Origin of the sequence: Bradyrhizobium sp. WSM1743 (assembly GCF_000473065.1) — a bacterium.
In the GTDB taxonomy this organism is placed as follows: Bacteria; Pseudomonadota; Alphaproteobacteria; order Rhizobiales; family Xanthobacteraceae; genus Bradyrhizobium.
This window is the reverse complement of sequence record NZ_AXAZ01000008.1, coordinates 1-115,343: the sequence shown is the minus strand read 5'-3', so window position 1 is coordinate 115,343 and position 115,343 is coordinate 1. Positions and strand designations below refer to the sequence as shown.

Sequence of the window (115,343 nt, the reverse complement as noted above, 5' to 3'; positions counted from 1 at the left end):
GGCCAGATCGGCTCGATCGTCGGCACCATCTTCGGCACCAACGTCAAGCGAGGCCGTCTGTCAACCGGCCAGGTCATTGCGCGCGACGTGACGCGATCGGTCACCAACCAGGTGATCGGCGGGATGGCCGCCAATGTCGGCAAGTCGATCGGTGGCCAGCTCGGCGGCTCGATCGGCCGTACGCTGGTCCGCGGCGCGCTCGGCGGATTGCTGCGGCGGTAGGCAGGACGCCGGTTTGAGCCCGGCCATGAGGCTCAAGCGCTCTCCTCGTCGCCTGATATTTGGTCGTCCGAGGCCATCACCGGCGCACAATTTCAGGTGAGGGACTCTCCAATCCTTCGCCGGTCTGCTACGTCCTGTTTTGTCGCCGCACAGGACCGCACTGTGATCCCGCCCGCCCCGTTAGCCAAGCCTGACGCGCCCAGACGCTTGTCGCCGCGCGCGACGCTGGATCTGCTTTTTCTGTTCTGCTGCGTCCTCCTGACGGCCGACGTGCTCGTCCCCGAGATTTTCGGCCGCGGCAAGACCAAGGACTACTCGCTCTGGTACTGGGCCGGACAGCAGGTCCTGCAGGGTGAGCCGCTGTATCCTGCCACGGCCCTCGAGTATTTCGACTTCATCTATCCACCGCTCCCGGCGATCCCGCTGGCGATCCCGAGCTGGCTCGGCAAAATTCCGCTCTATGTCGTCCTGTCGATCTTGAATGCTGTGGCGTGGTGGTACACCGGGACGCTCTCCCACGTCATGACCGGCTCGGGCCGCACGCCTGGCCCCTGGCTGGAAGCGCTGCCGGTCGTCGTCACCGTGGCCTTCGTGTTCGACATGTTCGACCTCGGCCAGCCGAACCTCGTCCTGCTGGCGATGATGCTCTATGGCTTCTGGAGCTTGCGGCATCAGCGGTCGTGGCTCGCTGGCTTCATGTTCGCGCTCGCCGCCACCATCAAGGTGTTTCCGATCGCCGTGCTGCCTTATCTGCTCTGGCGGCGCAAATGGGCCGCCGTTGTCAGCACGATCGTCTTCACCGGCATTCTTCTATATGTCGTGCCGGCACTGATCCGTGGCTTCGAGCGCAACGCGGCCGAACTTGCGAACTGGTACCAGGGCATGGTCGGGACGAGCTCGGAAAAGGGCTTTGGCCAGCGTGGCGAGCAGAACTGGTCGTGGGTCAACCGGTCCCTGATTGCCGTCACGCATCGCCTGGTCCGGCCGATCAACTACAATCAGGATGATCCCAAAACGCCGCCGCGCACGATGAACGTGATCGACCTCGACTACACGACGGCGAATTGGATCGTGTTGGCGCTGTCGGCATTGCTCGGCTTCGGCTTCGTCGCAATCATGCCGCGGCAAGCGCGGCGAACTGCGCGCTCCGATGCCGAGGAGCTCGGCATCTTGTTCTGCCTGATGACGGTGGCCTCGCCTCTGGCCCGGCAATACTACTTCATGTGGCTGTTCTTCCCGATCACGGTGCTGATGCATCGCGCCGCCTTCGACGAGCGAGCGCATGTGCGCCTGGGAACCTGGCTCGCCCTTGGTGCCGCCGGCATCCTCATGCTGCTGTCGCTGCCGTGGTTTCCCACTGTCATCCAGGCCTGGGGCAACAACCTCGCTGCAACCGCGGTCCTCGCTGGGTGCCTCGCCTGGCACATCCGGCATCCGCCGGTTGCGGCTAGCCCCAAGGCCGCAGCGGCGCTAAAACCCCGGACCTCTTGAGACCCAACAATCAGGATCACAATCATGGCCAATGCGCAGCTCCAATCCGTGCTCGACCACATCGACAAGGATTTCGACAACAGCCTGGAGCGCCTGTTCTCGTTGTTGCGGATCAAGTCGATCTCGGCCGATCCGGCCTTTGCGGATGACTGCAAGGCCGCGGCCGAGCATCTCGCCAAGGACATCGCCAGCCTCGGTGCTGCCACCGAGGTGAGGCAGACCGCAGGCCATCCCGCCGTCGTCGGCAAGACCGGAGCGGGCGGGCGGCCGCACGTGCTGTTCTACGGCCATTACGACGTGCAGCCGGTCGATCCGCTCGATCTCTGGCACCGTCCGCCGTTCGAGCCCGTTGTCACCGATCATGCCGACGGCCGCAAGATCATCGTCGCGCGCGGCGCCGAGGACGACAAGGGCCAGGTGATGACCTTCGTCGAAGCCTGCCGCGCCTGGAAGAAGGTGACGGGCTCACTGCCGATCGACATCACCTTCCTGATCGAAGGCGAGGAGGAGGTCGGCTCGAAGAACTTCGTGCCCTTCATCGAGGCCAACAAGGACGAGTTCAAGGCCGACTACGTGCTGGTCTGCGACACCGGCATGTGGGATCCCAACACGCCGGCGATCACGACCTCGCTGCGTGGCCTGCTCTATGAAGAGCTGAAGATCACCGCCGCCAATCGCGATCTGCATTCCGGCGTGTTCGGCGGCACTGCGATGAATCCGATCCGCCTGCTCACGAAAATCCTGGGCGGCCTGTTCGACGACGACAACCGCATCACCATCCCCGGCTTCTATGACGGCGTGAAGGACACCCCGCCCGACATCCTGGAGCGGTGGAAGAAGCTCGAGTTCACGCCCGAGACCTTCCTCAGGCCGGTCGGGCTGTCGCTCCCGGCTGGCGAGAAGGGCAGGCTCCTGGTCGAGCAGGCCTCGACGCGTCCGACCTGCGACGTCAACGGCATCTGGGGCGGCTATATCGGCGAGGGCTCCAAGACCGTGATCCCGTCACATGCTTCGGCCAAGGTGTCGTTCCGCCTCGTGCAGGGCCAGGATCCCGCGAGAATCCGCAAGGCCTTCCGCGACTACGTATCGGCGCGGATTCCGGGCGACTGCAAGGTCGAGTTCGGCGACCATTCCGCCGCGCCCGCGGTTGCGCTCGACTGGACCATGAAGCCGCTCGGCGCCGCCAGCAAGGCGCTGGCCGACGAGTGGGGCAAGGAGACGGTGCTGATGGGGTCGGGCGCCTCGATCCCGATCGTCGCCGACTTCAAGCGCACGCTCGGCCTCGACTCGCTGCTGGTCGGCTTCGGCCTCGACGACGACAACATCCACTCACCGAACGAGAAATACGACCTGCGGAGCTTCCAGAAAGGCATCCGCTCCTGGGCAAGGATCCTCGCGGCACTGGCGGAGGTGAAGTGACCGCGCAGCGGTCATTCCGGGGCGCCTGGAAGAGGCGAACCCGGAATCTGGAGATTGTTGCGCGAGATTCTCAGGTGCGCAATTGCGCACCAGAGTTCGCGCTTCGCGCGCCCCGGAATGACGGACGTGACGAACAAACAAAAACGCCGCCCGGGATTGGGCGGCGTTCCATTCCAAAACGTGCAGAGGTAGTTCGAGAACTACCTTACACGAAATCGCGAAAATCTCAAGACCGGTAGCCCGGAAGCTCGCGGTCGAGCTTGCGCAGCAAGGGCGGCCACACGAGGTTGGTGGCGCGCAGCTCGGCGCGGTCGCGGTTGGACAAGAGCTCGGTGTTCTTCTCGATCGCGATCTCCTCGACAGGATAGACTGGCGTGCCCAGCGCGCGCGTGCGCACCTGCATCGAGCAGGCGCGTTCGAGATGATACATGCGCTCGAAGGCGGAGGCGACCGAGCGGCCGACCGTCAGCGTGCCGTGGTTGCGCAGGAGCATGTGGTTGTGGTCGCCCAGATCCTTCTGCAGCCGCGGCCGTTCGTCGTGGTCGAGCGCAATGCCTTCATAGTCGTGATAGGCGAGGTCGTGGGTGACGAGCTGGGCGGTCTGGTTCAGCGGCAACAGGCCTTCCGCGCTGCTCGACACCGCAGTGCCGTCGAGCGTGTGGAGATGCAGCACGCAGATCGCGTCCTCGCGCACCTCGTGGATCGCCGAATGGATGGTGAAGCCGGCCGGGTTGATGCTGTATTCGCTCTCGGACAGCTGGTTGCCGTGCAGGTCGACCTTGACGAGGCTGGAGGCCGTGATTTCCTCGAACATCAGCCCGTAAGGATTGATGAGGAAGTGATGGTCGGGACCGGGCACGCGCGCGGAGATGTGGGTGTCGACCAGATCGTCCCAGCCGTACAGCGCGACCAGGCGATAGCAGGCGGCGAGGTTGACCCGTTGCTGCCACTCCGCCTCCGTCATGTTCGACGGCACTTCCTTCAGGCGCGCTTCCGCTGGTGACATGGCAATTCTCTCCGAACATCGTTGTTGCGGGGAGGGAGCGTAGTCTTGGGCGGGACTGGGGGCAAGGCACGAAGAGCGTGGCTGTCGCGCGTAGCCCGCATGGAGCTTCCACCGTAGCTCGAAGAGCGGAGGCGGAGGCGCAATGCGGGACGACCGGTCCCGGTTACGCTTGCGCTCCATCCGGGCTACGGTCGAGAGAAAATTATTACGGCGCCGGGATCGAGAGCAGGCTGGAAATGCTGCGGCCGCGGATGTCGTAGACGCGGGCAAACACCACGTCGTCGCGCTTGATCTCGACCATGACGGGCGCGGTAAGCCCCTTGCAGTAGAACTCGCCGAGCGTCATGGCGAAATCGGCCGCATTGGAATCCCAGCCGATGGTGAAGTCAGGGCCGAGCGCGACCTGGGCCGGGCGCTGCGGACCGCAGACCGCGACTTTCCATTTGCGATTGGTTGGCGGCACTTCCTGGCGCTCGATCAGCTGCTCGCGCAATTCGTCGGAGGCCTGCTTCAGCGCGAGACCCCAATAGTCCAGCATGAAGCGGTCGTCGGCGCCGCGCACGGTGCCCGCGATGTGATTGAAGTGCGTGTACTGATAGGGGTGCAGCCGGATCATCTCGGCGAGCGACAGCGCAAGGCCAAAGCAGAAGGTGGCGAGCACGACCGGCTGCCAGGTCCGATGATTGGCGCGCAGGCGCTCCATGGTCCAGGCGAAAGCGACGCCGCCGAGCACCGCCATCGGCGGGATCACGAAGACGAAATGGCGGATGCCGTTGTAGAGCGCCGGGCGCTTCACCATCGCGATCGCGAGCGGCAGGGTCGCAGCCAGCGTCAGCATCAAGAGAATGGTCTTGCGGCGCGCCGGAACCTCGCGTCGCGGCAGCATGGCGAACGTGCTGAACACGGCACCGGCCATCAGCACCAGCATCACCTCGGGCAGCTGGAGCGCGAACAGCGTCGGCAGATAGGACCAGGGCATGTCGGGCACCGACACGATCGCGCCGTCGAACATCTCCTTCCACGGCTTCTCGAAGAAATGCGAGAAGTAGGTCAGCGCCTCGAAGGGATTGCCGGGCTCCATGATCGACCACGGCCAGATCAGGCCCATCACGAGGTAGCCGAGCACGAGGCCGGGCAGCAGCACATAGACGACATGGGCGAAGCGGCGGACCGACTCGCGCAACCCTTCGATGCGCAATTCCTCCAGGAACAGCGGCATGAAACCGAGCATGGCGTAGACCAGTGCGAGCCCGCCGAGAACGCGGCAGCCCAGCGAAAGGCCGGCGCCCAGGCCGACGATGAGGATCGTGCGCGGCGACGGCTGCGGATATTCCTCGGCGAGCCGGACGAGGCCGAGCATCAGGATGATCATGGCCACCGCGAAGGGCGCATCCTTCGGGTTCATGAACATGTGGCCGTAGAAGATCGGGCAGAGTGCGAGCAGGAGCAGCGCGGCGAGGCCTGCGAGCGGTCCGCCGACGCGGCGGCCGAGCCGCCAGGTCACGGCGAGTCCGATCACGCCGACGATGGCGCCGACCAGACGGCGCGTCTCGAACAGCTCGAGCGGAATGACCTTGTGGAGCAGGGCCGCGACCATGTCGAAGCCGCCGCCATACATGTAGAGGTTGGCGAAGGAGAGCGCCGCGGTGTCCCTGAAGCCGGAACCGAACATGCGCAGCAGCAGGTCGGCGTATTCCGCGTGGGTGTAGTCGTCCCAGCCGAGCCCGTAGTCGCGGAACGTCAAGCCAGCAATGACGGCGACCGCGGCCAGCACCAGCATGGCGAGATCGTCGCAAGTCCGTTCGACCGAGCGCCGTAGGGGCGTGTCGATCGCCGAAGTCGTGATGGATGTCATGGCTATCGGTGCCCCGGAATCCCCTCTTGGCCCTGCTGGTGCGCGCGGGCCTGCTCCCCGGACTCCGTATAGCGCAGTTCCATTACCAAGTAATTGGGCATTATGGCTAAATTCCTGATGCGACGCAGCAATTCCGGTTACTTGAGAGCAGCTTTAGCAGTAGCCAGCCGGAGCTGAAGGGAATGTGAATAAGTCCCTGATTTCCTTCCCTTTAGGAACACTGCCTAGAATTGGCCGTTGGCGTGGAACATCGTATGACGGTATCGTGGCGTAGCGGTTGTCGCGTACGGATGCGCGGCCGGGGGTGGTTCGATGAATTTGGCATTGTTGATCGTGGGGATTTGCGCCGTCCTGGCGGGTCTCCTTGCGATCATTTTCGGCCTGACGATCAGGGAATTCAGCCTCGGTGGAACTCTCATAATCTCCGGCACCATTGGCGTCTGCTCCGGAATGTTACTGGTCGGCCTGCATCTGGTGCTGCTTGAGCTCAAGAGCATCGCTCGCCGGCTGGCCGCTGTGGTCGCGCCGTCCGAGGTTCGGGTCAGGCCCGTGCTGCCGGGCCTCGCCGTGCCTGGTGCGCTCGCGCCCGAGCCGGTGCCCACTGCGGCCGCGAGGATCGAGCCGGCGCCGCCGCCGTCCGCAGGTCCGCCACCGTGGCAGAGCGAAGCTGCGGCGCGCGAGCGTCCGCGCGCCGAGGGAGCACAAGAGCCGGAAGTTCCGACGCCGCCCGCCGCTTCGGAAGCGCCGCGCCGGCGCAACCTGCTGTTCGCCTCGACCTCGCGCAAGGAGCGCGAGCGCGCGGAGGGGAAGGCCACCGAAGGTGCGCCGCCGCAGCCGCCTGCGGGGCCCAGTGAGGCTCCGGAGCTTCCGCCCGCGAGCTTTGACGTTGCCTGGCCGAAGCCGGACCGTACGCGCCCGCCGGAGCCGCCGGCCGTCCCGCGCCGTCCGCCGCCGCGTTCCCCATCGACCTTTACGGAGGCACCGCCAGCACCCGAACCGCCGCCATCTGTCGAGCCGGCACCCGTGACCGTGCTCAAATCCGGCGTCGTCGACGGCATGGCCTATTCGCTCTATTCCGACGGCTCGATCGAGGCGCAGATGCCGGAAGGCATGATGCGCTTTGCCTCGATCGACGAGCTCCGCGCCCATCTCGACCAGCGCGGTTGAGGCCGCCACGTGTAAGTAAAGCGGCGCCCTTCACCAGTAATCAGCGCGTCGTCGTCAGTCGTCGTATTTTCGCCGAATGTATTCTTGACACGGAATACTTTGGCGTCGTCAATCCCGTGAAGCGCGAGCTGGAGAAGGTACGGGCGCATGTCGGATGCGGGGGCGAAGAATTTCATCGAGCTGACGGCGAGCATCGTGTCGGCCTATCTCAGCAACAATCCGACGCCGGCGACTGAGATTCCGAACCTGATCAGCCAGGTGCATGGCGCCTTGGTGCGGGTCTCGTCAGGCCGCACCGAGACCACACCGCTGGAGCCGGCCAAGCCGGCCGTCTCGCTGAAGAAGTCGATCGCGCCCGATTATCTGGTCTGTCTGGAAGACGGCAAGCGCTTCAAGTCGCTGAAGCGCCATCTGCGCACGCAGTATAACATGACGCCGGAGCAATACCGCGAGAAGTGGGGCTTGCCGGCCGACTATCCCATGGTCGCCCCGAACTATGCGGTGGCACGCTCGCAGCTGGCCAAGCAGATGGGCTTGGGGCAGCAGCAGCGGAAGCGGAAGTAACGTCGTTCCAGCATTCAGCTCGTCCCGCCCTCGTCCTGAGGAGCCCGCGAAGCGGGCGTCTCGAAGGATGGCCGCACATCCGGGCCTTCATGGTTCGAGACGCGCTTCGCCCTCCTCACCATGAGGGTCGCTAGGTCGCCTCCGCGAGCGCCTCTTTCGCGTCGGTCTTGATGCGCTCGACCATCGAGCGCAGGCCGTTGGAGCGCTGCGGCGTCAGGTGATCGCGAAAGCCGAACTCGTTGAACACGGCGATCGCGTCGGTATCGAGGATCTCCCGAGGCGTGCGGCCCGAATAGAGCGACAGCACGATCGCAACCAGGCCGCGCACGATATGGGCGTCGCTGTCGCCGCGATATTTCAGGATCGGTTCGCCATTGCTGCGGTCGACCAGCTTCTGGAGCCAGACCTGGCTGACGCAGCCCTGCACCTTGTTGGCGGCGGAGTGTTCCGCCTCCGGCAACGGTTCCAGGGTACGGCCGAGCTCGATGACATACCGGTAGCGGTCATCCCACTCGTCCAGAAGCTCGAAATTGTCCCTGATTTCGTCGATCGTCGTCATCTTGGCCCATCGTTCCCGTTAAGGCCAATATAGGAACGCGAAGCCGTGAAATCGATAGGGTTGGCGCTAATTCGCTGCCTGAGGACCGCGCCATTCCAGCGCAAGGTCGTCCTGGGTCAGGGTATCGCGCGGCGCCTCGCTCGCAGCAGCATCGCCTTCGCCGGCCATCGCGATCGAGCCGGTATGGTCGGGCGCCTTCTTGTCGGTCTTCTCGTTCTTGTCGTTGGTGATCTGCTCTTTCTTGTCGTTGATGATCTGGTAGAGCTTCTTCGCACCCTCCTGGGCGCGCTGGCCGATGATGGTCGCGGCCTGTCCACCGACCTCGCAGGCCGCCGGCTGGCGCTTGCAGAACTGGGTCATGTCGGAGACGGCCGCGGTCGCAGCCTGCACCGCGTCGGCGGCGCCGATCTGCGGCAGCTTCTCCGATTCGGGCGTCTTGTCCCGCGGCAGGAGCACCAGCACCAGCCCGAGCCAGAATGTGATGCGAAGCAGAAAGCGCATCTTACCGACCTGTCCGTTAGAGTCCGCCCGCGGCGATCTCCGCGGATGTCGGACCTAGCAACCCTCGATAAATCGCAAGTGATTGCCTTGAGCTTAATTCGCGGAAAATTGACCCAAGATTCTTTGGAAGCGACGTTCCAGTAAATTTTCGATTGACGCCCGGCGCCCGTGATTTTGCTGGCCGCCCCGCATCCACCAATTCGAAACCATGCGGACGACGATGAAACCCTGTGTTCACCATCCGCAGCGAAGACGTCGTCAAATCGTCTAAAAAGCTCCGCGATAACGCGGTGTCCGGCCGCGCGCGGCGCCGCCTTAGCACTCGTTTAAGGTCGCTCTGACACGGTGGCTCAACGACAAGGAGGCGTTCCGGCGCGTCTTCTCAAGACGATTGAGCCGAAGCGCGAGACCCGTGACAGTTTTGAGTATCATCCGCGATTGTCTCGATGCACTGCTGCATCCCTCCGCGCGCTACAATGCGCTGATGCGAGCGCGCCATCGTGCCTTCATGGCACCGCGGCTGCTCGGCAGCCTGGCCGCCTTTGCCGCATTCCCGGCCTATCTTGCCATGCGCGGCGCGCCGAGCGCGATCGAGGTCGCGGCCTTTGCCTGGCTGATCGCGCCGATCATGTTGTCCTGGTTCCTGTCGCGCACCGGACGCTACGAGGGTGCGCACGTGCTTTCGTCGCTGGCGCTCGCCGGTCTGATCATGGCGGTCGCGGTCACGACCGGCGGCATCGAATCATTCGCAGCGGTCTGGCTGGTCGTGGTTCCCCTCGAAGCTGCGCTGTCGGCCTCGCGCCGCGTTGCGGCTTTCGCCTCGCTGCTCGCGCTGTCCTGCGCCGGGATGCTGATCCTGATCAGCCAGCTCGGCTGGCTGCCGGCGGAGGAGCCGAGCGCGGCCGAGCGCGGCGTGCTGATGGCCTTCGGCGTTGCCTCCGCGACCCTCTATGCCGCAGGCCTCGCCTTCGGCGCGGAGTCGCTCGCGCGCACCAGCGTCGCGCTCTTGTCGCGCGAGGAGGAGCGTTACCGCCTGCTGGCGTGCAACATGAGTGACGTGATCTCGCGGCACCAGCGCAACGGGGCGGTGCAATTCATCTCGCCGGCGGCGGAGGCCATGCTCGGCATGCAAGTGGTGCAACTGCTCGGCCATGGCCTGTTCGACCGCGTCCACGTCGCCGATCGGCCGGCCTATCTCACGGCACTGTCCGACGCAGCGCGCGGCGAGGTGCGCAGCGTCGAGTTCCGGTTGCGGCGCGATCCTGTCGGTTCCGAGCGCAGCCAGGTCGATTTCATCTGGGTCGAGATGCGCTGCCGTCCGCTCGATCAGGATCAGGGCCGCCGGGATACCGATCCTGATTCCATGTGCGAGGCCGAAGTCGTCGCCGTGATGCGCGACGTTACCGACCGCAAGCTTTCCGAGCAGGCGCTGGATCAGGCGCGCAGCGCCGCGGAAGCCGCCGATGCCGCCAAGACGCGCTTCCTCGCCACCATGAGCCACGAGCTGCGCACGCCGCTCAACGCCATCATCGGCTTCTCAGAGATGATCGCGCAGGAGCAGACCCTGATGCTGGGTGCCTCCCAGCGCAAGGAATACGCCCAGCTCATCAACGATTCCGGCCAGCATCTGCTCTCGGTCGTCAACGGCATCCTGGACATGTCGAAGATGGAGTCGGGCAATTTCGAGATTGCGTCGGAGCCGTTCGCGCCGCGCGCCTCGCTGCTCCATTGCTGCAATCTGCTGGCACTGAAGGCGCGGGAGAACGGCATCGACCTGATCACCGATGCGCCGCAGGATCTGCCCGTCATGACCGGCGATCCCAGGGCCTTCAAGCAGATCGTGCTCAACCTCGTCGCCAACGCCATCAAGTTCACCGAGCGCGGCGGTCAGGTCTGCGTATCAGCCGCGGTGTCGGGTTCGCAGCTGACGCTGCGCATCAGCGACACCGGCGTCGGCATCGCACCCGACGATCTCAAGCGCATCGGCGCGCCGTTTTTCCAGGCCGGCAAGACTTATCAGCGCCGTCACGAAGGCACTGGCCTTGGACTTTCGATCGTCAAGAGCCTCGTGGCGTTGCATCTCGGTGAATTGACGGTACAAAGCAGGTTGGGAGAAGGCACCGCTGTCACCGTCAAGCTGCCGCTCGTCTACACGCCGCCGCAAGAGAGGCCGGCCGATGACAAGGCGAACGCGAGCAAGATCGCGACGCTGACGCCGGCGCTGCGCCAGGACCTTCAAGACCAAGCTCACGACCAGTCTCAGGATCAACCCGCTCTGGTGAAGAAAAGTGCCTAAGAAGTCTGCCAAGGACGAAGCCGCTCCGCGCCGCCGTGGTGCCAAAACCGCGGTCATCGACGTCGAGACCGAGCGCAATCTCGTGATGCGCGTGCTGCTGCACAGCCCCAAGGATACGCTGGCCGGCCTCGTCGCCGTCGCCGCGATCGCTGCGATCGTTGCCAATGCGCTGTTCCTCCAGACCGGCCGGCACCCCGCGCCGATGTTCGGCACCGTGATCAATCTTCCCGCGCCGTCGTCCGTGCCGCTGTCGAATCCCATGCCGCGTCCGCGCCCCGTCGGCGCCGATACCTCGCCGCTCGAGCCGAGGGCGACGGAGTTTCGCGTCGAGCCCAAACCTGCCGAGCGTGCCGCCGAGAAGGCGCCCGAAAAGCCCGTCGAGGCGACCGCCTCGACGCGCTCGAGCGATCCGATGACCAATCTGGTCAAGGCGACGACCTCGACGCCGCCGTCCGCGATCCGTCCGCCGGCACCGATTCCTGCGCAGCAGAGCCCGGCCGCGCGGCGTATCGCCGGCGTGCAGCGCGCGCTGTCCGAATATGGCTACGGCAATTTGAAGATCACGGGCGCCATGAGCGGCGAGACCCAGTCCGCGATCCAGAAATTCGAGCGTGAGCACAAGATGCAGGTCACCGGCCAGGTCTCCGACCGCCTGCTGCGCGAGCTCGCCGCCGCGATCGGCCATCCCGTCGAATAGTTTTGGCGCTTGCACGGAGGCTGGTGCTGATCGCAGTGCTGGCCTATCGTCCGATTCATGCGTTTGAAATCCAACATATGGGTGGCGGCTTACTTGCGCCGCTGCCAGACCGAGGGCGTGTTCGGCGCCGTGCGGCGCCGCGGTGCCGAGGAGGCGGGCGCGGTGTTCGTGAAGGTGTCGTTGCTCGACGGCAATGCGATGCTGTATGCGCCGGCGCCGCAGACCGTCTATGACGACGGCCGCCCCGTCGATCGCTTGTTCATGCCGGTCGCGCCACAGCCTCTGCCGGAGCACACGATCGAGGAGCGGTTGACCAAGGAAATCCGCTTCGATCCGGACGCGTGGATCGTCGAGACCGAGGATCGCGCGGGCCGGCATTTTCTGGAATTGGCGAAGACCTAGCTATCGGCCCACCGTCATTGCGAGCGCAGCGAAGCAATCCAGAATCTTTCCGCGGAGGGACTCTGGATTGCTTCGCTGCGCTCGCAATGACGAGGTTGGAGCTCGTTGTGCGCCCAGCACTCGGCGTCGCCGCCTGTCAGCGGCGTGAGCAATCAGCGATCGGATGATCCGCCGGTGCCCTTCCGCACCGCAGGCGCGGAGCCCGGCTGCACGCCCGGCCGCGTCTGGCCTGCGCCGGCACGCGCGCGCTGGCGTTCGCCATCGTGCAGCGACGGTTGATACTTTGCCCGCGTCACTGCGAGCGTCGAGCCGCGCCAGGCCGCCAGCATCACCAGCGCCGAGCGTTCGGCGAGGCGGTCATAGAGCCGCGACAGCCGGTACACGGCGTTCACGGAGGTGCCGATCTCCGGCTTGAAGAACAGCAGGATGCGCTGGAACACCGGGCTCGGCATGTCGAGCGCGCGCGCGGCGACCGCGAGCGCCTCGCCGCCGGCATCGTCGACGATCTGGGCTGCGACGCGGGAGGGCAGGATCAGGCTGTCGCCGAGCTCGAAGGTGAAGTTCTCGACGTCACCTGCGATCGCCGCCATCTCCAGGATCTGGATCGCGCGCTTGGCGCGCGCGGTCGGAATGCGCGGGGCGGCCTTCAGCGGGGTCTGCGCCAGATTGTGCAGGATCAGCGCGCGCTCGGAGGCGCCGGCGCGGAAGAACATGTCGTGGATCTCGGCCGCCTCCTTCGGCTGCATCGCCACGTTGGCAGCCATGCGCTGCTCGGCCTCGGTCGGCACGCGCGCTGGAGCGGGCGCGCGGGGCGGAGCGGGAATCTCTCGCGCCAATGGAATCCTGCGGCCTTCCTGGGTCGCGACCAGCCCGAGCTTCTGCAGGATCGCGACGGGCGTCTGCGGATAGACCGCGAGCCGCGCCTTGACGGCCGCGCGCGTCGCATCGTCGACCTGATCGATCAGCCGCGTGGCGAGCTCGACGAACTGCCGCTGCTCGTCGTCGCTGTGGGTGCTGGTCTGGACATAAAGGTCGGTCAGGACGCGCAGCAGCGTCGGACGGACATCGACACCTTCGCGACGGGACAGGGTCATCAGCCCGTCGAATCCGGGAAACAGCGACTTGGTCATGGGAGGCGTACGCAACTCGGGAAAGATACTTGGGCGAGCCTAGCGCAGGTTCTTTTAAAGCCTCGTTAAGGAAAACGAGGCGTGAAGCCGGCTCTGCAATTTAGGGCGTTGTCGTGCCGCAACGGGACGGCGCGGCGCGTCCGTGCGGTTACGGTCCAAGAGGCGCGTTTACACCCCGTTAACCATGAGCTGATCTTAATGAATGCATGTTGCAGGGGCGCGTTCGGTCGCGCGGCAATTGAAGAGAGCTGGCATGGGGACCATCATCGAATTTCCGGCCGGTCGCCGGGTGGGCTCGTCGGGGGATGTCGCTCCGCGCACGGACATGGGAACGGTCGTGATCCTTCCCGTGATCCGCATCGAGCGTGAGGCGGACGAAACCAGCGGCGATCGCGGGCCGGAGCAGGGCACAGCGCCGGGGCGCCGTCGCCGCCGTCGCTGAACATCCGGCTTCATGCGATGCCGGACTCCATCCGCCAGATCCGGCCTGTCCTGTCGGCCGTCCTGCTCACGCTGTTAGGCGCGTCGCTCGCGGCGTGTAGCGGCGGCGATTTCGGCCGCACCCGCGAGAGCATGCGCAGCGACGACATGCATCGCTGGCTGGGCGCGGAGGTCACCTCCAGCGTCGGCTTGACGTCCTCGCAATTCCAGCTCACCGACGAAGAGCGCCAGCTTCGCGATCTCGCCTATCCCATGATCGAGCCGCCTCTGTCGCGCCCCGCATGGAAGAGCGTGTTCGGCGACTACAAGCCGCTGCCCTCGCCCTGGCGGCAGAAGATCGTGTTCGACCGCACCATGTACGGACGCACGCTGATCGACGAGCCGCACCGCTCGCATTCCTCGCGCTATGCGCAGCTGATCGAGGACGTCCGCAACCACATCACGCGCTTCGAGCCGTTCTTCGCCAGCGCGATCCGCGTCATCGATCTCGATCGGAAACGCAATGCCAGCATGGCGCGCGTCTCCGCGCTCTCGCCGAGGGAGAGGGACGACGCGGTCGCGCGCATGCAGGAGAACTCGCTGATCATCCAGTGGGTGCAGCTGTGCCTGGAGCAGCGCATCTCGTCCTACCGCTGGGCGCTGGAACGCCTGGTGATCCAGGCCCCCGACGGCATGGCCGCCGATGCCGACCGCCTGATCGGCGAACTCGCCGCCCAGACCGCCAATCCCCCGGTCGCGGCCCAGCCGCCTTACGGCCGCGCGGTCATCTCGAAGGGCTGACCGCACAAGCCAGCCGCCCGTCGAGGGCAGCCATCGCACCCCGCGGCCAATCAGCGCGATTAGCCTGGAATCGCCTCGCCGCACGCGATCTCTGGCAACTCATGCCGGCCGTAGCGGCCTACCGCTGTTGAGGCCTCCGGGATGGCCCTTGTCCTTCCGGGCCGGCCGGATAGGATTGTCCCGTTTCTTCAAAGTCATTTTACCCGAAGGTCCTTCGAGATGAGCTTAGACGCCGCGCATCCGTTCAAGAGCCGTCTGGACGTTTCCCTCCGCCATCTGCTGACATTTGCCATTCTGCTCGGATCAGCCGGCTCCGCTGCCGCGTTGACCAAGGAAGCGGCGATCGAGAATTGCCGGATGACGGTCGGCAGGCCGATCGTGCAGGCGTGCATGCAGGCCCAGGGAGGCCGCAAGGCAGGTGCCGATCTCGAGGGTTGCCGTGCCAAAGCCTCGCCGCAGGTCAGGGCCTGCGTCATCGCGGCCCTCAACGCCGCCAACGGCCGCGCCAACGTCGCCGTCGAAATGCCGAAAGAGGCGGCGCCCAAGCTCGATGCGGGCACCGCCCTGCCGAAGGATTTCGTCGCGCCGCCGCGCAACATCTCCGATATCACGGCCATTCTCGACGGCGAGAAGCCCGATGAGAAGATGATCGCCGAGCTCAAGGCCGATGCCGACGCCGTGCCGACGGGCAAGGAGTCGCGCCAGGATCTCGCGCAATTCTACTTCGATCGCGCCAATGCGCGCTCGCAACTCGGCCGGCTCGCCGAATCCACCGCCGATGCCAACAAGGCAGTGGAAGTCGGCCGCGGAGCCGTCAGCCCGAACATGCTGGCGCGTCTGATGCAGCTGCAGTCGGTGCAGTATTTGCTCGCCGGCGATCCCAAGCGCGCGTTGGAGATCGTGCAAAAGTTGTTGCGCGACACCAACATGCCGGGCTCGAAGGGCTACCAGTTCAATGCCAACCGTACGCTTGCGTCCATCCTCCTGCAGATGGGCGATGTCGCGCAGGCCGAAGCCCATCTCCGTCGCAGCCTGACCCTAATCCAGGAAGCGCGCACCAGCGGGCTTCCTGGTTGGCGCGCCACCTATGCCAGGCTGGGCCAGAACTGGGAAGGCGAGATCGAGATGTCGCGCGCTCAGATCTTCGAGGCGCGGGGCCAGTTCGCGGAAGCCGAGGCCGCCTATCGCACCGCCGAGCTGCGCAAGCGCGCCGGCAACAAGGGGGTTCTGGAGCTGGAGAATCCGCCTGCCGAGACACTGCTGCTCCAGGTTGTCGACGGCAACGTCCTGAACCAAGCGCGCATGAAGGCGCGGCAGGGACGGCTCGCCGAAGCAGAGGTCGACGCGCGCCGAGCGCTGCTGGCGCGCCTGAGGGACACCGGCAAGTACAATCCGGTGACGCCGCGTTTCGTGATGGGGCTGGCCGGTATTCTGGTCGATCAGGGCCGCTACGAGGAAGCCGAGCAGCTCGGTCGCGTCGCCCTCGACATCAGCAAGACCGTCGGCGTGCCGGACGATTCGCAGCCGACGGTTCAGTTGCTGTCCCAGCTCGCCGGCATTCTCAGCCTTCAGCGCAAGAATGACGAAGCCAACGCCATGTTTGCGCGGATCGACCAGGCGATCGCCAAATGGGAGCCGCAACGCCGCCAGGTTTTCGAGCTCAATCCGTCGCGCATTCTCGCGCTCTACAACTCCGGACAGCTGGACGCCGGCATTGCAGCGGCCGAGCAGCTCGTCAGGAAGCAGGTCGGGCGCGTCGGTGAAAATCACTTCGATGCCGCCTCCGCGCGCGGCACTTTGGCCGTCGGTCTGATGAGGGCGCGGCGCGATGCCGAGGCGATCCGCGAGTTCAAGGCTGCCATCCCGATCATGATGGCGAGCGCGAACGAGAACGCCGACGATGAGAACACCACCGTGGTGGCCGCGCGCAGCCAGCGGCTGCAGACCATCGTCGAAAGCTATCTCGCGCTGCTCGCGCGGGCCGAGGGCAGCGGCGTTGGCGAGGAGACCTTTGGCCTCGCCGATGCCGTCCGCGGTCGCTCGGTGCAGCAGGCGCTGGCCGCCTCGAGCGCGCGTGCGGCGGCAAAGGACCCCGCGCTCGCCGAGCTCGTGCGCAAGGAGCAGGACCTGACCAAGCAGGTCAACGCCCAGCTCGGCACGCTCAACAACGTGCTCGCGCTTCCCGCGGCGGAACGCGACGAGAAGGGTGTTCAGCAGATCCAGGCCTCCATCGCCGCCTTGCGCGGCCAGCGCGACAAGGCGCGCCAGGAGATCAAGCAGAAATTCCCGATCTACGCCGATCTCGTCTCGCCGAGGCCGCCGAGCGTCGCCGAGATCCGCGCGACGCTTGCCGACGACGAAGCCATGCTCTCGTTCTATTTCGGCCAGAACGGCGGCTTCGTCTGGGCGGTGCCGAAGTCGGGGCCGGTGGCGTTCGCGGCGGTCCAGGCCAAGATCGGCGACATCGAGAGCAAGATCCGCAAGCTGCGCGAAGCGCTCGAGCCGCAGGCTGCGATGATCTCGGACATTCCGCCGTTCGACCTCAAGCTCGGCCATGAGCTCTACGAGTTGCTGCTCAAGCCGGTTGAGAGCGGATGGAAGCCGGCCAAGAACCTGATTGTCGTGACCAACGGTGCGTTGGGCCTGTTGCCGCTGTCTCTGTTGCCGACGGCACCGGCAGAGGTCGCTGCCGACGAGGATCCGCTGTTCATCGGTTATCGCAACGTGCCGTGGTTGGCGCGAACCCATGCCGTCTCGACGGTGCCGTCGGCGGCGGCGCTGCGCACGCTGCGGCAATTGCCGCCGGGCAAGCCCGGCCGCGGCGACCTCGTGGCCTTCGGCGATCCCTATTTCAACAGCGAGCAGCAGGCGGAGGCGGAAGGCGGCGGAGAGAAGATTCAGGTCGCCGACGCCGGCGGCAACATCACGCGTGGCGGTCCGTTGAAGCGGCGCAACAGTCCCAAGCTCGAAGGCGTCGACAGCGCCGAGCTCGGTCTCTTGCCCCGTCTGCCCGACACCGCTGACGAGTTGAAGTCGATCGCGCTGGCACTGCAGGCGGACCCTTCCAAGGTGCTGTTTCTCGGCAAGAGCGCAACCGAGAGTGCGGTGAAAACCATGAATCTCTCCGGCTTCAGGATCCTGGCCTTTGCCACCCATGGCTTGGTCCCGGGCGAGCTGAACGGGCTGACGCAGCCCGCGCTCGCTTTGTCGTCGCCGGTGGTGACGGGTGAGGGTGGCGATGGCCTTCTGACCATGGAGGAGATCCTCGGCCTCAAGCTGGATGCGGACTGGGTCATCCTGTCGGCCTGCAACACCGGCGCCGGCGCCGGGGCAGGAGCGGAGGCGGCATCCGGGCTCGGGCGCGCGTTCTTCTACGCCGGAACGCGCGCGCTGCTGGTGACGAACTGGTCGGTGCATTCACAGTCGGCGCGGCAATTGGTGACCGACCTGTTCAAGCGGCAGGCCGATGATCCCAAGCTGTCGCGCAGTGAAGCGCTGCGTCAGGCCGCAATGGCCCTCGTCGATGGTCCGGGTTATCTCAACAGCGAGGGCAAGACCGAGTTTGCCTATGCGCATCCGCTGTTCTGGGCGCCTTACACCATCATCGGCGATGGCGGCTTGCGTTGACGAACGGGAAGGGGCACGGAAAATGAAGCGGAATGTCTTTCTGGGCCTTGTGGCCGCGGGTTTGCTGTTCTCGGCACCATCGCGCGCCACGCTGTTGATCTCGGAAGAGGAAGCCAAGCTGCCGCCTCCCAAGGGAGCGGTTGCCGTCGATCAGCGCGGCATCATGCGTGGTCCCAAGGTCGAGTTCGTCTCGCCGGGCGACGCGGCGAGCTCGCCTCTGCGGCTGGTGTTGAAATTTCAGTCCTATGGCGGAGCGAAGATCGACCCGGAGTCGGTCAAGGTGATCTTCCTCCGGACGCCGAACGTCGACCTGACCCCCCGGGTCAAGCCCTTCGTGCAGGCCGACGGCATCAACATGCAGGATGCGGAGCTGCCGCCCGGCGAATACACGGTCCGCGTCGATATCAAGGACAGTGATGGTCGGCCTGGCACGACCGTCTTCACCTTGAAGGTCGCACCCAAGTGACGTGCCCTTACTGCCGGTCCGGGAGTGCGGAGGGTGCAATGGTTTGCGCCTCGTGCGGGCGCGACATCGCCGTTCCCGCCACGCTGATCGCCGAGCGCGACGATCTCCTGCGCAAGCGCGAGGAGCTGCGCGATGAACTGAAGCGGGCCAGGGACGAGATCGAAGCAATCATGAGGCGAAGGAAGTCGCGCTAGCGATGGAATGTCCGTTTTGCGCCGAGACCATCAAGGACGAAGCGATCGCATGCAAGCATTGCTCGCGTGACTTGCGGGTCGTGCGGCCGACGCTTCTCGAGATCGACGAGATCGTTGCCGACCTGGACAAGCTCAGGCGCGATCTCGACCGCGTCAATGTCCGCCTCGAGCGCTACAACAATCCGCTGCGCTATTACGGAACCCATGCGATACTCTACGTCGCCATTCCATCCCTGTTGCTGGTGATCGCGCATGTGCTCGTGACCATCACCTTCAACTTGTCAGCGATTCCGCTGCGGATCGCGTCGATCGCGATACCCCTCCTGTTTGGCTTCGTAGCCTATCCCCTGCACCGGGTCTCCGCCCTGACCTCGTTCGTCCTGGCGTTCCTGACGGCAGGGGTCAGCATCTCGTCGATGCTGACGGTAACAGGAGTTCATGATCACGTTCCGATCCTGCCGCAAACCTGGATCGAATGGCGCGAGGTGTTCGAATATGGCGCCAGCATCCTGCTCGCCTTCGTCTCCGGGAACATCCTGAGCGTCGTGATCTTCCAGGTCTTGCCCCGCGTGCTGACCCAGGGCGGCAAGCCGAACGCGTTTGCCTTCCGCGTGGCGCGCCTGCTCGGGCAGCATGTCGGCGAAGAGCAATTGCGCCGCCGCGCCCGCTTGATTCAGGATTTCATTCAGACCGTAGGGCCGTTGGCCGGTGTCGCTGCGACCGGCATCGGCTCGATCTATGCCGGATTGAAGGGCTTGCTCGATTAGGCCGGCGTTCAACGCCACGGCATGCTCCGGGCGGGTTTCAGCTTCTGCTTCCGCCGCCCTCACTTGTTCGGCTGCCGTCTCCGCAGGATCGAGCCTTGGCGCGGTCTGCCGTCACTGCCGGAATCCACGGAGCTGTCAGTCTGAGCGGATGGCCGTCGAGTCGGCTCCGGTGCGGCTCGACGCCGAGCCGCCGGCTCCAAGCTCACGCGTGATCCACTCGGCGAACACGCGGATCGGCCGCCGCTGCCGGCTTGCCCGTGGAAAAACGAGATGATGGCCGACATAGCGGATGTCGACGGAGCGTCCGGCAAGCGGCGCGACCAGCCGCTTTGTCGCGATTTCCCGTTCGGCGAGCCGGGTTGATTCCAGCGTCACGCCGAGACCGCTCGACGCCATCGCGATCGCCAGGAAGCTGCGGTCGAAGCGCATGCCGTGGATGGCGGGGGCTTCGAGGCCGTTGGCCGTGAACCATTGATGCCACTGCACCTGCTTCACTTCCGAGCGGATCAACACCTGGTCGAGCAGGTCCTTCGGCTTGCGGATTTTCTTCGCCAGTCCGGGCGTGCAGAGCGGCGTCACGGTCTCTTCGCCCAGCGGGATGACCTCGACCCCCTCGGCTCTCGGCTGCCCGTACACGATATCGATATCGAAATCGTCGTTGCTGAACCGGGCATATTCGGTGTTGGCGGCGAGGCGGACCTCGAGCTTGGGCTCGGCAGCCATGAAGCGGGCGAGGCGCGGGGCGAGCCACTGGGCGGCAAAGCTCGGTGCACAGTGCACTCTCAGCAATTGCGGGCCGCGGCCGGCGACCTCCTCGATGCCGCGGCGAAGATTATCGAAAGCGGCGCCGGCATGACGCATCAGGTTCTCGCCCGCTGGCGTCAGGCGAACCGTGCGGGCACTGCGTTCGAACAATATCGTGCCCATCGCGCTTTCGAGCTTGCGAATGGCGTGGCTCACCGCGCTTGGCGTCAGATGAAGCTCGTTCGCCGCATCCCGGAACGAGCCGGTGCGCGCAGCCGCCTCGAAAGCGCGGACGGCGGATATCGGGATACTGGACAGCAACATCGCACAAGTGAACCAAATTCACCTATGCAAGACAATAGTGCGTTTGTCGGAAAGCAGGCCGTGGCATAACCAACTGATCAAGAACAGCCGCGCCCCTCGGGAGCCTCGGCACAGCCATTCAGGGAGGATCAGATGCTGCTTCGCGGCAAGACTGCAATCATCACCGGCGCGGCTTCGCCGCGGGGGATCGGCCTTGCGACGGCCCGGCGATTTGCCGCCGAAGGCGCCCGGGTCGCCATTCTCGACATCGATGGCTCGGCGGCGGAAGACGCAGCGCGCAATCTCGAACCGGTCAATCGCCAGCCGCATCTCGGCCTCGCCTTAGACGTCACCGACAAGCAGGCCTGCATCAAGGCCGTTGAAGCGGTCATCGCGAAATTCGGCCAGATCGACATCCTCATCAGCAATGCCGGCGTGACCCAGCCGGTGAAGCTTCTCGACATCACGCCGGAAGATTGGGACCGCATCCAGGACGTCAACCTCAAGGGCATCCTGTTCCTGTCCCAGGCCGTGATCCCGCATATGCGCGAGCGCAAGAGCGGATCCATCGCCTGCATGTCGTCGGTTTCCGCCCAGCGCGGCGGTGGCATCTTCGGTGGGCCGCACTATTCGGCGGCCAAGGCCGGCGTGCTCGGGCTCGCCAAGGCGATGGCTCGCGAGTTCGGCCCCGACGGCATCCGCGTCAACTGCGTGACGCCCGGCCTGATCGGCACCGACATCACCGCGGGCAAGCTCACCGACGAGATGCGGGCGAAGATCCTCGAGGGCATTCCGCTCGGCCGGCTCGGCGAGGCCGCTGACGTCGCCGGTATCTACACCTTCCTCGCCTCGGACCTGTCGGCCTACGTCACCGGCGCGGTCATCGACGTCAACGGCGGCATGCTGATCCACTGAGCGGGGAGGGGACACACATGACAACACCGACACTCGCGAACGCACCGACGCTGGCACAGCGCGCCCGCAACATCCGCCGCAACGCCCTGCTGATGGGCGAGGTCCAGGGCCAGGGCTATATTGCGCAGGCGCTCGACATCGCCGACGTGCTGGCGGTGGCCTATTTCCACGCGATGCGCTTTCGCGCCGAAGATCCCGCATGGGAGGAGCGCGACCGCTTCCTGCTGTCGAACGGACACTATGCGATCGCGCTCTATGCGGCCCTGATCGAGGCCGGGATCATTCCGGAGGCGGAGCTGGAAACCTATGGCTTCGACGAGAGCCGCCTGCCGATGTCGGGCATGGCCTCCTATACGCCGGGCATGGAGATGTCCGGCGGCTCGCTCGGCCTTGGTCTTGGCATCGCCGTCGGCATGGCGCTCGGACTGAAGCGCAAGCGGTCAACGGCGCGCATCTTCACCCTGTTCTCCGACGGCGAGCTCGACGAGGGCTCGAAATGGGAAGCGATCATGTCGGCGGCCCATCACAAGCTCGACAATCTGATCGCAATCGTCGACGTCAACAATCAGCAGGCCGACGGCCCCTCCAAGCAGATGCTCGGCTTCGAGCCGCTGGTCGACAAGCTCGAAGCCTTCGGTTGGTTCGTGCAGCGCGTCGACGGCAACGATCTCGATGCGGTGGTAGGCGCTTTCGATGCAGCGATGTCGCATCCCGAGCCGAAGCCGCGGATGATCGTCGCCGACACCTTGATGGGCAAGGGCGTTCCCTTCCTGGAGCAGCGTGAGAAGAACCATTTCATTCGCGTCGAGCCGCATGAATGGCAGCTCGCGCTGTCTGCACTGAATGCGGGAGAGCAGCCATGAAGTCCGCAGGACCGACCCCTTCGGCAAGGCCGCGCCTCACCACCTCGGCCATGATCGCCTCGATCGCGGCGGAAGGGCAGCGTACCAAGCCGGCCCCGTTCGGCCACGCGCTCGTCGAGCTCGCCGGCAGCCGCGAGGACGTGGTCGGCATGACCGCCGATCTCGGCAAATACACCGATCTGCACATCTTTGCGCAGGCCTTTCCCGATCGCTACTACCAGATGGGCATGGCCGAGCAGCTGCTGTTCGGCGCAGCCTCGGGACTCGCCGCCGAAGGCTTCATGCCGTTCGCGACCACCTATGCGGTGTTCGCTTCGCGCCGGGCCTACGACTTCATCCACCAGACCATCGCGGAAGAAGACCGCAACGTGAAGATCGCCTGCGCGTTGCCCGGCCTGACCTCAGGCTATGGACCGAGCCACCAGGCCGCCGAGGACCTCGCGTTGTTCCGTGCGATGCCCAACATGACGGTGATCGATCCCTGCGATGCGCACGAGATCGAGCAGATCGTGCCGGCGATCGCCGCGCATCGCGGCCCGGTCTATATGCGCCTCCTGCGCGGACAGGTGCCGTTGGTGCTCGACGAATACAATTATCGCTTCGAGCTCGGCAAGGCTGCGCTGCTGCGTGATGGCGGCGACGTCCTGATCATCTCCTCGGGCATCATGACCATGCGCGCGCTGGAGGCGGCCCAGGCCTTGTCGGAGGACCGCGTCAACGCCGCGGTCCTGCACGTTCCGACGATCAAGCCGCTCGACAGGGATGCGATCCTGCGCGAAGCAGGCAAGCCCGGCCGCCTCGTCGTCGTCGCCGAGAACCACACCGTGATCGGCGGTCTCGGCGAAGCCGTGGCGGCGTTGCTGATGCGCTCAGGCGTTCATCCCGCGTTCCGGCAGATCGGGCTGCCCGACGAGTTTCTCGCCGCGGGCGCGCTGCCGACGCTGCACGACCGCTACGGCATCTCGACCGTCGAAGTGACGCGCCAGGTCAAGGAGTGGCTGCGCTAGCCGCAGCCACCATTCACCACCGATCAGGCCAACATGCTTCGCAGCGCTGCTGCGGAGAAGGATAGCTGCTGTCCAATGCCGGCGCACCGAGGGCCGGCCGGCAGCAACGGCGGTGGCGAAAGCCATCCCTGCAGAACAATCCAAGCTCAACAGGAGGAATAGATGATCCCGCGGAAACCAATCACCCTCAGCCGTCGCAAGCTGCTCCTCGCCGGTGCCGCCGTGCCGCTCTGCGGCATTCTCACGCATCCTGCTTCGGCCGCCGAATTCACCTACAAGCTCGCGACCGGCCAGGATCCGACCCATCCCGTCAATATCCGCGCCAAGGAAGCTGCCGACCGCATTCGCGAGGCGACGAGCGGCCGGCTCGAGATCAACCTGTTCCCGGCCAACCAGCTCGGCTCCGATACCGACCTGCTGACGCAGGTCCGCAACGGCGGCGTCGAGTTCTTCAACCTGTCGTCGCTGATCCTGGCCACGCTGGTCCCGGCCGCGGGCATCGTCAATCTCGGCTTTCTCTTCACCAGCTATGATGCGGTCTGGAAGGCGATGGATGGCGAGCTCGGCGCCTATATTCGCGCGCAGATCGCGAGGACGCCGATCATGGCGGTGTCGAGCCCCTGGGACAATGGCTTCCGCCACGTCACCTCGTCCGGACGCGAGATCAGGACGCCCGAGGACCTCAAGAATTTCAAGCTCCGCGTGCCGGCCGCCCCCAATCTGACGTCGCTGTTCCAGGCGCTCGGCGCAGGCCCCGCGCCGATCAATTTCAACGAGGTCTACTCCGCACTGCAAACCAAAGTGGTCGACGGGCAGGAGAACCCGCTGCCGATCATCGCCACCGCCCGGCTCTACGAGGTGCAGAAGACCTGCTCCCTGACCGGGCATGTGTGGGACAATTACTGGATCCTCGGCAACAAGCGCGCCTTCGAGAAATTGCCCAAGGACGTGCAGGCCATCGTGACGCGCGAGTTCGACCGTTCGGCCAAAGACGAGCGCGCGGATATCGCGAAGCTGAGCGAATCGCTGCGCGCGGACCTGACCGCCAAGGGGATGCGATTCATCGAAGTCGACCGCGGCGCGTTTCGGCAGGCACTCGCCAAGACGAGCTTCTACTCCGACTGGAAGGGCAAGTTCGGCGAGGAGGCTTGGGCACAGCTCGAGAAAGCGGCGGGCAAGCTGTCATGACCGCGATCAACCATGCGCCGAGCATCGACGAAGGTGCCGCGGTTGCGGCACCTCAATCCGGTGTGCGCCTATGGGCCGTCAGGGCCAACAAGGCGCTTGGTCATGTGGTTGCGATCCCGGCTGCCCTGCTGGTGCTGGCCGAGATCGTGGTGCTGTCGGCCGGAATCGTCGGACGATACGTGTTTCATGCTCCGATCATCTGGGCCGACGAGCTCGCCGGCATCCTGTTCCTGTGGCTCGCCATGCTGGGATCTGTGATCGCGTTCCAGCGCGGTGAGCACATGCGGATGACGGCCATCATCGGCATGCTCCGTCCCAACGCACGCGCATTCCTGGATGTCGTCGCTGCCGCGGCATCGCTTGCGTTCCTGCTGCTGGTGATCCATCCCGCTTACGAGTTCGCGGCCGACGAGGTGTTCGTCACGACGCCGGCACTCGAGATCGTCAACAGCTGGCGGGCTGCCGCATTACCCGTCGGCATCGGATTGATGCTGATCGCGGCTGTGCTGCGGCTGGTTCGCATCGCGGGCCTGCGGCATTTGCTGGCCGCCGTGGCGCTCGTTTGCGGCATCATTGCCGCGCTGGTGCTGGTCGCGCCGATGTTGAAGCCGCTCGGCAATCTAAACCTGCTGATCTTCTTCGTGGTCATCGTCGGCGCAATGGTGCTGGCGGCGGTGCCGATCGCGTTCGCCTTTGGTCTTGCCACCGTCGGCTATCTGGCACTGACGACGAGCACGCCCGATGTCGTCATCATCGGACGCATGGACGAAGGCATGAGCCATCTGATCCTGCTGGCGGTGCCTCTCTTCGTGTTCCTCGGCCTGCTGATCGAAATGACCGGCATGGCGCGCGCCATGGTCGGCTTTCTCGCCAGCCTGCTCGGGCACGTGCGCGGCGGCCTGCACTATGTGCTGGTCGGCGCGATGTATCTGGTGTCGGGCATCTCGGGATCGAAGGCGGCGGACATGGCCGCCGTGGCGCCGGTGCTGTTTCCGGAGATGACCAAGCGCGGTGCCAAGCCCGGGGATCTCGTCGCGCTGCTCGCGGCGACCGGGGCTCAGACCGAGACCATTCCGCCGTCGCTGGTGCTGATCACTATTGGCTCGGTGACGGGCGTGTCGATCGCGGCGCTGTTCACCGGCGGCCTGCTGCCCGGCATCGTGCTGGCGATCGGCCTCTGCGCCGTGGTCTGGTGGCGATACCGCGGGGAGGACCTGTCGCATGTGGAACGTGCGACGGGGAGGGAGATCGGCCGCGCCTTCGTCATTGCGATTCCGGCGATGGCACTGCCCTTCGTCATCCGCGCCGCGGTGGTCGAGGGCGTTGCGACCGCGACCGAGGTATCGACCATCGGCATCGTCTACGCGGTTCTCACCGGGCTGCTGATCTATCGTCAGTTCTCCTGGCGCCGGCTTTATCCGATGCTGGTGGAGACCGCGTCACTATCCGGCGCGATCCTGCTGATCATCGGTGCGGCGACCGGGATGGCGTGGGCTCTGACGCAATCGGGCTTCTCGGCGTCGCTTGCAAAGTTCATGACCGCGCTGCCGGGCGGAACGCCGGTCTTTCTCGGCGTCACGATCCTGGCGTTCGTCATTCTCGGTAGCGTGCTCGAGGGCATCCCGGCTATCGTTCTGTTCGGGCCGCTGCTGTTTCCGATCGCACGCCAAGTCGGCGTGCATGAGGTGCATTACGCGATGGTCGTCGTGCTCGCGATGGGCATCGGCCTGTTCGCCCCGCCGTTCGGCGTCGGCTACTACGCGGCCTGCGCCATCAGCCGCATCAGTCCCGACGAGGGCATCAAGCCGATCGTCGGCTATATCGTCGCCTTGCTGATTGGCACGCTGATCGTCGCCGCGATCCCGTGGATCTCGACCGGCTTTCTGTGAGACGGGGAGCCGCAGCGCAGGATGCCGCGGCTCTCCGCCGACAGGGTCTATCTCTCGGCGCGGGTGCGCTCGGTCCGCAGAAGGCGGTGCTGCACCGTTCGCGCGATCGCCGCTGGTGCCTCGTCGGGAATCGCAAAGCAGGAGCTCGCGTTGATCTCGCAAAGGACATACGTGTCGGCGCCAGCCGCATCCCGTGGCCCGTACAGGAAGTCGGCATCCCAGATGACGGGTAGCGAGGATTCATCGATGTCCAGCGTCTCCATCGTCTGCGGCGTCCATTCGTCCTCCATTGATCGTCGCAGCGCCTGGAACGGCGGGGCATCTGGCCCGTGCATGATGCGTGGTCCCGGCTGCGCCTCGGGCGCCTCAGGACCTTCCGGGGGCGGCGGCATCAAGGCCTTGATCAGTTGCTGCCCGAAGCCTGCGACCCTGGCGCCGCTCATGTAGCAGCGGATCATCCCGTCGGGCAGGCGAGACTGAAACGCCTGGTCGATGATGCAGCCGCCCCAGCCGAAATACGGCGCGCAGCGAGCCAGCAAGTCTTCGAGGCGGATGTCCTCGGGTCGGCTTCCGCGTTGGGCATGGAGCACACGAACCATATCATCCGTGTTCGGGAGGGCCTCCACCTTCCAGACCCCTTGGCCGCCGTTGCCGCGATTCTGCTTGAGCACGCGCGGACCGCTCGCGCGCAGACGCGCGGGAAATTCGGCGCGAAACGCTGAGGCATTGTCGTAGCGATGCGTGTCGGCGCCCCAGCCCAGATGACGGGTTCGGTAGAGCACCTCCTTGACGCCCATCTTCAGGATGACGTCGGGATGGGCGCTCACCCAGGGGCCTCGCGCCGCCACCTCGCGAAGCAGGGCGTCGAGTTCAGCGCGCGTCTTGCCCTGATGGATCGGATCGACCCACACGAGCACGCCGTCGACGCTGAGCAGTTGGCCACGGACCGCCTCGGCGAAGCTTTCGTCATAGATCACAGGGCGCGCGTCGATCTCGAGAGCGGCGAGCGCCTCGAAGACGCGGACGAAGCGGCTGTTTTGCGGCCTCGCCGCCCGGCGCGCGGCAGCGTCGCCGCGTGAAAGGATGGCTACGGTCTGGCGGGGAGAGAAGTGTCGTTCGGTGTCCATGCGCAAGCTCCACGAATTGCGTGCTGCGCAGAGCTTGGACCGGGGTCTCACGGGGAGTCTGCCTTGTCCCCGTGCGGACCAGCTTACGTGAGATGGTCTTCGCCTTTCAAGAGCGGTTGGCGTAGTTCCATACGGGGCGTAAAATTCTTTGTGAGGATTCTCCGGGGAGGGGTGAGTTGACAGCCCGGCCACGCGGGCTTCTACTCGCCGTGTCGGGGATATGCGATCTCCCCGTGAGGCGACATGCCCAAGAATCGCGTCCTGATTTTCACCAGGGACGCAGCATGTCATACGACACCCGATGTCATCCTACACATCGTTTTCGGCTTGTCGGTCCGGCGCGCCGCGCCGGCCTTGTCGGCGCGCGTCACCTTGCGAAACGGACTTCACCTGGGGCGGGGACACGACCAGGAGAACGACCATGCGCACACGGACAATCCTTCACGCTTTCCTCATTCTGGCGTTGACGGGCGGCGTATCGGCTGCACGCGCGCTGACCCAGGACGAGCTCGTCGCCAGGATCAAGGCGGCTGGCTACACCGATGTCAGCGACATCAAGTCGACTGCAGAAGGAACGACCGTAAGGGCGAACAAGAACGGCAAGCAGGTGCGGCTCGTTGTCGACAGCAGCGGCCAGATCAAGGAGCGGAACTGAGACGAAACCGAATTCAAGCTCAAGGGAGCAGATCAATGCGCAAGACAATTTTGGCGCTGATGGCCATCGGCGCCTGCTTCATCGCGACCGCCCGCGCGCAGGACGTCGATTGGCAGAAAGTCGACGACGCGCTGGGGCGAAAGGCGGCCGTGACCGGCGACGTGCATCGCTACGGCTTTCCACGCACCGATCTCACGGTGACGCTCGACGGCGTCACCATCAAGCCCGCGCTCGCGCTCGGCGGCTGGGTCGCGTTTAAGTCCGCGCATGGCGGCGTCATGGCGATGGGCGATCTGGTGCTGCTCGAATCCGAGATCAACCCGGTCATGGCGAAGATGATCGCGAACGGGCTGGAGATCACTGCCGTGCACAACCATCTGCTCGGCGCGAGCCCGGCGACGTTCTACATGCACGTGGCCGGGCACGGTGATCCCGCCAGAATCGCCGCGGCTATCAAGGACGCGCTCGCCGAAAGCAAGACGCCGCCGTCGGCGCCGGCTTCGACGGCCGCTCCGCCCGCCGTCGATCTCGACACTGCGCAGCTCGACAACATCATCGGCGTCAAGGGCCAGGCGAACGGTGGCGTTTATCAGTTCAACGTCCCCCGCCGCGATCCCATCACCGAGCAAGGCATGCAGTTGAGCCCGGTCGGGCCGCTGGGCGTTGCAACCGCCGTCAACTTTCAGCCGACCGGCGGCGGCAAGGCCGCGATTACCGGCGACTTCGTCCTGACCGGCGACGAGGTCAACCCGGTGATCAAGACGTTGCGGTCGCATGGGATCGCCGTGACGGCCCTGCACAGCCACATGCTGGACGAACAGCCGCGCCTGTTCTTCATGCATTTCTGGGCCAACGACGATGCGATCAAGCTCGCGAGCGGCGTGCGCGCGGCGCTGGACAAGACGGCTAGCACGAAGAGCTGAGCTCAGATGCGAAAACCGATGATCCGCTCAGCCGTCCTTCCGCCCCGACCTTCTGGGCGGGCGAGGCTTGCCTTGACGGTCGTGCTGGTTTTGTTGATGGGAGGGAACGCCGTGGCCAAGACCCTGAATCTTGATAACGCTCCTGCCGGAATGCCGCCGGAAGGGTGGACCCTGACGAAGACCGGTCAGGGACAACCGAAATGGACCGTTGAGGCCGACGCCACGGCGCCGAGCAAGCCGAACGTGCTCAAGCAATCCGGGCGGGCGACCTTCCCCTTGGCCATCAAGAGCGATACCAGCATCGGCGACGGTTTCGTGGAGGTCAAGTTCAAGGCCATCGCCGGTTCAGCGGATCGCGCCGCCGGCATCATCTGGCGCGCGAAGGACGCGGACAATTACTACGTCGTGCGGGCCAACGCGCTGGAGGACAATGTGGTGCTCTACAAGACGATCAAAGGCGTTCGAACGTCGCTGGAAATTGTCGGACGCAAGGGCGGCTATGGCGTCAGCACGCCGGTGGCGTCCGGGCAATGGCACACGTTGCGTTGCGACTTTGCGGGGACTCGGTTCAAAGTGACGTATGACGGCAAGCCGTTATTCGAGGTTGAGGACGCTACGATGAAAGATCCGGGCATGATTGGCTTGTGGACCAAGGCGGATAGCGTGACCCTGTTCGACGATCTGGCATATGGTGAGGGCAAATAGCGGTGTGCCCACCCTTGCCGGAGATAGCCATGAATGTTCGACCTCTGTCGGTCGCGGCGGCCCTGTTGATCGCGTTCATCAGTCCAACACGGGCGGAAGAGGCCCTCGTCGCCTACAAGTCGCTTAGTCCCGAGTTGGCGCTCGATCTCGCGCGTGCTGCGTTGGACAGCTGCCGCACCCGTGGATACCAGGTTGCCGTCGCTGTCGTCGATCGCTTCGGCGTCACGCAAGTGATGCTCCGCGATCGTTTTGCAGGCGCCCACACCCCCTCGACGGCATCAGGCAAGGCGTGGACGGCTGCGTCGTTCAAAGCCAGCACGAGTGAGCTGAATGCGCTCAGTCAGCCCGGCATGATGCAGTCGGGCATTCGTAACCTGCCCGGAACGGTCATCATCGGAGGAGGACTGGTCGTCGAAGCGGGCGGCTCTCTGGTCGGGGCGGTCGGCGTATCCGGCGCTCCCGGCGGCGACGCGGACGAAGCGTGCGCGAAAGCCGGGATCGAGGCGATACGTGACAAGCTGGAGTTCTGAGGGGCCAACGTCCATCGCGGACCCGCGCGAGATCGAGCTGAATTCGTGCTGGCATGTGAACCGGCTCATATAGCTGGTCACGAGTTTCTCTTACTTTCGACGGCGCATGCGGGCCAGGTCTTTGCGGCCTGTCTTGCCGAACGTCTCGCGCTGCGGTGACAACGCCTCGAAAGGAGCTCTCCGATGCTGGCCTTTCTGCGAAATGACCCTTCCATTCCAGTCGATATCCAAGACACCGAGTTCACGCGCGATCTGCTCGGCAGATACGTGTGCAGCACATACGACGAAGCGGTGAACAATGGCGGCAGGCCGTTCGATGTCGTGGTCATCGGCGCAGGGATGTTCGGCGCGTATGCCGCCAGCAAGATCTATCGCGCCGGGGCCGATCAGAACCTACGGGTGCTCCTGCTCGACGCAGGCGGCTATCTTGCCCCGACACACCTGCAGAACCTGCCGCATCTCGGCTTGAATGCGCCGGACACCGCGCTGGTCACGCGTAATAATCAGGATCCAGGCGCGCGCAACGGCGTGTGGGGCATTCCTTGGCACAGCAACGAGCCGTTCACCGGGCTCGCTTATTGCCCGGGCGGCCGCTCTCTGTTTTGGGGAGGATGGTCGCCGCGGCTGATGCCGGCCGATCTCGATGCGTGGCCCAAAGACGCGCGCGATTTTCTGAACGTGAGCTACCTCGATGTCGAGCGCGAGATTGGCGTACTTGAGAAGGCGGATTACCTGTCCGGTCCGCTCAACACGGCGATCAATGCGGAGTTGCAAGCCATTGCGGCGGGTACGAATGCGATCCTGCCCGATGTGACCTTGGACGTCGTCGACGAAGCTCCGATCGCGGTGCAGGCGAACTCGCCGGGCCCCGGGCTGTTCTCGTTCGACAAGTTCAGCAGCGGACCCATGCTGCTCGAAAGTATCCGGGACGATATCGCCAAGCGCTGGACCTTGAACGACAACTCGCGGCGACGCTTCTTCCTCGTTCCCAGGTGCCACGTCATCCGGTTACAGAACAGCGGCGGCAGGGTCACCGGGATCGATCTCACCTATAATGGTCAGTTCCGATCGCTTTCGGCTCCGGCCAATCTCAGTCCGGATTGTCAAGTCGTGCTGGCGGCCGGCACGATCGAATCGACGCGGCTGGCGATCGAGTCGTTCCCGGTGACGCGCGGGGCGTACAGCATGGGTGCCAATTTCATGGCCCATCTGCGCACGAATCTCACGGTACGCGTCAAACGCAGCGCGCTCGGGCTCGGCGCGTCTACAACGCTCGAACAGGGCGGCGCGATCGTGCGTGGCGAGATTACGAACCCGAACGGAAGCAAACGGCGCTACCATTTTCAGGTGCTCGCATCGGCTGAGAAGGGACAGAACCCGGAAGCGACGATGTGGACGATGGTGCCCGACATCGACCTCTTGCGGAATTTGCTTGCAAACGAGGACCCGGATTGGGTGGCAATCGTCCTCCGCGGCCTCGGAGAGATGGATGGCGACAAGCGTAGCGGACCGGGCAGCACGACGAGCTTTGTGAACCTCACCAATGCAGCCGATCCGCTTCAGAGCGATGGCTTGAGCGCTCGCGCGTGGGTCAATTTCACGCCTACGCCGAACGACTACGCGGCGTGGAGCAAGCTCGCCACCGCGGCAGTCGAGCTGGCGGGGCGTCTCGGCAAAAGCGCTGGCGACGTCGAGTACTGGTACAATGGCGGCTGGCAAAGCGCACCGCCCGCCGATCCGTTTGCCGCAACGAGGGATCGGCTGGGCAACACCCATCACGAAGCGGGCACGCTGTGGATGGGCGACGATCCAGCCATGTCGATCACGGATCCCACCGGGCGCTTCCATCACATCTCGAACGCCCACGTTGCTGGCCCTGCCTTGTTCCCCACCGTCGGCTCTGCGAACCCGTCCTTGACGGGCCTGGCGCTCGCGCGACAGACCAGCGCGGCCGTCGTCGCGGCATTGACGCCGGCATCTTCGCCACGTTCCAAACAGCTGTACGCTGGGAGTCTGGCGGAATGGCAGATGTCGGGCGCCGGGAGCTTCCTCCAGGTGTACGACATTCTCGAGTCCGTCGGCGGGCCCGGGTTGCTCTGGTACACGCGCGAGAGCTTCTCCGACTTCGTGCTCGAGCTCGAATGGCAATACGCGAGCCGCACCGACAACTCCGGTGTTTTCATCCGCGTGCCCAGCTTGAACAGCTCGAATCCGAATGATTGGATGGCGGCTATCGATCAGAGCTACGAGATCCAGATCGATCCGCGTGGGTACAATTCCGAAGCGAAGAAGGAGAACGATCCCCTGCGAAGCACCGGCGCGATCTACAATATCGGTGCGCCGACCCGCACCGATGTTGAGAAGGGGCCCTGGCAGTGGAACACGTTCATCATCGAGGCGGTCGGCAACCGCATCAAGGTGACGCTGAACGATGTGCTCGTGAACGACTTCACGGACCCCAAGCCGCGGTCTCTTCGCGGCCACATCGCCCTGCAAAACCATCATGACGGTTCGAAGGTGCAATTCCGCAACATTCGCATCAAATCGGTGGTGCCGGGAGTCGTCGACCTGCCTGTCCCGAGAGTCGCTTAGTTTTATCCGCGCGGTTCGACCACCTCGCCGTCTTCCTTGACGAACCGGCCGACGGGATTGTCCAGGAGATCGATCACGGCTTCCGACGGCCGGCACAAGCGCGTGCCCTTCGGCGTCACCACGATCGGACGGTTGATGAGAATGGGATGGGCGACCATGAAATCGAGCAGTTGGTCGTCGGTCCATTTGGGATCGTCCAGGCCGAGCTCCTTGTAGGGTGTTCCCTTCTCACGCAGCAGCGCGCGGACCGGAATGCCCATGGTCGCGATCAGCTCCTTGAGCCTGTCCCGCGATGGCGGCGTCTTGAGATATTCGACCACGACGGGCTCGGTGCCGCTCTGCCGGATCATCGCCAACGTGTTGCGCGAGGTGCCGCAGGCGGGGTTGTGATAGATAGTGACGGTCATCGGGTTGTCTCCGTGATTGCGACTGAGGCGGATGCGTGCGGGCGTCCGAGCAGCCAGTTCATCAGCAGCATGCCGGCAAAGGCTCCGCACAGCTCCGCAAGGATGAAGCCGGGCAGGTCGGCGGGACGAATGCCAGAGAACGTGTTGGTCAGGGATCTCGCAATGGCCACGGCCGGATTGGCGAACGAGGTGGAAGCCGTGAACCAATAGGCCGCGGTGATGTAGAGGCCCACCAGCCAGGGGACTGCCGTCCGTTGAAACCGGATGCCGGCCAGGATGGTCGCAACCAGCCCGAAGGCGGCCACCGCTTCGGCGAACCATTGCGGCCCTCCGGTTCGAACTTTCGTCGAGAGGTCGAGCAGGGGTAGGGCGAACATCAGATGCGCCGCCACCGTTCCCGCGATGCCGCCGGCGATTTGCGCGATGACGTAGAGCGCAGCCTCGTTCGCCGGCAGCTCGCGCTTGGCGGTGAAGACGAGGGTGACCGCGGGATTGAAGTGTGCGCCGGAGATCGGGCCGAGCACCGTGATCAGGACAACCAGGATGGCGCCGGTCGGCAAGGTATTGCAGAGCAGCGCAAGGGCGATGTCCTTGGTCAGCGTTTCCGCCATGATGCCGGAGCCGACCACGGTGGCGACGAGAGTGCCCGTGCCGAGCGCTTCGGCCGCGAGGCGCCGCGAGAGATCGAAATTGTCCATCAGCGGGCTCGCCTCCTGGGTTTCGGCGAGCAGCACGACTGCAAAGTCTCGACGACGGGTTCGCATACTTCCGGCCGTCCGCCGCAGCAATCGCGGAGCAGGAAGACGGCGACGTCGCGAAATTCGCCGAGACTGGCGCGATAGATGATCGATCGGCTGTGCCGCTCGGAAGACACGAGGCGCGCGCGGCTGAGAATCGACAGATGCGCCGAGAGCGTGTTTTGCGGGACTTCCAGCAGGCGTGCGAGGTCGCCGGCCGCAAGGCCGTCAGGCTCGTGTCTGACCAATATCCGGAAGGCCTCCAGACGGGTCGGTTGCGACAGCGCGGCGAGCGCCAGGACGGCTTGTTCTGTTTCCATATATCGGGATTTATGGAATTATTGGCGGGCCGTCAACCTGAGATCCGGCTACAACGGCAAGGGCTTCGAGGTGCTGAGCGCCGATGCCGTCATCGACGTCTCAGCTGCAGCTTCGGCTCGACCCCGCGATCGAGGCGCCCATCGCGCTCGCGCCCCTCATCGACCCCCAACGAGCATAGCTGCGGAACGCTGCGGCGGTCCGGCAAGAAGTGGCAGGAAAAATCTCGTAGCTCGAGCGGGGGCTGATCGGCCTGACACGCATCGATAGCCTCGGTCACGAATGCTTGACCCGGATCAAAGAATGCTTTCGGCAGCGGAATATGCTACGAAAGCTGCGCTGCGGCTCGAAAAGGTAGCCAAAAGGTAAAAGCACATTTGATGCGGATCGTTCGTACCATCCTGGCACTCGCCATCGCCATATCCCTGGCGATGCTGCCGGCTGGCGCGTCCGCTTCCAGCCTTGCCATGTCGCCGGATCACATGCAGGCTGCCGTGCAGATGGGCGGCGACGGCGACATGTCGATGGACGATTGTTGTCCCGACATGAAGGGAACGGGGTCCGACACCGGCTACAAGTGCGGGATGGGCTTCTGCTGTGTCGGCAGCACCGTCGCGCTTGCAGACATTCGTCCGCTGGCTTTCGAATTCCTTGCCGTAGCGGCAGGGAAAACCGTTATTCCCGCCGATCAGGTCGTCTCCTCCCGCGGCGGCAGTCCTCCCTTCCGACCTCCTCGAATCTGATCTCGCCAAGCCAATGACGCGCGCGGGCACGCCTGCGCGCGACGATGACTGACGTGCGCGCTTCCTGCGTCACGGCGGAAGATCAATTCATGAGGACAGGAAATGCTTTCCAAATTCAGCGCCGCGGCTGTTGCCGCCACCCTTTCGCTCGCCGCTACGGCCGCTATGGCAGGCGCCGGCGATTACGCTTTCGAGCCGGTCAATCCCGAGATGAAAAAGGGTGACGACGTCACGCTCGCCGTTCGCTTGACCAACAAGCAGACCGGCAAGCCGGTGCCGGACGCGGTCATCTTCAAGACCCGTGTCGATATGGCCCCGGACGGCATGGCTGAGATGGAGTCGGCCGTCGCACCGCTGCCGTCCAAGGAGCCGGGCGTCTACACCTTTAGGGCGGACCTGCCGATGGCCGGCCGCTACCAGGTCACGCTCTCGGCGAAGGTGCAGGGCGAGCCTGAGACGGTCACCGGCAAGGTCATCGTCAAGGCGACCAAGTGAGCCTTCGGGCGCCGCCGGATGGCGCCCGATCTTCTCTTTCCCATTCACATGGACGCGCGCCCAAGGCGCGCAGTATCTGGCGATGAACACGCTCCGTCTTCTCACCGCACTCGCGCTCACCGGCAGCCTGGCCCTGGGCGCCATCTGGTCCATGAACGATGGACGCTGGTCCGTTCATGCCGAGGTCGCCGCGGCCACGACAGATGGTGCCCGAACTCCGCTCTATTACCGCGATCCGATTGGCGCGCCGTTTTGGTCGGCCGGTCCAAAGAAGGATGACCGCGGGTGGGACTATCTGCCGGTCTACGACGACGATCAGATGACTGCGGCGGCAACGAAACCACCGCAGGCGGCTTCATCGCGAAAAATCCTCTACTACCGCAATCCCATGGGGTTGCCCGACACTTCGCCCGTGCCGAAGAAGGATCCGATGGGGATGAACTATGTCCCCGTTTACGAAGGCGACGACGTCGACGATGGGACGGTGAAGCTGTCGCCCGGCAAGATCCAGCGCACCGGCGTGAGGTCCGAGCCCGTCGCGCGGCGAGCGATCCGCGTCCTGGTGAAGGCGCCCGGCACGATCCAGCTGGACGAGCGCCGCGTCTCGGTGATCGCGATGCGCGCCGAAAGCTTTGTGCAGAAGATCGCGGACGTCACTACCGGCACCCGCGTGAAGGCGGGCCAGCCGCTGATGGAGATCTACAGCTCGGCGGTTGCTTCCGCGGCGGCCGAATATCTCGCGACGATCACCTCCAAGACCGTCGGCGGAGTCGAGATGTACGGCCGCGGCTCGCGGCAACGGCTGGTCAATCTCGACGTCCCCGAGCAGGTCATCGCCGAGATGGAGAAAACGCACGTCGCGCCCGTCACCATCCACTGGTCGGCGCCGCGCGACGGGATCGTGCTCGAGCGCAATGCGATCGAAGGCATGCGCGCCAATCCCGGCGACGTGCTGTTCCGCATCGCCGACATTTCGCTCGTCTGGGCGCTGGTGGACGTCGCCGAGCGCGATCTCGGCAACATTGCGGTGGGGCAGTCCGTTGCGGTGCGAGCGCGAAGCTTTCCCGGCCGGGCGTTCACCGGCAAGATCGCCGTGATCTATCCGCAGGTGAACCGCGAAACCCGAACGGCTCGCGTCCGCATCGAACTCGCCAATCCCGACGCGGCGCTGCTGCCGGACATGTATGTCGATGCCGACGTCGACACGGCCGATGGTGCGCCCGTGCTGGCGATACAGGACAGCGCGGTGCTCGACACCGGCACGCGCCAGGCCGTGCTCGTCGACAAGGGGGAAGGGCGCTTCGAGCCGCGTGAGGTGAAGCTCGGCCGGCGCGGCGGCGGCTATATCGAGGTGCGGGACGGACTTGCGGACGGCGAGGCCGTGGTCACATCCGCCAACTTCCTGATCGATGCGGAAAGCAATTTGAAGGCCGCGCTCAGAGGCTTCGCCGAGGCGGCTCCCCAGGCTTCCGACGCGGGCCGTGCGATGGGAGAGCACAAATGATCGCCCGCATCATCGCCTGGTCGGCGCGCAACCTGCTGCTGGTGCTGTTCGGCACCGGCTTTGCCGCCGCCGCCGGCCTCTACGCGCTGCTTCACCTGCCGCTGGATGCGATCCCGGATCTCTCGGACACGCAGGTCATCGTCTACACCGAATATCCCGGCCAGGCGCCGCAGGTCATCGAGGACCAGGTCACCTATCCCCTGACCACGGCGATGCTGACCGTGCCGAAATCGAAGGTGGTGCGCGGCTTCTCCTTCTTCGGCGTGTCGTTCGTCTACGTGATCTTCGAGGACAGCACCGACATCTATTGGGCGCGCTCGCGCGTCATGGAGTTCCTGAACGGCGCGTCGTCCAGGCTTCCCGCCGGCGTCGCCCCGACCATCGGCCCCGATGCGACCGGCGTCGGCTGGGTCTATCAGTACGCCGTGATGTCGCGGGAATTGAACCTCGCCGACACCCGCACGATCCAGGACTGGAATCTGAAGTTCGCGCTGGCCAAGGCCGAAGGTGTCGCCGAGGTCGCTAGCATCGGCGGCTTCGTCAAGCAATACAACGTGGTGCTCGATCCGCAGCGGATGCGGGATCGCGGTATCAGTATGCAGAAGATCCGGGAGGCCATCCGCGCCAGCAACGCCGATGTCGGCGGCCGCACGGTCGAGCTGTCGGAGTTCGAATATGTCATTCGCGGCAAGGGCTACATCAAGAGCATCAACGATCTCGGCAACATCGTGCTGAAGACGAGCAACGGCACGCCGGTTCTTCTCCGGGACCTCGCCAATGTCGGGCTCGGACCCGACGAGCGCAGGGGCATCGCCGAGCTGAACGGCGAGGGCGAGGTCGCAAGCGGCATCGTGCTGCAGCGCTTCGGCGTCAACGCTCTCGACGTGATCGAGAACGTCAAGAAGCGCTTCAAGGAGATCGCGAGCAGCCTGCCGAAGTCGGTCGAGATCGTTCCGGTCTACGACCGCTCGGGCCTGATCTACGCGGCGATCGATACGCTCAAGCACACGCTGTTCGAGGAGAGCATCGTGGTTGCGCTCGTCTGCATCGTGTTCCTGCTCCATGTCCGCAGCGCGCTGGTCGCGATCCTGATGCTCCCGGTCGGCGTGTTGATGGCGTTCGGCGCCATGAAGCTGCTGGGATTGGGATCGAACATCATGAGCCTGGGCGGCATCGCGATTGCGATCGGCGCCATGGTGGATGCCGCGATCGTCATGATCGAGAACGCCCACAAGCACCTGGAGCGAGCCAAGCCCGGCCAGTCGCGCGTCCAGATCCTGATCGACGCGGCGTCCGAAGTCGGCCCGGCGCTGTTCTTCAGCCTGCTCATCATCACCGTCTCGTTCATGCCGATCTTCACGCTGGAATCGCAGGAAGGGCGGCTGTTCAGCCCGCTGGCGTTCACGAAGACCTTCGCGATGGCGGCTGCGGCCCTGCTGTCCGTGACTCTGGTGCCGGCGCTGATGGTGATCTTCGTCCGCGGCAGGATCGTGCCCGAGCGCAAGAACGTCATCAACCGCTTCCTGATCTGGATCTACCGCCCGGTCATCAAGGGCGTGCTGCGCGCCAAGACGCTGGTGATCCTGGCCTCGCTGGTCGTGCTCGCCGTCACGATCTGGCCGGCGCGGCAGCTCGGCACCGAGTTCATGCCGACGCTGAACGAGGGCACGCTGCTCTACATGCCGACGACGCTGCCCGGCATCTCGGTCACCAAGGCGGCCGAGCTGATGCAGACGCAGGACCGCATCATCAAGTCGTTCCCGGAGGTCGCCTCGGTCTACGGCAAGGCGGGACGGGCGGCGACCGCGACCGATCCAGCGCCGACCGAGATGTTCGAGACGGTGGTCAACCTGAAGCCGAAGCAGCAGTGGCGCCCCGGCGTCACCGTCGACAGCCTGATCGCGGAGATGGACAAGGCGCTGCAGTTCCCGGGCGTCTCCAACGCCTGGACCATGCCGATCAAGGCGCGCATCGACATGCTGTCCACCGGCATCCGCACGCCTGTCGGCGTCAAGGTGATGGGCACCGACCTCGTCGAGATCGACCGGCTGGCGCGGCAGGTCGAACGGGTGATCAAGACCGTCCCGGGCACGTCCTCGGCCTACGCCGAGCGCGGCATCGGCGGCTACTATCTGGAGATCGTCCCGGACCGCGAGGCGCTCGCCCGCTATGGCATCCTGATCCAGGATGTCCAGGACACCATCGCGGCCGCGCTCGGTGGTCAGACGGTGACGACGACGGTGGAAGGCCGCCAGCGCTTCACCGTGAACATGCGCTATCCGCGCGACCTGCGCGACAATCCCAAGGCGATCGCCGGCGACATCCTGGTGCCGATGCCCGCAGGCGGCGCCGTGCCGCTCGGCGAGGTCGCCAAGGTCGAGCCGGCGCGGGGGCCGACCTCGATCCGGACGGAGAACGGCCAGCTCGCGACCTACATCTATGTCGACATCCGCGATCGCGACATCGGCAGCTACGTCGCCGATGCGCAACGCGCTGTGGCGGAGAGCGTCCAGTTTCCCGCCGGCACCTATGTGGTCTGGAGCGGCCAGTACGAATATCTGCAGCGCGCCGCAGCGCGCCTGAAGATCGTGGTGCCCCTGACGCTGACGATCATCTTCCTGCTGCTGTACCTGAACTTCAGGGCCATGACCGAGACCTTCATCGTCATGCTGTCGCTGCCGTTCGCGCTGGTCGGCGGCATCTGGATGATGTGGTGGCTCGGCTTCAACCTGTCGGTCGCCGTCGCCGTCGGCTTCATCGCGCTCGCCGGCGTCGCCGCCGAGACCGGCGTCGTGATGCTGATCTACCTCGAGCAAGCCCTCGCAGAGATCAAGGCGAAGTGCAGCGCGGCCGGCCGGGTTCTCACGCGTCAGGATCTGCACGAGGCCATCATGGAAGGCGCCGTCGAGCGCGTCCGTCCCAAGATGATGACGGTTGTCGCCATCATGGCGGGCCTGCTGCCGATCATGTGGAGCACCGGCACCGGGTCGGAGATCATGCAGCGCATCGCGGTGCCGATGATCGGCGGCATGATCTCTTCGACGCTGCTGACGCTGATCGTGATCCCGGCGATCTTCGGGCTGGTGAAAGGCTTCCGCTTGCCTCCCAAGAGCGAGGACAAAGGACAATCGACCGAAATGCCAAAGCCGATCAGTGCGAGATTGCGGGTCGTGGAGCCGGCGGAATGAGGTGAGCCATGATGCACGACATGATGTCGGAAATGTTTGGGACGATGGCGTTGATCACCGCACTGATCGTCATCGTTCTCGTATTGGGGGCGGCAGCGCTGATCAAATATCTCTTCAAGGGAGATTGAAGATGCATCGCTTCTATCTGATCGGGTTGGCTGTCGTCCTTGTGTCCTCGCCGGGTCTTGCGCAGCAGGATGTTGCGGCACGCGGCCAGCGGGGTTTCCGGGCCTGCATGCCGTGTCACTCGCTCGAGCCAGACCGCAACATGACTGGCCCGAGCCTCGCAGGACTGTGGGGCCGAAAGGCCGGCAGCCTGAAAAGCTTCGAACGCTATTCCGATGCCCTCAAGTCGTCTGGAATCATTTGGGACGAACGTTCGCTTGATGCCTGGATCACGAACCCGGATCGCATGGTGCCAGGCAACGATATGCCGTTCGACGGAATCAAGGACGATCGCGCTCGCGCCGATCTGCTTGCGTTCTTGAAGCAGGCGACCAAGCCGGGCGCTCATCCGCCTGGTATCGAAGGTCGAATGGGAGGGATGATGGGCGGAATGATGGATGGCGGCGGGCGCAATCCCAATTTGAAAAGCCTGGAGTCGGCTATGCAGGTGAAAGCCATCACTTATTGTCACGACACCTATCGCGTTACGACCGCGGACGGCAAGACGCGCGCCTTCTGGGAGCATAATCTGCGTTTGAAGACGGATTCCGGCAAAGATGGTCCACAAAGTAACGCACCGGCCCTGGTACCCGCCGGCATGATGGGCGACCGTGCGGACGTGATCTTTGCCGCACCTGAAGAGATCAGCAAGACCATTGAGCGGCGGTGCTAGGAGATGCGCGCATGGGCTTCTACAACGACGTCATTCTTCCACGGCTTTGCGACCTTGCGATGCGCAACAAGGAACTTGCGCCCTACCGGCAACGCGCGACCGGTGCGGCTCAGGGCCGGGTGCTCGAGATCGGCATCGGGTCCGGCCGCAACCTGCCGTTCTACGGAGCTACGGTGAAGCAGGTTGTGGGGCTTGAACCCGGTCCGAAGCTCCTCGAGATGGCGCGACACGCTCCACATCCGGACACTCCGGTTGACTTTGTCGAAGCTTCGGCCGAGGCAATTCCGATCGAGGACCGCAGCATCGACACGGTCGTGATGACCTGGACCATGTGCAGCATTCCGGACGTCGATCGCGCCATGACAGAGGTGCGGCGTGTGCTGAAACCGGGAGGGAAGCTGGTCTTCGTCGAGCATGGCCGCGCGCCCGAACCGCGCGTGCGCTGGTGGCAGGATCGCCTGACTCCCGCGTGGGTGCGCATCTCGGGCGGTTGTCATCTCAATCGGGACATTGCCGACGTCTTGACCCGGAGCGGCTTTCGCATCGACGAGATGCGCACCGGATATATGAATGGCCTGAAGCCCATGACCTTCATGTACGAGGGCCAAGCGAGCCCTCGTTGAGGCCTGGGCGCTTCGACTTGAGATACCACGATGAAACGAAAGGAGGCTGAAGATGAAGCAACGCGCAGATCTGATGACCCGCCGGTCGCTTGTCGGGCTGATGGCGGCGGCAGTGCTTGCCGGGCCTGCCGTCGCGGCGCAGGCCGAAGAAGCCACCATCACGGTGCATAGGGATCCAAGCTGCGGCTGCTGCGCCGGCTGGGTGCAGCATCTCCGAGACGCAGGATTTACCGTCCAGGTGGAGGAGACCGCCGATCTCGACGCGGTGCGGAGTCGTCTCGGCATCCCCTCGGACTTGGTCGCGTGTCACACGGCAGAGGTCGCCGGCTATCTCGTCGAGGGGCACGTGCCGGCTGCGGCGGTGCGACGCCTCCTCTCGGAGCGTCCCATTGCGAAAGGGCTCGCCGTGCCGGGCATGCCGATCGGATCGCCAGGGATGGAAGGCGGCAAGCCGCAGCCTTACACGGTCGTGCTGTTCGGTGCCGATGGCCAAAAGCCATTCATGCGCTTTATCGGCTCGCAGGCGATCGGTTGAGAGCGGGTCCGACGACGCTGCGCAACGGCACCGCCAGCATCTAAGAGCTGACTTACGACTCGAGCGTTGCTCCTCGATAACGGCAAAAGAGCCGGTGTCATCCTCCGCCGCTACGGTTGAGGGGGAAAGCGGTCGAACGCCGGCAGTTCGTGCGCACGCTCCATCCAGCGCAGCCGCTCGGCGACCTGGATCTGCATCGTTGCAGGCACGGCCTCGGGATCGTCGTAGGTCGCGCTCTGGATGTCGACGATCCCGGGCATGCTGGCGTTGAAATAGAACAGGCCGGTGCCGCAGTCACCACAGAAGTGCCGCCGCACATGTTCCGAAGACCGGTACACCTTCGGCTCGCCCTTGGTCACCTTGACGGCATCCTCCGCGTACATCGTCCAGCCGACGACCGGGGCGCCGGCGTGGAGCCGGCAATCGCGGCAGTGGCACAGCGCGTGCACGATCGCGTCGCCCTCGACCTCATAACGGATTGCGCCGCAGTGACAGCCGCCGGTGATGGTGCTCATGCGTTCCTCCGATTGAAGATGGCTTCGCTGCTCGATAGCCCTCGAGACGAGGCGCTTCAACGCCGCAATCGATTTGCGATTGCGTCCAACTGTCGCGTGACAGCTCCTGCCATGGGAGCCCATATGATTCGTCGCTGCAGCCTGCATGCACGCCTCGTCCTTCGAGACGGCGCTTACGCGCCTCCTCAGGATGAGGCTGATCGGCGTCAATGCCCGTTGCAATTGCTGCCGCGCACTCAGTCCTCATCCTGAGGAGCCCGCCTAAAGCGGGCATCTCGAAGGATGGCCGCAGGCAAAAGCTCTCAGAAATGCCGGGAGTGCGCCGCAGTTTCGCACGCCCGAGCTTGAATGAGCCCCGACGCGCTGTGTCGCACGCCAGCGTTTCGGCCAATGCCGGTCGGCATACGATTTCGCGCACGGGCGGACGGAGCCTGACAGGCGTGCTTCCCTAACGCTCCTATTGACTCGTATCGCGAATGGGCAAATCCTTCCAACGCAATTGCCATCGCCAATTTCAGCACGACGAACTTCTGGCGCTCCGGCCTTCATCGGCGCCATCTGACCGAATTTTTTCTGAACAGGAACGGAGGGGCCCATGCGCGCGCTCGCCTTGAGAACCGTCTCTCTTCTCGCCCTCGCTACCCTGGTCTCGATCGCCGCCACGCCTGCGGCAGGCGCCGAGGACGGGACCGACGAGCAGTTTGGCAAGGTTCACTTCCAGACCTCCTGCAACGAGGTGGCGCAGCGCCGCTTTGACCGCGGGATGCGCTATCAGCACTCGTTCTGGTACCGGCCCGCGAAAGAGATTTTCGAGGAGACGTTGCAGGCCGATCCGGAATGCGCGATCGCCTATTGGGGCATTGCCCTGAGCCTACTGTACAATCCGCATTTTCCCGCGCCGAAGGAAAACCTCGCCGAGGGCCTCGCCGCCCTGCAAAAGGCCAAGGCCCTCGGCGCCAAGAGCGAGCGCGAACGGGACTATATCGACGCGCTGCTGGCCTTCTATTCGGGCGATGAAAAGACGACGTTTGGCCAGCGCGCGCAGGCCTATCTCAAGGCAACCGAGGCCGTCGCAGCGCGCTATCCCGACGATGACGAAGCGCAGATTGCCTACGCCATCACGCTGAATGTTACGGCGTCACCAAACGACAAGACCTATGCCAACCAGCTCAAGGGCGCCGCCATCCTGGAGCCGATCTTCAAGCGGCAGCCGCGGCACCCCGGCGTCGCGCATTACCTGATCCACCTCTACGACTATCCCGCGATCGCACAGCAAGGTCTCGACGCCGCCAAGCGCTACTCCGAGATCGCGCCGGCGGCGCCGCACGCTTTGCATATGCCCTCGCACATCTTCACGCGCGTCGGCTACTGGAACGAATCCATCGAGGCCAATAGCCGTTCCGCCAAGGCTGCCAAGGAGGGCAAGGACCCCAGCGAGCAGCTGCATGCCGACGACTATATGGTCTATGCCCTGCTCCAGCTTGCGCAGGACAGCCGAGCTCGCGAGGTCATCGCGGACATGGTTGCGACCACCGGTTATGCGCCTTCCGTCCGCGCCGGTCCCTACGCGATAGCGGCTAGCCAGGCGCGCTATATGGTCGAGCGCGGCGATTGGCAGGGCGCTGCCGCGCTCAAGGTCGAGCCGAGCCGGTTTGCCTATGTCGATGCGATCACCTATTTCGCCCGCGCCCTTGGCGCCGCGCGTTTCGGCAATGCAGATGCCGCGACGGCTGACATCGCCAAGCTGGCGGAGTTGCGGGACAAGCTGCAGCAGGACAAGGACGCCTATTGGGCCGAGATCGTCGATATTCAGCGGCAGGTGGCCACAGCCTGGCAGCTCAATGCCCAGGGAAAACAGGCGGACGCGTTGGAAGCGATGCGCCTTGCCGCCGATGCCGAAGACAAGACCGAAAAATCCATCGTGACGCCGGGACCGCTTGCCCCGGCACGCGAGCTTTACGGGACCATGCTGCTCGAACGCGGCATGGCGACGGAGGCATTGGCCGCGTTCGAAAGCACCATGCGCAAGGAGCCGAACCGCTTCGGCGCGACGATCGGCGCCGCTCACGCCGCCGAGAAAGCGGGTGACGCCGTGAAGGCGCGCCAGTACTACGGGAAAGTCGTCGACATGGCGCGCAATGGCGACGCCTCGCGGGAGGACCTCGCGGCCGCACGAAAGTTCATGGCTCAGAATTAGGAAATGGCTCAGAATTAGGAAATGGCTCAGAATTAGGAAAAGTGCCGCAGCAGCTTCCATGCGCCTGACAAGCAAATTCGTCGCGATCAGCGCAGCCGCCGCACTGCTCTGCGCTGCCGCTGTGGTCTGGATATTGCGATCCGGCGAACCGGCACGCGCAACAGCGGCATCCGGCGAGGTCCGCCCGGTATGGACGGAAACCGACTGGCCTTTCGGCGCAGATCCCTGGGGGAAAGGAAAGGCGTTCCGCTGCAAGGCCGAGGATTGCGGCGGCGAGGTCCAGCTCTACGTTCGCGCCAAGCTCGGCTTCTGCAATTGCGCCACCGGCATCGCCGACGATGGCGACCTCGAGCAAATGGGCGACCTGGCGCTGATTGGCAAGACAAGGCCAATCGGCGCCGGCCGAGAGATCATGGTCGGTCCGATGCGCGGCCGCAGTCGGGCCTATCGCGTCGAGGGACATCGCAACGCCGCGCTCTCGCTCGCCTTCAATCAGCGCTGCGACATGGTGGCCGCGACGGCTTTGGTTGGACCGGGCGCGCCCGCGTCACTGGAGCCGGCGGTGCTGGCGTTCCTCAATAGCGACCGCATGTTGAAATGGGCCGAGATCGCGCTTGGGTTATGACTCGAAGCAATTCGGCTTCCGTCGTTTCCAGAGATGCATCGTCGAGGAAGCGTCCTGCGCACGGCCAGGATCGAACGGGCGAGGGATTTCCTCGGCCAGATCATCCATTGAGGCGCTCACGGTCACTTTCGGATGGAGGTCGTCGATGACGGCCAGCATGGCCGTTACTCCGCGGCGCGGTCGTGAACGAGGGCTGGGGGCGCATCGCTGCGTCTGGTTGGCCTGTGCGGAACGGCAAAGCGTGCATAGAGCGCAGGCAGCACGACGAGCGTGAGCAGCGTCGCCGTGAGGAGGCCGCCGATCACCACGGTTGCGAGCGGCTTCTGCACCTCGGCGCCCGTGCCGGTCGCAAGCGCCATCGGCACGAAGCCGAGCGAGGCGACGAGCGCGGTCATCGCGACCGGACGGAAGCGCGTCAACGCGCCGTCGCTAATGGCTTGTCTCGGGTCCATGCCCTCGCTGATCAGCTTGCGAATTTGTGTCAGCATGACGAGCCCGTTCAACACGGCGACGCCCGAGAGCGCGATGAAGCCGACGGCCGCCGAGATCGAGAACGGCATGCCGCGCAGCCATAGGGCCGCGATTCCGCCGGTGAGCGCGAGTGGCACGGCGCTGAAGACGAGCAGCGCGTCGCGCGCCGAGCCCAGCGCCCCGAGCAGCAGCAGATAGATCAGGGCGAAGACAGCAGGCACCACGAACACCAGCCGTTGCCGGGCGACGGCAAAATTCTCGAACTGGCCGCCCCAGGCGAGATAGCTGCCGGGCGGCAGCTTCACCTGCTCGGTGACCTTGGTCTGCGCTTCGGCCACCAGCGAGCCGATGTCGCGGCCGCGGACTTCGGCGGTGGCGACGACGCGACGCTTGCCGTTCTCGCGGCTGATCTGGTTGTAGCCGGTGGTCTGTTCGAACGTGGCGATCGTCCGCAAGGGAATCGAGGCGGCCGCCGCGTCGGGATTGACGCGCGGAAGCGGAACGGGCAGCTCCTCCAGCGTCGGAATGTCGTTCCGCTGCGCATCGGCGAGGCGCACCACGATCTTGAAGCGGCGGTCCCCTTCGAAGACGAGGCCGGCATCGGTGCCGCCGATTGCGGTCTGCATCAGATCCTGCACGGCTGCAAGGCTGAGGCCGCGCCGCGCGATCTCGGCCTTGTCGATCTTGATCTCCAGGAAGGGCAGACCGGAGGTCTCCTCGACCTTCACGTTTCCGGCACCATCGATCTTGCGGATCACGTCGGCGATCTGGCCAGCGGTCTGCTGCATCTGGACGAAGTCGTCGCCGAACACCTTGACCGCCAGATCCTCGCGGACGCCGGCAATGAGCTCGTTGAACCGCATTTCGATCGGCTGCGAAAACCCAAGCTTGTTGCCCGGCAGCTTCCCGGACTCCGCCTCGATCTTCTTGATGAGGTCGTCCTTCGTCATGGAAGGATCGGGCCATTCGTCCTGCGGCTTGACGATGATGTAGGTGTCCGATGCGTTTGGCGGCATCGGGTCGGCGGCGAGATCGGGCGTGCCGGTGCGCGAGAACACGAAGGCCACCTCGGGCAGCCCGCTGATCTGCCGCTCGATCAGGAGCTGCATGGCCTGCGACTGAGCCAGCGCGGTGCTCGGCACGCGCTTCACCTCCATCACGATGTTCTTCTCGTCGAGCGTCGGCGTGAATTCCTGGCCGAGACGCATGAACACGAAAACCGCTCCGACGAACAGCAGCGTGGCGGCGGCGACCACGGGCAGAGGCCTGGCGATGGCGCCCGAGAGAAGCGGGGCGTACCAGCGCTTCATCGTCCGGACCAGCATGTTTTCACGCTCGTCGACCGCGCCGGAGAGCGAGATCGCGACGGCGGCCGGTACGAATGTCAGCGAAACGACAAAGGCCAGGCCCAACGCGATCATCACCGTCAAGGCCATGGGTTCGAAGGTCTTTCCTTCGACGCCGGTGAAAGTGAGCAGCGGAGTATAGACCAGGATGATGATGATTTGGCCATAGACCGTCGGCCGGATCATTTCGGACGTCGAGACCTTCACGGTGTGGAGACGTTCGTCCAGGGACAGCGTGCGGCCAAGTTCGCGCTGGCGCTCGGCGAGATGACGCAGGCTGTTTTCGGCAATGATAACGGCGCCATCGACGATCAAGCCGAAGTCGAGCGCACCAAGGCTCATCAGGTTTGCGCTGATGTGCCCCTCCAGCATCCCTGTCGCGGTGATGAGCATGGTGGTGGGAATGACGCAGGCGGTGACGAGGGCGGCGCGGAAGTTGCCGAGGAGCAGGAAGAGCACGGCGACGACGAGCAGGGCGCCCTCGGCGAGATTCTTGGCTACGGTATGGATCGTGGCGTCGACGAGCTGGGTCCGGTTGAGGACGGTGCGGGCATAGATGCCCGGCGGCAGGGTCTTGCTGATGTCCTTGATCTTGGCGTCGGCGGCGGCGGCGACGGTGCGGCTGTTGCCGCCGATCAGCATCAGGGCCGTGCCGAGCACGACCTCGCGGCCGTCGACGCTCGCGCTGCCGGTGCGCAGTTCCTTTCCGATCGAGACATCCGCCAGGTCCCTGATGCGAACGGGAACTCCGCCGCGCGTCGTCACGACGATCTGTTCGATGTCCTCCAGAGTCTCGACGCGGCCGGCGGCCCGAACGACAAGGCCTTCGCCGTTCTGCTCGATGTAGTTCGCCCCGCGAGTGGTGTTGTTGGCCTCGATCGCGCCCACGACCTGCTTGAAGGAGAGTCCATAGGCGACCAGTCTTGCCGGGTCCGGCTGCACCTGGAAGCTTGACAAATCCGCCGATGGCATCGGCCCCGGCGACGCCGGGAACGGTCTTCATCTGCGGCCGAACGATCCAGTCCTGCACGGTGCGCAAATAAACCGTGCGCTGGAAATCGTCTGTCAGCCGCTCGCCTTCGGGTGTGAGATAGCTGTCGTCGCTCTGCCAGCCCGGCTGTCCGTCCCGAACCGGCGCGGATGCGCCCGGTTTTTCGTACTCGACGGCCCACCAGTAGATCTCGCCGAGGCCGGTCGAGACCGGTCCCATCCGGACATCGACGCCGGGAGGCAGGCTGCCCTTGGCTTCGTTCAGACGTTCCGTGACGAGCTGCCGCGCAAAGTAAATGTTGGTGCGGTCGGCAAACACGGCGGTGATCTGCGCGAAGCCGTTGCGCGAGAAGGAGCGCGTCGCCTCGAGGCCAGGCATGCCGGCCAGCGCCGTCTCGAGAGCAACGGTGACCTGTTTCTCGATCTCGACCGGGGTGAGGGCGGGTGCGCTGGCGTTGATCTGGACCTGGATGTTGGTCACGTCGGGGACGGCGTCGATGGGGAGACGCGTCAACGACCAGCAACCGGAAGCCGCTGCGACGAGGGTCACCAGCAAGACCAGCCATCGTCGCCGCACCGAGAATTCGACGATCCGTTCGATCATCGCTCAGTCCTCGTCGCCGGGCTTGGAGAGCTCGGCCTTGAGCGAAAAAGTATTCGAGCTGGCGACTGTCTCGCCGGCGGAGAGGCCCGAGACGATCTCGACGACAGCGCCGTCGCGTCGTCCCAGCACGACGTCGCGCTTTTCGAAGCCCTCCTTGGTTCGCACGAAGACGGCCTTGCGGCCATCCACCGTCTGAATGGCGGAGAACGGAACGGCGACGGTCACGTCGCGGCGTTCGACGGCGATACCCGCAGTCACGAACGAGCCCGGCCGCCAGCGGCCATCGGCGTTTCCGAGCGAGGCCACCACGCGGGCGGCGCGCGTCTCCTTGTCGAGAAGGGGGCTGACGAAAACGATCGTGCCGGAGCCGGTTTCCGTCATGCCCCGCAGGGCGATATCGACCGGCTGGCCTTCCTTCACCAGCGGCAAGTCGCCCGACGAGACCGCCAACTCGACCCAGACGCGGCTCAGATCGACGAGGACGAACAGCTCTGTTTCGAGGCTGTCTCGCCCCACCGCAGTGCCGGATTCGACCTTGCGCTCGGCGACCCGTCCGGAGATCGGCGCTCGGATGTTTTGACTGCGCAGCGTCCCGTCGGGCGCCTGCGGCAGAGCGGCGATCTCGGCATCAGTGACTCCAAGTGCCATCAGCTTCTGGCGCGCGATGCCGAAGCGCATCTCGGTTTGCGCCGCCGCATTGCGCGATTTGATGTATTGCTGCTCGGGGACTGCGCGGCCCTCCCACAGAGACTTGTCGCGCGTCGTCAGTTCCTGCTGCAACTCGTTGGAGAGTTTTGCCGAGAGGTATTCGCTCTTGGCGTCGGCGACCTCGCGACTCTCCAGCACGGCGAGGACCTCGTCCTTGACGACGTCGTCGCCGATGTTCTTGCGCAATTCGGCGACGGTGCCCGAGAGCTTGACCGAGACATGGGCAACCCGTCCCGCATCGGGAACGATGGTGCCGGGCACCATCAGCCGTCTCGCGATCGCTGCAGGACCTGCCTCGCGCAGCTCGATCTCGGCGAGCTTGATGCGGGCGTCGTCCATCACGATCACAGGCGGCTTTCCGTCCGGCTTTCTGTCCGGCTTGGCGGACTGTGCAGAGGCCTGCATGACGTCGGTTACGGCGAATAGGACCGACAGAATCGCGGCGGCCGTTTGGCTGGCCGAAAACATCGAAAACTCCGCGCTAGAGGTATCGCGAGATCGTCTTGAATTCGGCGAGGACATTCTTGGTCGATTTGCCGGCGCCGCCGTTGGCGGCCGCGTCCAGGCAGTGATCCACGTGATCGTGGATCAGGGCCTTCTTGGCCTCGGAGATCGCCTTCTCGACTGCATGCAGCTGCTGGGCAAGGTCCAGGCAGGACCGTCCGTCGTCGAACATTCCGATGACCCTGCGCAGATGTCCCTCGGCGCGCTTGAGGCGTTTGACGATGTCCGGGTGGCTTTCGTGGAGGTGTTTCGTCATGATGATCCTATCCCCTGGGAGGGGATAGCCCATACCGGCCGTGATGCCAAGCCTGGTGCCGGTCAGGATTGTCGCAGCGCGAAATACCGCCTTCGCTTACAGGCGCCGGTCAGCCGGAGCCGCGGTCCATGAGTTCCGCAAGCGGAGATGCTTCAGTGTTTCGCGTGATCCGCGCTCAACGTCGTCCGCGCGGCGCCTCGGCTTTGGCTGGCGGCTCGGTCTGCGGCGCGCAGGTCGCAGCCTGAAGCGAGCCTTGCGCCTGCTGCATCAGGCCGGGCTCGGGGGCGAGCGCCTTCATCAGGATCAGGCCGGTGGTGCTGGGAGAGTCGATGATCAGCCGGTCGGCCGCGGTGACCTCTTCGTCCTCGGGCAGCTCGTTGTGCTGCGCTTCCGTCATCAGGTCGAGCTCGATCACCTTGCGGCCGGCGGAGCGGTCGTTGATGGCGTAATAGGCGATCTCGTTGCGGGTGTAGAACGACACCGAGGTGTAGGCCTGGCTCACCGGCACCGTGAGCTTGATCGGACCGCCCGACAGATCGTAGCGGCAGATCGCCAGCGCAAAGGCCGGATCCATGAACGGCATCGGCGAAGTGTTGGGGTCGGCGAGGGGAAGCTGGGTGACGGCGTTCACCTTCGTCATCGGCGTCAGCCGCGAATAGGCGTCCTGCGTCGCGATCCGCGGCAGCGCCAGCACGCTGACGAGATGGACCACGAGGCCCAGCACCACGCCGGCAATGACGGTGAACGCGAGCCGGATCATGAGCAGCCCACCGTGGTGATGCTGGGCATCGGCGCGTCGCGCTGGGTGCGCGTCGCGACCCCGACCGGCGTGTCGTAGAGGCGCAGCATAAGTGCGTAGCGCTCGATGCCGCCGGTCGGCAGCCAGTTGCCGGCGCGCGAGCGCGAGGCGATGCGGATCTCGAACGAGCCGTCGGACGACCGCACGATCTCCTGGCTGGTGAAGCCGTAGCGGGCGAGCGAATTGGCGACGAGATGGCCCTTGCGGTCGTACAGCGTCAGCGTCCAGAACCGCGCCGGCGGCGTCACGCCGGAGACGACGACGTCGCAGCGGCCGTCGAGCGCTTTCTTCTTGTCGTCGGTGGTGGCGGTGAAGGCGACGCCGTCGCCGGTGCCGATCGGCAGCTCGCCGTTGCGCACGATGGTGGCGCGCGAATAGGGATCGACGTCGGCGGTGCCGGTGCGCGGCCGCGCCGTCCAGGCGCCGATGGTCAGCGCGCCGATCTCGGTGCCGCGCGTCGTCGTCATCCAGGTCGCACCTAAGCCGACCACGGTTGCGAGAAGGAGCGCCGTCAATGTGATCAGGATCAGCCGCACGGGTTTCGATCAGTTCTTGCGCGGGGCGGAGGCGTTGGCATTCTCTTCCGCATAGTTCTGCGGGAAGGCGAGCGCGCTCGTCGACGAGGACGGCTTGGCCGGCTTGCCCTCATTTGCCGTCGATTTGTTCGCAGCCTTGGCCGCATCATCGAGCAGCTTCTCTACGCGCACCAGGATGTCGGCGCCGCGCTTGGTCAAGACCGGCGGCGGGCCGGGCTTGGTCTCCAGCACCTTCGGCGCCGCGCTGGCGTGCGCGGCCATCGGCTGCGGCGGCAGCTTCTGGCCCATGCCGATGCCGGGGATCTCCCGGACCTCGACGCCCTGATGCGCGGCGACCATGATGTCGTGCCAGGTCTGCGCCGGCAGTGAGCCGCCGGTCATGCGGTTGGTCGGCGAATAGTCGTCGTTGCCGTACCACACCGCGCAGGTGAAATTGCCGGTGTAGCCGACGAACCAGGCGTCGCGATACGCATTGGTCGTGCCGGTCTTGCCCGCGGTCGGAATGCCGTCCAGCGCAGCGCGGCGCGCCGTGCCCTCGCTGACGACGTGGCTCATCATGCCCGCCATGTCGGCGGCGATGTTCGGCGGAATGGCTTGCTTCGGCTTTGGCCCGTCGCGGTCCCAGCGCCAGACCAGATCGCCGGCGCCGGTGCGCACCTCCAGCACCGCATGCGGCGTCACCGACTTGCCGCGGTTGGGGAAGGTCGCGTAGGCGACGGCGTGCTCGAGCACGGTGACTTCGTCCGAGCCGATCGGCAGCGACGGCGTATCGGGCAGCGGCGCCTTGATGCCGAAACGGCGCGCGACCTCGACGATCTTGGCGCGGCCGACTTTAGCCGGGTTCGGTGCCTTCGGCTGCTCCCGCCGGCCGATCTCGATCGACAGCTTCACCGGCACGACGTTGATCGAGCGCGTGATCGCCTGTGTCAGCGTTACCGAGCCGGAATAGGAATGGCCATAATTCTGCGGGCACCAATTGCCGATGCAGACCGGGCCGTCGACCACGACCGAGTTCGGCGTGTAACCGTTCAGGAGGGCCGTGGTGTAGACGTAGGGCTTGAACGACGAGCCGGGCTGGCGATAGGCGTCGGTGGCGCGGTTGAATTGGCTGGCGCCATAGTCGCGGCCGCCGACCATGGCGCGGATGCCGCCGTCGAGATCGGCGACGACGGTCGCCGCCTGCGTCGCGTGATAGTCGCGGCCGAACTGGCGCAGCTGGTTCTCGATTGCGTCTTCCGCCGCCTTCTGCACGTTGGTGTCGATCGCAAGCCGCACCACGAAGACGCGCTCGGTGTACGACTTCGGGAAAGTGTCGACCAGCTTGCGCATCTCGTCGAAGGCGTAGTCGAGATAATAGTTCGGCGATGCTTCGTCGCGGCGGTCGACGGCGAAGGCCGGGTTGCGGCGGGCGCCGAACACCTGGCCCTCGGTCATGAAGCCGGCATCGACGAGGTTGTCGAGCACGACGTTGGCGCGGGCGCGGGCGGCGGGCAGGTTGATGTGAGGCGCGTACTTCGTCGGCGCCTTGAACAGGCCGGCGAGCATCGCCGCTTCCGCCAGCGTCACGTCGCGCGCGGACTTGTTGAAGTAGAAATGCGCAGCGCCGTCGACGCCAAAAGTGCCGCCGCCCATATAGGCGCGGTCGAGATAGAGCTTGAGGATCTCGTTCTTGGTCAGGCGCCATTCCAGCCAGATCGCGAGGAAGGCTTCGTTGACCTTGCGCTCGATGGTGCGCTCGTTGCTCAGGAACAGGTTCTTGGCGAGCTGCTGGGTGATCGAGGAGCCGCCCTGGCGCACGCCGCCGGCCTGCGCGTTGGTGACGAGCGCGCGCGCGGTGCCGGCGATGTCGATGCCGAAATGCTCGTAAAAGCGGCGGTCCTCGGTCGCCAGCGTCGCCTTGATCAGGACATCGGGAAAATCTTCCAGCGGGATCGAGTCGTTGTGCTTGATGCCGCGGCTACCGATCGGGTTGCCGTAGCGGTCAAGGAACGTCACCGCGAGGTCGGACTTCTTCAGCCAGTCCTCGTCCGCGGTCTCGCGGAAGGCGGGAATGGCGAGCGTGAGCATCACGACCAGGCCGCCGAGCCCGAGGGTTGCGGCCTCCGACAGCGGCTCGACGAACACCCAGCGCTTCCAGCGCCCGACATAGAAGCGGTCCATGAAGGTCGAGTAGCGCTCGTAGAGCTCGCGGATGCCCTTGGCCGAGGAGAACAGCGAGGAGTCGATGCGCGCATCGAGGTCGAGGAAGAAATTCCGGACCCTCTGCTTCCAATGCGGTGGTATGATCTGGCGCACCTAGAACCCTTGAGGCTTGCTTCCAAAGCGTTCAAGCACCCGGCCGGGGCGGCACCGAGACGTCTTGCGGGAATGTTGCGGCAAACCCAAGGCGCCCGGCCAGCATCCGAGGGACTTGCTGTTCCTTCTAGCCGAGCGGGGCCCATAAACCAATGGTCACGCTTGGGATTTTGAACAACAGGCCTAATTGACCCCGGTTCATTACGGGCTTCAAAGGGGCCTTGCTTGCACCCTTGCCGCCGCGCGCCCTAGATGGCGTTGCCGTAGCTCTTTCGAATTGTTGTTGAGGCGTATGACCGCAGCTCCCAAACGACCTTCCGGCCAGGAAGGATTCTTCTGGAAAACCAAGACGTTGGAAGAGATGTCTGGGGACGAATGGGAGAGCCTGTGCGACGGCTGCGGCCGCTGCTGCCTGAACAAGCTCGAGGACGAGGACACCGGGCAGATCTACTTCACCCATATCGGCTGCAAGCTGCTCGATGGCGCCAGCTGCGCCTGCAAGGACTATCCGAATCGTTCCGACAAGGTTCCGGATTGCGTCCGCCTGACCCCGGCCAATGTCCGCACCCTGAACTGGCTGCCGCCGAGCTGCGGCTACAAGCTCGTCGCCGAAGGGCGCGACCTCTATTGGTGGCATCCGCTGGTGTCCGGTGATCCCAACACCGTCCACGAAGCCGGCGTCTCCGTGCGCGGCCGGGTGGAGGGCAGCGAGGAGGAGGTCCCGGACGAGGAGCTCGAGGACCACATCGTGCAATGGCCGGCCGTGTTGCCGAAACGGGCTCGTCTGAAGCGACGCCCGAAGGACTGATCCGCCGCGCGATCCGGATCACGTCTTCGGGATGGCCCCGGGGCGGGATGCACCCATGCGCCGCGGTGCCTGCCTGGGAAAAGCTTTGCTGTCTACATTGGGCTGCATAGAACGAATCCTTCGCGGCGTTGCGCCGCCACATGACGTCCGATCGAGATGAACAAGTTCGAACGGCAGAGCGCTGCCGACGGCCAGACGTTGCCTGACGACATCGCCGAGGAGCTGTCGCGCCTTCCCAGCGAGGTGCTGAGCGTCGATGACGCGCCGTCCATTGCGCCGCCGGTGCCGCTGAGCTCCGACGAGGTCCGCACCATCGTCATCAGCCTGATGCTGACCATGTTCCTGGCAGCGCTCGATCAGACCATCGTGGCGACCGCGCTGCCGACCATCGGACGCCAGTTCCAGGACGTCTCCAGTCTCTCCTGGGTGATCACCGCCTATCTGCTCGCCTCGACCGCCGTCGCGCCGGTGTTCGGCACGCTCAGCGACATCTATGGCCGCCGCGTCATGATCATCATCTCGCTCAGCCTGTTCGTGGCGGGCTCGGTGCTGTGCGCGATCGCGCCGAACCTGCCGATGCTGATCCTGGCGCGCGGGCTTCAGGGCCTCGGCGGCGGCGGCATCATGCCGGTGGTGCAGACCGTGATCTCCGACGTCGTCAGCCCGCGCGAGCGCGGGCAATACCAGGCCTATTTCTCCAGCGTCTGGATGGTCGGCGGCATCCTCGGTCCGGTCATCGGCGGCGTGTTCGCCGAGCATCTGCACTGGTCGATGATTTTCTGGATCAACCTGCCGCTTGCGGCCGCAGCGCTTGCACTGCTGCTGCCCAAGATGAGCAAGATCCCGGTGTTCCACCGCAAGCGCAAGGTCGATTGGCTCGGCGGCGTTCTGCTGATGGCCTCCGCCGTCGTCTTCATGCTGGTGCTGACCTGGGGCGGCACGCGCTATGCCTGGCTGTCGCCGACCGTGCTTGCGATGGTCGGCGGCGCCGTCGCGCTCGCGATGACCTTCGTGTGGCACGCCCGGCGGGCCGACGAGCCGTTCCTGCCACTGCCGTTGCTGACGGGATCGGTGGCGCCTTTCGCGCTGACGGCCGGCGGCTGCGGCCTTGGGGCGATCACCGGCCTCACCGTGCAGCTGCCGCTCTATTACGAGCAGGTCTATCATCTCACCGCCAGCGAGGCGGGCCTTGCGCTGATCCCGCTCGCGGCGGTCTCGACCTGCGGCGCGGCAATTGCCGGCCGCACCATGGCGCGGGCCAAGCACTACAAGCGCGTCGCCATCATCGGCACGTCCTGGGCCGCACTGTGCGGATTCGGGCTCACGGTTACCACCTTGCCGCTCTGGGGCCTGCTGTTGCTGATGGCCGCGTTCGCGCTCGGGCTCGGCACCACCTTCCCGGTGTGCGTGGTCTCGCTGCAGAATTCGGTCGCGCGTCCGCAAGTCGGCACCATCACCGGCGCGATGAACTTCTTCCGCTCGCTGATGTCCTCGTTCACGGTCGCGGCCTTCGCAGCGATCCTGCTCATCGCGCTCGGCACCGACATCCCGCTCGCCGGCGAGCATCACGCCGCGGGCGCCGTCGCGATCCCCGCCGACGACATGCGGCACGCGTTCCGCTACGTGTTCGGCGCCGCCACCGCGCTGATGACCATCGCTGCGCTGTGCCTGATCGCGATGGAGGAGCGGCCGCTGGCCGGCCCCTCGGCCCAGCAACCCGTCGAGATGGCCGAGTAAGGCTCAGCGGCCTGCGTCCGGGAAGCTGCTCCTGCGCGGCAGCCGGATCGTGAACTCCGTGAATGCGCCGGGCTCCGTCGCGACGTCGATCGTGCCGCCGTGCTGTTTCACGACGATGTCGTGGCTCATCGACAGCCCCAGCCCGGTGCCTTCGCCGGCCGGCTTGGTGGTGAAGAACGGATTGAACATCTTCTCCTTCACCTCCTCCGGAATCCCTGTGCCGTTGTCGCGGATGGTGATCTCGACGTCGTCGCCGCGATCTCGCGTCGCGGCGATCACCGTCGGCTCGTAGCCGGCGGCGCCATCCGCCTTGCGCCTGGTGACCGCATGAAAGCCGTTCGAGATCAGGTTCAGCAGCACGCGGGTGATCTCCTGCGGAAACACTTCGGCTTGTCCCGCCGCCGGATCGAGCTCGCGCTTCAGCGTGACGTGGAATCCCGGCTTCTCGGCGCGTGCGCCGTGATAGGCGAGGTTGAGGCTTTCCTCGACCAGCGCGTTGATGTCGCTCAGCCCGTGCTCGCCGCCGCCTTCGCGCGAATGCAGCAGCATGTTCTTGACGATGGAATCGGCGCGGCGGCCGTGCTGCACGACCTTCTGTAGATTATCCTTCAGAAGCCCCGTGAGCTCGTCGACCTCCGCGCGGAGATCGTCTGCGAGGAGGACCGGCGCGAGCACATCGTTCAGCTCCTCGGTCAGCTCGGCAGAAAGCGAGGCAAAATTGTTGACGAAGTTGAGCGGGTTCTTGATCTCATGGGCGATGCCGGCGGTGAGCTGGCCGAGCGAAGCCAGTTTCTCGGTCTGAATCAACCGGTCTTGCGCTGCGCGCAGATCATCGAGCGATTTGGCAAGCTCGCTGGTGCGGTCCTGCACCTCGTTGAACAAGCGCGTGTTCTCGACCGCGATCACGGCCTGGTCGGCAAAGGTCTTGAGCAGGTTGATCGCCTTGTCAGGAAAATGACCGGGCTCCCGCCGCGTGACGGCGATGGTGCCGATCGCAACGCCATCGCGCAGCATCGGCACCACCAGGATGCTGCGATATCCGCGTGTGCGCGCCAGCTCCTTCATGGCCTCGGTGAGATCAGGCTCGCTCTGCATATCGCTGCGGAAGGCATATCGCCCGCTCCTTGCCACGCGGCTGTGAATGCCTGACGAAGATAGCGGCGTCGGGAATGAGCTGAGCAGATCCGCATTGCCGGCCTCATTGTCGGTGGTGAAGGCGGCCAGATGCAGCACGTCGTCGACGACGCGGGTGACGGTCGAGGAGTGCCCGCCGATCAGCGACTTGGCGCTGTCGGAGATCGCCTGGAACACCGGTGTGACATCCGATGGCGAGGCCGCGATCACCTTGAGGATGTCGGCGGTCGCGGTCTGACGTTCCAGTGCTTCCCTGGTCGCGTTGAACAGGCTGACATTCTTGATCGCGATCACCGCCTGGTCGGCGAAGGTCTGCAGCAGCCGCACATGATGCTCGGCGAAGTGGCCGGTCGCGCGGCGCGTGGCGATGATGATGCCGATAGTCTCGCCCTCGCTCATCAATGGCGTGAACAGCATGCTGCGATAGCCCCGCGCACGCGCGATGTCGCGCGCGGCCGGCTCGAGCTCGGTGTCGGGCAGTTGCGCGGCGGCACCATTGGCAACGAGCTGGTAGGGCGGGAATTGTGCGAACGGCACCGGAAAGGAAGCCTGGAGCACGCGATCGCCGACCGGATCGGTCGGCGTGAATGCCGCAAGATGCGCGGCACCGTCGACATAGCGGAGCACCGCGGTGGAGAAGCCGCCGATCAGCCGGTTGGCGTTGGTGGCGATGGCCTCGAACACCGGCTGCACGTCGGACGGGGAGGCCGCCATCACCTTCAGGATGTCGGCCGTCGCGGTCTGGCGTTCGAGCGCCTCTTTCGTCTCGTTGAACAGTCGCGCGTTCTCGATCGCGATCACGGCCTGGTCGGCAAAGGTCTGGAGCAGCTCTACGAGGTCGGGCGCGAACGCGCCGGGCTCGGCGCGCGTGACGCTGATCATGCCGACCGGCATGCCCCGGTTCATCAGCGGCATGAACAGCACGCTGCGGAAGCCGCGCAGCCGCGCCAGCTTGCGGTTCAGCTCCGGAACGTCGGGGGCCTCGGTGTCGGGAAACTCAATCGTCTCGCCGCCGCGCACGAGGGTAAAGGTTGGGAAGTCCGCGATCTTGCGCGGGAACGCTGCCTTCAGCCCTTCGTCCGCCTCCGGGCTGGTCGGCGTAAACGCCACGAGGTGCAGCTCGTCACCGATGAACTGGAGCACGGTAGCGGAGAAGCCGCCGAGCAGGTGCTTCGAGCTGGACGCGATCGCCGCAAAGACCGGCCGGGCGTCAGAGGGCGAGGCCGCGATGGTGCGCAGAATCTCGGCGCTTGCGCTCTGGCGATCCCGCGCAATCGCAAGCCTGCTGCGCAGCTGCGCATTCTCGGCCGCAGCCGATTGCAATTGCCGCCTGAGCTCGTCGATTTCGTTGGAAGGGGTCGTCATTCCTGATCCGGCCTGATGCAGCGACACGCGCGGCACGGGGCCGGATTATCACATCTTCCGCGGCCGGAGCCAGCGCCGGAAGCCGCAGCACCGAACTGAGATGAACATGATGGAAGCGATGAAGCCAGCGGCGGGGATCACCTCTCCCGAAGCAGGGCTATGGCATATGCGAGCTTTTCCCTGCGGCCATCCTTCGAGACGCCCGCTTTAGGCGGGCTCCTCAGGATGAGGACGGAGTGCGTGACTGCAGTTTCAAAGGGCACTAACGCTGATTAGCCTCATCCTGAGGAGGCGCGTAAGCGCCGTCTCGAAGGATGAGGCGTGCGCGCAGGCCGCCGCAACAAGTCATATGCGATAGCCTTGTCTCCCGAAGGGAGAGGTCGGATCGCATCGAAGATGCGGTCCGGGTGAGGGGTTACGCTCTCACTGAATGCTGCGGCCCCCTCACCCGGATTGCTCAGGCGCGCAATTGCGCGCCATAGCAATCCGACCTCTCCCCGTCGGGGAGAGGTGGACTGCGGCGCAACCAGTCGGGCTTGATATTTCCATGCTCAACGGCGGCCCGCCTCACGTGCCGGGCCGCGACACCTCGGTCTCCTTGCTGGTGATGAACTCCAGCAGCACCGGCACGCCTTCCCTTGTCTTCTGGATGCCCCGCTTGATCGCGGGCACGATGTCCTCCGGCCTCTCCACCCGCTCGCCATAGCCGCCGAAGGCGCGCGCCATCGCGGCGTAGTCGCCGGAAATGTCGGTCGAGCGATACTTTTCGGTCGAGACCGGCATCACCTTCAACTCGATCGCCATCGAGAAGTTGTTTAGCAGGACCGACATGATGGGGATGCGCTCGCGCACTGCGGTCTCGAAATCCATGCCGGTGAAACCAATCGCCGCATCGCCCCAGACGTTGATGCAGAGCTTGTCGGGTTTTGCCAGCTTGGCGCCCATCGCCAGCCCAAGGCCGTAGCCGAGCTGAGTCGTCTTGCCCCAGCCGAGATAGGTGAGCGGCTCGACCGCCTTCCAGAACGGCGAGAGCTGGTCGCGCGGGCTGCCGGCATCATGCGTGATGATGGTGTTGTGGATGTCGACGGTGTGCTGCAGGTCCCAGAGCACGCGATAGGGGCTGAGCGGCGCGTCGTTGCTGGTCAGCTTCGGCATCCATTTCGCCAGCCACTCCTTGTGCGAGGCCGCGATCTCGGCTGCGACCGCTGAGGCATCACGATCCGCGGTGACGGACTTGCCGATCTCCTCCAGCAGCGCATCGAGCACGAGGCCGGCATCGCCGACGAGGCCGATCTTGGCTTCCACATCCTTGTTGAGGTGGTTGGGATCGAGCGTGGAATGAATGATGGTCTTGCCCTTCGGCATCGCGATGCCGAAATTGGTCTCGGTGAAGGAGCAGCCGATGCCGAAGATGACGTCGGCCTCGCTCAGAAACTTCGGCACTGCGCGCGGCACTGCGAGGCCGCCGGAGCCGAGCGAGAGCGGATGCGTTTCCGGGAACGATGATTTGCCCCCCAAGCTGGTGGTGACGGGGATCGCCAGCCGCTCGGCGAGCCGTTTCAGCTGCGGCCAGGCCTGCGCGTAATGCACGCCCTGGCCGGCATAGATTACCGGCCGCTTTGCATTCACGAGCAGGTCCGCCGCTTCCTTGACGTGAACAGGGTCGGCGCCGTAGCGGGTGCGCAGCACCGGCGTGTAGTGCAGCGGCTCCGGCACTTCCTCGTTCCACATGTCCGAGGGTATCTCGACGATGACCGGCCCGCCGCGTCCGTTCTTCAGTTTCGTGAAGGCGCGGCGGAAGATGTTGGCGACCTCGGTCGCGAGGATGATCGGCTCGGACGATTTCGCAAACGGCTTCATCGCCTCGCTGGAATTGAAGTTCGGCTCGATATGCGACAGCCTACGCTGATAGCCCATCGGCAGCACCAGCACGGGCACGGATTCGCCAAAGCACTGCGCGACGCCGCCCATCGCATTCTCGGCGCCCGGCCCATGCTGCATGCAGAACGCGCCGATGCTGCGCCCCGACGTCACCCGCGAGATCGCATCCGCCATGTGGATGCCGACGCGCTCCTGCCGCACCATCACGGGGCGGATCTCGGCCTTCGCCGCATGCTCGATGAGATGGTTGACCGGATAGCCGCAGAGGATCTCGATCCCCTCGCGCCGCATGATTTCCGCGATGGCGGTGCCGAGCTTCATGGCGTTTCTCCCTGGGCAGGCCGGTTGGTCCCGGCTGATTGGAGGAGAGAGGATCAGGAAATGGGTGAATGGTAAAGCGCAGCTCGTTGTCTATGCGTGTAGGTCAGCCATGCAGGACCGCTTCGACTCATCTGGTCGAGGCAGCCCATTTATCGCCAGTGGCAGCTCGAAACAAATCCGGAGCGACCGCCCCGACGTCCGCCTGCGCCATGGGTGAATACGTGCGGACACAGGCCTTCAGATCGGAAACGACGTGCTGCAAGTTTCGTTCTGCTGGGCGTGCGCTGACACCGGCCAAGCTGTGGTCGCAAACAGCAATATGATTGCGGCTCTCAACTTGACCACCCCGCAGCTTCCTATTTGCAGTTCTGACAGATCGTCAGCTTTCGCTTCAAGGCCTCGTCTTCCTGATCGACTGCCGACTGCCCGTCGAGGCCATTTGGATCCCGGTTGGACCCGGCGCCCTTTGCGGCGCGTGATCGCACAGGCGGCCTCATCTGGCTCGGCGCGGCATCATCGTCGACGATGACGCTGAAGCCGTCATAGTCGCTGGCCGGAGCCGCCACCTGCGGAAGCCCGCCGATCACAGGTGGCGAAACCTCTCTGGCAGACGCGGCTGGCGAGATCCTGGAATTTGCGGCGTTCGCACGCGGCAGCGATGTATTGGGCGCAGCAAGCGAAACCGGCGGGGCGATCGAAGCCTGTCCTCTCGCACCGTCATGCGAGCAGACGCCGACCAATATGAGGCTGAGAGCCAGGAGCGTCGCGCGTCTCATTGCCATACCTTCAAATAGCTCTGGTTCAATGATTGACAGCATGGCTCGTTGACCCACGCCGAGAAGAATAACAGCACTCACATGGCCGTTAAAGTTGACGGAAATGGGGTGCAAGTGGCCGCCGGGCCACCATGTCTTGCGTTGCCCGACGGGCAAAACACGCCAGGGCTGGGTCAATCGCCGCCCGCAAGATATTCGTATTGACCGAAATTCTGTTTTACCGTACAACCCGAAACATCCTGGCTCGCCACAAGGGGCGTTTCGCGACCGTCACGAGACGCGGGCCGGGATGCGGTGGCCGCGACGGCGTCGGCGCGCAATGTTGGTGCAGGGCGGAGATCCCGTGAGCAGCGACAGGCGCGGTACGACACGGCGCTGACAGCTTCCTTGTTCGGTCTCGATGGCGAGCGTACGCCAGCCGTCGGGAACGCGGATGAGGATGTGCGCGGACGGAGAAGTCGTGTGGTCCTGACGCCCGGGGTCTGTGCGTCAAGGCTTGCGGTGATGTGGCGACCCAACCGGGTCCGCGCATCAGCCATCCGCAAGGCGACGGGGGCAATAGTGCATCGCTCCCCGAGGAGAGCACGAAGGACACCGTTAAAACCATCCGCGCAGGGAAGGCCGGGCGTTCCGGCTCACCTGTCGTCCACCCCGTGCGCATTTTCCAGCACACGCGGGACTTCGGGTGCCAGCCGGCGCCCGGCCTTCCCTGCGCCCTTGCTGAGATGAGGGCGGAAGAAGACAGCAAAGCTCGGGCAAGATACGCCGCGAGGATAAGCAGCCATGTCTATCGTTGAACAGCGGTCTCATGCCCCGGACGCAGCGCAGCGCTCGCCCGGCGATGCGAAGCATCGTCCGGTCGGCGGTGCGCTGCAGAGCCGGGGCCCACGCATCAGCGAAATGCGCAACCTTCTGGGCCCGGCTGGCGGGCGCGGCGCGCCGCTACGCAGGCCAGGGCCGGCTGTTACTTCATCGCCGAGCTGATCGAGTTGAACTTGTTGTTGAGCAGCGCGCTGCCCGTGCTGTTCACGATGGTCACGATTGCCAGAGCGATCCCTGCGGCGATCAGGCCATACTCGATTGCGGTTGCGCCATTCTCATCGGCAAGGAAGGACCTAAGCAGACGCATTGCCAACTCCTGTTCATCCGATCCAATGGATGGTCGCGTCGTGATCGGACTTGCAAATCGATCGAATAAGTGTTCGTGCGCGCCAAAAGAATTAAGCGCGGGCGATCGCGCCTCCGCTCATACGACGGCATTCATTAAATTAAGGTTCCGCCGGTCCGTCCAAATGGACTCAAATCGGCAGCCCCCGGGCGGGCAGCCCGGGCGCAGTGCCCGTCAAGGCGTGATCGTGCGGCCGCTTAACCGATTGTTGAGCCTGTTCGTCAATGGGCCCGGCAAGGACATCTCCATCGCGCTCATCCGCGCCGGCCGTCCGCATTCAGCGCCCGTAACATGGCGATGCGGGCGAACATCACCCAGCCGCCGCCGGTCTCGGCCGCATTGATCAAAGTCTCGATGGCGGTCTGCCAGTGCGCCTCGTGCTGGGCGTCGTCGGGCAGCTGCATGATGTAGTCCGCAGCCTCCTGAAGCGTGAGCAGCTCGCGCTTGTTGCCTACGCGAACGGGGTCGTCGAACGCCGTCGACCAGGGCATGTCAGGCCGGCCGATCGGCGAGGAGAGACATCACGGCGCGATCGCGGGGTGTGATGCTGCTAGCTGGCCTTCTTCGCCCGCGCCGGAGCCCGCGCTGGCTTGTCGGCCTTCTTCGTGGCCTCCTTGGGCGCGGTCTTCGCCGCGGCGTCCTTGCCGCCCTTGCCTGATATCGGCAGCAGCATCTCGCGCTGGCCCTCGACGCGCTTCTTCGGCTTCTTGCCCTTGGCGATCTCCTTGGCGACCTTCGCCGCAGGCGCCGCCTCCTTCTCGCTCGCGAGGCTCTTCTTCAGCGCGTCCATCAGGTTGATGACGTTGCCGCCCGTCTTCGGTGCGGCCTTCGCGGTGATCGGCATCCCGCTACGCTTCTTGTTGATGAGATCGATCAGCGCGGTCTCGTAATGATCCTCGAACAGCTCGGGCTCGAACGCGCCGGACTTCTTCTCGACGATGTGTTTTGCCAGGTCGAGCATGTCCTTCGTCAGCTTCACGTCCTGGATGTCGTCGAAATATTCGTTTTCGCTGCGGACCTCGTAGGGGTAGCGCAGCAGCGTGCCCATCAGCCCGCTCTCGAGCGGCTCCAGCGCGATGATGTGCTCGCGGTTGGTCAGCACCACGCGGCCGATCGCGACCTTGTCCATGCTGCGGATGGTCTCGCGGATCACGGCATAGGCGTCATGGCCGACCTTGCCGTCGGGCACGAGATAATAGGGGCGGATCAGGTAGCGGTTGTCGATGTCGGTCTTGGGCACGAACTCGTCGATCTCGATCGTGTGCGTGGAGTCCAGCGCGATCTCGTCGAGCTCGTCCTTGGTGACCTCGATATAGGTGTCGGTGTCGACCTTGTAGCCCTTGACGATGTCCTCGGAGGTCACCTCGTCGCCGGTCTCGGCGTCGACCTTGAGGTACTTGATGCGGTGGCCGGTCTTGCGGTTGATCTGGTTGAACGAGACCTTCTCGGTATCCGAAGTGGCCGGATAGAGCGCGACCGGGCAGGTCACGAGCGACAGACGCAGAAAACCCTTCCAATTGGCGCGGGGGGCCATGGGCTACTCCAAACGCAACGGGGACAGACGATCAGGATACCACTGGGGAACAACGAATCATAGCAAGGCGGGTTGCTGAATCTTGCAACTGCGTTAACCGGACACGGGGGCCCCGTAGTTGCTGCCTGAGAGGGCAAAAGCCGGAACATCGTATCCCATCACGCGTTGGCTCGGGACATCGGCTGCGAGGAGGTCGCGGCTATCGAAGGCGACGTCCAGAGATTGAGGTCACCATGGCAACCACGCGAGAGCAGAACCGGATCGTGGAAACTCCGACCGAGGCGCGCCAGGGTGAACCCGGGCCTTCGGTGGCGGCGCTTCTCGCCATCTCCACCGGGCTTGCGATCCTGATCCTTGCCGTCGTCTGGTTCGTGTTCTTCCGAACCTGACGGCCCGAACCGGCCAACTAGCCGCGTCACGCGGTCATTGCGCCCGCCATGCCTCCGGCTCGTCCGGCTGCGCGGCGGGCGCACTCGCATCAGTGCATGAGAAATCGTATATGACCAAAAAGTAAGGCGGCCGGGTTCCTGGCGTTCATATTCGGTTCACGCCGGAATTGCTCATCTAGAGCGGTGTTCATGCGGTCTATGTCTGGAGAGAAGCGTGCGCCTGCTCGTTGTTGAGGACGACCCCGATCTCAATCGCCAGCTCACCAAGGCGCTGACCGACGCCGGCTACGTCGTCGACCGGGCCTTCGACGGGGAGGAGGGGCACTATCTCGGCGACAACGAGCCGTATGACGCCGTGGTGCTCGATATCGGCCTGCCGAAGAAGGACGGCATCTCGGTGCTGGAGGCCTGGCGCCGCAACGGCCGCACCATGCCGGTCCTGATCCTCACGGCACGCGACCGCTGGAGCGACAAGGTGCAGGGCTTCGATGCCGGCGCCGACGACTATGTTGCAAAGCCGTTCCACCTGGAGGAGGTGCTGGCGCGGATCCGCGCGCTGCTGCGCCGCTCGACCGGCCATGCCCAGAGCGAGCTGAGCTGCGGTCCGGTCACGCTCGACACCCGAACCGGACGGGTCAGTGTGTCGGGCAATCCCGTCAAGATGACCTCGCACGAATATCGGCTTCTGGCCTACCTGATGCACCATTCCGGCCGCGTCGTTTCCCGGACCGAGCTGGTCGAGCACCTCTACGATCAGGACTTCGATCGCGATTCCAACACCATCGAGGTCTTTGTCGGCCGCATCCGCAAGAAGCTCGACGTCGACATCATCCAGACCGTCCGCGGCCTCGGCTATCTCCTGACCCCGCCGCCTGCGCCGGGCGCCTGAGGCGTTCTCGGGCTTGACGGGAGGCCGAACAGGGCCCTTGGTCCGGTCATGACGTCCGACGACCTGACTTCCAGCCCCTGCCGGGACCGTTCCGATGGCCGCTAGCTCGCTTGCGAACCGACTGTTCTTGTCGGCGACCGCTTGGCTCGTGGTGATCCTGGCCATCACCGGCGTGGTGCTGTCGTCGGTCTACAAGAACGCCACCGAGCGCGCCTTCGATCGCAGGCTCAATCTCTATCTGCGCACGCTCATCGCGGAGGTCGCGACCCCCGACGAGCCGCCGGACCGCCAGTTCCAGTCGCTTGGCGAGCCCCTGTTCGAGCTGCCGCTGTCCGGCTGGTACTGGCAGATCACCCGCACCGACACCGAGAAGCCGGAGGTGCGCTCCTCGCGCTCGCTCTGGGACAAGAAGCTGCCGAAGCTGGAGGAACAGGGCGCCGAGCTCACCGCCGCCGGCATCCGCCTCGCTTATGTCGACGGGCCGGAAGGGCAGAATCTGCGCATGGTGGAACGGCCGGTCGATCTCGGCGCCGACGGCAAATTTCTCGTCAGCGTCGCCGGGGACGACACCGAGATCTTCGATGAGACGCGAAGCTTCGACTACTATCTCGGCGGTACCTTCACCGCGCTCGGAATCGTGCTGCTGCTCACGACCGTATTCCAGGTCCGCTTCGGTCTTGCCCCGCTCAAGCGCATCTCGGAATCGATCGCCGACATCCGCTCCGGGCGGGCGGAACGGCTCGAGGGGGAATTCCCGGTCGAGATCGCGCCGCTGGCGCGCGAGACCAACGCGCTGATCGAGGCCAATCGCGAGATCGTCGAGCGCGCGCGCACCCATGTCGGCAATCTCGCCCATGCGATCAAGACGCCGCTCTCGGTTATCGTCAACGAGGCCGGCGCCCATCCGTCTGATCTATTCGCCGCCAAGGTGATGGAGCAGGCGGACGTGATGCGCGACCAGGTTGCCCATCATCTGGAGCGTGCGCGCATTGCGGCGCGGGTCTCGGTGGTCGCGACCGTGACGGAGGTGGCGCCTGCCATCGAGGCGCTGCGGCGGACCATGGAGAAGATCTATCGCGACCGCGGCATCGTGGTCGAGGCCAAGGCCGACCCATCCGCAAAGTTCCGGGGCGAGCGACAGGATCTGGAGGAGATGGTCGGCAATCTCGTCGACAATGCCTGCAAATGGGCGGCCTCGCGCGTCTTCATTGAGGTTCTGGTCGAGACGCCGGATCAGGCCGGCGCCGGGCCTCGGCTGCGGATCATCGTCGACGACGACGGTCGCGGCCTGTCGGAGGCCGAACGCGCCCAGGTCTCCCGGCGCGGCCAGCGGCTCGACGAGTCCAAGCCCGGATCGGGACTGGGCTTGTCGATCGTGACCGATCTCGCCGCGCTCTATGGCGGCAGGCTATCGCTCGGCGCTGCGCCGATCGGCGGCCTGCGGGCCGAATTGGTTCTTCCAGGACTGTAGGCATTTGTTTCAACGTGGTTTTTCGTCCTCGTCGATCCCCTCTGGAGGGAGCCGGGGGCATTCGGCCCCACTTCCTAAACGGCTTCTTAAGTGGCGACCTCCTATGATCGCGCCGGACCCATCCCATTGTCCGCCATTTTACCGTGCATTACCCGGGCGCATGAGCCAGACATCGATCGAGCGGCTGAGGGAATATCTCGCGCAGCTCCCGCCGCAGTCGCAGGCGCTGCTGATGCGGGAGTTCGAGCGCGCGCTCGAGCGCGGGCAGGACACCGCTGTGGCAACCCTCGTGCTCGAGCAGCTGCGCAAGATCGTTCGCAAGACCGAGGCCGACGAGGCTCCGCCGCCACGTACGGATGATCTGTCGCGGCTATTGTTCCAGGTATTGGAACCGTTCCTGGTCGAGGCGGGCACTCCGATCCGGGTCGGCCAGATTCGCCGCTCCTCGCTGCAGCCGATCTGGCAGTGGCTCGGCCGTGACGGCGCACCGGACAAGGTGAACGAATTCGAGGCGGCGCTGTCGCGCATGCCGGCGGACAGTGCAGGGCAGGTGGAAGCCCTGGCGCAGAAGCTCCAGACGGTGGCCGCGGAAGCCATCTTCGAGTTGACGGGGCCGGGCGGCGGCGACAAGTCGCGGGCGCTCGCCCGTGTCGGCCCGCCGAACGTGATCGAGGACCTCTATTCGATCGGTGCGGTGCTCCAGGTCCGGGACGCCGTCGCGACGCTGAACGAGAAGCTGCCGCGCACTTTGCGGGCCTTCGGGGATTCCCAGACCGCCTCGGTGACTTCGGCGCTCAATATTCCGGCGCTTCAGACGCCGCAGATGCTGCCTTTCGCCTTATCGGTCGTCGTGCAGCGGATGACCGCGCCGTGGCAGATCATCCGCCTCGCCATCAAGATTGCCGCCTCCGACGACGAGATCCGCGTCGCGGCGACGCCTTACGGCGTCGCCGTCACGATCGCCCTGCACGATCTGTCCTGCGTTGCCGCGATCCTTCGCATGGACATCAAGCGCGGCCATTTCGACAACGTCGCCGGCAATCTCAAGACGCTGCACGACGGCGTGCGCGGCCTGCGCACCGAGCTCGACCTGCGCAACGACTCCGCCTGGGGCAAGCAGTTGACCTCGATCCGGGCCGACATTTCCAATGCGCTGCAGTCCGAGATCGACAGCGTTCCCGGCCGCGTTCGCCGCATCCTGCGCCAGCGCCCCGAGAAAGACATTCCGCCGGGCGCGCGGATCGACAACACCGAGGTCGAGGAAACCGTGGCGCTGATCGATTTCGTCGCGACGTGCCGCAACTATGCGAGCGAGCTTGCGATCAACGAGGTGACGCTGCGCACCTATTCCGACCTCCAGCAATATGTGGAACGGTCGACCGAGCAGCTGGTGCAGTCGCTGCGCGCCGCCGATCACAAGGTCCGCGCCTACCGGCAGCAGCAGGTGCAGGCTGCGATCCGCTTCTGCCAGGTGCTGTTCGGCGACGATTACGCCTCGCTGATGAGTCGGGCCGCGGAAAACGCGCTCACAGGCGAGCGCAAATCGTCGCGCGCAGGCTGACCAAAGCGCATATTTTCGTGATCACAATTTATGGTTGACGCTGTCGGCTGCGCGCCGTACGGTCCCCGTGCAAGTCCGGGGAATTTCTATTTGTGGGCGCATGAAACCCGTTATCAGCTCCATCGAAATCGAGAACCGCGTTATCGTGGCCAAGTATCAAAGGCTGATGGTGGGGGCCAAGGTGGTGCTGGTCGAGAAGGCAAGCGATCGGCCGCTGCCTGAGACAATCACGAGGGTTGCATCTCGGGTTCCGGTCGGAGCGTTGCGCATCAGATTGCCGGATGCAATCAAGCCGGGAACATACTTCCTGAAGGCCTTCAACGGGCATGGCGAGGACGCCGCGCGGAGTGTCGACTTCGAGATACACTAAGCCGTTGGATTCCCTCGATTTCGGGACGGCGTCCGTCGCGCTGAATTGACAATTGTCAATTGCCGCATCGTCCGGCCGTGGTGTAAAGCCACCTGTGGGCGCGGGTGGCGCGCTGCCGGAAGCTTGCCAGATGACGTTATGGTTCGTGTTCGCGCTGATGACGGTCGCGGCGATTTTCGCCGTGCTCTGGCCGCTTGGCCGCACCAGCCGCGCGCAGGATCAGGGCAGCGAGGTTGCGGTCTACAAGGACCAATTGGCCGAGATCGAGCGTGATCTCAGCGCAGGGTTGATCTTGGCGCCGGAGGCCGAGGCCGCGCGCGTCGAGATCAGCCGCAGGCTGCTCGCGGCGGCGGGCAGCGAGCCTGCAATGGCGCCGACGTCGAGCCTCAAATGGCGCCGTGCGGCGGCCGTGCTGGCGCTCGCCGGCTTGCCGCTCGTTGCGGTCGGCGTCTACATGCCGCTCGGCTCACCCCGACTGCAGGACTTTCCTCTCGCGCAGCGGGAGCGCGGGGCCGGCATGGCGCAGTCGCTCGAGAACCTCGTCGTACAGGTCGAGCAGCATCTGGAAAAGAATCCGACCGACGGGCGCGGCTGGAACGTGCTCGCGCCGGTTCTGGAGCGGCTCGGCCGCTTCGACGACGCGGTGCGCGCCTATCGCAACTCGCTCACCTACAATGGCGAGAGCGCCGAGCGCCGGTCCGATCTCGGCGAGGCGATCTCGGCCGCCGCCGGCGGCGTGGTCACCGCCGAGGCCAAGGCCGAATTCGAGCGCGCACACGCCTTGAACGCCGACGATCCCAAGGCGAACTACTTCCTGGGCCTCGCCGCCGAGCAGGACGGCCGCAAGGACGATGCGGCCAATATCTGGCGCGTGCTGCTTGCGAAAGCGCCTGCGGATGCGCCGTGGCGTGCCCTGGTGCAGTCCTCGCTCGCGCGAGTCGGTGGCGGCGGCACGATGCCGGCGTTGTCCGATGAGACGATTGCTGCCTCCAAGGATATGGCCGAAGGCGATCGCAACGCGATGGTGCGCGGCATGGTCGATCGTCTGGCCACGCGGCTGAAGCAGAACGGCGACGATGTCGAGGGGTGGCTGCGCTTGGTGCGCGCCTATCTCGTGATGGGGGAGCGAGACAAGGCCATGGGAGCCTCGGCTGATGCGCGGCAGGCGGTTGCCAGCGACGCCGAACGGCTGCGCCAGCTCAACGAAGGCCTGAGGACTCTCGGGCTCGGCGGATGACGATGTCGGGACGAGAGATGCGGAGAACGGATACGCCATGACGCGCAAGCAGCGACGTATGACCATCATCGGCGGCTCGCTCGCCGTGCTCGCGCTCGCCGCCGCGCTGGTGCTCAACGCATTGCGCGACTCCATCGTGTTCTTCTCGACGCCGACCATGGTCGCCGAGAAGCATGTCGAGCCGGGCAAGCGGTTTCGCCTCGGCGGCTTGGTGCAGCCCGGCTCGCTCCAGCGCGGCGACAATCTCGCGGTGACGTTCGAAGTCGCCGACGGCAATGCCAAGCTCCCGGTCGCCTACAAAGGCATCCTGCCCGACCTGTTCCGCGAAGGGCAGGGCGTGGTCGCCGAAGGCGCGCTCGACGCCAATGGCGTGTTCAAGGCCGATACAGTCCTTGCCAAGCACGACGAGACCTACATGCCCAAGGACGTCGCCGATGCCCTGAAGAAGCAGGGGCACTGGAAGGACGATTACGGCACTCAAGCTTCTGGCGCCGCCAAACCCGCGGCGGCGACTGCGCAGGGCAATCCGCAGGGAGCTGTGCGGTGATCGCAGAATCCGGACATTACGCGCTGGTGCTGGCGCTGGGGCTCGCACTAATCCAGTCCATCGTGCCGCTGATAGGCGCGCGGCTGCGCGATGCCGCCTTGATGAATGTGGCGCGCTCGACCGCGTTGGCGCAGCTGCTGTTCGTCGGCGCCTCGTTTACGGCGCTGGTGATGCTGCACGTGAACTCGGATTTCTCCGTCGCCAACGTCTACGAGAATTCCCACTCGATGAAGCCGCTGCTCTACAAGATCACCGGCGTGTGGGGAAACCATGAAGGCTCGATGCTGCTGTGGGTGTCGATCCTTGCGCTGTTCGGCGGATTGGTCGCGAGCTTCGGCAACAATCTGCCGCTGTCGCTGCGCGCGCATGTGCTGGCCGTGCAGGCCTGGATCGCCAGCGCGTTCTATCTCTTCATCCTGGCAACCTCGAATCCGTTCCTGCGCATCGTCAATCCGCCGATCGAGGGACGCGATCTCAATCCCGTGCTCCAGGACATCGGTCTCGCCGTGCATCCGCCGATGCTCTATCTCGGCTATGTCGGCTTCTCGATCTCGTTCTCCTTTGCCATTGCGGCGTTGATGGAGGGCCGGATCGATGCGGCCTGGGCGCGCTGGGTCCGGCCATGGACGCTGGTCGCCTGGATCTTCCTGACGCTCGGCATCGCCATGGGCTCTTATTGGGCCTATTACGAGCTCGGCTGGGGCGGCTGGTGGTTCTGGGATCCAGTCGAGAACGCCTCGCTGATGCCGTGGCTCGGCGGCACGGCGCTATTGCATTCGGCCCTCGTGATGGAGAAGCGCAACGCGCTGAAGGTCTGGACCATCCTGCTCTCGATCCTGACCTTCTCACTGTCGCTGCTAGGCACCTTCCTGGTGCGCTCCGGCGTCATCACCTCGGTGCACGCCTTCGCCACCGATCCGACCCGCGGCGTGTTCATCCTGCTGATCCTGTGCCTGTTCATCGGCGGCAGCCTGTCGCTGTTCGCGGGCCGCGCCACCGCATTGAAGCAGGGCGGCCTGTTCGCGCCGATCTCGCGCGAGGGCGCGCTGGTGCTGAACAATTTGTTGCTCACCGTCGCCTGCGCGGTCGTGCTGTTCGGCACGCTCTATCCGCTGGCGATGGAGATGCTCGCCGATTTCAAGATGTCGGTCGGTGCGCCGTTCTACAATCTCACCTTCGCGCCGCTGTTTGCCCTGTTGCTGCTTGCGGTGCCGTTCGGGCCGATGCTGGCGTGGAAGCGCGGCGATCTGCTCGGCGTGACACAGCGTCTGCTCGCGGCCGGCGTTGCCGGGCTCGTCGTGGTTGCCATCACCTGGTCCTGGGTGCGGGGCGGCAGCGCGCTGGCGCCGCTCGCGATCGGGCTTGGCGTCTTCGTCATTGCCGGCGCCGTCACTGACCTGGTCGAACGGACGGGGCTGGTTCGTCTGCCGTTCGCAACGGTGCTGCACCGCTCGCGCGGCCTGCCACGATCAGCCTGGGGCACGGCGTTTGCGCATGCCGGCCTCGGCGTCGCGCTGATCGGCATCGTCTGCGAGACCACCTGGAACAGCGAATACATCGCGACGATGAAGCCGAACGACGTCGCCCACGTCGCCAGCTATGATGTGAAGCTCGACGGCCTGTTTCAGCGTCAGGGACCGAATTACCGCGAGATGATCGCCGAGTTCAACGTCAGCCGCGACGGCGAGGCCATCAGAGTCATGACGCCGTCCAAGCGCAGCTTCACCACCCGCGGCTCCTCGACGACCGAGGCCGCACTGCTGACGCGCGGCGCGAGCCAGCTCTACATTTCGCTCGGCGACGTCACCGCCGAAGGCGCCATCGCCGTGCGCATCTATCACAAGCCGCTGGTCCTCCTGATCTGGTGGGGGCCGGTGCTGATGGCGTTCGGCGGCGTGCTGTCGCTGTCCGACCGCCGCCTGCGGGTCGGCGCGCCGAAGCCGGCGCGGACCAAGCAGCGCCTCCAGCCCGCGGAATGATCCGATGCGCCGGATGATGACCGCGTTCATCGCGTTGATGCTGCTGGCTTTGCCGGCGGCCCACGCTGTCCAGCCCGACGAGATCATGTCGGACCCAGCCAAGGAATCGCGCGCGCGCGAATTGTCGCGCGAGCTTCGCTGCATGGTCTGCCAGAACCAGTCGATCGACGATTCCGATGCGCCGCTGGCACGCGATTTGCGGCTCCTGGTGCGCGAGCGCATCGCGGCCGGCGACAGCAATGCGCAGGTGCTCGACTTCCTGGTGGCGCGATACGGCGAGTTCGTGCTGCTGAAGCCGCGCTTCGAGCGACAGACCTTCCTGTTGTGGCTGCTCGCGCCACTTCTGTTGGTCGGCGGCGGCCTCGCGCTGTGGCTGCAAATCCGCCGCCGCTCGCGAAGGGGTGAAGATCTAGCGGCGCCGCCGCTCTCGCCGGACGAGAAGGCGCGGCTCGCCGCGTTGATGTCGGATGATGCCAAATCGTCCTAGGGTCCTGGTACGCAGCTCCCGGTCGCGGCCCGCGTGTTTCACGGCGAGGCGCGCAATTCCGCGGTGCGATCTGTCGTGGCGAACTGCGCGAGTTCACCGTCAGCGTCAGGGCAAGTTGGGCCCTCAAAGTACAGTTCCGCGATCATCCCGGGAACTCGATTAAGTTCCTGTAGGACCACAATTTTTGGCCTGTGCTAAACTGCCGCATCCGCCTCGTCCCTTCATTACAAAAGTTTAATCCCGCCGCCAGCGCGCGGTAAGGCGGGAGCCCCCATCTTCAGGTCCGCAAGGTGCTGGGATCCGGCACCAAAGGATTTCAAGGCTCTGGAGATTTCTGCATGAACGATCGTATCGACCTCTCGAACCTCCCGTCGTACCGGCAGCCGCGCCGGACGGTGTTTTCCGCGCGCAAGCTCGCGCTGATGGTCTCGGTCGTCGCCGGTCTCGGCGCGGCCGTCTATGGCTTCAGCCCGTCGACCTCGCCGGCCGACCTGTTCTCCAGCCCGGCGCATGCGCAGGTCAACAACGAGGTCCGCAAGGTCGAGCGTCCCATCGGTTTCGCCGACATCGTCGAGCGCGTGAAGCCGTCGGTGATCTCGGTGAAGGTCAACATGAAGGAGAAGACTGCGAGCAATGATGACGGCGACGATTCGTCCTCGCCGTTCCAGCCGGGTTCGCCGATGGAGCGCTTCTTCCGCCGCTTCGGCGGTCCGGATGGTTTTCCGGGCCCGGGCCTGAAGGGCGGCCGTGGCCGCGTCGTGCAGGGCCAGGGCTCCGGCTTCTTCATCTCGGCTGACGGCTATGCCGTGACCAACAATCACGTCGTCGACGGCGCCGACAAGGTCGAGGTCACCACTGATGACGGCAAGACCTACACCGCCAAGGTGATCGGCACCGACCAGCGCACCGACCTCGCGCTGATCAAGGTCGAAGGCAGCTCCAACTTCCCGTTCGCCAAGCTCGCCGACAGCAAGCCGCGGATCGGTGACTGGGTGCTCGCGGTCGGCAATCCCTTCGGCCTCGGCGGCACCGTGACCGCGGGCATTGTTTCGGCCAGCGGCCGCGACATCGGCAACGGTCCCTATGACGATTTCATCCAGATCGACGCGCCCGTGAACAAGGGCAATTCCGGCGGCCCGGCCTTCGACACCAACGGCGAGGTGATGGGCGTCAACACCGCGATCTACTCGCCCTCCGGCGGCAGCGTCGGCATCGCGTTCTCGATTCCGGCCAACACCGTCAAGAGCGTGGTCGCGCAGCTCAAGGACAAGGGCTCGGTCAGCCGCGGCTGGATCGGCGTGCAGATCCAGCCGGTGACCTCCGACATCGCCGATAGCCTCGGCATGAAGAAGGCCGAAGGCGCGCTGGTGGCGGAGCCGCAGGCCAACGGTCCGGCCGCGAAGGCTGGCATCGAGTCCGGCGACGTGATCACCGCGGTCAACGGCGAATCCGTCAAGGACGCCCGTGAGCTCGCCCGCACCATCGGCGGCATGGCGCCCGGCGCGTCCGTGAAGCTCAACGTGCTGCACAAGGGCCAGGACAAGGTCGTGAACCTCACCCTCGGCCAGCTGCCGAACACCACGGTCGAGGCCAAGGCCGACACGGATCAGGACAGCGGCAAGGGTGCCAGCAAGGGCACCGACGTGCCGAAGCTCGGCATGACCGTTGCGCCCGCAAATTCCGTGGCCGGCGCCGGCAAGGAAGGCGTCGTCGTCACCGAAGTCGATCCGAAGAGCGCCGCGGCCGAACGCGGCTTCAAGGAAGGCGACGTGATCCTCGAAGTCGGCGGCAAGAGCGTTGCCACCGCCGGCGAAGTCCGCGACGCCATCAACGCGGCGCGGACCGACAACAAGAACAGCGTCCTGATGCGCGTGAAGAGCGGCGGCCAGTCGCGCTTCGTCGCGATCCCCCTCGCCAAGGGGTAAGGCTCAGGAGGCCTACGAGATGAAGGGCATCGCCGGCATCAGTCGCCCCAGCCGCCGGTGCCCTTCTGGGAAGCAGCGCAACGTTTGCTTCCCTCATCTACCTTCCGGTGGAATTACGCCCCCCTCCGTCGGAAGGCCTAGGGCGGTGAGGTCCCCCCAGCTTCACCGCCCGCCTTTTTCCCGCGTCCAGACTCTCCCGCTCGGCTTGCATGCGATTGCCGCTCGCGCCATGTTTAGAGAAGGTTGACCTCCTTGACCGCCGCCGAACGCACGATGCGCCTCCTCATCATCGAAGACGACCGCGAATCCGCCGACTACCTGGCCAAGGCGTTTCGCGAAGTCGGGCACATTGCCGACCACGCCGCTGACGGCGAGGAAGGCCTCGCCATGGCCGAGAGCGGCGATTACGACGTGCTGGTGGTCGACCGCATGCTGCCCAAGCGCGACGGCCTGTCGCTGATCGGCGCACTGCGCGACAAGGGCAACACGACGCCGGTGCTGATTCTCTCCGCGCTCGGGCAGGTCGATGACCGCATCAAGGGCCTGCGTGCCGGCGGTGACGACTATCTGCCAAAGCCCTATTCCTTCGCCGAGCTCCTGGCCCGCGTCGAAGTGCTGTCGCGCCGTCGCGGCGGTCCCGCCGAGGACACGCTTTATCGTGTCGGTGATCTCGAGCTCGACCGGCTGTCGCATCGCGTCGCCCGCGGCAAGGACGAGCTGACCCTCCAGCCGCGCGAATTCCGCCTGCTCGAATACCTCATGAAGCACGCCGGGCAGGTGGTCACGCGCACCATGCTCTTGGAGAACGTCTGGGACTATCATTTCGATCCGCAGACCAACGTGATCGACGTGCACATTTCGCGGCTCCGCTCCAAGATCGACAAGGGTTTCGAGCGCCCGCTGCTGCATACGATCCGCGGCGCCGGATACATGATCCGTGACGGCATTCGGTAAACTCGTCCGCACCACGGCGTTCCGGCTGACGCTGGTCTATCTGCTGCTGTTCGCGATGTTCGCGGCCTCGCTGCTCGGCTATTTCGCCTGGAATACACGGCGGCTGATCACCGAGGAAATCACGCAGACGGTCAATTCCGAGACTTCGGAAATCAACGAGATCTACGATCGCCGCGGCATGTTCGGCCTCGTACGGACGATCGAATATCGGGCGCTCCGGCCGGGCGCCAACCTCTACCTCGTGACCACGCCGACCGGCCAGGCGGTCGCCGGCAATGTCGGCTCGCTGGCCCCCGGCGTGATGGCGACGCGCGGCTGGTCCGAGACCGCGTACCGGCGGATCGAGGACGCCGACGACCGCGATCATCGTGCACTGGTGCGCGTCACCGAATTGGAAAACGGCTTCCGCCTCCTGATCGGCCGTGACCTCGCCGAGCGGCGGCGCCTGTTCGGCATCGTTGCCAAGGCGGCGCAATGGTCGGTCCTGATCGTCGTCGTGCTTGGCCTCGGCGGCGGCATCTTCGTCGCGCGCAGGGTGCTGAGGCGCATCGACGCGATGACCGGCACGGCGCAGCGGATCATGACCGGCGATCTCAGCGAGCGCCTGCCCGTGGGGCGCAGCGGGGACGAGATCGATCGCCTCGCCGAGAACCTCAACGCCATGCTCGAGCGGATCGAGGCGCTGATGGCCGGCCTGAAGGAGGTTTCCGACAACATCGCCCACGACCTCAAGACGCCGTTGACGCGGCTGCGCAACCGCGCCGAGGAGGCGCTGGCGAGATCAGGCTGCGAGGCCGATTATCGCGCCGCGCTGGAGCGGACCATCGAGGAGTCCGACGGGCTGATCCGGACCTTCAACGCGCTTCTGATGATCGCGCGTGCAGAATCCGGACAGGCGCGCGGCAACATGGACGACTTCGATGCCGCAGAGGTCGCAGAAGGCATCCACGAGCTCTACGAGCCGGTCGCCGAGGACGACGGCATGACCTTGAAGGTCAAGTGCGAGCCGACGCCGGTTCATGCCAATCGCGAACTGATCAGCCAGGCGCTCGCCAATCTCGTCGAGAACGCGATCAAATACGGCAAGCCGGCGGCACAGGCGGCCGGAACCGTGGTCAGCATGGACGCCAGGCAAATCACGATCGAAGCGAGGCGCGACGGCGACCACGTGCTGCTCAGCGTCACCGATCGTGGTCCGGGAATCCCCGAGGCGGATCGCAAGCACGTCGTCGAGCGATTCGTGCGGCTGGAGGCCAGCCGCACGCTGCCGGGATCCGGCCTCGGCCTCAGCCTTGCCTCGGCGGTCGCGACGTTGCACGGCGGCGAATTGCGCTTGGGCGATGCCCATCCCGGCCTCGTCGCCATGCTCGTCCTCCCGGCGCGCGCGGGGGCCGGCGACAGGGTTGCTCCGCCAATGCAGGATGTGCCACAGAAGGTGGCATGAACCACTCCGCGCCGGGAAACGCGGACAAGCATGGTGAGAGTCTGGCCGCACGCTTCGCGGAGGCTCCCCATATTGCCGCTTCCACAACCGACCAACGACGTTTCGAAAGCTGGCTGGCCGAGCTCGAGCCGGCGCAATCGGCCCGTCTCGAATCCCTGCTGGCCAATTCCTTCGCCCGCAACATCCTGGCCGGCATCGCGGAATTCTCGCCCTATCTGTTCGATCTCGTGCGTGCCGATCCCGCGCGTCTGGTCAGGCTGCTCGAATGCGATCCCGATGTGCACCTGGCGGTGCTGATGGCGGAGGCGAAGGGCGCGGTGCTTGCGGCACCGGATGAAGCCGAGGTGATGCGCCTGCTTCGCCGCATGAAGGCGGAGGCAGCACTGCTGACCGCGCTTTGCGACATCGGCGGCGTCTGGCCGGTGATGCGGGTGACGGTGGCGCTGACCGATGTCGCGGTTTTCTCGGTCCAAGCGGCGCTTCAGTACCTGCTGCGGCAGGAAGCCGCACGCGGCAAGCTCTCGCCGCCCAATCCCGAGGCGCCCGAAGAGGGCTGCGGACTGATCGTGCTCGCGATGGGCAAGATGGGCGCGGGCGAGCTGAACTATTCCAGCGATATCGATCTCATCGTGTTCTTCGACCCCGATGCCACGACCCTCGCGCCCGATATCGAGCCGCAGCCGTTCTTCGTCCGCGTCACGCAGGGGATGGCGCGCATCCTGCAGCAGCGCACCTATGATGGTTACGTCTTCCGCGTCGATCTGCGCCTGCGCCCCGATCCGTCCTCGACGCAGGTGGCGATCTCGCGGGACGCCGCGCTGAATTACTACGAGCGGGAAGGGCGCACCTGGGAGCGCGCCGCGATGATCAAGGCACGGGCCTGCGCCGGCGATCCCAGGGCGGGCGAGGCGCTTCTGGCAGAGATCGCGCCCTTTGTCTGGCGCAAGCATCTCGACTTCGCCGCGCTTGCCGATGTGCACGACATGAAGCGCCAGATGCAGACCTATCGCGGCCAGAGCGAGATCGCGGTCGAGGGCCATAACGTCAAGGTCGGGCGCGGCGGCATCCGCGAGATCGAGTTTTTCGCGCAGACGCAGCAGCTGATTGCGGGCGGCCGCCATCCGGAATTGCGGGTGCGGCCGACGCTTAGGGCGCTCGACGTGCTCGCCTCCAGCAACTGGATCACCCTTGCTGCGCGCGACGAGCTGACCACGGCTTACGAATTCCTGCGCCGGCTCGAGCATCGCCTCCAGATGATCGCCGACGAGCAGACCCACACGCTGCCTGAGGACAAGCAAGCGGTCGAGCGCTTCGCGTGGTTCTTCGGCTATCCGGATCGCGAAGCCTTTGCGCGCGACCTGTTGCACCAGCTCCAGATCGTCCAGGGTCACTACGAAAAGCTGTTCGAGGGCGACGATCCGACCGGCACCGCAAAACTGCCGGCGCTCGACTACGGTGCGGGCCCCGAGGATCCGCGCCTGCTCCAGCACCTGGCGACGCTCGGTTTCAAGAAGCCCGCCGCCGTCGCGCAAACCGTGCGAGACTGGATCACCGGCGACTACCGCGTCTTCCGCAATGAGGCGACGCGAAGTGCCTTCGTCGAGTTCGTGCCGGCCCTGATCGACGGTCTTGCCCATGGCGAGGAGCCGGATCGCGCCGTCGTGGCGTTCGATCATTTCCTCGGGGCGCTCCAGCGCGGTGGCCGGCTGATCACGCTGCTCGGCCAGAACCGCGATCTCGTCGCGCTGGTGGCGCTGGTGCTGGGCGCGGCGCCGCGACTCGGCGAGATGCTGGCACGGCAACCGCAGCTCATGGACGGCCTGATCGATCCCCGCTTCTTCGGCGCCATGCCCGACAGGCAGGAATTGTCCGGGCGCCTCGCGACCACCGTGCGAGATGCGGACTCCTATGAAGAGTTCCTCGATCGCCTTCGCCTGTTCGGGCAGGAGAGCCTGTTCCTGATCGGCACGCGCATTCTCTCAGGCACCGTCTCGGCGCAGCAGGCGAGCACGGCCTTTGCAGACGTCGCCGAAGGCATCGTGCACACTGTGCACGGCCTCGTCGCCGACCGCTTTGCAACCCAGCACGGCCGCATCAAGGGGCAGGAGACCGCGATCATCGCGATGGGCCGGCTCGGCAGCCGCGAGATGACGGCATCGTCCGATCTCGACCTGATCCTACTCTACGATTTCGACAGCGAGAACCCGGACTCTGATGGGCCGAAATCGTTTCAGGGCGCGCACTACTTCGCTCGCTTCACACAGCGCCTGATCAGCGCCTTCACGACCCGCACCAATTACGGCGTGCTCTACGAGATCGACATGCGGCTGCGTCCCTCCGGGCGCGCCGGTCCCGTGGCCTCGAGTCTCGTTTCATTCGCGGACTACCAGGCCAATGAGGCCTGGACCTGGGAGCACATGGCGCTGACGCGCGCCCGCGTGGTGTCGGCCTCGCCCGAATTCCGGGGACGGATCGAGCGCGTCATCCGCGATGTCCTGACCCGTCGCCGCGATCCCGCCATCACCGCCAACGACGTCGCCGACATGCGGCGCGCGATCGCGCAGGAGAAGGGCGAGGCCGATTGCTGGGATCTCAAGCATGCCGCCGGCGGCATGGTCGACATCGACTTCATCGCGCAATATCTCCAGCTCGTGCATGCCCACGACAAGCCGGAGATTCTCGACGTCAGCACCGTGCAGGTGCTGGAAAATGCATGCAGGCTCGGCGTGCTCGCACAATCCGAGACCGAGATATTGCGTGCCGCGGCGCGGCTCTATCACGACCTGACGCAGATCCTGCGGCTCTGCGTCAGCGAGCGCTTCAAGCCGGAAACCGCCGGCACCGACCTCCTGCGCGTGATGGCGCGCGCCGGCGACGCGCCGGATTTCTCGTCGCTGGAGGCGCGGGTGAAGGAAACGCAGAGCGAGGTGCGGCGCGTGTTCAGGGCGTTGCTGGAAGGGACGTCGCCCGCTTCAGCGCGGTGATGGCTTCGCGGACGTCAGGCGCAAGGCCTGCACCGCCGGCATCGAGATGGGCGAAGATCGCGCGCTTCATGCGGGGATCCCAGAACTTCTTGATGTGCTCGGCGATCCCAGGCACGGCCTTGTCGTGGCCCTGGCTCTGGAAGAACTTGCCGATCTGGTTGGCCATGTAGATCAGGCGGTCAGGCGACATCGGCAACCTCCGTGGCATGGCGGGCGATAATCCGGCCACCATGCGAAAACACTTCGAACCCGTCCTGGCGGGCGATGGCGATCAGGGTGATGCCGGCGGCTTCCGCAGTGCGCACCGCGAGCGCGGTCGGCGCCGATACGGCGACCATCACGGGGGCGCCGATCGCGGCGGTCTTCTGCACCATCTCGACCGAGACGCGGCTCGTCAGCAGCACCATGCCGCCGCTGGCATCGGTGCGGCTGCGCGCCAGCGCTCCGGCGAGCTTGTCGAGCGCGTTGTGGCGGCCGACATCCTCGCGCAGCGCGAGGATGCCGCCGGTAGGGGACCAGAATGCGGCGGCGTGAACGGCGCGGGTCTGCAGATTGATCGATTGCAGCGGCGCGATGGCCTGCATCGCCGCCATGACCTGCTCGGGCGTGAAGGTCTGCCCGTCCGGAACAATCGCCGCAGGCCGCACGGCTTCGGCGATGGACTCGAGGCCGCAAATGCCGCAGCCGGTGGGACCTGCGATGTGGCGACGGCGCTCGCTGATGAGTGCCGCATCGTTCGGGGCAAGCCACATCCTGAGCTCGATGCCGTCGTCGAGGCGGACTACTTCGAGCGACTTGATGTCATCGACCGACTTGATGATGCCTTCGTCTAGGCTGAAGCCGATCGCAAAATCCTCCAGGTTCTGCGGCGTCCCCATCATGACGGCATAGGTGCCGCCATTATAGGTCAGCGCCAGCGGCGTCTCCTCGGGGATCAGCCGTGCTCCTTCGGACGCGACGCCGTCGCGCCAGATCTCGCGGTCGATCGCCTGGACGGGCACGTGCATGCCGTTACTCCGCAGCTTCGGCCGGCACGATGCGGCGGGACTGCCGCGCCTGTGCGTCATAGGCTTTTTGCCAGTCCGACGGGCCGTTCGAGGGCGAGACCTGCACCGCCGTGACCTTGTATTCCGGGCAGTTGGTCGCCCAATCCGAATAGTCCGTGGTGATGACGTTCGCCTGCGTGTCCGGGTGGTGGAAGGTGGTGTAGACGACGCCGGGGGCAACGCGGTCGGTGATCTCCGCGCGCAGCGTGGTCTCGCCAGCGCGGCTCTTCAGCCGCACCCAGTCGCCGTCGCGCACGCCGCGCTGCTCGGCATCGTGCGGATGGATCTCGAGGCGATCCTCGGCATGCCAGACCACGTTGTCGGTGCGCCGCGTCTGCGCGCCGACATTGTACTGGCTGAGGATGCGGCCCGTGGTGAGCAGTAGCGGATAGCGCGGCCCGGTGCGCTCGTCGGTGGCGACATATTCGGTGACGACGAACTTGCCCTTGCCGCGGACGAAGCCGTCGATATGCATCACCGGCGTGCCCTCGGGCGCCTTCTCGTTGCAGGGCCACTGCACCGAGCCAAGCTCATCCAGCTTGGCGTAGGAGACGCCAGCGAAGGTCGGCGTCAGCGCCGCGATCTCGTCCATGATCTCGGAGGGGTGGCTGTAGTTCATCTCGAAGCCCATGGCCTTGGCAAGGCCGATGGTGACCTCCCAGTCGGCAAGGCCGTTCTTTGGCGTCATCACCTTGCGCACGCGCTGGATGCGCCGCTCGGCATTGGTGAAGGTGCCATCCTTCTCGAGAAAGCTCGAGCCGGGAAGGAAGACGTGGGCGTAGTTCGCGGTCTCGTTCAGGAAGAGGTCGTGGACGATCACGCATTCCATCGCCGACAGCGCTGCCACCACGTGGCTGGTGTTGGGGTCGGACTGGAGGATGTCCTCGCCCTGCACGTAGATCCCCATGAACGTGCCTTCGACCGCGGCATCGAACATGTTGGGGATGCGCAGGCCGGGCTCCGGGTTGAGCTTGACGTTCCACAGCGCCTCGAACTGGTCGCGCACGGCATCGCCCGAGATGTGGCGGTAGCCGGGCAGCTCGTGCGGGAACGAGCCCATGTCGCAGGAGCCCTGCACGTTGTTTTGGCCGCGCAGCGGGTTCACGCCGACGCCGGGGCGCCCGATATTGCCTGTTACCATCGCAAGGTTGGCGATCGCGATCACGGTGGTCGAGCCCTGGCTGTGCTCGGTGACGCCGAGGCCGTAATAGATCGCGCCGTTGCCGCCAGTGGCGTAGGTCCGCGCGGCTTCGCGCAGCACCTTGGGATCGACGCCGGTGAGGATGGCGGTGGCTTCCGGGCTGTTGTTCGGCTGGGCGACGAAGGCCGCCCATTCCTCGAACTCGCTCCAGTCGCAGCGCTCGCGCACGAAGGCTTCGTTGACGAGGCCCTCGGTGACGATGACATGCGCCAGCGCGGTCATCACCGCGACATTGGTGCCGGGCATCAGGGGCAAATGCAGCGCCTTCACATGCGGCGATTCCACCATCTCGGTGCGGCGCGGATCGATCACGATCAGCTTGGCGCCCTGGCGCAGCCGCTTCTTCAGGCGCGAGGCGAACACCGGGTGAGCGGACGCCGGATTGGCGCCGATGACGACGACGACGTCGGTGTCCTCGACCGAGTCGAAATCCTGCGTGCCGGCGGAGGTGCCGAAGGTGGTGGCGAGGCCATAGCCGGTCGGGGAGTGGCAGACGCGGGCGCAGGTGTCGACATTGTTGTTGCCGAAGCCGGCGCGGATCAGCTTCTGCACCAGATAGGTTTCCTCGTTGGTGCATCGGGACGAGGTGATGCCGCCGATGGCGTCGCGGCCGTATTTCTTCTGGATGCCGCGCATCTTGGCGGCAGCGAAGGAGAACGCCTCGTCCCAGGACACTTCCTTCCAGGGATCCTCGATTCTTTCGCGGATCATCGGTTTGAGGATGCGCTCCTTGTGGTTGGTGTAGCCCCAGGCGAAGCGGCCCTTGACGCAGGAATGGCCGCGATTGGCCTTGCCGTCCTTATAGGGCACCATGCGCACCACTTCCTCGCCGCGCATCTCCGCCTTGAAGGCGCAGCCGACGCCGCAATAGGCGCAGGTGGTGACGACGGAGTGCTCGGGCTGGCCGATCTCGATCACGGACTTTTCCGTCAGCGTCGCGGTCGGGCAGGCCTGCACGCAGGCGCCGCAGGAGACGCATTCGGAGCCTAGAAAACTTTCGCTCATGCCGGGCGAGACGCGGCTGTCGAAGCCGCGTCCGGAGATGGTCAGCGCGAAGGTACCTTGCACCTCCTCGCAGGCGCGGACGCAGCGCGAGCAGACGATGCACTTGGAGGGATCGTAGGTGAAATACGGGTTGGACTCGTCCTTCGGCATCCAGTGGTCGTTGGTGCAGCCATCGGTCTTGGCGAAGACGTGGTTCTCGCCCTCATAGCCGTAGCGTACGTCGCGCAGGCCGACGGCGCCGGCCATGTCCTGCAATTCGCAGTCGCCATTGGCGCCGCAGGTGAGGCAGTCGAGCGGATGGTCGGAGATGTAGAGCTCCATCACGCCCTTGCGCAGCTGCTTCAGCCGCTCGGTCTGGGTGTGCACGACGAGGCCGTTCATCACCGGCGTGGTGCAGGACGCCGGCGTGCCGGCGCGGCCCTCGATCTCGACGAGACAGAGCCGGCAGGAGCCGAACGCGTCGACCATGTCGGTCGCGCACAGCTTCGGGATCTGGTGACCAGCGTCCATCGCGGCTCGCATGATCGAGGTGCCCTCGGGCACCGAGATTTCCTTGCCGTCGATGGTCAGCGTCACCATCGTTTCGGATTTCGAGCGCGGCGTGCCGAAGTCGATTTCTTCGATCAGAGACATTGTCGTTCTCCTATTCCGCGGCCTGAAGCGTGGTCGGGGCCGGGACGAAGTCCTCCCGGAAGTGCTTCAGTGCACTGAGCACGGGGTAGGGCGTGAAGCCGCCGAGTGCGCACAGCGAGCCGAATTTCATGGTGTTGCAGAGGTCCTCGACCAGCGCGAGGTTTTCATGGACGCGCTCGCCGTTGATGATCTTCTCGATGGTCTCGACGCCACGGGTCGAGCCGATCCGGCACGGCGTGCACTTGCCGCAGGATTCGACGGCGCAGAACTCCATCGCGAAACGCGCTTGCCTCCGCATGTCGACGCTGTCGTCGAACACGACGATGCCGCCATGGCCGATCAGGCCGTCGCGCGCGGCGAAGGCCTCGTAGTCGAACTGAGTGTCGAACAGGGCACGGGGGAAGTAGGCGCCTAAGGGCCCGCCGACCTGCACGGCGCGGACTGGGCGGCCCGTGAACGTGCCGCCGCCGATGTCGTCGACGAGCTCGCCAAGCGTCACGCCGAACGCGGTCTCGAACAGGCCACCGTAGCGGATGTTGCCGGCGAGCTGGATCGGCATGGTGCCGCGGGAGCGGCCCATGCCGAAATCGGCATAGGCCTTGGCGCCCTCGGCGAGGATGAAGGGGATCGCGGCGAAGGACAGCACGTTGTTGATCACGGTCGGCTTGCCGAACAGGCCGTGATGCGCCGGCAGCGGCGGTTTGGCGCGCACGATGCCGCGGCGGCCTTCGAGGCTCTCCAGCAGCGAGGTCTCCTCGCCGCAGACATAGGCGCCGGCGCCGACGCGCACCTCGAGCTCGAAGCTGTAGGTCGAGCCGCCGATCTTGTCGCCGAGATAGCCGCCGCGCCTGGCCGCCGCGATCGCGGCGTTCATCGCCTCGACCGCGTGCGGATATTCGCTGCGGATATAGATGTAGCCCTTGGTCGCGCCGACGGTGAGGCCGGCGATGGTCATGCCCTCGATCACCAGGAAGGGATCGCCTTCCATGATCATGCGGTCGGCAAAGGTGCCGCTGTCGCCTTCGTCGGCGTTGCAGACGATGAATTTGCGGTCGGCCTTGGCTTGCGCGACCGTCTTCCACTTGATCCCGGTCGGGAAGCCGGCGCCGCCGCGGCCGCGCAGGCCGGACGCCGTGACTTCGTTCAGGATTGCATCAGGTCCAAGCGAGAGCGCGCGCTCAAAACCCTTGTAGCCGCCATGGGCGCGATAGTCGTCGAGCGAGCGCGGATCGATCACGCCGCAGCGGGCGAAGGTGAGGCGGGTCTGGCGCTTCAGCCAGGGAATCTCGTCGGTCGCGCCCAGCCGCAACAGATGCGGCGTGTTGCTGGCGAGCGCGTCGAGCAGGGAAGGCACGTCGGTCTCGGTGACCGGACCGAAGGCGATGCGGCCCTGGGGCGTGGCGACCTCGACCAGCGGCTCCAGCCAGTACATCCCGCGCGAGCCGGTCCTGACGATCTCGATGGCAAGGCCGCGCTTGGCGGCGGCCTGCTCCAGCGCCAGGGCGACCTCATCGGCGCCGACGGCCACCGCACCCGCATCTCGTGAGACGTAGAGACGCATGCTCATCGCTGTGCCTCCGCGACCAGTGCATCGAGGCGCTTCTCGTCGAGCCGGCCAATGAGGCGGCCGTCGAGCATCGCGGATGGCGCAGTCGCGCACAGGCCAAGGCAGTAGATCGGCTCCAGCGTGACGCGATCGTCGGCCGTGGTGTTGCCGAGCGAGACGCCAAGCTTCGCCTCCGCCCGCGCGGCCAGCGCATCGCCGCCAGCGGCCTGACAGGCTTCGGCGCGGCACAGCTTCAGCACGTGGCGGCCGGCCGGCTTGTGGCGGAAATCATGATAGAACGTGAACACGCCATGCACTTCGGCGCGCGACAAGTTGAGTGCCTTCGCCACCGTGGGAATGGCGGCCTCCGGCACGTAGCCGAACGCCTCTTGAAGCGCATGCAGGATGACGAGCGTCGCGCCTTCCTGCCCGGCATGTTCGGCGATGATCTCGGCGCCGCGCGTTTCGTCCCAATCATAAACCGCTGTCATTGTTCATTCTCAACCAGAGCGTTTCTTGCTCCGAAACTATTTGGAATCATTCGAAGATCAATAAAGCTGTCCCGTGCTGCGATTGCGAATTCAGATCGATTGGCAAGCGCGATCGCTCGATCTCAAATTGCAATTAAGGCCGTCCTGGCAGGCGGTTTTTGCGTGTTGGGAAGGGGTTGGGCGTGCTAGCTTGCATGCACCACAGAATCCGAGGGGACGACCGGTTGATCGACAAGCTTGAACTGCTGCTGGCGCTGGCGAAGGAGCGGCATTTCGGACGCGCTGCCGAGGCCTGCGGCGTGACCCAACCGACGATGTCGACCGGGCTGAAGCAGCTCGAGGAGATTCTCGGCGTGATGCTGGTCCAGCGCGGCTCGCGCTTTCAGGGATTCACCCCCGAAGGCGAGCGGGCACTCGACTGGGCGCGGCGGATCGTGGGCGATGCCCGCGCGATGCGCGACGAGATCAACGGGCTGAAGCACCAGCTCTCCGGCGAAATCCGTATCGCGGCGATCCCGACCGTGCTCGGCATGGTCGCCTCGCTGACGACGCCGTTTCGCGCCCGGCATCCCGAGGTGCGCTTCCGCATCCAGTCCACCACCTCGTCCGAGGTGCTGGGGCTGCTCGAAAATCTCGAGGTCGATGCAGGGCTGACCTATATCGAGAACGAGCCGATCGGCAAGGTGCGCACCATTCCGCTCTACAATGAGAGCTATCGCCTGCTCACCGCACCGGATGCGATGTTCGGCGACCGCGAGACGGTGACCTGGACCGAAGTCGGGCAGGTGCCGTTGTGCCTGCTGACGCCCGACATGCAGAACCGCCGCATCATCGACCGCGCGTTGCGATCGGTCGGCGCGGAGGCGACGCCGACGCTGACCTCGAATTCGCTCTTGGTGCTGTTCACGCATGTGAAGACGGGGCGCTGGGCCAGCGTGATGCCGGCCAAGCTCGCCGAGACGCTCGGCCTGTCCGATACGGTACGGTCGATTCCGATTGTCGATCCCGAGGTCAATTACAGCATCGGCCTCGTGATCCCCCAGCGCGATCCGATGACGCCGCTGATCGCCGCGCTGGTCAATGTGGCGCGTGAAGTGGCGCCGAAGCTGCAATCGTAGAGATCTGCAGCGTCATGAGATCAGGCTTGATTGCTGCAACGGAGGTGCGCTCCCTCGCCCGCTTGCGGGAGAGGGCTGGGGAGAGGGTGTTTCCGCAATGGGACAATCCCTGAGAGGAGAGAGCCCTCACCCGCGCCTTCGGCGCGACCTCTCCCGCAAGCAGGAGAGGTGTCGGGCCGCGGCATCGATCCAACCCAAAGCGATGCAGCTCTAAATCGAAGTTTAAGCCGCAGCCGATATCCCGGACGCCGCCTTGATCGCGTCGCGCGGCAGGGTCACGCGCACGACGGTGCCGACGTCGATTTTCGAGCGCAGCCGCATCGAGCCGCCGTGGAGCTGCGCCAGCGAGCGGGCGATCGCGAGGCCGAGGCCCGAGCCGTGATAGGTCTTGGTGAGCTGGCTCTCGACCTGCTCGAACGGGCGCCCGAGCCGCGCCAGCGAATGCGGCGCGATGCCGATGCCGGTGTCGGCGATCATCAGCACGATCCTGTCGTCAAGCTGCCGGCTGCGCACCACGACACGTCCGCCGTCGGGCGTGAACTTCACGGCGTTGGAGAGCAGGTTGACGATGATCTGCTTGGTGGCGCGGCGGTCGGCGACGACCGAGATGGATTTTGCGATGTCGGCGTCCAGCGTCAGGTGCTTGTCCTGCGCCCGGCCGGTGACAACCCGTAAGGATTCAGCGAGCGTCTTCGAGAGATCGAGCTCTTCCATGTCGAGTTTCATGCGGCCGGCTTCGATCTTGGACATGTCGAGGATGTCGTTGATGACCTCGAGCAGATAGTGGCCGCTGGTCAGGATGTCCTGACAGTATTCCTGGTACTTCTCGCTTCCGAGCTCGCCGAACATGCCCGAGCCCATGATCTCGGAGAAGCCGATGATGGCGTTGAGCGGCGTGCGCAGCTCGTGGCTCATATTGGCGAGGAATTTCGACTTGGTCTGGTTGGCTTCCTCGGCGCGGGTCTTCTCGCGCTGGTACTTCTCGGCGAGGTCGGCGAGCTCGACCGCCTGGCGCTCCAGCGCTGCCTGCGAGCGCTTGAGGTCGATGACGGTGGCCCGCAGGCGCAGATCGTTGTCGACCAGCTTCTGCTCGTGCTCCTTGATGCGGGTGATGTCGGTTCCGACCGAGACGTAACCGCCGTCCTTGGTGCGGCGCTCGCTGATGTGCAGCCAGCTGCCGTCGTCGAGCTGTGCCTCGAAGGTGCGCGCGCCGGGGCCTTGGGCAGCGGTCTCGTTGTGGCGGGTGCGCACCTCCGGCATGCGGCCGACCTCGAGCACGGTCTCGTAGGAGGTGCCGGGAATGACGGCCGTGTCGGGCAGCTTGTGCAGGCGCTGGAAGTGCGAGTTGCAGAGCACCAGGCGGTCGCTCGCATCCCACAGCACGAACGCCTCAGGAATGGTCTCGATCGCATCGCGCAGGCGGAGGTCGGCTTCCACGGTCTTTTCCGCAAGGCTCTTCTGCTCGGTGATGTCGACGGCGATCCCGATCAGGTGCACGCTGGAATCAGTCGCCCCGCGCGTCTTCTCGCAGCGGACGCGGAGCCAGATCCAGTGGCCGTCGACATGCTGCATGCGGAAGGTCTGGTCGATGTGGTCGATCTTCTCGGAGATGAGCTGGTCGGCGATCGCGAACAGGTCGATGTCGTCGGACTTCACCAGCGCGTTGACCTCGCCGAAGGTGAGGAGCTCGTGGCGGCCGTCGAGGCCGAGCATCGAGAACATGGACTGCGACCAGAAGATCCGGCCGCGCGACAGATCCCAGTCCCACAGCCCGCAGCGGCCGCGGTTGAGCGCGGTGTCGATGCGGCCGCGCACGGCGTCGTTGATGAGGTCGCCCTCGCGGGCGCGGGTCGACTGCCAGTGGAAGGCGAAGCCGAGGATCAGGACGACGAAGCCGGTGGTCGCCGACAGCGTCACCGAGAGCGCGGCGTCCGAGCCCCAGATCGGCTCGTTGCGCTCCTGGATCACGGTGACGAAGCCGGGGAGTGACTTGATCTGCCGTGAGGTCGCCATCGCGATGTTGCCGCTCGGCAGCGTCATGTCGGCGATGTTGCCGTCGCGTGGCGGCGCGGCGATCAGCTGCGCGGTCGTGATCGCATCGAGCAGGCGGTCGTTGCCGACCGGGTCGCTGTCGACCGGGATGCGGGCGAGGATACGGCGGTCGATGCCGGCAGAGGTGACGATGACGTGGCGGCCCGAGGCCGTGGCCCAGGACGGAATGAGATCGGGCAGCAGCGTCGGCAGGCTCTCGATGGTCTTGAGCCGCTCCTGGCGGATCGAGGCGAGGCGATCGATGCGCTCGGCGAGCAGGTCGGCGAGTGCCGAAATGTCGTGGCGGATCACCAGCCGCTTCTGGCGCGTCTGGTCGACCACTTGCACGAACGCGCCGAGGCAGATCGTGATCAGGAAGGCGATGATGAGCGTCGGCACTGCGCGGCGCAGCGCCGGCTCCGCGATCAGGAGCCGGTGATAGGCAGGTTTCGCGATCGATTGCGCCAATCCCTTGATCGAATCGGATTGGACGCACGCGCTCGCGGCGTCTGCACGCGACATGCCTTCGGCCCCCTGAAAACCTGCTTGCAACTGAAGTCCGGAAGCGGCCCCACGTCGCTTCCGAATCACACTGATTTGAATCCAGTTTTCGCGGGCTGTCGAGAGTCAACGAATCGTTAACGCGAAATTATTCTTATCCAACGCGCAGTTTGTGCATCGGGTGTCCGCAAACTCACGGGCGCAACGAGTCCGAAACGAGAACGTGTGACTCTCCACACAATCTCATCGCGCACGCGGCGGTTCGGCGTGACTGATGACGCGCTTCACGCTCGGGAACGCACGCCGCAATGCGCGCTCGATCGCGTCCACACGCTCGTGCACCTTGATCACGCTCATCGACGGCGCAGCGCGGCAGTGGAAATTGACGATCTCGCCGGCGTCGGTGTTGCGGACGCGCACATTATGGATGTCGTGGATCTCGCCTTCGCCGGCGAATTCGGCCAGCGCGGCGGCGATGGTCTGCACCCTCTCCGGCGCGGCGTCGACGCCGAACGGCAGTTCCGGTTCCAGCGGCTCGATGTGAACGTCGACCTCAACGTCCTCGCCGAACTCCTCCTGGATGTTGCGCTCCAGCGTGTTGGCGATGTCGTGGGCGGCCTCGAGCGGCATGTCGGCATCGACCTCGAGGTCGATGCCGACGATCAGCTTGGCGCCGAGATCGTGCACCGTGACGTGATGGATGGCGAGCCCGGAATTGCGCGCGATCACCATGATGCGGTCGCGCACGGTCTCGTTGTCGCGCGCGACCGGCACCGCGGTGAAGGTGAGGTCGGCATCGCCGAACGCCTTATCGACCGCGGCTTGCGCGTTGCGCTTGATGTCCTCGACACGGTCAATCGGATAGGTCCGCGGCACCTTCGCGATGGTGTCGATGAACGTGGTCGCTCCGACCATGCGCACGCGCAAGCGATCGACGTCGATCACGCCCGGTACGCCACGGATTGCGGCGGTGGCCTTCTCCTGCGCGCCCTCCGGAGCGCGGTCGACCAGCGTCTGCACGGTCGAGCCGGCCATGCGCAGGCCGAGCGCTGCGATCATCACGGCAACCGCGGCGGCCGCCGCGGCGTCGCCCCACCAGAAGCCGAGCCCGGCGAGGACCAGGCCAACGATCACGGCGAGCGAGCCCATGACGTCGGAGGCAAAATGCAGCGCATCCGCCGCCAGTGCCTGGCTCCTGGTCTCCCGCGCGGCACGATGCAGCGCGCGGGCGCGCCAGAGATTGACGGCGATATCGATCACCAGCACCACGAACGGCACGGCCGAAATCGTCGGCGGCGGGGTTCCCTCGCGCAGCCGGCTATAGGCCTCGACCAGGATGCCGCCGGCGAGCACGTAGAGCAGGGCGGTGACGCCGAGCGCAGAGATGCTTTCCAGCTTGCCGTGGCCGTAATGGTGCTCCTCGTCCGCCGGCTTGTCCGATACCCGCACCACCGCCCAGGTGATGATGGTCGCGACCAGGTCGATCGAGGAATGCAGGGCCTCGGAGATCAGCGCCAGCGAGCCGATCGCGATCCCGACCACGAACTTGGCCGCCGCCATGCCGCCGCTGGCGAAGATCGAGATCGCGGCGACCGAGGTCTTGTCGTGCTGGGAGGTCATGCCGGGGATGTAGCAGCCCGGCGGGGGACATCAAGTGATGATCCACAGCTGTTGTCGCGAGTGATTTGCAGGAGCGGGGTGCTTCCTCGCCCGTCATTCCGGGGCGCCGAAGGCGAACCCGGAATCTCGAGATTCCCCGGTGCGCAGTTGCGCACCTGAGGTTCGGCTCTTAGAGCCGCCCCGGAATGACGATGGCTCCTATAACGTCAAGACGATTTTCCCCAGATGCTTGTTCGCCTCCATATGCTCGAACGCCTTGTCGATGTCGTCGAACGCGAACACCTTGTCGATCGGCAGCTGCAGCTTGCGCGCTTCCACCGCGCCCCAGATGTCCTTGCGGACCTCCGCAAAGATCTCGCGGACCTCCTCGATGGTGCGGGTACGGAAGGTGACGCCGACATAGTCGATGCGGCGGGCCGCATGCAGGTCGAAGTTGAAGTCGGCGTGGGTGCCACCGAGCCGGCCGACATTGACGATGCGGCCCAAGATCTTCGTCGCGGCGAGGTTCTGGCTTGCGACCTTGCCGGAGACCTGGTCGACGATGAGATCGACGCCTTCGCCGTTCGTCGCCTTCAGCACCTCGTCGACCCATTTCGGATCGGAGCTGTCGACGGCGAGATCGGCGCCATAGTCCTTCAGCCGGCCGCGGCGATAGGCATCCGTCGACGAGCCGATCACGAGCTTGGCGCCTTTGAGCCTGGCGATCTGCATCGCCATCAGGCCGACGCCGGAGCTGGCGCCCTGGATCAGCACGGCTTGCCCCGGTTGCACCCCGCCGACGGTGACGACGGCGTTGTGCATGGTCGCGAGCGCAACGGGGAGGGTGGCGGCCTCCTCGAAATTCATGTTCGAGGGTGCGGGGAATAACCGGCCGTGATCGGCCAACGTGTATTCGGCAAACGCCGCGCTGCCCGAGCCCATGATGCGGTCGCCGACCTTGACGCCCTTCGCATCCGGCCCGAGCTCGGCAACTTCGCCGGCCCATTCCATACCGAGCACGGTGCCGACGCCGCCGGCCGCGCCGTGGGCGTGGCCCTTGCGCATGCCGGTGTCGGCACGGTTCAGCCCGCAGGCGCGCACGCGGACGAGGACCTGCGTGCCTTTCGGTTTTGGTTGAGCGACGTCGGAAATCCTCGCGCCATCAGGGCCATAGACGTAGGCTTTCATGTCTTACCTCGGACTCAGTTGAGATCGTAGATGAAGAGCGGGGCCGCTCTTCGCCTCTCCCCGTTTGCGGGGAGAGGCCGGAATTTGCGGAGCAAATTGCGGGTGAGGGGGAGTCTTCGCGAGTCCAACTGTCACCACCCGCGTGGAGAGAGCCCCTCACCCCAACCCTCTCCCCGTAAGAACGGGGCGAGGGAGCGCACTTTCGGCGCGGCGGGTGCCGTGTTCAAATCACTTCAGCGAGTTTATTCAGCAGCTTCGCGTTGCGGCTGAACGATCATGCCTTCCAGCCGGCCGCGGATGATCGCCTCCGCCTCGCGCACGATGCGGGAGACCAGCTCGGCGCAGCTCGGGATGTCCTGGATCAGGCCCTGCACCTGGCCGGCCGACCAGATGCCCTCGTCGGAATTCCCGGTGGCATAGACCATCTTGCCGCGGGCGCCGGCAACCAGCTCGCGGATGTCCTCGAACCTGGCGCCTTCCTTTTCCATCGCGACGACCTTGGTCGAGATCACGTTCTTGGCCACGCGCGAGGTGTTGCGCATGGTGCGGAAGATCAGCTCGGTCTCGCGCTCGTCATTGGCGACGATCTTCTCCTTGATGAGCTGGTGGATCGGGCTCTCCTTGGTGGCCATGAAGCGGGTGCCCATGTTGATGCCGTCGGCACCCAGCGCCAGCGCCGCGACGAGGCCGCGGGCATCGGCAAAGCCGCCCGAGGCGATCATCGGGATCTTGATCTTGTTGGCGGCGGCCGGGATCAGGATCAAACCGGGCGTGTCGTCCTCGCCAGGATGGCCGGCGCATTCGAACCCGTCGATCGAGATGGCGTCGACGCCCATGCGCTCGGCCGAGAGCGCGTGGCGGACGCTGGTGCATTTGTGCACGACCTTGACGCCGTGCTTTTTGAACTCGTCGACATGCTCCTGCGGCTTGTTGCCGGCGGTCTCGACCACCTTGATGCCGCTCTCGATGATGGCGGCGCGGTACTCGGCATAAGGCGGCGGCTTGATCGCGGGCAGGATGGTGAGGTTGACGCCGAACGTCTTGTCGGTGAGGTCGCGGCAGCGCGCGATCTCCTTGGTGAGGTCCTCCGGCGTCGGCTGGGTCAACGCGGTGATGAAGCCGAGCGCGCCGGCATTCGCGACCGCCGCGACCAGGTCGGCCCGTCCGACCCATTGCATGCCGCCCTGGATGATCGGGTGCTGGACGCCGACGAGTTTGGTGAACCGTGTCTGCAACATGACCTGTTTCCCCCGGCCGCTGTGGCGCTCTGTTATCAGTTGATGGCGGGGAGGATGCCGCCGGGATCGGGAAATGTCTATTGCGCCGGCGTGGGGCGATCATGCGAGGGGCGAAGAGATTCCGTGCGGCGGATAATTGGATGGGGCCCGCATGTGACGGCGCCAGTCGGTCTCGTGTCCCGGACGCGCTGCAACGTTCTTCACGTTGCGGCGCTGAGCCGGGACCCATGCGCCCGCGGATGCTCCTGAGAGATGGGCCCCGGCTCTGCAGCGCACCGTCGAAGAGACGCTGCGCTGCATCCGGGGCACGGACAGGCAATCCGAAATGATGGGAGGTAGGGGCGAGGCTACAGGTCTTCGGCTACTCCGCCGACAGCCGCACCATCTGCCGGCCGCCATTCATTTCCTTCAGGCGGTTGACGAAGTTTTCCGGGCGCTGCCAGCGGTTGGGGACCTGCAAGCCCATGAACTCGGCGATGTCGCCGATGAACCCGGTGCAGTTGGTGGTCTCGGCGTTCCACACCGGCGAGTTCGCCTGCAGCTTCTTGATGTAGGCGAACACGCGTTTGGCGTCGGCCTCGTTGAGATAGACGCGGTAGCTCGCGGTCAGATATTCCGGATCGAGATCGCCGTAGCTTGCGCCGGTCTCGGATGGCACAAAGGTGATGTGACCGAGCACATAAGCGAGCGTGTCGCCCGCCGGCGTGAGGCCCGCGACCTCGACCGCCTTCTCGCTGGTCTTGCCATACCAGACGAAGGCATGGCCCCAGCTCGCGGCCGTGCGGGCGCGGAAGTCGACGTAGTAGGGACCCTTCTCCGCACGTGCGAGCGGACGCCGCGTTGCTTGCGGCGCCGGCCGTGATGAGGTGTCGGTCGTGGCAAGCGCGTTCGCGTCGGCAACGCGCTTGTTCGCCTCGTGGGCCGAGGCTGAGGGCATCGTGCATGCGATCATGGCCGCGAGCGCGAAGCCCGCGAGGATGCAGGATCCCGATCGATCAGGTTTGTACCTCACGCTGTGCCCTCGACTCTCGGCCGCTTATGCAGATTCGTATTGCGCGTCAGTAGCGCGCTGCGACCGGGCCGGGCGCCTTGCCGATCGGGGCCTTTCCAACCGGGCTCTTGCCAATCGGCATCTTGCCGATCGGCGCCTGCTCGCCCGGATAAACCGGCACAGGCTGGCGGCGCGGCAAATCCGCAGCATTCGCGGCCGTCACCAGAGCAAGCGTAGCACCCAGAGCAATTACAATCTTCTTCACAGTCATACCCCTAGAAGGTTTGGTCCAAACACGGCAGTGCCGTGCCCCCAGACACGCCTCACAGAAGGGCGGCCGAATGCGTCCAAGTTGCGGCACGCCCGGGACATGTTGGCGGCATATGTCGGGCGCGCGCAGATGTGATGTGTCTGGATGTTTCAGAGCGCCATCGGCAGTGTCGTAACGCGGATGAGCGCAGCGACATCCGGGGTGTTCGTGGGGGTCCCGGATGTCTACGCCACTGTGCTCTCGGCTACAGCCGAAACTCGTTGGTGAGCTCGCCGATGCCGTCGATCGCCACCGTCACCGTGTTGACGGGCTCCTTCATCACGCCGACACCGACGGAGGTACCGACCGCGATGAGGTCGCCGGGCAGCAGGGTCATGTCGTGGGAGATCCTGCTGACCAGCTCCTGCGCGCTGAAGATCATGTCCGAGATCGGATAGTTCTGCCGCTCCGCGCCGTTGAGGATGGTGCGGACCGTGAGCTTGGCCGGATCGAGGCCGGTGGCGATCACGGGATCGAACGGGCCGTAATCGTCGATGCCCTTGGCGCGGGCCCATTGCGGGAAGGTGGGGTCGCGGGTCAGGATGTCGTTGGCGGTGATGTCGTTGACGCAGGTGTAGCCGAAGATGAAGCTGTCTGCTTCGCCAGGCGACACGCGGGCGCAGGTCCTGCCGATGACGATGCCGAGCTCGCCCTCATAGGTGGTCTTGCCGTCGTAATAGGACGGGCGGCGGATCACCGCGCCGGGTGCGGCGATGCTGGTGGTGGCCTTCAAGAGATAGAGCGGCTCCGGCGGCTCGGGCTGGTTCAGCTTGGCCGCGAGCGCGTGAAAATTATTCCAGAGCGCGACGATCTTGCTGGGCAGGCAGGGCGCGAGCAGCTCGACCTCCGAGAGCGCCAGCGTCTTGCCGGTAGCGGCGTTGCGGCCGAACATCTCGCCCTCATGCACGCTGATGCCTGATGGGGTCAGCGTGCCGAAGCCGGTTGCGCCGGCATGGCGGAAGCGCAGCCAGTGCTTGATCTGGTCCGTCATCACGCCACCGCCAGTGCGCGCGGATCTGATGGCGTCGAGACCCCGTCATAGAGGCCGGCAATGCGGGCGCGCTGGGTCACCATTGCCAGCACCGAGTCGAGCGCGGGCGTCGGGATGCCGGTGAGGCGGCCCATCTCCTGCACCACGGTGACGAGCGGGTCGATCTCCATCGGACGGCCGCGCTCGAGATCCTGCAGCATCGAGGTCTTGTGCGCGCCGACCTTGCGGGCGCCCTCGATGCGGCGCTCGACGTCGACGCGGAATTTGACGCCGAAGGTCTCTGCGATCGCCTGCGTCTCCATCATGATCGCACGCGACAGCGCGCGCGTCGCCGGATCGGTGCAGATCACGTCGAGCGTGGCGTGGGTCAGGGCGCTGATCGGATTGAAGCAGACATTGCCCCAGAGCTTGAGCCAGATCTCGTCGCGGATGCGGTCGAGCACCGGGGCCTTCAGACCGGCCGCGACGAAGAGATAGGCGAGGCGCTGCACGTCGGAGGTGATCTCGCCGGAGGGCTCGCCGAGCGGAAAATTGTTGCCGTAGACGTGGCGGATCACGCCGGGCGCCTCGATCTCGGTGGCGGGATAGACGATGCAGCCGATGGCGCGCTCGGCCCCTAGCTTGCGCCACTGCCGGCCGCCGGGATCGATGCTCTCCAGCGTCGAATTCTCGTATTGGCCGCCGTGCTTGTAGAAATACCAATAGGGGATGCCGTTGACGGCGGTGACGATGCGGGTGTGGGGGCCGAGCAGCGGCTGCATCTTTTCGATCACGCCGGTGATCGAATGCGCCTTCAGCGTGACGATGATGAAGTCCTGCACGCCGAGCTCGGCGGGATCGTCGGTGCAGCGCGGATGCACGGTGTGCTTCTCCTCGCCCGCAAGCAGCGTCAGGCCGCGCTCGCGCATGGCCGCGAGGTGCGCGCCACGCGCGACCAGGCTGACATCGGCGCCCGCGCGCGCGAGCTGAACCCCGAGATATCCGCCGATCGCGCCGGCGCCGTAGATGCAGATCTTCATGAAATCCTCGCGGGACCAAATTTGGCAGTTGGTTGGATCGATCAGGCAACGGGCTCCCTGCACCTCTCCCGCCTGCGGGAGAGGTCGGCGCGCCCCGGGCGATGCGGAGCATCGTCCCGAGCGCGGCGGGTGAGGGCTCTATCCTCTTGGGGGGTCTCCCCAGCGGAGACACCCTCTCCCCCCCTCTCCCGCAAGCGGGAGAGGGGGCGCAACTTTTCCGTGGCTGCAGTTCGGAAAGCGAGTCGACGCGTCAGGCTGCTTGCGGCGTCGAGTTGGCGGCCTCGTCGACCGCGGCGGCGATGTCGCGCATGCTGATGACCGAGACGAGGCTGTAATCGTCGATCACGGGCAGGTGACGGATGTGATGACGGTTCATCAGATGGCGGACGTGCTCGATCGTGTCCTGGGAGGTGCAGGACACCAGCTGCTGCACCGAGACCAGCTGCGAGACCTTGACGTTGACGGCACCCGCGCCGTGCTCGGCGACGGCGCGCACCACGTCACGCTCGGTGAACATGCCGACCGCGGTGTTGCCCTCGGAGCGGACCACGTCCTTGACCACCAGCGCGCTGATATTGTTGGCACGCATCAGCTTGGCCGCGATCCCCACCGTTTCGTTCATACGCACCGTGACAACGCGCGGCGTCTTCTTGCGCAGAATGTCTCCGACCAGCATTGCAACCTCCCTGGGTGAAGTTTGAGAGAAGTGTGGTATACATAATGCCAATCGTCAAGCGTTGGATTTGGCTGATCCGAAAAATCTTGCGACAGGAACACTGACGTTTGTCGCCGGTCCAAAAGAAAGGGCGCATCGCTGCGCCCCTTCTCAGGCCTGCGAAAGCGTGTGGCGGCTTACGCCGTCTCGGTCTTGGCGTTGCCGGTTGCCGTGCTGACGCTCTCGGCTTCCTTGCCGAGGATGAAGGAGCGGCGCAGCGGCTTGATCACGAACAGCGCCATCAGCGCCGCCGTTGCGTTCAGTGCCACCGCCACCACGAACACGGCCTTCCAGCCATAGGCGGTCGAGATCACGCTCGCGAGTGGGACGAGCAGGGAGGCCGTGCCCTTCGCGGTGTAGAGCATGCCGTTGTTGGTGGTTGCGAACTTCGCACCGAAGGTATCGCCGCAGGTCGCGGGGAACAGCGAGTAGATCTCGCCGAAGACGCCGAAATAGACCGCAGTCGCCAGCACGAAGACGACAGGCACGTGGCCATAGGCTGACAGCGTCAGCAGCATCAAGGCGGCGGTGCCGAAGGCGATGAACATGGTGGGCTCGCGGCCGATCGTGTCGGAGACCCAGCCGAAGAAGGGACGCCCGAAGCCGTCGAGGATGCGGTCGAGCGAGATCGCAAAGGTCAGCGCCGCCATCTGGAAGCCGGCGAGCGTCACCGGCGTGTCGGCGATCTTGAAGTCGTGCGCGATCGGGGCGATCTGCGCCGCGGTCATCAGCCCGCCCGATGCGACCATGACGAAGACGAGATACATCACCCAGAAAACAGGGCTGCGCAGCACCTGCGGCGGCGTGAAGTCGATCTTGGTCTGCGGCAGATTGAGCTGCTTCTTCTTCGGCGGGATGGCGAGGCGCGGCGGCTGGATGAAGAAGGCGAGCACGAACACGATGAGACCTTGGCCGATGCCGAAGGTGAGGAACGCGTGCTGATAGCCGCTCGAGACGATCATGCTCGCGATCGGCACGATCGTGAGCGCGGCGCCGGCGCCAAAGCCGGCGGCGGTCGCGCCGGCGGCGAGGCCGCGGCGGTCGGGAAACCATTTCAGCGCGTTGCCGACGCAGGTACCGTACACCGCGCCCGCGCCCATGCCGCCGATGATCGCAGCAGTGTAGAGCAGGGTGAGGGTGTCGGCATAGGAGTTGAGGATCCACGAGAGCGCGATCATCGCGCCGCCGAACATGACCACGATGCGCGGGCCGTATTTGTCGACGAACCAGGCCTCGACCGGCACCAGCCAGGTCTCGGTGATGACGAAGATGGTGAAAGCGAGCTGGATCGCGGCGCGCCCCCAATGATGGGCGGCGTCGATCGGATCGACGAACAGCGTCCAGCCATATTGCAGATTGGCGATCATCGCCATGCAGACGATGCCCATGCCGAGCTGGAGCCAACGGAAACCGGTGCGAAGCGGCGCGGCGGTGACGGCGCCATCCGGGCTGGAAATCATCAAGAACCTCCCAACGCGCCTGTCTGGTCGCACATCAGATTGCCAAGATGACCTGATGTCGCAAATATTGTGGCTTATCGTCGCAGGCGCGGCGCGGAGCTTGGTATACGATATCCCAGATTGCAAGCCCTATCTTGGCTCCCTGTTCAACAAAAATGCGCGGTTCCGCCCGGGGCCTTACGGGCGCGCGGGACCTTCGTGCAAAACGAAAACGCCCGGCCGTGAGGCCGGGCGTCGTGCTCGCGAGCTGTGGTCGGGCGGGTCAGAGGGTCGATTTCGCGACCACGATCTTGCGCCAGGGCTTGAGCAGGGCGATAGCCAGCAGCGAAGCCAGGATGTTGGCGCCGGCGGCGATGATGAACACGCTGTCCCAGGTGCCCGACGACTGCTGCATGTAGTTGGCGATCGGCACCAGCAGCGCGGCGGTGCCCTTCGCGGTGTAGAGCAGGCCGGCATTGGTGGTCGCGAACTTGGCGCCGAACGTGTCGGTGCAGGTCGAGGGGAACAGCGAGTAGATCTCACCCCAGGCGAAGAACACGAAGCCCGAGAGCAGCACGAACCAGATCGGGTCGTGGCCCCAGAGGTAGAGCATCCAGATGCCGAGCCCTTCCATGCCGAAGGCGATGAACATCGTGTTCTCGCGGCCGATCATGTCGGAGATCCAGCCAAAGAACGGACGCGTCAGGCCGTTGAGCACGCGGTCGATCGTGGCCGCGAAGGTCACCGCCGTCATCGTCACCGCCATCAGCGTGACCGGCACGTTGTCGACCTTCCAGTCGGCTGCGATCGGCTTCAGGTTCGCCGTCACCATCAACCCGCCGGCACCGACGATCACGAACATGAAGTACATCAGCCAGAAGATCGGCTGACGCAGCACCTCGGTCGGCTGGTAGTTGCGGCGGGTCTGCAGCAGATTGGCATTCGCCACCACGTTCGGCACCTGCCCCGCTTTGGGCGCGAGCAGGAAGAAGGCGAGGAGGCAGATGATGATGCCTTGCCCGAGGCCGAAATAGAGGAAGGTGGTCTGGAAGCCGCTGTCCTTGATCATGGCCTGAATCGGCGCGACGGTCAGCGCAGAGCCCGCACCGAAGCCCGCCGCTGTGATGCCCGCAGCAAGACCGCGCTTGTCCGGAAACCACTTCAGCGCGTTGCCAACGCAGGTGCCGTAGACGCCGCCAGCGCCGATGCCGGCGATGATCATGCCGAGATAGTAGCCGTTGAGCGAGGTGGCCTGCGCGTTGATCGCCCAGCCGAGGGCGCAGAGCACGCCGCCGACCAGCACCACGATGCGCGGGCCGTATTTGTCGACGAACCATCCTTCGACCGGCACCAGCCAGGTTTCGAACAAAACGAAAAGGGTGAAAGCCCACTGGATCGAGGCGCGATCCCAGCCGAACGTCTTCTGGATGTCAGGGACGAAGAACGTCCAGCCATATTGATAGTTGGCGATCATCACCATCGCGCCTACGCCGATGGCCAATTGCGCCCAGCGATAAGCATCGCTCACGCGTGCGACACTAGGAGCCGCAGCCGACTGCACCATGTCCGTCATTAAAAACCCTCCCGAACGCGCCGATCATTTTTATGCATGCGCTGAGGGGCATCCTGGTATGCATTATGCCAAGATTCAAGCGATGGACGGGAGGTGCGGCGAAATAACGCGGATCTGTTCACATGCGCCGTGAGCGCCGGATTGTAAAGCCCCAATCGCGGTCGGCGTGCCAGCGGCGATTGTGGCTGATCCCATCCAAATTATTGGTTTTGTGGCGCTTTTCCTTGGTTCGGCGATGCCGCAGGTCGCTGTTGAAAGCGTATGCGCTCGGAGATTTTCCACGCGCGCGCTTGTCCAAGCGCGCCGACGCGCGGTCGATCGGCGACCGCGCAATTCCTGGAATTCTTTATTCCAGAAGTCGGACCTGCGACGGTTTGGCAGGGCGCGAATTACGGGCTTCACGCCATCGCCGTGCGCAGCCGGCTGTAGCCTTCTTGGATCGCGGACCAGAACAGGGCGACCAGACCGAGCGCCATGATCGTGCTGACGAGGCCGTTGGAGAAGAACACGCCGAGCGATCCCTGCGATCCCAGCAGCGATTGGCGAAAGGCTTCCTCGGCCTTGTCGCCGAGCACGATGGCGAGCACCAGCGGGGCGAGCGGGTAGTTGCACTTCTTCAGGAGATAGCCGAGCACGCCGAACACCAGCATCAGCATCACGTCGAAGGTGCTGTTGTGCACCGAATAGGCGCCGATCGCGCAGAGCACCAGGATGAGCGGCGCGATGATGCCGAACGGCACGCGGAGGATCGCGGCGAAGATCGGCACGCAGGTGAGCACGACGAGGAGGCCGGCGAGATTGCCGAGATACATCGACGCGATCAGGCCCCAGACGAATTCCTTCTGCTCGACGAACAGCATGGGGCCGGGCTGCAGGCCCCAGATCAACAATCCGCCGAGCAGGACGGCGGCGGTCGGAGAGCCCGGCACGCCGAGCGAGAGCATCGGCAGCAGCGCGGAGGTGCCGGCGGCATGCGCGGCCGTCTCCGGCGCGATCACGCCCTCGATCTCGCCCTTGCCGAAATTGTTGCCGCGTCGCGCCAGGCGCTTGGCGATGCCGTAGCTCATGAAGGAGGCCGGCGTTGCGCCGGCGGGCGTGACGCCCATCCAGCATCCGATCAGGCAGGAGCGCAGCGAGGTCATCCAATAGGCCGGCAACTCCCGCCAGGTCTGAAGCACCACGCGAAGGTTGATGGTCGCAGTGCCGCCGCGGAACGCCAACCCTTCCTCCATGGTCAGCAGGATCTCGCCGATGCCGAACAGGCCGATCACGGCGATCAGAAAGTCAAAGCCGTTGAGCAGCTCGGTGACACCGAAGGTCAGCCGCAATTGTCCCGTGATCGAATCGAGGCCGACCGCCGCGAGCGCGAAGCCCATCATCATCGCCGCGATGGTCTTGAACGGCGGCTCCTTGCTGAGGCCGACGAAGCTGCAGAAGGCGAGAAAGTACACCGCGAACTTCTCCGCGGGGCCAAATCGCAGCGCGAAGCCCGCGACGAGGGGCGCGACGAGCGTGATCATGATGACGGCGAACAGCGCGCCCACGAAGGAGGAGGTGAAGGCCGCCGTCAGCGCTTCGCCGGGCCTGCCCTGTTGCGCCATCGGATAGCCGTCGAACGTGGTCGCCACCGACCATGGCTCGCCGGGTATGTTGAAGAGGATCGAGGTGATGGCGCCGCCGAACAATGCGCCCCAATAGATGCAGGACAGCATGATGATCGCCGATGTCGGGGGCATGCTGAAGGTCAGGGGAAGCAGGATCGCCACGCCGTTGGCACCTCCTAGTCCCGGCAGCACGCCGATGATGACGCCGAGCGTGATGCCGATGATCATCAGCATGATGTTGTAGGGCTGCAGGGCGACCGCGAAGCCGTGAAACAAATTGGCCAACTCTTCCATATCGATACGTCCTGCAGCAGTGACGAAAATGACGGCGCGGCTCTTACAGGCCGAGCCATTCCTCGAACGGACCCTTGGGAAGCGGGACCAGGAACCAACGCTCGAAAACGAGATAGGTCAGGACCGGCATGCCGACCGCGACCGCAATGGTCGTCAGCCAGCGATAGCCGCCGAGCCAGCGCATGAACCAGGCGATGAAGACCATCGAGGCGACGTAGAGGCCGATGAACGGCATCGCGCCGACATAGATCGCGGTCGGCACGACGACGCTCATGACCTGGCGCAGCTGTCCCCATTCTGCGAACAGCCGGCCATCGCCGTCGCGTCGCGCGCTCCAGAGGTTGATGGCGCTCGCGCCGACGATGGCGACGCCGATATAGAAGGGGAAGAAGCCGGCACGCGGACCCTCCGCGCCCCAGTTGATGCCGGCCTTCAGGCTGCCGAAGATCACGACGAGGCCGAAGACGCCGATCAGCAGCGCTATGCCGATTTCCAGCGTCTTGTGGGCGGGACCGGATTCGGATCCGGATCGTTCAGTCATGAGACCTCCAGGCGGAAACGCAGTCTTTCGCGGTCGCGGCAGACGTGAGGACGACCAGCATCCTCAGCCGTCGTCGATGTCGCGGGGTCAATTCCCCGAAAGGAAGCCGGCTTCCTTCATCAAGCCTTGGTGGCGCTTCTCCTCCGCCTCGACCCACTTGGCGTAGTCGGCGCCAGTCAGGAAGGTCGTGTTGAAGGCGCCGCTCTTCATGAACTCCTGCCATTCCGGCGTGGCACGCACCTTCTTGAACAGCTCGACATAGTATTCGACCTGGTCCTTCGTGGCCTTGGGCGCCATGAAGATGCCGCGCAGCATGAGATATTCCATCGCAAGCCCCTGCGACTTGCAGGTCGGAATATCCTTCCAGGCCTTGCCATCGGCGATCGGCTCGTCATAGGCCATGGGCTGGGCGTCGAAAACGCAGAGCGGACGGAGCTTGCCGCCGCGCCATTGCGCGACCGCCTCGATCGGATTGTTGACGGTTGAATCGACGTGATTGCCCACGAGCTGGACGGCGACTTCGCCGCCGCCCTTGTAGGGAATATAGGTGAACTTCGTATCGATCGCCTTCTCGATGCCGACCGTGATGATCTGGTCTTCCTGCTTGGAGCCGGTGCCGCCCATCTTGAACGAGCCGCTTGGGGCCTTCTTCACGGCGTCGACGTAATCCTTGACGGAGCTGTACGGCTTCTCGGCGTTCACCCAAAGCACGAATTCGTCGAGCGCCAGCATCGCGACCGGAGTCAAATCCTTCCAGTTGAACGGAATCCCCGTGGCCAGCGGCGTCGTGAACAGGTTCGACAGCGTGATGATGATCTTGTGCGGATTGCCCGACGACGTCTTCACATCGAGGAAGCCTTCACCACCCGCGCCGCCGGCCTTGTTGATGACGACCAGAGGCTGCTTCATCAGATTGTGCTTGGTGACGATGCCCTGGATGGTGCGTGCCATCTGATCGGCACCGCCGCCGGTGCCCGCGGGCACGATGAACTCGACCGGACGAGCCGGCTCCCAGGCGGCACGGCTTGCGGTGCCGTTGGCGCATGACATCGCGATTGCCGCCAAAGCGACATTCAGGATGAATGGCTTCATCTTGTTTCTCTCCCTGTCGAAACCTCGACGCAGCCGCTCTTTGTCGGCTTGCGTCAGCCCATCTTGAGTCACATGCCCGGGGTCACCCTTGCGGTCGATTCTCCCATGGCAGTCCCGGTAGAAACTGTAGGAGCAGGGACAACACGCGGCATCCGCTTCTTTCGGCTAAGGTTCCGCCAAGGTTCGCAGCACGCGTGCTCCTCGGCTGCTCCCGTCCTGCGCTACGTTTCCACGTCTTATACTTTTGATTGCACAATGGTTCTTGGTTGGCGAATGGTATGCGAGATGCCAGCAAACAAACAATCGGATCGGTGGGCCACGTCGGCGGACCAATCGTCGCAGTTGTGGTCGCGGGCCGGGCAAGGACACGAAAAGAAAATGGCCCCGACGAGCGGGGCCATTTTGACCAAGCCTGGCGTCTGCGGATCTGTCAGCCCGCGGCGCGGCGGGCGAACGAGGCCTTCTTACAGGCCGAAACGGGGCAAATCGCCGTTGTGATTCGAGATTTCGGCGCTCGCCATCAGGAAGCTGTCGATCGCGGCCATCAGGCGGGCGAACAGCGAGGAGGAGGGAGCGAGAGCAACGGAAGCGGTCTTGGACATCGGAAATCCCTTTCTGGAGACAGTCAGCCTTGCTGTCTCATTTCGGGGGCAATCTATGTATACCAGATGCCAAACGCCATCGCTTTGTTTGCATAGCAGCATTCAATCTTTCGCATCGCAGCATAATGCTGAATTAAGATCTCTTTCAGACATAAAGTTGCCGACGCGGGCGCACGGGGCGCCTCTCCCGAGCAAACGGGCACGAAAGCAGGCTGAAGCACTGGGCCGGAAGGGGCGACCTGACCCCAAGCGGTCCGGATTCCGGCCGCACTGCAATGCCCGGGCCCTTGGCAGGTCCATGCAAAGCCGCTAGTGGTCCGCCCCCTTATCCAATCAACCGTCAGAGTGGTTCATGTCGAGCGCCTCGCCCGCCGTCTCGATCGGTATCGATTTTGGGACCAGCAACACGGTTGTCGCCCTCGCGGCCGACGACCGCCGGGTCGAGGCCATCCGCTTCGATCATGGCGGACGGCGCCACAGCGTCTACGTGTCGGCACTGTGCTTCTGGGAGGACCGGCCGGGCGCCGGCGCCCAGGCCGAAGGCGGTCCGTGGGCGATCGAGCAGTTTCTCGAAGGCCGCCACGTTTACCGCTTCCTGCAGTCGTTCAAGACCTTTGCGGCGAGCTCTAGCTTCAACACCACGCAAGTCTTCCGGCAGCGCTACAAGTTCGAGGACATTTTGGCGGCGTTCCTGCGGACGCTGGCGCGCCATGGTGGAGGGAAGTTCGGCTTCGAGGCGGCGAGCATCACGGTCGGCCGCCCAGTGCGCTTTGCCGGCGGCAATCCCGACGAGGTGCTGGCAATGCAGCGCTACCGGGCCGCCTTCGAGCGGCTCGGTGCCGGCCATGCGCGCTATGTCTACGAGCCCGTGGGCGCGGCGTTCTCCTTCGCCCGCAGGCTGGAGCGCGATGCCACCGTGCTGGTTGCTGATTTCGGCGGCGGCACCAGCGACTTCTCGGTGATGCGTTTCTCGCGCGCGGGCGGCACGCTTCGCGCCGAGCCGCTCGGTCACGCCGGCATCGGCATTGCCGGCGACACGTTCGACTATCGCATCGTCGACCAAATCGTCTCGCCGCGGCTCGGCAAGGGCTCCAGCTTCCGCTCGTTCGACAAGGTGCTGCCGGTCCCGAGCGGCCACTACACCAACCTCGCGCGCTGGCATCAGCTCGCGATGATGAAGAGCAACGGCGATCTGCGTGAGCTCCGCGAGCTGGCGCGCACCGCGCTGAAGCCTGATCTGCTCGAGGACTTCATCACCATCGTCGATCTCGATCTCGGCTTTGCGCTGTACCGCGCGGTGTCCGATGCCAAGGTCGCGCTGTCGGCGCAGGATGAGGTGGACTTCCGCTTCAGGGGTGGCGGCGTCGACATCGGCGCGGCCATCACGCGGAAGAACTTTGAATCCTGGATCGCCGACGATATCGCACGGTTGGGGGCCACCGTCGACAAGGTGCTGGCCGAGGCCCGCATCACCGCGCGCGAGGTGGAGAAGGTGTTCCTGACCGGCGGCACGTCCTTTGTGCCGGCCGTCCGAAAATTGTTCGCCGAGCGGTTCGGCAACGAGCGGCTGATGTCGGGCGACCAGTTCGAGTCGATCGCCTATGGCCTCGCGCTGATCGGCCACAGTCCGGATCCGGACCGATGGACGGCGGGCGGGGGGCTCGAGTCTAAGATCGGCTCGTAACCTACCGTTCGAAATCGGCGGGACGACCTGCTTCGGCGGCAGCCGCAGTTCAATGAGGCTCTGCAGCAAGCAGACTCTACGTGAGTTGTTCTCTCGGAGAGGTCCTCATTCTCCGTCATTGCGAGCGCAGCGAAGCAATCCAGAATCGTTCTGCGGAGGGACTCTGGATTGCTTCGCTACGCTCGCAATGACGAGGTGGATAGATCCGCGCATCTGATCGAACAGATCGACCCGCGAATGGCCGCTTTCAGCGGTGTGATCCAGCTTGCCGCTACTGATTAATCTCCGGCTCGACGAGCCGTGCCAGATTCCGCAGTGATTCCTGCCAGCCGAGATAGCAGGCCTCAACGGGAATGACGTCGGGCAGGCCGGACTGCGTGATCTCGACCTCGGTGCCCACCGAAACCTTTTTCAGGATCACGGTCACCTCGATCACACCAGGCAGATTGGGATCGTCGAACTTGTCGGTGTAGCGCAGGCGCTCGCCGGGCACGAGCTCGACATATTCACCGCCGAACGAATGGCCATTGCCCGTGGTGAAATTCCGGAACGACATCTTGAACGTACCCCCGACCTTGGGCTCGAGATGATGCACGGTGCAGGTGAAGCCGTTCGGCGGAAGCCATTTCGCCATCGCATCGGCCTCCAGAAAGGCGCGATAGACTTTCTCCGGGCTGGTGGCGAGAACGCGGTGCAGACGGACGGTATTGGGCATGGTTGTTATCCTCAGTGATTGATGGGCCCGAGTTTGGCGTCTATGACCCATTCATGTCACGAGGACGACGGGGAAGCCGCCGATCCGACATGCGTCTTGGATTTTTTTTCGCTGTTTGCAGCGCGACTTGCCACGCCCCCGCCAAAGCTCGCGACGATCCGGCATTGGCTGCGGACCATGCCGAGATGATGCGGCATCATCTTCGTCGACCACGGTGTCGGCGCATTGAGCCGGTCAAGATATCCCTTTGACGTGAGCACCTCATATCGCTCCAGCTCGTAAAGCACGAAGACGCCTTCGGCGTCCGTCGTGCTGGTCCAGCGCGATCCGCGCCAAAAAGAAGGAGCAGCCGAAAAGCGGGCCTTGAACCTTGGCCGGAAGTCACCGCCGCGCGGTCGTAGCGACGCGCTTGACCCTAAGGCGAAGTCTGGATCGGCCAGCGAACGGTCTCCGCACCTTCCAGAGACATTGAATGGCAGGGCGCCTGTCCAAATGACGCCTTTGACCGGACCTGCGGTTAGTCGCTGGCGTGGCACGCGCTTGGCTGCTTCCGGTTCGTTACGGATTTCCTGGACAACTCGACAGGAGTATTATGCTGGCCATTAAGGCCAACCTGAGGGAGGGATCATGGCGAACACGACCCCCTCGGCGAGCCTCGACGTCAGAGCCGAAGTTACCGCGACTTATGCTGCCTGGGATTCGGCTTTCAACAAAGCTGACGCGAAGGCTGTCGCCGCAGCCTATGTTTCGAATGCCAAGGTGCTGCCACCGACCCACGAAGTCATCTCTGGTCCGGTTGAGATCGAGAAGTTCTTTGCTGGGCTTTTTTCAGGTGGGTTCACCGATCACAATCTAGAAGTCATTGACGCCGGTGGCGACGAGAAGGTCGTCTACAGCACCGCAAAATGGAGCGCCAACGGCAAGAAGGCGGATGGGTCGGCCCAAGCCGCCGGTGGCATCGCTACGCACGTGTTTGAGCGTCAGGCGGACGGTTCGCTAAAACTGAGGTTACATACCTTCAACTGAGCCGGCCGTTCGCTTGACAGCGCGCGAGGAGCATCGCGTGAATATCGCGGACTGGCTTCGTGGCCTTGGGCTGGAACGCTACGCACAGGCGTTCCGGGACGCGGAGATCACGCCCGAGGTCCTGCCAGACCTTACTGAAGCGGACCTGCGGGAACTTGGCTTACCGCTCGGACCGCGCAAGATGGTGCTTAAGGCTATTTGTGCACGGGCTCCAGCGGAAGCTCCCGTTGCTGCTGGACCGACTGCTCCGGCCGGCGAGACGAAGCTTGCATTCGCCTCAGAAGCTGACCGTCGGCAGCTCACGGTCATGTTTGTCGATCTCGTTGGCTCGACCGCACTCGCCTTGGGGCGCGACCCCGAGGAGATGCGTGAAATGATGCAGGCGTATCACAACACCGTTTCCATCGAGATAACTCGGTTCGAGGGGCACGTCGCCAAATTCCTGGGTGACGGCGTCCTCGCCTATTTCGGCTGGCCGCGCGCGCATGAAGATGAGGCCGAGCGTGCGGTTCGCGCTGCGCTTCGGGTAACGAAAGCGGTCGCGGCCCTTGCCGGTCCGGACGGTACTGCACTTTCCGCCCGGATTGGCATCGCAACCGGTCTGGTCGTCGTCGGTGAGCTATTTGGTGAGGGAGAGGCTCGCGAGCGGCCGGTGATCGGGGAGACCCCAAACCTTGCCGCTCGGTTGCAGGGGGTTGCCGAACCTGGCGGTGTCGTGATTGCGGAGTCCACCCGACGCCTCCTCGGCGAAGCTTTCATGTACCAGGATCTAGGCACGGTCCCTCTCAAGGGTTTCCCTGGACCCGTGCGAGCATGGCTCGTCCTCGGTGAGGGGGCCGCCGAGAGTCGCTTCGAGGCCCAGCACGGAGTGTCTACAACCGTGTTGGTTGGACGCGATCAGGAACTCGCGCTCTTGTTGGATCGCTGGGAGCAGGCAAAAGAGGGAGAGGGACAGATCGTTCTGCTCGGCGGCGAACCTGGCATAGGCAAATCGCGCCTCCTGCGAGCGCTGCGCGACCAACTCGCGAAGGTGCCGCATACGTGCCTGAGCCATTTCTGTTCGCCGTTTCACACCAACAGCGCACTATATCCTGTTGTTGGACTGCTCGAACGGGCAGCGGGAATACGACGGGGGGAGCCGCCGGAAGAACAGCTCGACAAGCTGGAAACGATGATCAGGCTTGCAACAGAAAACGTGCAGGAGAGCGCAGCGATTCTCGCGGATCTGTTAGCCATACCGGGCGGCGATCGATACCCACCACTGGAGCTCAGTCCACACCAGAAGAAGGAGCGAACGTTTCAGGCTTTGTTGGAGCAGATACGCGGTCTATCGAAAAAGCAGCCGCTGCTAGCCATCTACGAAGATGTCCACTGGGCGGACCCCAGCATGCTCGAGTTTCTCGATCGGGGTGTTGACGAGGCGCAGCGCTTACCAATCCTCATGATTGTTACCTTCCGACCGGAGTTCGTTCCGCGCTGGACGGGGCATGGGCACGTGACAGCGTTGTTTTTGAGCCGGCTGGGCCGCAAGCAAGGCACCGCCGTGGTCGAACGGATCGCAGGCGGCAAACTGCTTCCACACGAGGTGCTCGAGCAGATCTTGGCCAAGACCGATGGCGTGCCGCTGTTCGTCGAGGAGCTCACCAAGACCGTCATCGAATCCGGATTGCTCGAGGACCGGGGCGGCCGATACGAGCTGTTGGGACCACTTCCGCCGTTAGCGATCCCGACGACGTTGCAGGACTCGCTAATGGCGCGCCTCGACCGGTTGGCGCCGGTGAAGGAAGTCGCCCAGATAGCAGCCTGCATTGGCCGCGAGTTTGGGCACGACCTTCTGAGAGCCGTGACGCCGCTCGATGAAGACGCCCTCCAGCGCGCTCTCAATGAATTGTTGGCGGCAGAACTCATATTCCGACGTGGAGTCGCTACCGATGTGCTCTACAGCTTTAAACATGCGCTGGTACAGGACATCGCGCACGAGAGCCTTTTGAAGAGCAGGCGGCAGCAGATCCATGCGCGCATCGCCGAGGTCTTTCAAGAATCTTACCCTGCCAGAGCGGAGGCGGAGCCGGAGATGATTGCTTTACATCTCACGGAGGCCGGGCTTGCGGAGAAAGCGGTTGGGTATTGGCTACGGGCTGGTCGGATCGCCGCCGGGCGTTCCGCCAATCTCGAAGCCATTACTCATCTCACGAAAGGGCTTGAGGCACTCAAGTCGTGCCCGCTCGGGCCAGATCGGGATCGCCAAGAACTCGCACTTCAGACCGCCATTGGAGGCCCGCTGATCGCCATTTACGGATACACCGCTCCGCAGCTCGGCACCGCGTTCAGTAGGGCTCACGCGCTGTGCAAGGAGCTTGATGACGCGGACGCGTTATTAGCCACTCTTAGCGGCAAGTTCATTTTCCATTTCGTAAGAGGCGACTACGCCGCTATGCAGGACCTGGTCGCAGAGACGCAAAGCGCCGCCGAGAACACCAGGAACGTAGCACTTGAAATGAGCGCGCATCGATTGGCGGGTCTCACTGCTATGTACGCCGGCGACTTTGTAACGGCGCGCTCCGAGTTCGAATGGATATTGAGCCGCTATGACCCGCGCGTACACCGACCGCCGCCTGTTCACTATATCCATGATCCAAAGGCTTCTGCGCTACCCTACTTGGCTTTAATGCTTTGGCTCCTCGGCTACCCCGAGCAGGCCAAAGCGGCGAGCCGAGCCGCGTTTGATTATGCTGCGGAGCTGAACCAGACCAACCTCACGGCCCACGTGAGGATCTATGGAGGGGCGGGGCCCGCAGAACTGATGGGCGACGTGGCGGCCACGCATGCGCACGCGGATGCAGTCATTGACCTCGCCGATCAGCACAGCTTGAGCTACTGGCGCCTAAGCGGGTTGATCCTGAGGGGGTGGGCCATGGCACAGGAAGGTGACGCCGAGATTGGCCTGACGCTCATGCGGCAGAATCTAGATGCGCGGGATAAGCTGGGCGCCAGCTGGTACCAGGTTCGATACTTGTCCATGCTCGCTTCGACGTACCTGCAACTCGGTGCCGGCGAGAAGGGCTTCGCTGCTCTCGGTGAAGCAGAGGATCTCGTCGGGCGCAACGGCGAACATATGTGGGAATCAGAACTCTCACGCATCGGTGGCGAACTGCGGAGCAGTTGCGGCGCTTCCCCCGACGAGGTCGAACCCTATTTCCAAAGTGCGCTGAATATCGCGCGGGGTCAAAGCGCAAAATCTTTGGAGCTGCGTGCGGCTATCAGTTTGGCGAGGCTCTGGTGCGGCGACGGTAGAGTCGTCGATGCGCGGACCCTCCTTGCCTCAACTTACGCATGGTTCACGGAAGGTTTCGAAACGCCTGACCTGCTTGCCGCCAGGGCGCTCATGGCGGAATTGAGTGATCTGTAATGCCTATTTGGCGAAGCCATGGGAGTCAGGCGCGACTTCATGGGCTGAACACGGCTCTTGGGGCTGAAGATGTCACCGGCGCTGTTGCCACGCTCCGTGGTGAGTCCTGGGTCGAGTGGGCGGCTCCTGTTCGTCGACCGGAAATCGATCAGACATAGAAGCGCGGCACATCAGGGGCGCCGTGGATTGAGCGAGGCAAGGAATTCGTCGGCGATCGGTCGCCAGCGGTCGGGATAGAGCCGTAGCAAATGGCCGTCGTGCAGAAGCTCGAAGCGCCGTTGCCGCCGGCCGCGACGAATGCCTGATGGTACTCTCGGATCAGGGCTTCGGGGTAAAGACGATCGTTATCCGCGTATAACCAGAGTTGCGGGACGTTGCCGGCGGCATCGTGGCCAGCGATGGCGTAATAGGGCGTGGTCACCGGCCCGTACGGGTACCAGCCGCCCACGAAATTCACTACGCCCACAACCTCACCGGGTTTAAGACCTGCATAGTGCATGGCGAGAAAACCGCCGCGCGATTGGCCGAAGAGCAGCACCGGCCCTGGCCGGACGCCAGGCAGTTTGCGGCCGTAAGCAATGGCGGATTCAAGATCCTCAACCGCTTGCGTCACTCCTTTCGATACATCGACGAGGCTGCCGTCGTGATCGCGCCCGAAATCTTCCTCGCCGTTGACGCCCTCGGACATGCCGCGCCCGCGCCGCATGAACACCAGCACGGCAAAGCCGTTGTCGCGCAGCCAATGGGCCTCGGTGGCGAATGACCAGCTCCGCAATTGATTGCGGCCGGCGTCGGAGCCGTGGGTGATGATCGCGAGCGGTGCCGGTCCCGTTCCGGCCGGCGGGTAGAATGTCGCCTCGAGCATGATGGGGCGCGCACCGTCCGGTGTACGAAGCGTGAGGTGCGGGAGGGAGAGACGCTCGCCGGGCCAGGGCCAATTCTCCGGCCGCTCACCTGCGGCCAACCGCACTGGATCAGCCCGGACCAGTGCCCCGGACGTGACGTTGCCGGAAGCGACGCCGGACGCGATGGTCGCGGTCAGATACAATCGGTCGGGGCCATCGAAGGCGTATCGGAAGGTGCGAAAGCCCGTCATGATCAGCACGCCCTCGGCGACCGTCGCCTCGCCTCGCCACCATTCGCGATTCGTGCCGTAGAACGCCGAATCCGACTGAGCGAAAACCACGTTCGCATGCCCGTCCGGCCTGACGCGCTCGACCACGAGAATATGTCTGTCGTCGTGCCAGGTTCCGATCCACGCTCCCTGAAAGCGCGCAATCTCGGGCGGCACGTCTGGCGCCGGCGTCTCCATGTCGAACTTGTCCGGCAACGGAACGATCGATTCTGGGTCGACGGTGAGGGGCTGGGCCAGAGCGTTTCGCATCAACATCAACAACACCATCAAAAGAACAGCCGAAGCTCTGCGCATATTCTGCTCGAAATCCTATCGAATCCTGCGAAGTGATCGCGCTCCGAATACAGTGGGCCAGCGACGCGCTCCCATCATGATACGGTCGCCAAACCCTGCCACATCCCGATCCACCGAGATGTCCGACCGCATTCTCTGCCACGTCTGCTGCCGAAGCTCAGACTAGGGCCCGATCTCATGAGGCGCAATCTCTGCTTGTGCCACTTCGCGACGACCCAACGGGTCGTCAACATGTCGGCTGTGACTGGAAGGCGGCCGGACGTACTGAGGCGGGGGCAAACCGTCGAAATTGACCCCGAGCGGACATTGCCGCCTGCGAACAAGGCCCCGCTTCGCGCGTCTGCCGAGCCGCACGCTGTGTCGAACAAAGCCGTAGGCGACGAACAAGATAGTGAGAAGGCCAATCTCCCAACGACCGGCGGCAAATAGAGCGATGCAAATCAGATAGACTGAGAAAAGCAGGACGGTCCAAGCTAGGGCAAACCCCAGATAGGTCCGTCCGGTTGGGATGTTGCTCGTGTTATCCGCCATGACCAAGCGCAGAATTGCGGCAGTCTAGCTAAATCGAGTAGCGCCATTTCAACGAACGGCGCAGGAAGAGTAAAGCCACGATGATCGCCAGGGCGGCAAACCAGAGGAAGGCCGGTACGGGCGAGTGATGGTGAATGTGGGCGATGTACAGCACGAGGGCCAACAGAATAGCTACTAGCGCGTTCGACACCCAATATAGTGGTGAGCGCCCAATTCCAGTCGCTGCGAGTTCGGCAGCTCGTTCGCGCGCTTTTGCCGCGCGCCACCAACAAAAGCCGAAAAATGCAAGGGCAATAAGCCAACTCATCCGAGCATCATCACTTAAAGTTTTGCAAATGGTGTTATTCAAACAGTTCAAATACGAGGTATAGCGTCACTTCTCAGCCCGAGCCCAGGTCTTTCTGCTTCTGACCCAGGCCGTGTGAAAAGGCTCTGTTTGCTGTGATTCGGGCGATAAGATTTCCTGCGATTTTGCGGGGCATCTGATGAAGCGCTTTGTTGAAGGGGTGGATCGGGGGCAGAGCACGCTGTTTCCGTCGTCGCTCGATGACTATGTGAGCG

Annotated in this window: 100 protein-coding genes and 2 pseudogenes (1 of these 102 running past the window's edge); 53 read left to right on the top strand and 49 right to left on the bottom strand. The window is 64.8% G+C overall.

Going from position 1 to position 115,343, the window contains the following annotated elements; translation table 11 throughout:
- The 3 genes from YU9_RS0106665 to YU9_RS0106655 all read left to right on the top strand — a co-directional run.
- A protein-coding gene (locus tag YU9_RS0106665; RefSeq protein WP_027572090.1) for a helicase HerA-like domain-containing protein crosses the window boundary here: on the top strand, positions 1-222 show its 3' end. Its footprint begins 1,401 nt before the window's first position; the window shows 222 of its 1,623 coding nt (coding positions 1,402-1,623); the start codon falls outside the window, past its left edge; it ends in the stop codon at positions 220-222.
- Positions 223-429: 207 nt separating this feature from the next.
- Positions 430-1,713 carry a glycosyltransferase family 87 protein gene (locus YU9_RS0106660; RefSeq protein WP_245266314.1) on the top strand — a complete coding sequence of 428 codons (1,284 nt, stop codon included), beginning with the start codon at positions 430-432 and terminating at the stop codon, positions 1,711-1,713.
- Positions 1,714-1,737: 24 nt separating this feature from the next.
- Complete coding sequence (locus YU9_RS0106655; protein WP_027572088.1) at positions 1,738-3,132, top strand: M20/M25/M40 family metallo-hydrolase; 1,395 nt, start codon at positions 1,738-1,740, stop codon at positions 3,130-3,132.
- Positions 3,133-3,358: 226 nt separating this feature from the next.
- Here YU9_RS0106655 and YU9_RS0106650 read toward each other — a convergent pair whose 3' ends face one another.
- Positions 3,359-4,138, bottom strand: coding sequence for a class II aldolase/adducin family protein (locus YU9_RS0106650; protein ID WP_027572087.1), 780 nt, complete (start codon positions 4,136-4,138; stop codon positions 3,359-3,361).
- A gap of 205 nt (positions 4,139-4,343) precedes the next feature.
- Positions 4,344-5,993 (bottom strand): glycosyltransferase family 39 protein, encoded by a 1,650-nt coding sequence (locus YU9_RS0106645; protein WP_027572086.1) that lies wholly within the window; start codon positions 5,991-5,993, stop codon positions 4,344-4,346.
- A gap of 312 nt (positions 5,994-6,305) precedes the next feature.
- Here YU9_RS0106645 and YU9_RS0106640 point away from each other — a divergent pair, with 312 nt between their 5' ends.
- The gene (locus tag YU9_RS0106640; RefSeq protein ID WP_027572085.1) at positions 6,306-7,160 is read left to right on the top strand and encodes a hypothetical protein; all 855 of its coding nucleotides are present in this window, start codon (positions 6,306-6,308) and stop codon (positions 7,158-7,160) included.
- Positions 7,161-7,307: 147 nt separating this feature from the next.
- Positions 7,308-7,724: a MucR family transcriptional regulator gene (locus YU9_RS0106635; protein WP_027572084.1), complete on the top strand. Its 417-nt coding sequence runs from the start codon at positions 7,308-7,310 to the stop codon at positions 7,722-7,724.
- 130 nt (positions 7,725-7,854) lie between these two features.
- On the opposite strand, the gene YU9_RS0106630 is transcribed toward YU9_RS0106635, so the two are convergent.
- A complete protein-coding gene (locus YU9_RS0106630; protein ID WP_027572083.1) occupies positions 7,855-8,283 on the bottom strand; it encodes a SufE family protein in 429 nt (142 codons plus the stop codon).
- Between the two features lie 66 nt (positions 8,284-8,349).
- On the bottom strand, positions 8,350-8,784 hold the full coding sequence (locus YU9_RS0106625; RefSeq protein WP_027572082.1) for a DUF5330 domain-containing protein: 435 nt from the start codon (positions 8,782-8,784) through the stop codon (positions 8,350-8,352).
- A gap of 412 nt (positions 8,785-9,196) precedes the next feature.
- Here YU9_RS0106625 and YU9_RS0106620 point away from each other — a divergent pair, with 412 nt between their 5' ends.
- The 3 genes from YU9_RS0106620 to YU9_RS0106610 are packed head-to-tail and all read left to right on the top strand — an operon-like array spanning position 9,197 to position 12,179.
- Entirely contained in the window at positions 9,197-11,080 is a 1,884-nt protein-coding gene (locus tag YU9_RS0106620; RefSeq protein ID WP_027572081.1) for a PAS domain-containing sensor histidine kinase, read from the top strand.
- Positions 11,073-11,777, top strand: coding sequence for a peptidoglycan-binding domain-containing protein (locus tag YU9_RS0106615; RefSeq protein WP_027572080.1), 705 nt, complete (start codon positions 11,073-11,075; stop codon positions 11,775-11,777). The genes YU9_RS0106620 and YU9_RS0106615 overlap by 8 nt, the downstream gene beginning before the upstream one ends.
- Positions 11,778-11,834: 57 nt before the next feature.
- The gene (locus YU9_RS0106610; protein WP_027572079.1) at positions 11,835-12,179 is read left to right on the top strand and encodes a DUF1491 family protein; all 345 of its coding nucleotides are present in this window, start codon (positions 11,835-11,837) and stop codon (positions 12,177-12,179) included.
- A gap of 152 nt (positions 12,180-12,331) precedes the next feature.
- On the opposite strand, the gene YU9_RS0106605 is transcribed toward YU9_RS0106610, so the two are convergent.
- Positions 12,332-13,309, bottom strand: coding sequence for a DUF2336 domain-containing protein (locus YU9_RS0106605; RefSeq protein WP_027572078.1), 978 nt, complete (start codon positions 13,307-13,309; stop codon positions 12,332-12,334).
- Between the two features lie 253 nt (positions 13,310-13,562).
- On the opposite strand from YU9_RS0106605, the gene YU9_RS0106600 reads away from it, so the two are divergent.
- The 6 genes from YU9_RS0106600 to YU9_RS0106575 all read left to right on the top strand — a co-directional run bounded on the left by YU9_RS0106600 (position 13,563) and on the right by YU9_RS0106575 (position 19,584).
- Entirely contained in the window at positions 13,563-13,751 is a 189-nt protein-coding gene (locus YU9_RS0106600) for a hypothetical protein (protein WP_027572077.1), read from the top strand.
- A gap of 17 nt (positions 13,752-13,768) precedes the next feature.
- On the top strand, positions 13,769-14,530 hold the full coding sequence (locus YU9_RS0106595) for a hypothetical protein (protein ID WP_027572076.1): 762 nt from the start codon (positions 13,769-13,771) through the stop codon (positions 14,528-14,530).
- Between the two features lie 219 nt (positions 14,531-14,749).
- Positions 14,750-18,157, top strand: a complete 3,408-nt coding sequence (locus YU9_RS0106590; protein ID WP_027572075.1) for a CHAT domain-containing protein — start codon at positions 14,750-14,752, stop codon at positions 18,155-18,157.
- 22 nt (positions 18,158-18,179) lie between these two features.
- A complete protein-coding gene (locus tag YU9_RS0106585) occupies positions 18,180-18,623 on the top strand; it encodes a hypothetical protein (protein ID WP_027572074.1) in 444 nt (147 codons plus the stop codon).
- A 38-nt stretch (positions 18,624-18,661) separates the two neighbouring features.
- Positions 18,662-18,817, top strand: coding sequence for a hypothetical protein (locus YU9_RS48895; RefSeq protein WP_198028213.1), 156 nt, complete (start codon positions 18,662-18,664; stop codon positions 18,815-18,817).
- Between the two features lie 2 nt (positions 18,818-18,819).
- A complete protein-coding gene (locus YU9_RS0106575; RefSeq protein WP_027572072.1) occupies positions 18,820-19,584 on the top strand; it encodes a hypothetical protein in 765 nt (254 codons plus the stop codon).
- A gap of 135 nt (positions 19,585-19,719) precedes the next feature.
- Here YU9_RS0106575 and YU9_RS0106570 read toward each other — a convergent pair whose 3' ends face one another.
- Positions 19,720-20,649 (bottom strand): LysR substrate-binding domain-containing protein, encoded by a 930-nt coding sequence (locus YU9_RS0106570; RefSeq protein WP_051380358.1) that lies wholly within the window; start codon positions 20,647-20,649, stop codon positions 19,720-19,722.
- Positions 20,650-20,784: 135 nt separating this feature from the next.
- On the opposite strand from YU9_RS0106570, the gene YU9_RS0106565 reads away from it, so the two are divergent.
- The 5 genes from YU9_RS0106565 to YU9_RS0106545 all read left to right on the top strand — a co-directional run bounded on the left by YU9_RS0106565 (position 20,785) and on the right by YU9_RS0106545 (position 26,493).
- Entirely contained in the window at positions 20,785-21,546 is a 762-nt protein-coding gene (locus YU9_RS0106565) for an SDR family NAD(P)-dependent oxidoreductase (protein WP_027572070.1), read from the top strand.
- Between the two features lie 17 nt (positions 21,547-21,563).
- On the top strand, positions 21,564-22,409 hold the full coding sequence (locus YU9_RS0106560) for a transketolase (protein ID WP_027572069.1): 846 nt from the start codon (positions 21,564-21,566) through the stop codon (positions 22,407-22,409).
- Complete coding sequence (locus YU9_RS0106555) at positions 22,406-23,416, top strand: transketolase family protein (protein WP_027572068.1); 1,011 nt, start codon at positions 22,406-22,408, stop codon at positions 23,414-23,416. Before YU9_RS0106560 ends, YU9_RS0106555 begins: the two co-directional genes overlap by 4 nt.
- A gap of 162 nt (positions 23,417-23,578) precedes the next feature.
- A complete protein-coding gene (locus tag YU9_RS0106550; RefSeq protein WP_027572067.1) occupies positions 23,579-24,604 on the top strand; it encodes a TRAP transporter substrate-binding protein in 1,026 nt (341 codons plus the stop codon).
- Positions 24,601-26,493, top strand: a complete 1,893-nt coding sequence (locus YU9_RS0106545; protein WP_027572066.1) for a TRAP transporter large permease subunit — start codon at positions 24,601-24,603, stop codon at positions 26,491-26,493. Before YU9_RS0106550 ends, YU9_RS0106545 begins: the two co-directional genes overlap by 4 nt.
- 47 nt (positions 26,494-26,540) lie before the next feature.
- Here the strand turns inward: YU9_RS0106545 and YU9_RS0106540 are convergent, their stop codons facing one another.
- Complete coding sequence (locus tag YU9_RS0106540) at positions 26,541-27,620, bottom strand: Cj0069 family protein (RefSeq protein ID WP_027572065.1); 1,080 nt, start codon at positions 27,618-27,620, stop codon at positions 26,541-26,543.
- Positions 27,621-28,041: 421 nt separating this feature from the next.
- Between YU9_RS0106540 and YU9_RS0106535 the strand changes: the two genes are divergently transcribed.
- From YU9_RS0106535 to YU9_RS41065, 5 genes are all read left to right on the top strand, one after another.
- The gene (locus tag YU9_RS0106535; protein ID WP_027572064.1) at positions 28,042-28,275 is read left to right on the top strand and encodes a PepSY domain-containing protein; all 234 of its coding nucleotides are present in this window, start codon (positions 28,042-28,044) and stop codon (positions 28,273-28,275) included.
- Between the two features lie 35 nt (positions 28,276-28,310).
- Positions 28,311-29,198, top strand: coding sequence for a DUF1259 domain-containing protein (locus YU9_RS0106530; protein ID WP_027572063.1), 888 nt, complete (start codon positions 28,311-28,313; stop codon positions 29,196-29,198).
- A gap of 81 nt (positions 29,199-29,279) precedes the next feature.
- Positions 29,280-29,903 carry a family 16 glycoside hydrolase gene (locus YU9_RS0106525; protein ID WP_245266317.1) on the top strand — a complete coding sequence of 208 codons (624 nt, stop codon included), beginning with the start codon at positions 29,280-29,282 and terminating at the stop codon, positions 29,901-29,903.
- Between the two features lie 29 nt (positions 29,904-29,932).
- Positions 29,933-30,433 (top strand): heme-binding protein, encoded by a 501-nt coding sequence (locus YU9_RS0106520; protein WP_027572061.1) that lies wholly within the window; start codon positions 29,933-29,935, stop codon positions 30,431-30,433.
- Between the two features lie 183 nt (positions 30,434-30,616).
- Entirely contained in the window at positions 30,617-33,025 is a 2,409-nt protein-coding gene (locus tag YU9_RS41065; protein WP_051380352.1) for a family 16 glycoside hydrolase, read from the top strand.
- A 2-nt stretch (positions 33,026-33,027) separates the two neighbouring features.
- Here the strand turns inward: YU9_RS41065 and arsC are convergent, their stop codons facing one another.
- From arsC to YU9_RS0106500, 3 genes are read right to left on the bottom strand one after another with little or no spacing between them, the layout of a single operon-like run.
- Positions 33,028-33,432, bottom strand: a complete 405-nt coding sequence (gene arsC, locus YU9_RS0106510) for an arsenate reductase (glutaredoxin) (RefSeq protein WP_027572060.1) — start codon at positions 33,430-33,432, stop codon at positions 33,028-33,030.
- On the bottom strand, positions 33,429-34,130 hold the full coding sequence (locus YU9_RS0106505; protein ID WP_027572059.1) for an MIP/aquaporin family protein: 702 nt from the start codon (positions 34,128-34,130) through the stop codon (positions 33,429-33,431). The genes arsC and YU9_RS0106505 overlap by 4 nt, the downstream gene beginning before the upstream one ends.
- Complete coding sequence (locus YU9_RS0106500) at positions 34,130-34,489, bottom strand: helix-turn-helix transcriptional regulator (RefSeq protein WP_027572058.1); 360 nt, start codon at positions 34,487-34,489, stop codon at positions 34,130-34,132. The genes YU9_RS0106505 and YU9_RS0106500 overlap by 1 nt, the downstream gene beginning before the upstream one ends.
- Before the next feature lie 80 nt (positions 34,490-34,569).
- On the opposite strand from YU9_RS0106500, the pseudogene YU9_RS51005 reads away from it, so the two are divergent.
- The 8 genes and pseudogenes from YU9_RS51005 to YU9_RS0106460 form a co-directional block, all read left to right on the top strand.
- Positions 34,570-34,699: pseudogene (locus YU9_RS51005) on the top strand (FAD-dependent oxidoreductase); the annotation flags it as partial.
- A gap of 168 nt (positions 34,700-34,867) precedes the next feature.
- Positions 34,868-35,230 (top strand): hypothetical protein, encoded by a 363-nt coding sequence (locus YU9_RS0106495; RefSeq protein WP_027572057.1) that lies wholly within the window; start codon positions 34,868-34,870, stop codon positions 35,228-35,230.
- 102 nt (positions 35,231-35,332) lie between these two features.
- Complete coding sequence (locus YU9_RS0106490; RefSeq protein WP_027572056.1) at positions 35,333-35,725, top strand: FixH family protein; 393 nt, start codon at positions 35,333-35,335, stop codon at positions 35,723-35,725.
- 82 nt (positions 35,726-35,807) lie between these two features.
- Positions 35,808-37,229 (top strand): efflux RND transporter periplasmic adaptor subunit, encoded by a 1,422-nt coding sequence (locus YU9_RS0106485; RefSeq protein ID WP_027572055.1) that lies wholly within the window; start codon positions 35,808-35,810, stop codon positions 37,227-37,229.
- Positions 37,226-40,417 carry an efflux RND transporter permease subunit gene (locus YU9_RS0106480; RefSeq protein ID WP_027572054.1) on the top strand — a complete coding sequence of 1,064 codons (3,192 nt, stop codon included), beginning with the start codon at positions 37,226-37,228 and terminating at the stop codon, positions 40,415-40,417. The genes YU9_RS0106485 and YU9_RS0106480 overlap by 4 nt, the downstream gene beginning before the upstream one ends.
- 130 nt (positions 40,418-40,547) lie before the next feature.
- Positions 40,548-41,255 (top strand): cytochrome c family protein, encoded by a 708-nt coding sequence (locus YU9_RS0106470; protein ID WP_027572053.1) that lies wholly within the window; start codon positions 40,548-40,550, stop codon positions 41,253-41,255.
- Positions 41,256-41,266: 11 nt separating this feature from the next.
- Positions 41,267-41,878, top strand: a complete 612-nt coding sequence (locus YU9_RS0106465; RefSeq protein WP_027572052.1) for a class I SAM-dependent methyltransferase — start codon at positions 41,267-41,269, stop codon at positions 41,876-41,878.
- Positions 41,879-41,930: 52 nt separating this feature from the next.
- Positions 41,931-42,413 carry a DUF411 domain-containing protein gene (locus YU9_RS0106460; protein ID WP_027572051.1) on the top strand — a complete coding sequence of 161 codons (483 nt, stop codon included), beginning with the start codon at positions 41,931-41,933 and terminating at the stop codon, positions 42,411-42,413.
- 110 nt (positions 42,414-42,523) lie between these two features.
- Here the strand turns inward: YU9_RS0106460 and YU9_RS0106455 are convergent, their stop codons facing one another.
- On the bottom strand, positions 42,524-42,928 hold the full coding sequence (locus YU9_RS0106455; RefSeq protein ID WP_027572050.1) for a GFA family protein: 405 nt from the start codon (positions 42,926-42,928) through the stop codon (positions 42,524-42,526).
- A gap of 595 nt (positions 42,929-43,523) precedes the next feature.
- Here YU9_RS0106455 and YU9_RS0106450 point away from each other — a divergent pair.
- Positions 43,524-45,125 carry a hypothetical protein gene (locus YU9_RS0106450; RefSeq protein WP_027572049.1) on the top strand — a complete coding sequence of 534 codons (1,602 nt, stop codon included), beginning with the start codon at positions 43,524-43,526 and terminating at the stop codon, positions 45,123-45,125.
- A 58-nt stretch (positions 45,126-45,183) separates the two neighbouring features.
- The gene (locus YU9_RS0106445; protein WP_027572048.1) at positions 45,184-45,750 is read left to right on the top strand and encodes a hypothetical protein; all 567 of its coding nucleotides are present in this window, start codon (positions 45,184-45,186) and stop codon (positions 45,748-45,750) included.
- Here YU9_RS0106445 and YU9_RS47480 read toward each other — a convergent pair.
- From YU9_RS47480 to YU9_RS0106410, 7 genes and pseudogenes are all read right to left on the bottom strand, one after another.
- A complete protein-coding gene (locus YU9_RS47480; RefSeq protein WP_156951723.1) occupies positions 45,745-45,909 on the bottom strand; it encodes a hypothetical protein in 165 nt (54 codons plus the stop codon). The genes YU9_RS0106445 and YU9_RS47480 overlap by 6 nt on opposite strands.
- A gap of 5 nt (positions 45,910-45,914) precedes the next feature.
- Positions 45,915-49,161 (bottom strand): annotated as a pseudogene (locus YU9_RS41060) (efflux RND transporter permease subunit).
- A gap of 3 nt (positions 49,162-49,164) precedes the next feature.
- Positions 49,165-50,337 carry an efflux RND transporter periplasmic adaptor subunit gene (locus tag YU9_RS41055; RefSeq protein WP_084298909.1) on the bottom strand — a complete coding sequence of 391 codons (1,173 nt, stop codon included), beginning with the start codon at positions 50,335-50,337 and terminating at the stop codon, positions 49,165-49,167.
- 13 nt (positions 50,338-50,350) lie between these two features.
- Entirely contained in the window at positions 50,351-50,629 is a 279-nt protein-coding gene (locus tag YU9_RS0106425) for a metal-sensing transcriptional repressor (protein WP_027572047.1), read from the bottom strand.
- A gap of 175 nt (positions 50,630-50,804) precedes the next feature.
- Positions 50,805-51,389, bottom strand: a complete 585-nt coding sequence (locus YU9_RS0106420) for a DUF1254 domain-containing protein (RefSeq protein WP_027572046.1) — start codon at positions 51,387-51,389, stop codon at positions 50,805-50,807.
- Entirely contained in the window at positions 51,386-51,964 is a 579-nt protein-coding gene (locus tag YU9_RS0106415; RefSeq protein WP_027572045.1) for a DUF1214 domain-containing protein, read from the bottom strand. Before YU9_RS0106415 ends, YU9_RS0106420 begins: the two co-directional genes overlap by 4 nt.
- Before the next feature lie 9 nt (positions 51,965-51,973).
- Positions 51,974-54,259 (bottom strand): transglycosylase domain-containing protein, encoded by a 2,286-nt coding sequence (locus YU9_RS0106410; protein ID WP_027572044.1) that lies wholly within the window; start codon positions 54,257-54,259, stop codon positions 51,974-51,976.
- A gap of 292 nt (positions 54,260-54,551) precedes the next feature.
- Here YU9_RS0106410 and YU9_RS0106405 point away from each other — a divergent pair, with 292 nt between their 5' ends.
- Both YU9_RS0106405 and YU9_RS0106400 read left to right on the top strand, forming a co-directional pair.
- Complete coding sequence (locus YU9_RS0106405) at positions 54,552-55,067, top strand: YcgN family cysteine cluster protein (protein WP_027572043.1); 516 nt, start codon at positions 54,552-54,554, stop codon at positions 55,065-55,067.
- A gap of 156 nt (positions 55,068-55,223) precedes the next feature.
- Positions 55,224-56,804 carry an MDR family MFS transporter gene (locus tag YU9_RS0106400; protein WP_027572042.1) on the top strand — a complete coding sequence of 527 codons (1,581 nt, stop codon included), beginning with the start codon at positions 55,224-55,226 and terminating at the stop codon, positions 56,802-56,804.
- 3 nt (positions 56,805-56,807) lie between these two features.
- On the opposite strand, the gene YU9_RS0106395 is transcribed toward YU9_RS0106400, so the two are convergent.
- The 6 genes from YU9_RS0106395 to YU9_RS0106370 all read right to left on the bottom strand — a co-directional run bounded on the left by YU9_RS0106395 (position 56,808) and on the right by YU9_RS0106370 (position 64,983).
- Positions 56,808-59,303 carry a GAF domain-containing protein gene (locus YU9_RS0106395; RefSeq protein WP_027572041.1) on the bottom strand — a complete coding sequence of 832 codons (2,496 nt, stop codon included), beginning with the start codon at positions 59,301-59,303 and terminating at the stop codon, positions 56,808-56,810.
- A 567-nt stretch (positions 59,304-59,870) separates the two neighbouring features.
- Positions 59,871-61,505: a thiamine pyrophosphate-requiring protein gene (locus YU9_RS0106390; RefSeq protein WP_027572040.1), complete on the bottom strand. Its 1,635-nt coding sequence runs from the start codon at positions 61,503-61,505 to the stop codon at positions 59,871-59,873.
- A gap of 356 nt (positions 61,506-61,861) precedes the next feature.
- Positions 61,862-62,458, bottom strand: a complete 597-nt coding sequence (locus YU9_RS0106385; RefSeq protein WP_371259117.1) for a hypothetical protein — start codon at positions 62,456-62,458, stop codon at positions 61,862-61,864.
- 787 nt (positions 62,459-63,245) lie between these two features.
- On the bottom strand, positions 63,246-63,410 hold the full coding sequence (locus tag YU9_RS0106380) for a Flp family type IVb pilin (protein ID WP_027572038.1): 165 nt from the start codon (positions 63,408-63,410) through the stop codon (positions 63,246-63,248).
- A 293-nt stretch (positions 63,411-63,703) separates the two neighbouring features.
- Entirely contained in the window at positions 63,704-63,940 is a 237-nt protein-coding gene (locus YU9_RS0106375; protein ID WP_027572037.1) for a hypothetical protein, read from the bottom strand.
- 59 nt (positions 63,941-63,999) lie between these two features.
- On the bottom strand, positions 64,000-64,983 hold the full coding sequence (locus YU9_RS0106370; RefSeq protein WP_027572036.1) for a Ku protein: 984 nt from the start codon (positions 64,981-64,983) through the stop codon (positions 64,000-64,002).
- Between the two features lie 233 nt (positions 64,984-65,216).
- Here YU9_RS0106370 and YU9_RS48890 point away from each other — a divergent pair, with 233 nt between their 5' ends.
- From YU9_RS48890 to YU9_RS0106300, 13 genes are all read left to right on the top strand, one after another.
- Entirely contained in the window at positions 65,217-65,372 is a 156-nt protein-coding gene (locus tag YU9_RS48890; protein WP_162832009.1) for a hypothetical protein, read from the top strand.
- Positions 65,373-65,586: 214 nt separating this feature from the next.
- Positions 65,587-66,261 carry a response regulator transcription factor gene (locus YU9_RS0106360; protein WP_011085905.1) on the top strand — a complete coding sequence of 225 codons (675 nt, stop codon included), beginning with the start codon at positions 65,587-65,589 and terminating at the stop codon, positions 66,259-66,261.
- A 94-nt stretch (positions 66,262-66,355) separates the two neighbouring features.
- Entirely contained in the window at positions 66,356-67,732 is a 1,377-nt protein-coding gene (locus YU9_RS0106355; protein WP_027572035.1) for a sensor histidine kinase, read from the top strand.
- A gap of 160 nt (positions 67,733-67,892) precedes the next feature.
- Positions 67,893-69,293 (top strand): hypothetical protein, encoded by a 1,401-nt coding sequence (locus tag YU9_RS0106350; protein WP_027572034.1) that lies wholly within the window; start codon positions 67,893-67,895, stop codon positions 69,291-69,293.
- A gap of 100 nt (positions 69,294-69,393) precedes the next feature.
- The gene (locus YU9_RS0106345) at positions 69,394-69,663 is read left to right on the top strand and encodes a hypothetical protein (RefSeq protein ID WP_027572033.1); all 270 of its coding nucleotides are present in this window, start codon (positions 69,394-69,396) and stop codon (positions 69,661-69,663) included.
- 130 nt (positions 69,664-69,793) lie between these two features.
- Positions 69,794-70,900, top strand: coding sequence for a c-type cytochrome biogenesis protein CcmI (gene ccmI, locus YU9_RS0106340; RefSeq protein WP_027572032.1), 1,107 nt, complete (start codon positions 69,794-69,796; stop codon positions 70,898-70,900).
- Positions 70,901-70,937: 37 nt separating this feature from the next.
- Positions 70,938-71,447 (top strand): cytochrome c maturation protein CcmE, encoded by a 510-nt coding sequence (gene ccmE / locus YU9_RS0106335; RefSeq protein ID WP_027572031.1) that lies wholly within the window; start codon positions 70,938-70,940, stop codon positions 71,445-71,447.
- Entirely contained in the window at positions 71,444-73,426 is a 1,983-nt protein-coding gene (locus YU9_RS0106330; protein WP_027572030.1) for a heme lyase CcmF/NrfE family subunit, read from the top strand. The genes ccmE and YU9_RS0106330 overlap by 4 nt, the downstream gene beginning before the upstream one ends.
- A 4-nt stretch (positions 73,427-73,430) precedes the next feature.
- Entirely contained in the window at positions 73,431-73,913 is a 483-nt protein-coding gene (locus tag YU9_RS0106325; RefSeq protein WP_027572029.1) for a cytochrome c-type biogenesis protein, read from the top strand.
- 338 nt (positions 73,914-74,251) lie between these two features.
- Positions 74,252-75,838: a Do family serine endopeptidase gene (locus tag YU9_RS0106315; protein ID WP_027572028.1), complete on the top strand. Its 1,587-nt coding sequence runs from the start codon at positions 74,252-74,254 to the stop codon at positions 75,836-75,838.
- Between the two features lie 273 nt (positions 75,839-76,111).
- Positions 76,112-76,792, top strand: coding sequence for a response regulator transcription factor (locus tag YU9_RS0106310; protein ID WP_035676010.1), 681 nt, complete (start codon positions 76,112-76,114; stop codon positions 76,790-76,792).
- Positions 76,776-78,236 (top strand): HAMP domain-containing sensor histidine kinase, encoded by a 1,461-nt coding sequence (locus YU9_RS0106305; RefSeq protein ID WP_027572026.1) that lies wholly within the window; start codon positions 76,776-76,778, stop codon positions 78,234-78,236. The genes YU9_RS0106310 and YU9_RS0106305 overlap by 17 nt, the downstream gene beginning before the upstream one ends.
- Entirely contained in the window at positions 78,233-81,220 is a 2,988-nt protein-coding gene (locus YU9_RS0106300) for a bifunctional [glutamine synthetase] adenylyltransferase/[glutamine synthetase]-adenylyl-L-tyrosine phosphorylase (RefSeq protein ID WP_027572025.1), read from the top strand. The genes YU9_RS0106305 and YU9_RS0106300 overlap by 4 nt, the downstream gene beginning before the upstream one ends.
- Here the strand turns inward: YU9_RS0106300 and YU9_RS0106295 are convergent.
- Genes YU9_RS0106295 through YU9_RS0106275 form a run of 5 tightly spaced genes read right to left on the bottom strand, consistent with a single transcriptional unit; the run spans position 81,177 to position 87,142 of the window.
- Positions 81,177-81,410: a formate dehydrogenase subunit delta gene (locus YU9_RS0106295; RefSeq protein WP_027572024.1), complete on the bottom strand. Its 234-nt coding sequence runs from the start codon at positions 81,408-81,410 to the stop codon at positions 81,177-81,179. The genes YU9_RS0106300 and YU9_RS0106295 overlap by 44 nt on opposite strands.
- Positions 81,400-82,227 (bottom strand): formate dehydrogenase accessory sulfurtransferase FdhD, encoded by an 828-nt coding sequence (gene fdhD, locus YU9_RS0106290; RefSeq protein ID WP_027572023.1) that lies wholly within the window; start codon positions 82,225-82,227, stop codon positions 81,400-81,402. Before fdhD ends, YU9_RS0106295 begins: the two co-directional genes overlap by 11 nt.
- A 4-nt stretch (positions 82,228-82,231) precedes the next feature.
- Entirely contained in the window at positions 82,232-85,105 is a 2,874-nt protein-coding gene (gene fdhF / locus YU9_RS0106285) for a formate dehydrogenase subunit alpha (protein ID WP_027572022.1), read from the bottom strand.
- Positions 85,106-85,115: 10 nt separating this feature from the next.
- Positions 85,116-86,672 carry an NADH-quinone oxidoreductase subunit NuoF gene (locus YU9_RS0106280; protein ID WP_027572021.1) on the bottom strand — a complete coding sequence of 519 codons (1,557 nt, stop codon included), beginning with the start codon at positions 86,670-86,672 and terminating at the stop codon, positions 85,116-85,118.
- Positions 86,669-87,142 carry a formate dehydrogenase subunit gamma gene (locus tag YU9_RS0106275; protein WP_027572020.1) on the bottom strand — a complete coding sequence of 158 codons (474 nt, stop codon included), beginning with the start codon at positions 87,140-87,142 and terminating at the stop codon, positions 86,669-86,671. The genes YU9_RS0106280 and YU9_RS0106275 overlap by 4 nt, the downstream gene beginning before the upstream one ends.
- A 224-nt stretch (positions 87,143-87,366) precedes the next feature.
- Here YU9_RS0106275 and YU9_RS0106270 point away from each other — a divergent pair, with 224 nt between their 5' ends.
- Complete coding sequence (locus tag YU9_RS0106270; RefSeq protein WP_027572019.1) at positions 87,367-88,260, top strand: LysR family transcriptional regulator; 894 nt, start codon at positions 87,367-87,369, stop codon at positions 88,258-88,260.
- A gap of 222 nt (positions 88,261-88,482) precedes the next feature.
- On the opposite strand, the gene YU9_RS0106265 is transcribed toward YU9_RS0106270, so the two are convergent.
- From YU9_RS0106265 to YU9_RS48885, 15 genes are all read right to left on the bottom strand, one after another.
- Positions 88,483-90,813, bottom strand: a complete 2,331-nt coding sequence (locus YU9_RS0106265) for a PAS domain-containing sensor histidine kinase (RefSeq protein WP_027572018.1) — start codon at positions 90,811-90,813, stop codon at positions 88,483-88,485.
- A gap of 222 nt (positions 90,814-91,035) precedes the next feature.
- Complete coding sequence (locus YU9_RS0106260; RefSeq protein WP_027572017.1) at positions 91,036-92,412, bottom strand: cation-efflux pump; 1,377 nt, start codon at positions 92,410-92,412, stop codon at positions 91,036-91,038.
- Positions 92,413-92,610: 198 nt separating this feature from the next.
- Positions 92,611-93,579, bottom strand: a complete 969-nt coding sequence (locus YU9_RS0106255) for a zinc-binding dehydrogenase (protein WP_027572016.1) — start codon at positions 93,577-93,579, stop codon at positions 92,611-92,613.
- A gap of 242 nt (positions 93,580-93,821) precedes the next feature.
- Entirely contained in the window at positions 93,822-94,853 is a 1,032-nt protein-coding gene (locus YU9_RS0106250; RefSeq protein ID WP_256375865.1) for a nitronate monooxygenase family protein, read from the bottom strand.
- A gap of 325 nt (positions 94,854-95,178) precedes the next feature.
- Positions 95,179-95,829 carry a hypothetical protein gene (locus YU9_RS0106245; protein ID WP_027572014.1) on the bottom strand — a complete coding sequence of 217 codons (651 nt, stop codon included), beginning with the start codon at positions 95,827-95,829 and terminating at the stop codon, positions 95,179-95,181.
- 46 nt (positions 95,830-95,875) lie between these two features.
- Positions 95,876-96,079, bottom strand: a complete 204-nt coding sequence (locus YU9_RS0106240; protein ID WP_036017107.1) for a hypothetical protein — start codon at positions 96,077-96,079, stop codon at positions 95,876-95,878.
- Between the two features lie 244 nt (positions 96,080-96,323).
- Positions 96,324-97,109 (bottom strand): fumarylacetoacetate hydrolase family protein, encoded by a 786-nt coding sequence (locus tag YU9_RS0106235; RefSeq protein ID WP_036017105.1) that lies wholly within the window; start codon positions 97,107-97,109, stop codon positions 96,324-96,326.
- A complete protein-coding gene (locus tag YU9_RS0106230) occupies positions 97,109-98,128 on the bottom strand; it encodes a 2-dehydropantoate 2-reductase (RefSeq protein WP_027572011.1) in 1,020 nt (339 codons plus the stop codon). Before YU9_RS0106230 ends, YU9_RS0106235 begins: the two co-directional genes overlap by 1 nt.
- A gap of 250 nt (positions 98,129-98,378) precedes the next feature.
- Entirely contained in the window at positions 98,379-98,804 is a 426-nt protein-coding gene (locus YU9_RS0106225; RefSeq protein ID WP_027572010.1) for a CBS domain-containing protein, read from the bottom strand.
- A gap of 176 nt (positions 98,805-98,980) precedes the next feature.
- Positions 98,981-100,303 carry an oxalate/formate MFS antiporter gene (oxlT, locus tag YU9_RS0106220; protein WP_027572009.1) on the bottom strand — a complete coding sequence of 441 codons (1,323 nt, stop codon included), beginning with the start codon at positions 100,301-100,303 and terminating at the stop codon, positions 98,981-98,983.
- 262 nt (positions 100,304-100,565) lie between these two features.
- Positions 100,566-101,855, bottom strand: coding sequence for an oxalate/formate MFS antiporter (gene oxlT / locus YU9_RS0106215; RefSeq protein ID WP_027572008.1), 1,290 nt, complete (start codon positions 101,853-101,855; stop codon positions 100,566-100,568).
- 398 nt (positions 101,856-102,253) lie between these two features.
- Positions 102,254-103,753, bottom strand: coding sequence for a tripartite tricarboxylate transporter permease (locus YU9_RS0106210; protein ID WP_027572007.1), 1,500 nt, complete (start codon positions 103,751-103,753; stop codon positions 102,254-102,256).
- A gap of 43 nt (positions 103,754-103,796) precedes the next feature.
- Positions 103,797-104,294: a tripartite tricarboxylate transporter TctB family protein gene (locus YU9_RS0106205; RefSeq protein WP_027572006.1), complete on the bottom strand. Its 498-nt coding sequence runs from the start codon at positions 104,292-104,294 to the stop codon at positions 103,797-103,799.
- 87 nt (positions 104,295-104,381) lie between these two features.
- The gene (locus tag YU9_RS0106200; protein ID WP_027572005.1) at positions 104,382-105,386 is read right to left on the bottom strand and encodes a tripartite tricarboxylate transporter substrate-binding protein; all 1,005 of its coding nucleotides are present in this window, start codon (positions 105,384-105,386) and stop codon (positions 104,382-104,384) included.
- Positions 105,387-105,850: 464 nt separating this feature from the next.
- The gene (locus tag YU9_RS48885) at positions 105,851-105,988 is read right to left on the bottom strand and encodes a hypothetical protein (RefSeq protein WP_167406555.1); all 138 of its coding nucleotides are present in this window, start codon (positions 105,986-105,988) and stop codon (positions 105,851-105,853) included.
- A 352-nt stretch (positions 105,989-106,340) separates the two neighbouring features.
- Here YU9_RS48885 and YU9_RS0106190 point away from each other — a divergent pair, with 352 nt between their 5' ends.
- Positions 106,341-107,672 carry an Hsp70 family protein gene (locus YU9_RS0106190; RefSeq protein WP_027572004.1) on the top strand — a complete coding sequence of 444 codons (1,332 nt, stop codon included), beginning with the start codon at positions 106,341-106,343 and terminating at the stop codon, positions 107,670-107,672.
- A gap of 271 nt (positions 107,673-107,943) precedes the next feature.
- Here YU9_RS0106190 and YU9_RS0106185 read toward each other — a convergent pair whose 3' ends face one another.
- Positions 107,944-108,387, bottom strand: a complete 444-nt coding sequence (locus YU9_RS0106185) for an SRPBCC family protein (protein WP_027572003.1) — start codon at positions 108,385-108,387, stop codon at positions 107,944-107,946.
- 56 nt (positions 108,388-108,443) lie between these two features.
- Entirely contained in the window at positions 108,444-108,674 is a 231-nt protein-coding gene (locus YU9_RS45470) for a hypothetical protein (protein ID WP_027572002.1), read from the bottom strand.
- Between the two features lie 340 nt (positions 108,675-109,014).
- On the opposite strand from YU9_RS45470, the gene YU9_RS0106175 reads away from it, so the two are divergent.
- Entirely contained in the window at positions 109,015-109,413 is a 399-nt protein-coding gene (locus YU9_RS0106175; protein WP_027572001.1) for a nuclear transport factor 2 family protein, read from the top strand.
- Positions 109,414-109,450: 37 nt separating this feature from the next.
- Positions 109,451-112,822: an adenylate/guanylate cyclase domain-containing protein gene (locus YU9_RS0106170; RefSeq protein ID WP_027572000.1), complete on the top strand. Its 3,372-nt coding sequence runs from the start codon at positions 109,451-109,453 to the stop codon at positions 112,820-112,822.
- A gap of 148 nt (positions 112,823-112,970) precedes the next feature.
- Here YU9_RS0106170 and YU9_RS41050 read toward each other — a convergent pair whose 3' ends face one another.
- The 3 genes from YU9_RS41050 to YU9_RS49545 form a co-directional block, all read right to left on the bottom strand.
- The gene (locus YU9_RS41050; protein ID WP_245266313.1) at positions 112,971-114,251 is read right to left on the bottom strand and encodes a S9 family peptidase; all 1,281 of its coding nucleotides are present in this window, start codon (positions 114,249-114,251) and stop codon (positions 112,971-112,973) included.
- 559 nt (positions 114,252-114,810) lie between these two features.
- The gene (locus tag YU9_RS0106155) at positions 114,811-115,089 is read right to left on the bottom strand and encodes a hypothetical protein (protein WP_027571998.1); all 279 of its coding nucleotides are present in this window, start codon (positions 115,087-115,089) and stop codon (positions 114,811-114,813) included.
- A gap of 73 nt (positions 115,090-115,162) precedes the next feature.
- On the bottom strand, positions 115,163-115,343 hold a 181-nt coding region (locus YU9_RS49545; protein WP_210163510.1), incomplete at its 5' end, for a hypothetical protein.

What these genes read in the sequence shown, in the direction of transcription:
- YU9_RS0106490 (WP_027572056.1), top strand. Translation starts at nt 35,333, where the DNA reads ATGCTTTCCAAATTCAGCGCCGCGGCTGTTGCCGCCACCCTTTCGCTC.
- YU9_RS0106420 (WP_027572046.1), bottom strand. Translation starts at nt 51,389, where the DNA reads ATGATCCGGCTCGCGTTCACCGTCATTGCCGGCGTGGTGCTGGGCCTC.
- YU9_RS0106350 (WP_027572034.1), top strand. Translation starts at nt 67,893, where the DNA reads ATGAGCCAGACATCGATCGAGCGGCTGAGGGAATATCTCGCGCAGCTC.
- YU9_RS0106280 (WP_027572021.1), bottom strand. Translation starts at nt 86,672, where the DNA reads ATGAGCATGCGTCTCTACGTCTCACGAGATGCGGGTGCGGTGGCCGTC.
- fdhD (WP_027572023.1), bottom strand. Translation starts at nt 82,227, where the DNA reads ATGCACGTGCCCGTCCAGGCGATCGACCGCGAGATCTGGCGCGACGGC.
- YU9_RS0106640 (WP_027572085.1), top strand. Translation starts at nt 6,306, where the DNA reads ATGAATTTGGCATTGTTGATCGTGGGGATTTGCGCCGTCCTGGCGGGT.
- YU9_RS0106480 (WP_027572054.1), top strand. Translation starts at nt 37,226, where the DNA reads ATGATCGCCCGCATCATCGCCTGGTCGGCGCGCAACCTGCTGCTGGTG.
- YU9_RS48890 (WP_162832009.1), top strand. Translation starts at nt 65,217, where the DNA reads ATGGCAACCACGCGAGAGCAGAACCGGATCGTGGAAACTCCGACCGAG.
- YU9_RS0106175 (WP_027572001.1), top strand. Translation starts at nt 109,015, where the DNA reads ATGGCGAACACGACCCCCTCGGCGAGCCTCGACGTCAGAGCCGAAGTT.
- YU9_RS0106375 (WP_027572037.1), bottom strand. Translation starts at nt 63,940, where the DNA reads ATGCCCTGGTCGACGGCGTTCGACGACCCCGTTCGCGTAGGCAACAAG.
- YU9_RS0106495 (WP_027572057.1), top strand. Translation starts at nt 34,868, where the DNA reads ATGCGGATCGTTCGTACCATCCTGGCACTCGCCATCGCCATATCCCTG.
- YU9_RS0106295 (WP_027572024.1), bottom strand. Translation starts at nt 81,410, where the DNA reads ATGTCGCCTGACCGCCTGATCTACATGGCCAACCAGATCGGCAAGTTC.
- oxlT (WP_027572009.1), bottom strand. Translation starts at nt 100,303, where the DNA reads ATGATTTCCAGCCCGGATGGCGCCGTCACCGCCGCGCCGCTTCGCACC.
- YU9_RS0106520 (WP_027572061.1), top strand. Translation starts at nt 29,933, where the DNA reads ATGAATGTTCGACCTCTGTCGGTCGCGGCGGCCCTGTTGATCGCGTTC.
- YU9_RS0106575 (WP_027572072.1), top strand. Translation starts at nt 18,820, where the DNA reads ATGGAATGTCCGTTTTGCGCCGAGACCATCAAGGACGAAGCGATCGCA.
- YU9_RS0106470 (WP_027572053.1), top strand. Translation starts at nt 40,548, where the DNA reads ATGCATCGCTTCTATCTGATCGGGTTGGCTGTCGTCCTTGTGTCCTCG.
- YU9_RS0106555 (WP_027572068.1), top strand. Translation starts at nt 22,406, where the DNA reads ATGAAGTCCGCAGGACCGACCCCTTCGGCAAGGCCGCGCCTCACCACC.
- YU9_RS0106390 (WP_027572040.1), bottom strand. Translation starts at nt 61,505, where the DNA reads ATGAAGCTCGGCACCGCCATCGCGGAAATCATGCGGCGCGAGGGGATC.
- YU9_RS0106355 (WP_027572035.1), top strand. Translation starts at nt 66,356, where the DNA reads ATGGCCGCTAGCTCGCTTGCGAACCGACTGTTCTTGTCGGCGACCGCT.
- YU9_RS0106590 (WP_027572075.1), top strand. Translation starts at nt 14,750, where the DNA reads ATGAGCTTAGACGCCGCGCATCCGTTCAAGAGCCGTCTGGACGTTTCC.
- YU9_RS0106545 (WP_027572066.1), top strand. Translation starts at nt 24,601, where the DNA reads ATGACCGCGATCAACCATGCGCCGAGCATCGACGAAGGTGCCGCGGTT.
- YU9_RS0106265 (WP_027572018.1), bottom strand. Translation starts at nt 90,813, where the DNA reads ATGTCGCGTGCAGACGCCGCGAGCGCGTGCGTCCAATCCGATTCGATC.
- YU9_RS0106370 (WP_027572036.1), bottom strand. Translation starts at nt 64,983, where the DNA reads ATGGCCCCCCGCGCCAATTGGAAGGGTTTTCTGCGTCTGTCGCTCGTG.
- YU9_RS0106610 (WP_027572079.1), top strand. Translation starts at nt 11,835, where the DNA reads ATGCGTTTGAAATCCAACATATGGGTGGCGGCTTACTTGCGCCGCTGC.
- YU9_RS0106455 (WP_027572050.1), bottom strand. Translation starts at nt 42,928, where the DNA reads ATGAGCACCATCACCGGCGGCTGTCACTGCGGCGCAATCCGTTATGAG.
- YU9_RS0106380 (WP_027572038.1), bottom strand. Translation starts at nt 63,410, where the DNA reads ATGCGTCTGCTTAGGTCCTTCCTTGCCGATGAGAATGGCGCAACCGCA.
- YU9_RS0106445 (WP_027572048.1), top strand. Translation starts at nt 45,184, where the DNA reads ATGCGCCTGACAAGCAAATTCGTCGCGATCAGCGCAGCCGCCGCACTG.
- YU9_RS0106405 (WP_027572043.1), top strand. Translation starts at nt 54,552, where the DNA reads ATGACCGCAGCTCCCAAACGACCTTCCGGCCAGGAAGGATTCTTCTGG.
- YU9_RS0106300 (WP_027572025.1), top strand. Translation starts at nt 78,233, where the DNA reads ATGAACCACTCCGCGCCGGGAAACGCGGACAAGCATGGTGAGAGTCTG.
- YU9_RS0106210 (WP_027572007.1), bottom strand. Translation starts at nt 103,753, where the DNA reads ATGGAAGAGTTGGCCAATTTGTTTCACGGCTTCGCGGTCGCCCTGCAG.
- YU9_RS0106450 (WP_027572049.1), top strand. Translation starts at nt 43,524, where the DNA reads ATGCGCGCGCTCGCCTTGAGAACCGTCTCTCTTCTCGCCCTCGCTACC.
- YU9_RS41055 (WP_084298909.1), bottom strand. Translation starts at nt 50,337, where the DNA reads ATGTTTTCGGCCAGCCAAACGGCCGCCGCGATTCTGTCGGTCCTATTC.
- YU9_RS0106505 (WP_027572059.1), bottom strand. Translation starts at nt 34,130, where the DNA reads ATGGACAATTTCGATCTCTCGCGGCGCCTCGCGGCCGAAGCGCTCGGC.
- YU9_RS0106400 (WP_027572042.1), top strand. Translation starts at nt 55,224, where the DNA reads ATGAACAAGTTCGAACGGCAGAGCGCTGCCGACGGCCAGACGTTGCCT.
- YU9_RS0106310 (WP_035676010.1), top strand. Translation starts at nt 76,112, where the DNA reads ATGCGCCTCCTCATCATCGAAGACGACCGCGAATCCGCCGACTACCTG.
- arsC (WP_027572060.1), bottom strand. Translation starts at nt 33,432, where the DNA reads ATGACCGTCACTATCTATCACAACCCCGCCTGCGGCACCTCGCGCAAC.
- YU9_RS48885 (WP_167406555.1), bottom strand. Translation starts at nt 105,988, where the DNA reads ATGTCCAAGACCGCTTCCGTTGCTCTCGCTCCCTCCTCCTCGCTGTTC.
- YU9_RS0106565 (WP_027572070.1), top strand. Translation starts at nt 20,785, where the DNA reads ATGCTGCTTCGCGGCAAGACTGCAATCATCACCGGCGCGGCTTCGCCG.
- YU9_RS0106625 (WP_027572082.1), bottom strand. Translation starts at nt 8,784, where the DNA reads ATGCGCTTTCTGCTTCGCATCACATTCTGGCTCGGGCTGGTGCTGGTG.
- YU9_RS0106605 (WP_027572078.1), bottom strand. Translation starts at nt 13,309, where the DNA reads ATGACCAAGTCGCTGTTTCCCGGATTCGACGGGCTGATGACCCTGTCC.
- YU9_RS0106535 (WP_027572064.1), top strand. Translation starts at nt 28,042, where the DNA reads ATGCGCACACGGACAATCCTTCACGCTTTCCTCATTCTGGCGTTGACG.
- YU9_RS0106425 (WP_027572047.1), bottom strand. Translation starts at nt 50,629, where the DNA reads ATGACGAAACACCTCCACGAAAGCCACCCGGACATCGTCAAACGCCTC.
- YU9_RS0106530 (WP_027572063.1), top strand. Translation starts at nt 28,311, where the DNA reads ATGCGCAAGACAATTTTGGCGCTGATGGCCATCGGCGCCTGCTTCATC.
- YU9_RS0106260 (WP_027572017.1), bottom strand. Translation starts at nt 92,412, where the DNA reads ATGACCTCCCAGCACGACAAGACCTCGGTCGCCGCGATCTCGATCTTC.
- YU9_RS0106645 (WP_027572086.1), bottom strand. Translation starts at nt 5,993, where the DNA reads ATGACATCCATCACGACTTCGGCGATCGACACGCCCCTACGGCGCTCG.
- YU9_RS0106190 (WP_027572004.1), top strand. Translation starts at nt 106,341, where the DNA reads ATGTCGAGCGCCTCGCCCGCCGTCTCGATCGGTATCGATTTTGGGACC.
- YU9_RS0106155 (WP_027571998.1), bottom strand. Translation starts at nt 115,089, where the DNA reads ATGAGTTGGCTTATTGCCCTTGCATTTTTCGGCTTTTGTTGGTGGCGC.
- YU9_RS0106550 (WP_027572067.1), top strand. Translation starts at nt 23,579, where the DNA reads ATGATCCCGCGGAAACCAATCACCCTCAGCCGTCGCAAGCTGCTCCTC.
- YU9_RS0106275 (WP_027572020.1), bottom strand. Translation starts at nt 87,142, where the DNA reads ATGACAGCGGTTTATGATTGGGACGAAACGCGCGGCGCCGAGATCATC.
- YU9_RS0106600 (WP_027572077.1), top strand. Translation starts at nt 13,563, where the DNA reads ATGGGGACCATCATCGAATTTCCGGCCGGTCGCCGGGTGGGCTCGTCG.
- YU9_RS0106635 (WP_027572084.1), top strand. Translation starts at nt 7,308, where the DNA reads ATGTCGGATGCGGGGGCGAAGAATTTCATCGAGCTGACGGCGAGCATC.
- YU9_RS0106255 (WP_027572016.1), bottom strand. Translation starts at nt 93,579, where the DNA reads ATGAAAGCCTACGTCTATGGCCCTGATGGCGCGAGGATTTCCGACGTC.
- YU9_RS0106325 (WP_027572029.1), top strand. Translation starts at nt 73,431, where the DNA reads ATGCGCCGGATGATGACCGCGTTCATCGCGTTGATGCTGCTGGCTTTG.
- YU9_RS0106395 (WP_027572041.1), bottom strand. Translation starts at nt 59,303, where the DNA reads ATGACGACCCCTTCCAACGAAATCGACGAGCTCAGGCGGCAATTGCAA.
- YU9_RS0106200 (WP_027572005.1), bottom strand. Translation starts at nt 105,386, where the DNA reads ATGAAGCCATTCATCCTGAATGTCGCTTTGGCGGCAATCGCGATGTCA.
- YU9_RS0106225 (WP_027572010.1), bottom strand. Translation starts at nt 98,804, where the DNA reads ATGCTGGTCGGAGACATTCTGCGCAAGAAGACGCCGCGCGTTGTCACG.
- YU9_RS0106235 (WP_036017105.1), bottom strand. Translation starts at nt 97,109, where the DNA reads ATGACGGACCAGATCAAGCACTGGCTGCGCTTCCGCCATGCCGGCGCA.
- oxlT (WP_027572008.1), bottom strand. Translation starts at nt 101,855, where the DNA reads ATGACGGACATGGTGCAGTCGGCTGCGGCTCCTAGTGTCGCACGCGTG.
- YU9_RS0106240 (WP_036017107.1), bottom strand. Translation starts at nt 96,079, where the DNA reads ATGACTGTGAAGAAGATTGTAATTGCTCTGGGTGCTACGCTTGCTCTG.
- ccmI (WP_027572032.1), top strand. Translation starts at nt 69,794, where the DNA reads ATGACGTTATGGTTCGTGTTCGCGCTGATGACGGTCGCGGCGATTTTC.
- YU9_RS41050 (WP_245266313.1), bottom strand. Translation starts at nt 114,251, where the DNA reads ATGCGCAGAGCTTCGGCTGTTCTTTTGATGGTGTTGTTGATGTTGATG.
- YU9_RS0106540 (WP_027572065.1), bottom strand. Translation starts at nt 27,620, where the DNA reads ATGGACACCGAACGACACTTCTCTCCCCGCCAGACCGTAGCCATCCTT.
- YU9_RS0106485 (WP_027572055.1), top strand. Translation starts at nt 35,808, where the DNA reads ATGAACACGCTCCGTCTTCTCACCGCACTCGCGCTCACCGGCAGCCTG.
- YU9_RS0106460 (WP_027572051.1), top strand. Translation starts at nt 41,931, where the DNA reads ATGAAGCAACGCGCAGATCTGATGACCCGCCGGTCGCTTGTCGGGCTG.
- YU9_RS0106345 (WP_027572033.1), top strand. Translation starts at nt 69,394, where the DNA reads ATGAAACCCGTTATCAGCTCCATCGAAATCGAGAACCGCGTTATCGTG.
- ccmE (WP_027572031.1), top strand. Translation starts at nt 70,938, where the DNA reads ATGACGCGCAAGCAGCGACGTATGACCATCATCGGCGGCTCGCTCGCC.
- YU9_RS47480 (WP_156951723.1), bottom strand. Translation starts at nt 45,909, where the DNA reads ATGCTGGCCGTCATCGACGACCTCCATCCGAAAGTGACCGTGAGCGCC.
- YU9_RS0106500 (WP_027572058.1), bottom strand. Translation starts at nt 34,489, where the DNA reads ATGGAAACAGAACAAGCCGTCCTGGCGCTCGCCGCGCTGTCGCAACCG.
- YU9_RS0106630 (WP_027572083.1), bottom strand. Translation starts at nt 8,283, where the DNA reads ATGACGACGATCGACGAAATCAGGGACAATTTCGAGCTTCTGGACGAG.
- YU9_RS0106315 (WP_027572028.1), top strand. Translation starts at nt 74,252, where the DNA reads ATGAACGATCGTATCGACCTCTCGAACCTCCCGTCGTACCGGCAGCCG.
- YU9_RS41065 (WP_051380352.1), top strand. Translation starts at nt 30,617, where the DNA reads ATGCTGGCCTTTCTGCGAAATGACCCTTCCATTCCAGTCGATATCCAA.
- YU9_RS0106205 (WP_027572006.1), bottom strand. Translation starts at nt 104,294, where the DNA reads ATGACTGAACGATCCGGATCCGAATCCGGTCCCGCCCACAAGACGCTG.
- YU9_RS0106465 (WP_027572052.1), top strand. Translation starts at nt 41,267, where the DNA reads ATGGGCTTCTACAACGACGTCATTCTTCCACGGCTTTGCGACCTTGCG.
- YU9_RS0106655 (WP_027572088.1), top strand. Translation starts at nt 1,738, where the DNA reads ATGGCCAATGCGCAGCTCCAATCCGTGCTCGACCACATCGACAAGGAT.
- YU9_RS0106185 (WP_027572003.1), bottom strand. Translation starts at nt 108,387, where the DNA reads ATGCCCAATACCGTCCGTCTGCACCGCGTTCTCGCCACCAGCCCGGAG.
- YU9_RS0106650 (WP_027572087.1), bottom strand. Translation starts at nt 4,138, where the DNA reads ATGTCACCAGCGGAAGCGCGCCTGAAGGAAGTGCCGTCGAACATGACG.
- YU9_RS0106595 (WP_027572076.1), top strand. Translation starts at nt 13,769, where the DNA reads ATGCCGGACTCCATCCGCCAGATCCGGCCTGTCCTGTCGGCCGTCCTG.
- YU9_RS0106230 (WP_027572011.1), bottom strand. Translation starts at nt 98,128, where the DNA reads ATGAAGATCTGCATCTACGGCGCCGGCGCGATCGGCGGATATCTCGGG.
- fdhF (WP_027572022.1), bottom strand. Translation starts at nt 85,105, where the DNA reads ATGTCTCTGATCGAAGAAATCGACTTCGGCACGCCGCGCTCGAAATCC.
- YU9_RS0106560 (WP_027572069.1), top strand. Translation starts at nt 21,564, where the DNA reads ATGACAACACCGACACTCGCGAACGCACCGACGCTGGCACAGCGCGCC.
- YU9_RS48895 (WP_198028213.1), top strand. Translation starts at nt 18,662, where the DNA reads ATGGTTTGCGCCTCGTGCGGGCGCGACATCGCCGTTCCCGCCACGCTG.
- YU9_RS0106585 (WP_027572074.1), top strand. Translation starts at nt 18,180, where the DNA reads ATGAAGCGGAATGTCTTTCTGGGCCTTGTGGCCGCGGGTTTGCTGTTC.